Annotated in this window: 111 protein-coding genes and 3 tRNA genes (2 of these 114 running past the window's edge); 46 read left to right on the top strand and 68 right to left on the bottom strand. The window is 62.6% G+C overall.

Annotation, left to right across the window (positions count from 1 at the left end):
• On the bottom strand, positions 1-883 hold the 5' portion of the coding sequence (locus tag LVY65_RS12195) for a methyl-accepting chemotaxis protein (RefSeq protein WP_235068525.1). 464 nt of this gene lie to the left of the window's left edge; only the first 883 of its 1,347 coding nucleotides appear in the window; its start codon is at positions 881-883; its stop codon lies off the left edge, out of view.
• Between the two features lie 148 nt (positions 884-1,031).
• On the opposite strand from LVY65_RS12195, the gene sdhC reads away from it, so the two are divergent.
• The 3 genes from sdhC to sdhA are packed head-to-tail and all read left to right on the top strand — an operon-like array spanning position 1,032 to position 3,619.
• Positions 1,032-1,427, top strand: coding sequence for a succinate dehydrogenase, cytochrome b556 subunit (gene sdhC, locus LVY65_RS12190; protein ID WP_235068524.1), 396 nt, complete (start codon positions 1,032-1,034; stop codon positions 1,425-1,427).
• Positions 1,424-1,816, top strand: coding sequence for a succinate dehydrogenase, hydrophobic membrane anchor protein (gene sdhD, locus LVY65_RS12185; RefSeq protein WP_235068523.1), 393 nt, complete (start codon positions 1,424-1,426; stop codon positions 1,814-1,816). Before sdhC ends, sdhD begins: the two co-directional genes overlap by 4 nt.
• Before the next feature lie 3 nt (positions 1,817-1,819).
• A complete protein-coding gene (gene sdhA, locus LVY65_RS12180) occupies positions 1,820-3,619 on the top strand; it encodes a succinate dehydrogenase flavoprotein subunit (RefSeq protein ID WP_235068522.1) in 1,800 nt (599 codons plus the stop codon).
• On the opposite strand, the gene LVY65_RS12175 is transcribed toward sdhA, so the two are convergent.
• Positions 3,613-4,062: an RrF2 family transcriptional regulator gene (locus LVY65_RS12175; protein ID WP_235068521.1), complete on the bottom strand. Its 450-nt coding sequence runs from the start codon at positions 4,060-4,062 to the stop codon at positions 3,613-3,615. The two genes, sdhA and LVY65_RS12175, sit on opposite strands and share 7 nt — an antisense overlap.
• 82 nt (positions 4,063-4,144) lie before the next feature.
• On the opposite strand from LVY65_RS12175, the gene LVY65_RS12170 reads away from it, so the two are divergent.
• From LVY65_RS12170 to LVY65_RS12150, 5 genes are all read left to right on the top strand, one after another.
• Positions 4,145-4,624, top strand: a complete 480-nt coding sequence (locus tag LVY65_RS12170; protein ID WP_235068520.1) for a group III truncated hemoglobin — start codon at positions 4,145-4,147, stop codon at positions 4,622-4,624.
• Positions 4,617-5,057 (top strand): hypothetical protein, encoded by a 441-nt coding sequence (locus LVY65_RS12165; protein ID WP_235068519.1) that lies wholly within the window; start codon positions 4,617-4,619, stop codon positions 5,055-5,057. Before LVY65_RS12170 ends, LVY65_RS12165 begins: the two co-directional genes overlap by 8 nt.
• A complete protein-coding gene (locus LVY65_RS12160) occupies positions 5,054-5,374 on the top strand; it encodes a DUF1971 domain-containing protein (protein ID WP_235068518.1) in 321 nt (106 codons plus the stop codon). The genes LVY65_RS12165 and LVY65_RS12160 overlap by 4 nt, the downstream gene beginning before the upstream one ends.
• A gap of 85 nt (positions 5,375-5,459) precedes the next feature.
• Positions 5,460-6,422 (top strand): MBL fold metallo-hydrolase, encoded by a 963-nt coding sequence (locus tag LVY65_RS12155; protein ID WP_235068517.1) that lies wholly within the window; start codon positions 5,460-5,462, stop codon positions 6,420-6,422.
• 42 nt (positions 6,423-6,464) lie between these two features.
• Positions 6,465-7,325, top strand: a complete 861-nt coding sequence (locus LVY65_RS12150) for an LOG family protein (RefSeq protein WP_235068516.1) — start codon at positions 6,465-6,467, stop codon at positions 7,323-7,325.
• 20 nt (positions 7,326-7,345) lie between these two features.
• On the opposite strand, the gene LVY65_RS12145 is transcribed toward LVY65_RS12150, so the two are convergent.
• From LVY65_RS12145 to LVY65_RS12135, 3 genes are all read right to left on the bottom strand, one after another.
• Positions 7,346-8,029 carry a c-type cytochrome gene (locus LVY65_RS12145; protein ID WP_235068515.1) on the bottom strand — a complete coding sequence of 228 codons (684 nt, stop codon included), beginning with the start codon at positions 8,027-8,029 and terminating at the stop codon, positions 7,346-7,348.
• Positions 8,030-8,094: 65 nt separating this feature from the next.
• A complete protein-coding gene (nudC, locus tag LVY65_RS12140) occupies positions 8,095-8,955 on the bottom strand; it encodes an NAD(+) diphosphatase (protein ID WP_235068514.1) in 861 nt (286 codons plus the stop codon).
• Entirely contained in the window at positions 8,945-9,949 is a 1,005-nt protein-coding gene (locus LVY65_RS12135; protein WP_235068513.1) for an A/G-specific adenine glycosylase, read from the bottom strand. The genes nudC and LVY65_RS12135 overlap by 11 nt, the downstream gene beginning before the upstream one ends.
• A 27-nt stretch (positions 9,950-9,976) precedes the next feature.
• Between LVY65_RS12135 and LVY65_RS12130 the strand changes: the two genes are divergently transcribed.
• The 5 genes from LVY65_RS12130 (at position 9,977) to LVY65_RS12110 (ending at position 18,317) form a co-directional block, all read left to right on the top strand.
• Positions 9,977-10,531, top strand: coding sequence for a DUF721 domain-containing protein (locus tag LVY65_RS12130; protein WP_235068512.1), 555 nt, complete (start codon positions 9,977-9,979; stop codon positions 10,529-10,531).
• Entirely contained in the window at positions 10,528-11,280 is a 753-nt protein-coding gene (locus LVY65_RS12125) for a thioredoxin domain-containing protein (protein WP_235068511.1), read from the top strand. The genes LVY65_RS12130 and LVY65_RS12125 overlap by 4 nt, the downstream gene beginning before the upstream one ends.
• Positions 11,281-11,310: 30 nt before the next feature.
• Entirely contained in the window at positions 11,311-14,727 is a 3,417-nt protein-coding gene (smc, locus tag LVY65_RS12120; protein ID WP_235068510.1) for a chromosome segregation protein SMC, read from the top strand.
• Positions 14,724-16,073 (top strand): cytochrome P450, encoded by a 1,350-nt coding sequence (locus LVY65_RS12115; protein WP_235068509.1) that lies wholly within the window; start codon positions 14,724-14,726, stop codon positions 16,071-16,073. The genes smc and LVY65_RS12115 overlap by 4 nt, the downstream gene beginning before the upstream one ends.
• Before the next feature lie 87 nt (positions 16,074-16,160).
• Positions 16,161-18,317, top strand: coding sequence for a TonB-dependent receptor (locus tag LVY65_RS12110; RefSeq protein ID WP_235068508.1), 2,157 nt, complete (start codon positions 16,161-16,163; stop codon positions 18,315-18,317).
• Positions 18,318-18,356: 39 nt separating this feature from the next.
• Here the strand turns inward: LVY65_RS12110 and msrA are convergent, their stop codons facing one another.
• Positions 18,357-19,031 (bottom strand): peptide-methionine (S)-S-oxide reductase MsrA, encoded by a 675-nt coding sequence (gene msrA / locus LVY65_RS12105; RefSeq protein WP_235068507.1) that lies wholly within the window; start codon positions 19,029-19,031, stop codon positions 18,357-18,359.
• Between the two features lie 132 nt (positions 19,032-19,163).
• Between msrA and LVY65_RS12100 the strand changes: the two genes are divergently transcribed.
• On the top strand, positions 19,164-20,921 hold the full coding sequence (locus LVY65_RS12100; RefSeq protein ID WP_235068506.1) for a DUF885 domain-containing protein: 1,758 nt from the start codon (positions 19,164-19,166) through the stop codon (positions 20,919-20,921).
• Between the two features lie 2 nt (positions 20,922-20,923).
• Here the strand turns inward: LVY65_RS12100 and LVY65_RS12095 are convergent, their stop codons facing one another.
• The 9 genes from LVY65_RS12095 to LVY65_RS12055 form a co-directional block, all read right to left on the bottom strand.
• Entirely contained in the window at positions 20,924-21,334 is a 411-nt protein-coding gene (locus LVY65_RS12095) for a hypothetical protein (protein ID WP_235068505.1), read from the bottom strand.
• A 55-nt stretch (positions 21,335-21,389) separates the two neighbouring features.
• Positions 21,390-21,926, bottom strand: coding sequence for a demethoxyubiquinone hydroxylase family protein (locus tag LVY65_RS12090; RefSeq protein WP_235068504.1), 537 nt, complete (start codon positions 21,924-21,926; stop codon positions 21,390-21,392).
• A complete protein-coding gene (locus LVY65_RS12085; RefSeq protein ID WP_235068503.1) occupies positions 21,926-22,414 on the bottom strand; it encodes a disulfide bond formation protein B in 489 nt (162 codons plus the stop codon). The genes LVY65_RS12090 and LVY65_RS12085 overlap by 1 nt, the downstream gene beginning before the upstream one ends.
• The gene (locus LVY65_RS12080; RefSeq protein WP_235068502.1) at positions 22,414-23,748 is read right to left on the bottom strand and encodes a S41 family peptidase; all 1,335 of its coding nucleotides are present in this window, start codon (positions 23,746-23,748) and stop codon (positions 22,414-22,416) included. Before LVY65_RS12080 ends, LVY65_RS12085 begins: the two co-directional genes overlap by 1 nt.
• 34 nt (positions 23,749-23,782) lie before the next feature.
• Entirely contained in the window at positions 23,783-24,970 is a 1,188-nt protein-coding gene (locus tag LVY65_RS12075) for a murein hydrolase activator EnvC family protein (protein ID WP_235068501.1), read from the bottom strand.
• Positions 24,970-25,392: a 23S rRNA (pseudouridine(1915)-N(3))-methyltransferase RlmH gene (locus LVY65_RS12070; RefSeq protein WP_235068500.1), complete on the bottom strand. Its 423-nt coding sequence runs from the start codon at positions 25,390-25,392 to the stop codon at positions 24,970-24,972. The genes LVY65_RS12075 and LVY65_RS12070 overlap by 1 nt, the downstream gene beginning before the upstream one ends.
• A gap of 6 nt (positions 25,393-25,398) precedes the next feature.
• Positions 25,399-26,250 carry a serine hydrolase gene (locus LVY65_RS12065; RefSeq protein ID WP_235068499.1) on the bottom strand — a complete coding sequence of 284 codons (852 nt, stop codon included), beginning with the start codon at positions 26,248-26,250 and terminating at the stop codon, positions 25,399-25,401.
• Entirely contained in the window at positions 26,247-26,573 is a 327-nt protein-coding gene (gene rsfS / locus LVY65_RS12060) for a ribosome silencing factor (protein ID WP_235068676.1), read from the bottom strand. The genes LVY65_RS12065 and rsfS overlap by 4 nt, the downstream gene beginning before the upstream one ends.
• A gap of 86 nt (positions 26,574-26,659) precedes the next feature.
• A complete protein-coding gene (locus LVY65_RS12055; protein WP_235068498.1) occupies positions 26,660-27,280 on the bottom strand; it encodes a nicotinate-nucleotide adenylyltransferase in 621 nt (206 codons plus the stop codon).
• Positions 27,281-27,351: 71 nt separating this feature from the next.
• On the opposite strand from LVY65_RS12055, the gene LVY65_RS12050 reads away from it, so the two are divergent.
• Positions 27,352-28,392, top strand: a complete 1,041-nt coding sequence (locus LVY65_RS12050) for a DUF3667 domain-containing protein (protein ID WP_235068497.1) — start codon at positions 27,352-27,354, stop codon at positions 28,390-28,392.
• Here LVY65_RS12050 and ftsH read toward each other — a convergent pair.
• From ftsH to ptsP, 5 genes are all read right to left on the bottom strand, one after another.
• Positions 28,389-30,344: an ATP-dependent zinc metalloprotease FtsH gene (gene ftsH, locus LVY65_RS12045; RefSeq protein ID WP_235068496.1), complete on the bottom strand. Its 1,956-nt coding sequence runs from the start codon at positions 30,342-30,344 to the stop codon at positions 28,389-28,391. The genes LVY65_RS12050 and ftsH overlap by 4 nt on opposite strands.
• Before the next feature lie 66 nt (positions 30,345-30,410).
• Positions 30,411-31,364, bottom strand: a complete 954-nt coding sequence (tilS, locus tag LVY65_RS12040) for a tRNA lysidine(34) synthetase TilS (RefSeq protein ID WP_235068495.1) — start codon at positions 31,362-31,364, stop codon at positions 30,411-30,413.
• A 4-nt stretch (positions 31,365-31,368) separates the two neighbouring features.
• The gene (locus tag LVY65_RS12035; protein WP_235068494.1) at positions 31,369-32,253 is read right to left on the bottom strand and encodes a tetratricopeptide repeat protein; all 885 of its coding nucleotides are present in this window, start codon (positions 32,251-32,253) and stop codon (positions 31,369-31,371) included.
• Positions 32,254-32,319: 66 nt separating this feature from the next.
• Complete coding sequence (locus LVY65_RS12030) at positions 32,320-33,234, bottom strand: helix-turn-helix domain-containing protein (RefSeq protein WP_235068493.1); 915 nt, start codon at positions 33,232-33,234, stop codon at positions 32,320-32,322.
• 86 nt (positions 33,235-33,320) lie between these two features.
• The gene (gene ptsP / locus LVY65_RS12025; RefSeq protein WP_235068492.1) at positions 33,321-35,588 is read right to left on the bottom strand and encodes a phosphoenolpyruvate--protein phosphotransferase; all 2,268 of its coding nucleotides are present in this window, start codon (positions 35,586-35,588) and stop codon (positions 33,321-33,323) included.
• Positions 35,589-35,696: 108 nt separating this feature from the next.
• Between ptsP and LVY65_RS12020 the strand changes: the two genes are divergently transcribed.
• Positions 35,697-36,119, top strand: coding sequence for a hemerythrin domain-containing protein (locus LVY65_RS12020; protein ID WP_235068491.1), 423 nt, complete (start codon positions 35,697-35,699; stop codon positions 36,117-36,119).
• On the opposite strand, the gene LVY65_RS12015 is transcribed toward LVY65_RS12020, so the two are convergent.
• On the bottom strand, positions 36,116-37,117 hold the full coding sequence (locus LVY65_RS12015) for an NAD(P)H-dependent flavin oxidoreductase (protein ID WP_235068675.1): 1,002 nt from the start codon (positions 37,115-37,117) through the stop codon (positions 36,116-36,118). The genes LVY65_RS12020 and LVY65_RS12015 overlap by 4 nt on opposite strands.
• A 50-nt stretch (positions 37,118-37,167) precedes the next feature.
• On the bottom strand, positions 37,168-38,406 hold the full coding sequence (locus LVY65_RS12010) for an aspartate kinase (RefSeq protein ID WP_235068490.1): 1,239 nt from the start codon (positions 38,404-38,406) through the stop codon (positions 37,168-37,170).
• Between the two features lie 58 nt (positions 38,407-38,464).
• Between LVY65_RS12010 and ubiG the strand changes: the two genes are divergently transcribed.
• From ubiG to LVY65_RS11995, 3 genes are all read left to right on the top strand, one after another.
• Positions 38,465-39,187, top strand: a complete 723-nt coding sequence (ubiG, locus tag LVY65_RS12005) for a bifunctional 2-polyprenyl-6-hydroxyphenol methylase/3-demethylubiquinol 3-O-methyltransferase UbiG (protein ID WP_235068489.1) — start codon at positions 38,465-38,467, stop codon at positions 39,185-39,187.
• Positions 39,188-39,299: 112 nt separating this feature from the next.
• Positions 39,300-40,991 (top strand): MFS transporter, encoded by a 1,692-nt coding sequence (locus LVY65_RS12000; RefSeq protein WP_235068488.1) that lies wholly within the window; start codon positions 39,300-39,302, stop codon positions 40,989-40,991.
• Entirely contained in the window at positions 40,978-42,153 is a 1,176-nt protein-coding gene (locus tag LVY65_RS11995) for an HlyD family secretion protein (RefSeq protein ID WP_235068487.1), read from the top strand. The genes LVY65_RS12000 and LVY65_RS11995 overlap by 14 nt, the downstream gene beginning before the upstream one ends.
• Before the next feature lie 41 nt (positions 42,154-42,194).
• Here LVY65_RS11995 and LVY65_RS13395 read toward each other — a convergent pair whose 3' ends face one another.
• From LVY65_RS13395 to LVY65_RS11955, 8 genes are all read right to left on the bottom strand, one after another.
• Complete coding sequence (locus LVY65_RS13395; RefSeq protein WP_235068486.1) at positions 42,195-42,869, bottom strand: GNAT family N-acetyltransferase; 675 nt, start codon at positions 42,867-42,869, stop codon at positions 42,195-42,197.
• Positions 42,866-43,351, bottom strand: coding sequence for a MarR family winged helix-turn-helix transcriptional regulator (locus LVY65_RS11985; RefSeq protein WP_235068485.1), 486 nt, complete (start codon positions 43,349-43,351; stop codon positions 42,866-42,868). Before LVY65_RS11985 ends, LVY65_RS13395 begins: the two co-directional genes overlap by 4 nt.
• Positions 43,352-43,613: 262 nt before the next feature.
• Entirely contained in the window at positions 43,614-44,285 is a 672-nt protein-coding gene (locus LVY65_RS11980) for a glutathione S-transferase family protein (RefSeq protein ID WP_235068484.1), read from the bottom strand.
• A gap of 57 nt (positions 44,286-44,342) precedes the next feature.
• Complete coding sequence (locus tag LVY65_RS11975; RefSeq protein ID WP_235068483.1) at positions 44,343-44,765, bottom strand: hypothetical protein; 423 nt, start codon at positions 44,763-44,765, stop codon at positions 44,343-44,345.
• 90 nt (positions 44,766-44,855) lie between these two features.
• Positions 44,856-45,425: a DUF2059 domain-containing protein gene (locus LVY65_RS11970; protein WP_235068482.1), complete on the bottom strand. Its 570-nt coding sequence runs from the start codon at positions 45,423-45,425 to the stop codon at positions 44,856-44,858.
• A gap of 31 nt (positions 45,426-45,456) precedes the next feature.
• Positions 45,457-46,257 (bottom strand): undecaprenyl-diphosphate phosphatase, encoded by an 801-nt coding sequence (locus tag LVY65_RS11965; protein WP_235068481.1) that lies wholly within the window; start codon positions 46,255-46,257, stop codon positions 45,457-45,459.
• 12 nt (positions 46,258-46,269) lie between these two features.
• Positions 46,270-47,211, bottom strand: a complete 942-nt coding sequence (locus LVY65_RS11960; protein ID WP_235068480.1) for a complex I NDUFA9 subunit family protein — start codon at positions 47,209-47,211, stop codon at positions 46,270-46,272.
• Positions 47,212-47,310: 99 nt separating this feature from the next.
• Complete coding sequence (locus LVY65_RS11955; protein WP_235068479.1) at positions 47,311-48,504, bottom strand: aspartyl protease family protein; 1,194 nt, start codon at positions 48,502-48,504, stop codon at positions 47,311-47,313.
• 67 nt (positions 48,505-48,571) lie between these two features.
• Here LVY65_RS11955 and LVY65_RS11950 point away from each other — a divergent pair, with 67 nt between their 5' ends.
• The 3 genes from LVY65_RS11950 (at position 48,572) to LVY65_RS11940 (ending at position 49,440) form a co-directional block, all read left to right on the top strand.
• Positions 48,572-49,069, top strand: coding sequence for a DUF2975 domain-containing protein (locus LVY65_RS11950; RefSeq protein WP_235068478.1), 498 nt, complete (start codon positions 48,572-48,574; stop codon positions 49,067-49,069).
• Positions 49,069-49,287 carry a helix-turn-helix domain-containing protein gene (locus tag LVY65_RS11945; protein WP_235068477.1) on the top strand — a complete coding sequence of 73 codons (219 nt, stop codon included), beginning with the start codon at positions 49,069-49,071 and terminating at the stop codon, positions 49,285-49,287. Before LVY65_RS11950 ends, LVY65_RS11945 begins: the two co-directional genes overlap by 1 nt.
• Before the next feature lie 66 nt (positions 49,288-49,353).
• Positions 49,354-49,440: transfer RNA gene (locus LVY65_RS11940), tRNA-Leu, on the top strand.
• Positions 49,441-49,443: 3 nt separating this feature from the next.
• Here LVY65_RS11940 and ftrA read toward each other — a convergent pair.
• A complete protein-coding gene (gene ftrA / locus LVY65_RS11935; RefSeq protein WP_235068476.1) occupies positions 49,444-50,481 on the bottom strand; it encodes a transcriptional regulator FtrA in 1,038 nt (345 codons plus the stop codon).
• 68 nt (positions 50,482-50,549) lie between these two features.
• Between ftrA and LVY65_RS11930 the strand changes: the two genes are divergently transcribed.
• The gene (locus LVY65_RS11930; RefSeq protein WP_235068475.1) at positions 50,550-50,954 is read left to right on the top strand and encodes a rhodanese-like domain-containing protein; all 405 of its coding nucleotides are present in this window, start codon (positions 50,550-50,552) and stop codon (positions 50,952-50,954) included.
• Between the two features lie 39 nt (positions 50,955-50,993).
• Here the strand turns inward: LVY65_RS11930 and LVY65_RS11925 are convergent, their stop codons facing one another.
• The 3 genes from LVY65_RS11925 to LVY65_RS13390 all read right to left on the bottom strand — a co-directional run bounded on the left by LVY65_RS11925 (position 50,994) and on the right by LVY65_RS13390 (position 53,544).
• Positions 50,994-51,902, bottom strand: a complete 909-nt coding sequence (locus LVY65_RS11925) for a cyclase family protein (protein ID WP_235068474.1) — start codon at positions 51,900-51,902, stop codon at positions 50,994-50,996.
• A 96-nt stretch (positions 51,903-51,998) separates the two neighbouring features.
• A complete protein-coding gene (locus LVY65_RS11920) occupies positions 51,999-52,967 on the bottom strand; it encodes a pyridoxal-phosphate dependent enzyme (RefSeq protein ID WP_235068473.1) in 969 nt (322 codons plus the stop codon).
• Positions 52,968-53,073: 106 nt separating this feature from the next.
• On the bottom strand, positions 53,074-53,544 hold the full coding sequence (locus LVY65_RS13390; RefSeq protein WP_235068472.1) for an Lrp/AsnC family transcriptional regulator: 471 nt from the start codon (positions 53,542-53,544) through the stop codon (positions 53,074-53,076).
• A gap of 119 nt (positions 53,545-53,663) precedes the next feature.
• Here LVY65_RS13390 and LVY65_RS11910 point away from each other — a divergent pair, with 119 nt between their 5' ends.
• The 3 genes from LVY65_RS11910 to aqpZ all read left to right on the top strand — a co-directional run bounded on the left by LVY65_RS11910 (position 53,664) and on the right by aqpZ (position 56,570).
• Entirely contained in the window at positions 53,664-55,070 is a 1,407-nt protein-coding gene (locus LVY65_RS11910) for a M20/M25/M40 family metallo-hydrolase (RefSeq protein ID WP_235068471.1), read from the top strand.
• 8 nt (positions 55,071-55,078) lie between these two features.
• Positions 55,079-55,696 (top strand): glutathione S-transferase, encoded by a 618-nt coding sequence (locus LVY65_RS11905; protein ID WP_235068470.1) that lies wholly within the window; start codon positions 55,079-55,081, stop codon positions 55,694-55,696.
• Between the two features lie 142 nt (positions 55,697-55,838).
• On the top strand, positions 55,839-56,570 hold the full coding sequence (aqpZ, locus tag LVY65_RS11900; protein WP_235068674.1) for an aquaporin Z: 732 nt from the start codon (positions 55,839-55,841) through the stop codon (positions 56,568-56,570).
• On the opposite strand, the gene LVY65_RS11895 is transcribed toward aqpZ, so the two are convergent.
• The 3 genes from LVY65_RS11895 to LVY65_RS11885 form a co-directional block, all read right to left on the bottom strand.
• Positions 56,567-58,252, bottom strand: a complete 1,686-nt coding sequence (locus LVY65_RS11895; RefSeq protein WP_235068469.1) for a SulP family inorganic anion transporter — start codon at positions 58,250-58,252, stop codon at positions 56,567-56,569. The genes aqpZ and LVY65_RS11895 overlap by 4 nt on opposite strands.
• A gap of 101 nt (positions 58,253-58,353) precedes the next feature.
• Entirely contained in the window at positions 58,354-59,820 is a 1,467-nt protein-coding gene (gene glpK / locus LVY65_RS11890; RefSeq protein WP_235068468.1) for a glycerol kinase GlpK, read from the bottom strand.
• A gap of 36 nt (positions 59,821-59,856) precedes the next feature.
• On the bottom strand, positions 59,857-60,162 hold the full coding sequence (locus tag LVY65_RS11885; RefSeq protein WP_235068467.1) for a PilZ domain-containing protein: 306 nt from the start codon (positions 60,160-60,162) through the stop codon (positions 59,857-59,859).
• Positions 60,163-60,264: 102 nt separating this feature from the next.
• Between LVY65_RS11885 and LVY65_RS11880 the strand changes: the two genes are divergently transcribed.
• Together LVY65_RS11880 and LVY65_RS11875 are read left to right on the top strand one after the other, a co-directional pair.
• Complete coding sequence (locus LVY65_RS11880; RefSeq protein ID WP_235068466.1) at positions 60,265-60,789, top strand: gamma carbonic anhydrase family protein; 525 nt, start codon at positions 60,265-60,267, stop codon at positions 60,787-60,789.
• A gap of 201 nt (positions 60,790-60,990) precedes the next feature.
• Complete coding sequence (locus LVY65_RS11875; RefSeq protein WP_235068465.1) at positions 60,991-62,277, top strand: hypothetical protein; 1,287 nt, start codon at positions 60,991-60,993, stop codon at positions 62,275-62,277.
• On the opposite strand, the gene LVY65_RS11870 is transcribed toward LVY65_RS11875, so the two are convergent.
• The 12 genes from LVY65_RS11870 to LVY65_RS11815 all read right to left on the bottom strand — a co-directional run bounded on the left by LVY65_RS11870 (position 62,274) and on the right by LVY65_RS11815 (position 72,193).
• Entirely contained in the window at positions 62,274-62,891 is a 618-nt protein-coding gene (locus LVY65_RS11870; protein WP_235068464.1) for a DNA-3-methyladenine glycosylase family protein, read from the bottom strand. The two genes, LVY65_RS11875 and LVY65_RS11870, sit on opposite strands and share 4 nt — an antisense overlap.
• Positions 62,891-63,631: a 23S rRNA (guanosine(2251)-2'-O)-methyltransferase RlmB gene (gene rlmB, locus LVY65_RS11865; protein WP_235068463.1), complete on the bottom strand. Its 741-nt coding sequence runs from the start codon at positions 63,629-63,631 to the stop codon at positions 62,891-62,893. Before rlmB ends, LVY65_RS11870 begins: the two co-directional genes overlap by 1 nt.
• 29 nt (positions 63,632-63,660) lie before the next feature.
• Positions 63,661-64,347 carry a phosphate regulon transcriptional regulator PhoB gene (gene phoB / locus LVY65_RS11860; RefSeq protein ID WP_408021997.1) on the bottom strand — a complete coding sequence of 229 codons (687 nt, stop codon included), beginning with the start codon at positions 64,345-64,347 and terminating at the stop codon, positions 63,661-63,663.
• Positions 64,348-64,354: 7 nt separating this feature from the next.
• Positions 64,355-65,056 (bottom strand): phosphate signaling complex protein PhoU, encoded by a 702-nt coding sequence (gene phoU, locus LVY65_RS11855; protein WP_235068461.1) that lies wholly within the window; start codon positions 65,054-65,056, stop codon positions 64,355-64,357.
• 13 nt (positions 65,057-65,069) lie between these two features.
• Complete coding sequence (gene pstB, locus LVY65_RS11850; RefSeq protein WP_408021992.1) at positions 65,070-65,891, bottom strand: phosphate ABC transporter ATP-binding protein PstB; 822 nt, start codon at positions 65,889-65,891, stop codon at positions 65,070-65,072.
• 5 nt (positions 65,892-65,896) lie between these two features.
• Positions 65,897-67,099, bottom strand: coding sequence for a phosphate ABC transporter permease PstA (gene pstA, locus LVY65_RS11845; protein WP_235068460.1), 1,203 nt, complete (start codon positions 67,097-67,099; stop codon positions 65,897-65,899).
• A gap of 34 nt (positions 67,100-67,133) precedes the next feature.
• Entirely contained in the window at positions 67,134-68,516 is a 1,383-nt protein-coding gene (gene pstC, locus LVY65_RS11840) for a phosphate ABC transporter permease subunit PstC (protein ID WP_235068459.1), read from the bottom strand.
• Positions 68,517-68,535: 19 nt separating this feature from the next.
• Positions 68,536-69,570, bottom strand: coding sequence for a substrate-binding domain-containing protein (locus tag LVY65_RS11835; RefSeq protein ID WP_235068458.1), 1,035 nt, complete (start codon positions 69,568-69,570; stop codon positions 68,536-68,538).
• A 113-nt stretch (positions 69,571-69,683) separates the two neighbouring features.
• Positions 69,684-70,688 (bottom strand): ATP-binding protein, encoded by a 1,005-nt coding sequence (locus LVY65_RS11830; RefSeq protein WP_235068457.1) that lies wholly within the window; start codon positions 70,686-70,688, stop codon positions 69,684-69,686.
• A gap of 34 nt (positions 70,689-70,722) precedes the next feature.
• Positions 70,723-71,145: a hypothetical protein gene (locus LVY65_RS11825; RefSeq protein WP_235068456.1), complete on the bottom strand. Its 423-nt coding sequence runs from the start codon at positions 71,143-71,145 to the stop codon at positions 70,723-70,725.
• A gap of 46 nt (positions 71,146-71,191) precedes the next feature.
• A complete protein-coding gene (locus LVY65_RS11820; RefSeq protein WP_235068455.1) occupies positions 71,192-71,536 on the bottom strand; it encodes a hypothetical protein in 345 nt (114 codons plus the stop codon).
• Positions 71,537-71,608: 72 nt separating this feature from the next.
• Positions 71,609-72,193 (bottom strand): helix-turn-helix domain-containing protein, encoded by a 585-nt coding sequence (locus LVY65_RS11815; RefSeq protein ID WP_235068454.1) that lies wholly within the window; start codon positions 72,191-72,193, stop codon positions 71,609-71,611.
• Positions 72,194-72,444: 251 nt separating this feature from the next.
• Between LVY65_RS11815 and LVY65_RS11810 the strand changes: the two genes are divergently transcribed.
• Positions 72,445-73,020 carry an OmpA family protein gene (locus tag LVY65_RS11810; RefSeq protein WP_235068453.1) on the top strand — a complete coding sequence of 192 codons (576 nt, stop codon included), beginning with the start codon at positions 72,445-72,447 and terminating at the stop codon, positions 73,018-73,020.
• A 44-nt stretch (positions 73,021-73,064) separates the two neighbouring features.
• On the opposite strand, the gene LVY65_RS11805 is transcribed toward LVY65_RS11810, so the two are convergent.
• From LVY65_RS11805 to LVY65_RS11795, 3 genes are all read right to left on the bottom strand, one after another.
• Positions 73,065-73,151: transfer RNA gene (locus tag LVY65_RS11805), tRNA-Tyr, on the bottom strand.
• A 130-nt stretch (positions 73,152-73,281) separates the two neighbouring features.
• Positions 73,282-73,355: transfer RNA gene (locus LVY65_RS11800), tRNA-Gly, on the bottom strand.
• A 52-nt stretch (positions 73,356-73,407) separates the two neighbouring features.
• Positions 73,408-73,737: a hypothetical protein gene (locus LVY65_RS11795; protein ID WP_235068452.1), complete on the bottom strand. Its 330-nt coding sequence runs from the start codon at positions 73,735-73,737 to the stop codon at positions 73,408-73,410.
• 110 nt (positions 73,738-73,847) lie between these two features.
• Between LVY65_RS11795 and ku the strand changes: the two genes are divergently transcribed.
• The 3 genes from ku to LVY65_RS11780 are packed head-to-tail and all read left to right on the top strand — an operon-like array spanning position 73,848 to position 79,391.
• Entirely contained in the window at positions 73,848-74,732 is an 885-nt protein-coding gene (gene ku / locus LVY65_RS11790; RefSeq protein ID WP_235068451.1) for a non-homologous end joining protein Ku, read from the top strand.
• Between the two features lies 1 nt (position 74,733).
• On the top strand, positions 74,734-77,214 hold the full coding sequence (gene ligD, locus LVY65_RS11785) for a DNA ligase D (protein WP_235068450.1): 2,481 nt from the start codon (positions 74,734-74,736) through the stop codon (positions 77,212-77,214).
• Positions 77,215-77,252: 38 nt separating this feature from the next.
• Complete coding sequence (locus tag LVY65_RS11780) at positions 77,253-79,391, top strand: penicillin acylase family protein (RefSeq protein WP_235068449.1); 2,139 nt, start codon at positions 77,253-77,255, stop codon at positions 79,389-79,391.
• On the opposite strand, the gene pip is transcribed toward LVY65_RS11780, so the two are convergent.
• From pip to LVY65_RS11750, 5 genes are all read right to left on the bottom strand, one after another.
• Entirely contained in the window at positions 79,392-80,342 is a 951-nt protein-coding gene (pip, locus tag LVY65_RS11775; protein WP_235068448.1) for a prolyl aminopeptidase, read from the bottom strand.
• A gap of 81 nt (positions 80,343-80,423) precedes the next feature.
• Positions 80,424-82,727, bottom strand: coding sequence for a TonB-dependent receptor (locus LVY65_RS11770; RefSeq protein ID WP_235068447.1), 2,304 nt, complete (start codon positions 82,725-82,727; stop codon positions 80,424-80,426).
• A gap of 178 nt (positions 82,728-82,905) precedes the next feature.
• Positions 82,906-84,276, bottom strand: coding sequence for a glutamate--cysteine ligase (locus tag LVY65_RS11765; protein ID WP_235068446.1), 1,371 nt, complete (start codon positions 84,274-84,276; stop codon positions 82,906-82,908).
• A 69-nt stretch (positions 84,277-84,345) separates the two neighbouring features.
• Complete coding sequence (locus tag LVY65_RS11760) at positions 84,346-85,086, bottom strand: 16S rRNA (uracil(1498)-N(3))-methyltransferase (protein WP_235068445.1); 741 nt, start codon at positions 85,084-85,086, stop codon at positions 84,346-84,348.
• Positions 85,087-85,270: 184 nt separating this feature from the next.
• A complete protein-coding gene (locus LVY65_RS11750) occupies positions 85,271-86,212 on the bottom strand; it encodes an outer membrane protein (protein ID WP_268828747.1) in 942 nt (313 codons plus the stop codon).
• A gap of 247 nt (positions 86,213-86,459) precedes the next feature.
• Here LVY65_RS11750 and LVY65_RS11745 point away from each other — a divergent pair, with 247 nt between their 5' ends.
• The 4 genes from LVY65_RS11745 to LVY65_RS11730 all read left to right on the top strand — a co-directional run bounded on the left by LVY65_RS11745 (position 86,460) and on the right by LVY65_RS11730 (position 90,705).
• Positions 86,460-87,653 carry a BaiN/RdsA family NAD(P)/FAD-dependent oxidoreductase gene (locus LVY65_RS11745; protein ID WP_235068444.1) on the top strand — a complete coding sequence of 398 codons (1,194 nt, stop codon included), beginning with the start codon at positions 86,460-86,462 and terminating at the stop codon, positions 87,651-87,653.
• Positions 87,654-87,722: 69 nt separating this feature from the next.
• Entirely contained in the window at positions 87,723-88,430 is a 708-nt protein-coding gene (locus tag LVY65_RS11740; RefSeq protein ID WP_235068443.1) for an HAD family hydrolase, read from the top strand.
• Positions 88,430-89,341 carry a 4-hydroxybenzoate octaprenyltransferase gene (gene ubiA / locus LVY65_RS11735; RefSeq protein WP_235068442.1) on the top strand — a complete coding sequence of 304 codons (912 nt, stop codon included), beginning with the start codon at positions 88,430-88,432 and terminating at the stop codon, positions 89,339-89,341. The genes LVY65_RS11740 and ubiA overlap by 1 nt, the downstream gene beginning before the upstream one ends.
• Before the next feature lie 17 nt (positions 89,342-89,358).
• Positions 89,359-90,705 carry a TldD/PmbA family protein gene (locus tag LVY65_RS11730; RefSeq protein ID WP_235068441.1) on the top strand — a complete coding sequence of 449 codons (1,347 nt, stop codon included), beginning with the start codon at positions 89,359-89,361 and terminating at the stop codon, positions 90,703-90,705.
• A 15-nt stretch (positions 90,706-90,720) separates the two neighbouring features.
• On the opposite strand, the gene LVY65_RS11725 is transcribed toward LVY65_RS11730, so the two are convergent.
• The 3 genes from LVY65_RS11725 to LVY65_RS11715 all read right to left on the bottom strand — a co-directional run bounded on the left by LVY65_RS11725 (position 90,721) and on the right by LVY65_RS11715 (position 93,109).
• On the bottom strand, positions 90,721-91,563 hold the full coding sequence (locus LVY65_RS11725) for a hypothetical protein (protein ID WP_235068440.1): 843 nt from the start codon (positions 91,561-91,563) through the stop codon (positions 90,721-90,723).
• 119 nt (positions 91,564-91,682) lie between these two features.
• Positions 91,683-92,117 carry a CoA-binding protein gene (locus LVY65_RS11720; RefSeq protein WP_235068439.1) on the bottom strand — a complete coding sequence of 145 codons (435 nt, stop codon included), beginning with the start codon at positions 92,115-92,117 and terminating at the stop codon, positions 91,683-91,685.
• A 29-nt stretch (positions 92,118-92,146) separates the two neighbouring features.
• Positions 92,147-93,109: an Mrp/NBP35 family ATP-binding protein gene (locus tag LVY65_RS11715; RefSeq protein ID WP_328282520.1), complete on the bottom strand. Its 963-nt coding sequence runs from the start codon at positions 93,107-93,109 to the stop codon at positions 92,147-92,149.
• 265 nt (positions 93,110-93,374) lie between these two features.
• Here LVY65_RS11715 and hflK point away from each other — a divergent pair, with 265 nt between their 5' ends.
• The 9 genes from hflK (at position 93,375) to LVY65_RS11670 (ending at position 102,934) form a co-directional block, all read left to right on the top strand.
• Entirely contained in the window at positions 93,375-94,274 is a 900-nt protein-coding gene (gene hflK, locus LVY65_RS11710) for an FtsH protease activity modulator HflK (protein ID WP_235068438.1), read from the top strand.
• Positions 94,271-95,128: a protease modulator HflC gene (gene hflC / locus LVY65_RS11705; protein WP_235068437.1), complete on the top strand. Its 858-nt coding sequence runs from the start codon at positions 94,271-94,273 to the stop codon at positions 95,126-95,128. Before hflK ends, hflC begins: the two co-directional genes overlap by 4 nt.
• An 80-nt stretch (positions 95,129-95,208) precedes the next feature.
• The gene (locus tag LVY65_RS11700) at positions 95,209-96,771 is read left to right on the top strand and encodes a Do family serine endopeptidase (protein WP_235068436.1); all 1,563 of its coding nucleotides are present in this window, start codon (positions 95,209-95,211) and stop codon (positions 96,769-96,771) included.
• 109 nt (positions 96,772-96,880) lie between these two features.
• Positions 96,881-98,533, top strand: coding sequence for a helicase HerA-like domain-containing protein (locus LVY65_RS11695; RefSeq protein WP_235068435.1), 1,653 nt, complete (start codon positions 96,881-96,883; stop codon positions 98,531-98,533).
• Positions 98,523-98,921 carry a nuclear transport factor 2 family protein gene (locus LVY65_RS11690; protein WP_235068434.1) on the top strand — a complete coding sequence of 133 codons (399 nt, stop codon included), beginning with the start codon at positions 98,523-98,525 and terminating at the stop codon, positions 98,919-98,921. The genes LVY65_RS11695 and LVY65_RS11690 overlap by 11 nt, the downstream gene beginning before the upstream one ends.
• Before the next feature lie 66 nt (positions 98,922-98,987).
• Positions 98,988-99,302 carry a hypothetical protein gene (locus LVY65_RS11685; protein WP_235068433.1) on the top strand — a complete coding sequence of 105 codons (315 nt, stop codon included), beginning with the start codon at positions 98,988-98,990 and terminating at the stop codon, positions 99,300-99,302.
• Positions 99,303-99,341: 39 nt separating this feature from the next.
• The gene (locus LVY65_RS11680) at positions 99,342-100,535 is read left to right on the top strand and encodes a M20 metallopeptidase family protein (protein WP_235068432.1); all 1,194 of its coding nucleotides are present in this window, start codon (positions 99,342-99,344) and stop codon (positions 100,533-100,535) included.
• Positions 100,532-100,891, top strand: a complete 360-nt coding sequence (locus LVY65_RS11675) for a hypothetical protein (protein WP_235068431.1) — start codon at positions 100,532-100,534, stop codon at positions 100,889-100,891. Before LVY65_RS11680 ends, LVY65_RS11675 begins: the two co-directional genes overlap by 4 nt.
• A 3-nt stretch (positions 100,892-100,894) precedes the next feature.
• Entirely contained in the window at positions 100,895-102,934 is a 2,040-nt protein-coding gene (locus tag LVY65_RS11670) for an OPT family oligopeptide transporter (RefSeq protein WP_235068430.1), read from the top strand.
• On the opposite strand, the gene LVY65_RS11665 is transcribed toward LVY65_RS11670, so the two are convergent.
• Genes LVY65_RS11665 through ung form a run of 3 tightly spaced genes read right to left on the bottom strand, consistent with a single transcriptional unit; the run spans position 102,931 to position 105,101 of the window.
• On the bottom strand, positions 102,931-104,022 hold the full coding sequence (locus LVY65_RS11665; protein ID WP_268828745.1) for a 2-dehydropantoate 2-reductase: 1,092 nt from the start codon (positions 104,020-104,022) through the stop codon (positions 102,931-102,933). The two genes, LVY65_RS11670 and LVY65_RS11665, sit on opposite strands and share 4 nt — an antisense overlap.
• Positions 103,940-104,392 carry a preQ(1) synthase gene (gene queF / locus LVY65_RS11660; protein WP_235068428.1) on the bottom strand — a complete coding sequence of 151 codons (453 nt, stop codon included), beginning with the start codon at positions 104,390-104,392 and terminating at the stop codon, positions 103,940-103,942. The genes LVY65_RS11665 and queF overlap by 83 nt, the downstream gene beginning before the upstream one ends.
• Before the next feature lie 10 nt (positions 104,393-104,402).
• Positions 104,403-105,101 (bottom strand): uracil-DNA glycosylase, encoded by a 699-nt coding sequence (ung, locus tag LVY65_RS11655; protein ID WP_235068427.1) that lies wholly within the window; start codon positions 105,099-105,101, stop codon positions 104,403-104,405.
• 59 nt (positions 105,102-105,160) lie between these two features.
• Between ung and sseA the strand changes: the two genes are divergently transcribed.
• Positions 105,161-105,994 carry a 3-mercaptopyruvate sulfurtransferase gene (sseA, locus tag LVY65_RS11650; protein ID WP_235068426.1) on the top strand — a complete coding sequence of 278 codons (834 nt, stop codon included), beginning with the start codon at positions 105,161-105,163 and terminating at the stop codon, positions 105,992-105,994.
• Here the strand turns inward: sseA and LVY65_RS11645 are convergent.
• The 5 genes in view from LVY65_RS11645 to ileS are tightly spaced (at most 46 nt apart) and all read right to left on the bottom strand, a layout consistent with a single transcriptional unit that may run on beyond the window.
• Complete coding sequence (locus tag LVY65_RS11645) at positions 105,991-106,365, bottom strand: hypothetical protein (protein WP_235068425.1); 375 nt, start codon at positions 106,363-106,365, stop codon at positions 105,991-105,993. The two genes, sseA and LVY65_RS11645, sit on opposite strands and share 4 nt — an antisense overlap.
• A 46-nt stretch (positions 106,366-106,411) precedes the next feature.
• Positions 106,412-106,963 carry a winged helix-turn-helix domain-containing protein gene (locus LVY65_RS11640; RefSeq protein ID WP_235068424.1) on the bottom strand — a complete coding sequence of 184 codons (552 nt, stop codon included), beginning with the start codon at positions 106,961-106,963 and terminating at the stop codon, positions 106,412-106,414.
• 18 nt (positions 106,964-106,981) lie between these two features.
• Positions 106,982-107,392: a DUF3035 domain-containing protein gene (locus LVY65_RS11635; protein WP_235068423.1), complete on the bottom strand. Its 411-nt coding sequence runs from the start codon at positions 107,390-107,392 to the stop codon at positions 106,982-106,984.
• Complete coding sequence (lspA, locus tag LVY65_RS11630) at positions 107,385-107,897, bottom strand: signal peptidase II (RefSeq protein WP_235068422.1); 513 nt, start codon at positions 107,895-107,897, stop codon at positions 107,385-107,387. Before lspA ends, LVY65_RS11635 begins: the two co-directional genes overlap by 8 nt.
• Positions 107,890-110,333, bottom strand: partial view of an isoleucine--tRNA ligase gene (gene ileS / locus LVY65_RS11625; protein ID WP_235068421.1) — the 3' portion only. The gene runs 451 nt beyond the window's last position; the window shows 2,444 of its 2,895 coding nt (coding positions 452-2,895); its start codon lies beyond the right edge, outside the window; its stop codon occupies positions 107,890-107,892. Before ileS ends, lspA begins: the two co-directional genes overlap by 8 nt.

Here is a 110,333-nt window from a genome sequence, read left to right as displayed (position 1 = left end):
TCTGGCCGGCAATGTCGCGAATGAGTCCGAGGATTGATTCGATCGCTTCCACATGCGCCGACAGCGCCTGCGAAACCTTGACCGCCTGCTCGGCCTGGTCCCCGGCCCGGGTCGCGACCCCGGCCGCATTTTCGACCTCCGTACGGGCATCCTCGATCGCGCGGATCAGGCCGGCCGCGGTCTGGGCCGCTTCGCGCATCGCCACCGCCGACTGCTCGGCCGCCGCGGCGACTTCGCTGGTTTTGCCGAGCATGCCGCGGGCAGCGGTGCTGGTTTGGCCCGCTTGCGCGCGCAATTCCTCGCTCTCCCGAGTACAATCCTGGACCACGCCCATCACCCGGCTGTTGAATGTGCCTGCCTGGTGCGACTGGGCCCGGTCGCTTTCCTTGCGGGTGATGACGATTGCGTGGTGGATGAATGCATCGATCTCGACAGCCTGGATTTCCGACAGCGTCCGGGCGAAGCGGACGCGATCGTCAGTGTCGCTGACCTGGCTACGCAAGGCAGCATAGGCCGCTTCGGTTTCGGCGTTGATTCCGACCAGCAGGGTCGACAGCGTAAGGCCGTTGCCGAGCGCACTTTCGACGAAGCCCTGGGCCTGGTCGGTCCATTGGGGATGGTCGAGCCGCTCGAATTTCGATTTGATGAAAGGGACGATCCGATCGGCCAGCTTGTCGATCTTGGCATCGTCGAATTGGTCTTTAACCTCCGGCGATCGGGCATAACGGCGCCAGAATTCGCGTGCCATCTCCTTGGCCTCGCCGGAAATGATCGTCCACAACTGGCGGGCGCGCTCGGGAAGGTCGCCGCTTGCATCGTAAAGGCGAAGGCTGCGCGCCAGATCATATTCGCCGCTTGACGTTCCCTGCACCACATTCGCCATTGGACCTTGAACTCCACCGCAAGACGTTGCCTTCAGTTCCGCTATGCCTAGCAATGGTTAAGAGGCGGTTAGCTGTCGGCGGCGACCTTGCCAGCCGCGCCGATGCTGCCTAGGGGTGCACAGCCTTCCAACAGCGGTTTGAGGACCCATGAACAGCACTCAAGAGCGACCCTTGTCGCCGCACCTGACGATCTGGAAGTGGGGACCGGCGATGCTGGTCTCGATCCTCCACCGCGTGACCGGCGGAGCGCTTACGGTGGTTGGGCTGGCAGTCCTCGCCTGGTGGCTGGCTGCGATCGCCGGCGGGGATGAGGCCTATGCGGGTTTCACCAAGATCGCTGGACATTGGGCGGGCCTGACCGTGCTGGCTGGACTGACCTGGGCCTTCTGGCAGCATTTCTTTTCCGGGATCCGTCACCTTGTGCTCGATACAGGTGCCGGTTTTGAGCTTCGGGTCAATCGTTTCTGGGCGGTGATGACGCTGGTCGGATCGCTGTTCGCGACCGCGCTCACCTGGTACTTCCTGATCGGGGTGGGCAAATGAGCCAGGGTGAGAGCGCGACGCCGCTGGGCAAGGTCCGTGGCCTGGGTTCATCGGGCGAAGGCGGCCATCATTGGCTTGAGGAGCGGTTCACCAGCGTTGCGCTGGTGCTGCTTTCGCTGTGGCTGGTCTTCTCGATCCTGATGCTGCCGGTGCTCGATCGGGCGACACTCAAGGAATGGCTCGGCTCGGCCTGGGGCGCGATCCCGATGGCTTTGTTGATTATCGCCGCCTTCAAGCATGGGCTCGACGGGCTCAAGGTCGTGGTCGACGACTATGTTCATGACGATGGCAACCGGATCGGCCTTCATTTCGCACTCAACATGGCAGCGATCGCCGGCGCGGCGATCAGCCTGTTCGCACTAGCCAAGATCGTGTTTGGAGCCGCCTGAGAAATGACTGCCTACAAGATCATCGACCATGTCTATGACGTCGTGGTCGTCGGTGCAGGTGGCTCAGGGCTGCGTGCCACGATGGGCGCGGCCGAAAAAGGACTGAAGACCGCCTGCATCACCAAGGTTTTCCCGACCCGCAGCCATACCGTCGCTGCCCAGGGTGGAATCGCCGCCAGCCTCGGCAACATGGGTCCGGACCATTGGACCTGGCACATGTACGACACGGTCAAGGGGTCGGACTGGCTGGGTGACCAGGATGCGATCGAATATCTGGTTCGGGAGGCGCCGGCGGCGGTCTATGAACTGGAACATGCCGGCATGCCTTTCAGCCGCACCGCCGAGGGCAAGATCTACCAGCGCGCCTTTGGCGGCATGATGCAGAATATGGGCGAAGGCCCGCCGGCGCAGCGGACCTGCGCCGCCGCCGACCGCACCGGCCATGCCATGCTTCACACGCTCTACCAGCAGAGCCTGAAATATGACGCTGACTTCTTCATCGAATATTTCGCGCTTGACCTGATCATGGAGGATGGGGCGTGTCGCGGCCTGGTTGCGCTGTGCCTGGACGACGGGTCGATCCACCGTTTCCGTGCGCAGGCGGTGGTGTTGGCGACGGGCGGCTATGGCCGTGCCTATTTTTCCTGCACGGGCGCCCATACGTGCACCGGCGACGGCAATGCCATGGTGCTCCGTGCCGGCCTGCCGCTGCAGGACATGGAGTTCGTCCAGTTCCACCCGACCGGCGTCTATGGTGTCGGCGTGCTGATCACCGAGGGCGCGCGCGGCGAGGGCGGCTACCTGACCAATTCCGAAGGCGAGCGCTTCATGGAGCGCTATGCGCCGAGCGCGAAGGATCTTGCCAGCCGCGACGTCGTGTCACGCTCGATGGCGATGGAGATTCGCGAGGGGCGCGGGGTCGGTGAGCGAAAGGATCATATCTTCCTTCACCTCGACCATATCGACCCGAAGATTCTTCACGAACGGCTGCCCGGCATCACCGAAACGGGCAAGATTTTTGCGGGGGTCGACTTGACCCGCCAGCCGCTTCCGGTCGTGCCGACCGTCCATTACAATATGGGTGGAATCCCGACCAACTATCATGGCGAAGTAGTCACCCTGAAGGACGGCAATCCCGATAGCGTTGTCCCGGGTCTTTTCGCCGTTGGCGAAGCGGCGTGCGTGTCAGTCCATGGCGCCAACCGCCTTGGTTCCAACAGCTTGATCGACCTTGTCGTGTTCGGCCGCGCCGCTGGCTTGCGGTTGGCTGAGGTGATCAAGCCCGGCGCCACCCAGCCGCTCTTCAAGGATGGCGCTGCCGACTTGGCACTGGCCCGGCTCGACAAGTTCCGCCATGCCGAGGGATCGCTTCCGACGGCAGAAATCCGCGACGAAATGCAGCGGACGATGCAGGCAGATTGCGCGGTGTTCCGCACCGAGCGGACTCTCGCTGAGGGCGAGGCCAAGATTGACGCCATTTACAAGAAAATGGCCGACGTCCGCGTGTCCGACCGCAGCCTCATTTGGAACAGCGATCTCATCGAAACGCTCGAGCTCGACAATTTGATCGCCCAGGCGGTGGTCACCATGCATTGCGCGGCCAACCGCAAGGAAAGTCGCGGTGCGCACATGCATGAGGACTTCCCGAAGCGTGACGACAAGAACTGGATGAAGCACACCGCCGCCTGGTTCGACGGATGGGGCGGCCAGGGCGGCAAGGTGAAGATCGATTATCGCCCTGTGCACGCCTACACGCTGACCGACGAGGTCGAATATATCAAACCGAAGGCACGGGTTTACTGAGCCCGCGCTGAAATGCCTTCGGGCGCGAGGCGGCGAAGCATCGGCCATCGTTCACTGACGAGGTCGGCGAGGCTGTATTCGTCGAGATGGTCGAGAAAGGCCCTGAGAGCGCCAGCCAGGGCGGGCCTCAGGCCGCAGACCCCGTTGATTGCACATCCCGGGCCGCCGCCCATGCAACTGACGAAACTGTCGAGGCTTTCGAAGCGTCGCACCACATCTCCGACATTGATGTCGCTGGGCGGGCGGGCGAGGCGCATGCCGCCGCCGCGACCGCGATAGGTCTGGATCAGGCCTTCGCTCTGCAGGCCCTGCGCAACCTTGGCCAGGTGATTTCGCGAAATGCCATAGCGCCTGGCGATCCAGTCGACCGACAATTGCTCCTCGCTGGCGGCGAGCGCCATCAGGATTCGAAGGGCGTAGTCGGTGTGGAGGCTTAGCTGCATTAAAATACGCATATTATATATTGATTTTAACCGCAACCGCTTTAAAAGGTATGTCATATACCTATTTAGATGAGTCGTTGCGATGACATCCAGACCAAATCGCGTCAGATCATTCGCGCTGGATGCGCGGCAGGCGAAGCGCGCGGAGGCGATATCGATTGGGATCGACGCCAACTACATCTCTTCCTTCGTCGAGCGTTTTTACGCCCGCGTCCGCGGCGACGAATTGCTCGGCCCGATCTTCGGGGAGCGCATTGCCGACTGGCCTGCCCACCTCGAACAGATGAAGCGATTCTGGCGCTCGGTTCTGCACAACAGCGGTGAATTCAACGGCAGTCCGATGCGCAAGCATGTGGCGATCGACGGGCTAGAGGAGCGTCATTTCAGGCGCTGGCTGGCCCTGTTCCACGACACGCTCCGTGATGGCGAAGTCCATGCCGAGGCCACATCCCACGTCGGAACCAGGGCGCGCACGATCGCGGAGAGCCTGCTCACCGGCGTCAAGCTTCATCGTCACGGGCTGGCCGGCAGCAGGATAGGCAAGGAGGTATTCGATGTTTGATTTTCGCCAGGAACGGTTCGACGAAATTTACTGTGCAGAGGTTGAGTTCCACGGGCCGGACGAGCGTCAGGCAAAGCCTTCAGCAACCGTCGTCCAGCCCGGTTTCCAGCTGCCTTCTTCGATCTGGGCGCTGATGGTGGGCTGCTATGCCATTTTTTTCGGTGGCATGACCGCATTGGTTGCCGGCAGCGGCTATGCCTTGTTCATGGTGGTGATCTCGGCCCTCTATGCCGTCGTTTTTTTCGGTACCGGTACGCTTCTCGCGAACTTGTCCGGCCCGGCTGACAAATCGCCGCTCGACAAGGGGCAGGCGCTGCCCACCTGGTGCGGGCCAATGAGCCGTGGTTCGGTATATGGGCAGGTCCTAATTGTCCCGATTGGAATCGCCATGTTCGGGACGGCGGTAGCCGTGATCGGAGCGCTGACATCATGACCATGGTGCAACACGGCAGCGATGCCCTCAACCGGCCGAACGACCTGCCGGTCGATGCCGTCTGCTATTGGCAGTCAGGCGAACTAAACCAGCATAGCCTGCCTGCCGGGCTGACCCGCGAGCATTGGCTGAAGGAGGGCACCTGGGGTCTATTGACCCTGTTGTCCGGGTCGATCGGCTTCAACTGGGACGACGCGGATGGCGGAACGGTCGAGCTGTCGGCGCCGGCGAGGATGGTCATACCGCCTACCATCCGCCACCATGTCGATAAGCGAGGCTCATTTACGCTGCAGATAGAATTCTACCGCCAGGCTTAGGCCGCCGTTTCCTCCCGCCCGTTCATCGAAGCACCCTTGCCCGTGCCGCGGGCAAGTGGCTCCCTCTCCGCCGAGGGGGCATTCGATGCGCACATCAATCCTTGCAGCAGTCGCATTGTTATCGGCAGGCGCGCCGATTCATGGGGCGCGACCGAGCAGTTTCCACGTCATTTCCGGCTCGGTTCCGGCGGACAGGGGACCGGATGGCAACAGCATCTTCATCGATGCCCCAGCGGGGCTGATCCTGGTCGACACCGGTCGGCATCCGGATCATGCGGAAAAGCTGTTGGCTTATGCAAAGGACCGGGGGCGGCCGATCGCGGCGATCGTCAACACGCACTGGCACCTCGACCATACGACCGGCAATTATGACATCCGCCAGGCTTATCCTGCGGCTCCGGTTTATGCGACGACCGCGATCGAAGGCGGGCTCGTCGGCTTTCTCGGCCGCAATAGGGAGCAGGCGGACAAGATCCTCGCCGACCCTAAAACGCCGCCGGAGCGCAGGGCCGAAATCCTTCGCGGTCGCTCGGTAATCGACAATCCGGACAGGCTTCGGCCGACAATACCTATCACCGCCAGCGGGCCGATGCGGATCGCGGGTCGCAAGATCGACATCCATGTCGCGCATTTCGCGGCGACCGAGGCCGACCTGTGGCTTTATGTTCCGGAAGAAAGGCTGGCGATCGCTGGCGACCTGGTGGTCGACATCGTGCCCTTCATGGACACTGCCTGTCCCGACGGTTGGAAGAAGGCCCTCAGCCAAATCGAGGCCATGCCATTCGTCACGTTGATCCCCGGCCATGGCGCACCAATGGATAAGGCCCAGTTCCTTAGCTGGAAGCGTGCATTTGATGTGTTCGTCGATTGCGGCCGGTCGACGCGGCCGAAAGCGGAATGCATCGCCGGATGGAAGCGCGACGCCGCATCGTTCATCGACCCGGCACACTCCGAATATGTAACGGAGGCGGCCGATTATTACATCGACACGCGGCTGCGCTCTTCGCCCGAGGAGCAACAGAAATACTGCAAGCCACTTGGCGTTTGAGGCTTTGCGCAATCCGCGGCGTGCCGCTAAGCCCGCGCGCTGATGACCGATCCCAAACCTCCGAAACGCATTTTCCCTCAAGCCAGCACCGATGCGCGGGCCGCCAAGCATGTGCCGTCTTCGCCACAGACCGAAAGCGCGGCTTATCGGCTGGCTTTCCAGGATACGGAATTTCTGCTGCGCGAAGATCTTCGCCCGGTCCGTTTCCAGCTGGAGCTGCTGAAGCCCGAGTTGCTGATGAATGAGGCGAACATCGCCTCGACCTTTGTTTTCTACGGATCGGCCCGCGTTCCCGAGCCGTCGAAGGCGAAGGCGTTGCTTGATGCAGCACGCACCGACTGGGACAAGAAGGTTGCCGAGAGGCTGGTCGCCAAGGCGCATTATTATGACGAGGCGCGAAAGCTTGCGGCGCGAGTCAGCAAGCACCCGGTAGACGAGGACGGCAAGCGGCACTTCGTCGTCTGCTCGGGTGGCGGTCCGTCGTTCATGGAGGCGGCCAATCGCGGGGCCCAGGATGTTGGAGCAGAGTCGATCGGGCTCAACATCGTGCTTCCCCATGAGCAGCTGCCCAACAATTACGTCACTCCGGACCTTAGCTTCCAGTTTCACTATTTCGCGCTGCGGAAGATGCACTTCCTGCTGCGTGCGCGTGCGGTGGCGGTGTTCCCGGGCGGTTTCGGCACATTCGACGAAATGTTCGAGCTGCTGACGCTGATCCAGACCGGCAAGGTCCGCCCGTTGCCGATCCTGCTATTCGGCCGCGAATTCTGGGAGCGCGTGATCGATTTTCCGGGACTCGTCGAAGAGGGCGTGATCAGCCCGCATGACCTTGACCTGTTTACCTGGTGCGAGACGGCCGACGAGGCATGGGACGCGGTTTGCGCCCATTATGAAGTGTGCTGAGCTAGCGCGTTTGCGCCGCCTTATTGGCTGACCTTGGCGGCCTCGCCCCCCATGCTCTTCTGACCGCCCTTGGCTGCCGTTGCTTCGTTGAGCACCGGCTCGTTTTCGGCCTTCTCGGCGCCGGCTCCAGCAGCTTCGGCCGCGGCCTTGTCGTCCGCAGCGGCGGTCGTCTCCTCCGGTGCTGCAGGCAGCGGCTTTGGCGCGTCGCTATGAGCGTTGAGGAAGGCGATGACGTTGGCTCGATCCTCGGGATTGCCGAGGCCTGCAAAGGTCATCTTGGTCCCAGGCGCGAACTTCTTCGGGTTGGAGAGCCATTCCGAAAGGCTGTTCCAATCCCAGTTTCCGCCCTTGCCCGCCAGCGCCTCCGTAAAGGCGAAGCCATTTGCGCCCTTGCCGATCGGCTCGCCGAGGACGCCCCACAAGTTCGGGCCGAGCGCGTTGGCGCCGCCCTTGTCGGCGTTGTGGCAGGCAGTGCACTTCTTGAACACTTGCTCGCCCTTGGCCGGATCGGCCGAAGCCAGGTAGAATTCGATCGGCTTGGCTGCTTCGCCGCCTTCGCCTTCAACTGCTACGCCTTCGATCGGATAGCCCATCGTTTCGGGCCGATGGGAATTGAATACCTCGCTCGAAACGATCGACGCGCCAAGTGCAACGATTCCCGCGAACAGGACCCAGCCAGCAATAGTGTTGTTGCGATCGTTCATGAAACCCCGTGCGGCCGAGCCGAATTTGGTTGGATTTGGTGCAGCCCTTTAAGGCCCACTCCCCCTTACTTCAAGCCGTCGACCCAACGTTCCAGCAGGGTCCGCGCAATTGCCGAGTGCGGCGGTGCTTGAAAGGACGCGGCGGGACCGCCGTCGAGTGCCGCAACCACTTCTTCGCGGCTGAACCAGCGGGCGTCGTCCAGCTCGTTCGTGTCGATGGTCAGCGAATCGTCCAGCGCCTCGGCATGGGCGCCGACCATCAGCGATGAGGGGAACGGCCAGGGCTGGCTGCAAAGATAGGTGACATTGACGACCGCGATGCCGGCTTCTTCCTTTATCTCGCGGGCGACCGCGTCCTCGATCGATTCTCCAGGCTCGACGAACCCGGCGAGCGCCGAATAGCGGCCCGGCGGATAATGAGGCTGGCGGCCGAGCAGCAAGCGCCCGTCATGCTCGGCCAGCATGATCACCACCGGGTCGACGCGCGGGTAATGCTCCGCGCCGCAGTTGCCGCACTTGCGCGACCAGCCGCCGCGATTGGGATCGGTGACGGTGCCACAGACCGAGCAATAGCCGTGACGGCGATGCCAGTTGGCGAGGCTGAGCGCCGCAGCGAAAGTCGGCGCCTCCGCGGCGTCGAGCTGCGACAGAAGCTGGAAATGAGCTCGGGCGTCGATCGGGGCATTGCCATCAGGCAGCGAAGAGAAGCGAGGGGAGGGACCATCGAAGCCGAGGAACAATGGAGGATCGCCCACGATCGGCCCCCAGCGCAGCTTGCCCTGCTCGTCGATTGCAGGGGCGCCGTTGTCCCATACGAGCTCCCTTGCCTCGCCGTCGCAGAGCAAGGCCAAAATAGCCACGGGGTCGGCGCGGAGATGGTCGGCGCGATCGAGCCCTGGGCCTGCGAAGAATGGGTCAGGCGGCAAGAACTTCCTTTCGTTCGAGCATGGTTCCAGCCGCCTTGGCATAAAGCGTCGGCAGTCCCGCTTCCGCCAGGTGATCGATGGGCTGCCACCAACCCTCTCCAACAGGCTCGGCCCGCCTGGCAATATGCAGTTCAAGTGTGAAGTGGGTAAAGCCATGCGAGATGCTTGCCTGGCGTTGGACCGTCGGGACATCATCGCCCCATTCCGGTCCGGGCAGTGCGGCCATTCCGCCCAGCATGCCCCTGGCGGGGCGACGAACCAGCCAGATTGCGCCGTCGCGCTCGATCCACCAGGCGAGGCCGTGACGATGCGGACGCTCCCGTTTCAGCTTGGTCGCGGGAAACTCCTCCGGCGCGCCACTGGCGAGGGCCAGGCAATCTGCCGACAGCGGACAAATCGAGCAGGCAGGCCGCCTTGGTCGACAGATTGTTGCGCCCAAATCCATCATCGCCTGGGCAAAATCGCCCGGCCGGTCGGTCGGGGTCATCGCGTCGGCGTGTTTCCGGATGTCGTCGCGCGACTCCTGCAATGTCTGCTTGATGCCACGGTAGCGGGCGATCACCCGCGCAACGTTGGTGTCGATCACCACAGCGCGCGCTCCGAAGGCAATCGCTGCAACCGCGGCGGCGGTATAAGCACCGAGGCCGGGAAGCTTGCGCAGTTCGGATTCCGATGGCGGGAAGCCGCCTCGCGCCGCGACTTCCCGGGCGCAGGCAATGAGGTTGCGCGCCCTGGCGTAGTAGCCAAGCCCGGCCCATTCCATCAGCACCTCTTCGTCGGGGGCTGCCGCCAGTGCATCGATCGTCGGCCAGCGTTCGATTAAGCGGCGAAAACGCGGCGTGACCGTCGCAACCGTCGTCTGCTGCAGCATGACCTCGCTCAACCAGACGAAATAGGGGTCGGGAGGCGGACTTCCCGGAGGGCTTCGCCAGGGCAAGGCCCGTGCGTGGCGATCATAATGGTCAAGTAGCTGCTTTGCAGCACTGGCGGGCATGAAGACGCTATGGCATGGTCGGCGGCGATGGCGAAGTCCCCGCGTTCTGAATCTGCCAACGAAGCTCCGCGCCGCGGCCATGCCCGTTCGGCCGGCGACCTGGTGGGTGACGTTGCAGGCTTGACCTTCAAGCGCTTCGGCTTCGTCCAGGGCGCAGTGGTTAGCCGCTGGGGCGAAATCGTCGGCGAACGCTACGCCAAGGTGTCGACCCCCGAATCGATCCGCTTTCCCGCCGGCAAGAGATCCGCCGGCACGCTGACCCTCAACGTCGAAGGCGCGCATGCTCCGCTAATCCAGCATCTGGCGCCGCTGATCATCGAACGGGTCAATCGCTTCTTCGGTTATGAAGCTATCGACAAGGTTGCTTTCCGCCAGGGCCGCGCCGTGAAACCGGAGCCAAGACCGGTCCGGCCCGCCGCCGCACCCGTGCCCAAGGAATTGGGCGAAGGCCTGCGCCAGATCGCCGATCCCGAACTTCGCGCCTGCCTCGAATCACTGGCCTCCAAGCTGGCCGGTTCACGTGGCGTTCCGGCAGTCGACAATATTCCCAATCCCACCATTCCCGTGATCCGGAGCAAATGAACGTTATGAAGATTTCCTACCTGGCCCTCGCTTCCGCCGCCCTGCTCGCCACCGCCTGCAATGCCGAAAAGGGCGCCGCCAACAGCAGCACTACCGAGGTTACCGCTGCCGCCGTTCCCGCGCCCAACAATGGAGACTGGTCGACCGTCGTCAGGAAAACGCCAGAAGGCGGCTTCGTAATGGGCAATCCGAACGCCAAGGTGAAGTTGGTGGAATTTGGCTCTCTGACCTGCCCGCACTGCGCCGAGTTCGAGCATCTGGGCGGCAAGGCGCTGGTCGACAATTATGTGAAGAAGGGCCTGGTCAGCTGGGAATTCCGCAATTTCGTCCGCGATCCGTTCGACATGACCGCGACCTTGCTCGCCCGCTGCGGCGGCGAAGCGAGCTTCTTCGGCCTGACGCGTAACCTCTTCACCGATCAGAAGGATTGGGTCGGCAAGATCCAGGCCGCCGATCCGGCCAAGGTGCAGGCGCTCCAGGCAATGCCTCCCGCGCAGCAATTCGCGGCAATCGCCGATCTGGGCGGGCTCAAGCAATATGCATCCATGCGCGGAGTGCCGCGGGCCAAGGCCGATCAGTGCCTGGCAAATGAGGCAGAGGTGAACCAGCTGGTCCAGATGAATTCCGACGCTGCGACCACCTACAGCATTCCCGGCACTCCCTCCTTCCTGCTCAACGGATCGCTGCTCGATCAGACCGCCACATGGGAGGCGCTCGAGCCCAAGCTGAAGGAAGCGCTCGCAAGCTAAAATGGATCAAGGGGAAGGGGGTTCGACAGGTTGCGCTTTCGCCGGCTGAAACTCAGCGGCTTCAAGAGCTTCGTCGAGCCTGCCGAGCTGAGGATCGAGCCGGGGCTGACGGGGGTCGTCGGCCCCAACGGCTGCGGCAAGTCGAACCTGCTCGAAGCGATCCGCTGGGTGATGGGCGAAGGTTCGCCCAAGTCGCTCCGTGGCGGCGGGATGGAGGACATCATCTTCGCCGGCACGGCGACTCGCCCGGCACGAGACTTCGCCGAGGTTTCGTTGCTGATCGAACGCACCGCTGACGACGAAGAGGCCGAAGGCGAAAGCGAGGTCACTCGGCGGATTGAGCGTGGCGCGGGGTCCGCCTACCGGATCGACGGCCGCGACGTTCGGCAGAAGGACGTATCGCTGTTGTTTGCGGACGCGGCGACTGGCGCGCATTCCCCGGCATTGGTCAGCCAGGGTCGGATCGGCGCGGTGATCGCCGCCAAGCCGGTCGAGCGCCGGATGATGCTCGAGGAAGCGGCGGGCATCTCCGGCCTTCACGCACGACGCAAGGATGCGGAGCAGAAGCTTCGCGCGACCGAGGCGAATCTTCAGCGCCTCGACGAACTGCTCACCGAGCAAGAAGTCCGTGCTTCTGCCCTCCGGCGCCAGGCACGGGCGGCCGAACGCTATCGAGCGCTGACCGACCGCATCCGGTTGGCGGAAGGCAAGCTGGTCTACGCCCGCTGGGCGGAGGCTGACCGTGCCGCCGCCGAGGCGGCTGAGGAAGCCAGGGCCGCAGAAGTGGAGGTCGCAAGGCTCCAGCAGTCGGTACAGGTCGCGCAGGCGATGCAGGAACAAGTTGCCGCTGTACTTGCCGAACGGCGTGATGCCGCCGTCGCTGCTCGCGACGCAGGCCGGACCCTGGCGCATGAGCTTGCGACGGCGCGCGCCAAGCGCGACACGGTGGTCCGGCGGCTGGCGGAGCTTGAGCGGCAGTCCAAGGCGCTATCGGCCGAAACGGCCCGCGAAGTTGCGCTTAAGGCCGACGCGGCCCGGGCTGTAGAAACGCTCGACCAGGAACGTCGCGCGATCGAGGAGCGGCTTGCAGACGGCGAAGCCATCGCCGCCCGAATCGCCGCGGAGCTGACGCAGGCGGAGGCCGTCTCGCGAGAGGCCGAGGCGGCGCTTGCTGGGGTGCTTGCCCGCGAGGCCGCGATGCGCGCCGAACGGCGGGTCGCTGAGGCGGCACTTGAAGTTGCCCATGCGCAGGCGGGCCGGGTTGCAGTGGAAAGCGAGAGGTTGGCGCAACAGCTTGCGGCGATCGGCGACGGCGCCTCGGAACGACAGACCATCGAAGAGGCCAGCAAGGCGGCCGAGGAAGCTGCCGCCCAATTGGCAGGTGCCGAGGCGGCGCTGGCCCTGGCGGAACAGCAACGGGCCGAAGCCGCCACCAGCCGGGACGTCGCCGAAAGCAAGCTGGCCGCTGCCCGCGCTGCCCTGAGCGCGGCAAAGGCGGAGCGTGATGCTTTGGCTCGGGCGCTCGACCATGGCGGCGGTGCAGCATTGGCCGAGCTCAAGGCCTCACCCGGCTATGAGCGCGCGCTGGCGGCTGCGCTGGGCGAGGATATCGATGCGACCCTTGGGACCGATGGGCCCCGGCGCTGGCAGGGGAGCAAGGCGGAAGCGGGCGATCCACCCCTAGCTCCCGAGCTCGATCGGTTGCTCGATCATGTCGAGGCACCGTCAGCGCTGCATCGGAGGCTCGCTCAGGTCGGCGTTGCCGATGAAGACGGCGGCCAGCAGCTTGCAGTTGGACAGCGGCTGGTGACCCGTGACGGCATTTTGCGACGATGGGACGGGTTCGTAAGCGTCGGCAGCGGCGCCGCGGCCGCAGAGCGATTGCTCCGCGCAAACCGGCTGGCCGAAATCGACCGGCAGCTGCCTGGACTGGAACAGGCTGTCGCCGACGCTGAGGCGGTTCGAGATAGCGCTTCGGCTGCCGTTGAAGCGCACAGGCGTGAAGGCGAGGTTGCGCGAGCGGCGGCCGCCAACGCCGAGCGGGCCAGTCGCGACGCAATCCGCTCTGGAGATTCGGCTGCAGCGGCGCTGGAGCGACTGGATGCGCAGCGCGGTGGGCTGGAGGAGCGTCGATCCGACGTCGCTCCGCTGGCCGAAGCTGCGCAGGAATCGGTCGAAGTAGCGCGACGGGGCCTTGCCGCGCTGCCGGATCCGGATGCGCTCCAGGCCGAGGTTGAGCAAGCGCGGGCCGCGGCATCCGCTGCGGGCGAGGCGGTAGCTGATTGCCGGGCCCGGTCGGCTACCCGGGCGCGCGAATCCGCCGCTGACCGCGAGCGTCATGCTGCGGCAGGGCGCGAGTCAGGAGAATGGCGCACCCGGGGATTGCAGGCCGACCAGCGGCTTGCCGAGACGGCCGCTCGAGCAATGGCGATGGAGGAAGAGCAGGAGGAGTTGGCTGACGAGCCCGAACGCCATGCTGCCGACATCGAACGGCTTGAAAGAGCAGCTGGCGAGAGCGAAGCGGAAATTTCGAAGACGGCCGCGGCCGAACGCGACGCGCAGGAAGCGGTCGCTATCGCCGGGCAGGCACTGGCCGAAGCAGGTGAGGCTTTTGCAGCGGCGCGCGAGGCTCGTGCAGGAGCGGCGGCTCGCGCCGAAGCCCAGATCGGGCGCCGAATGGAATATGCGCGGGTTTGCGGAGAGCGGTTCGAGTGCCCGCCGCCGTTGCTACCCGAACGGCTGGGCTTCGACGCGGACAATCTCGGCGATCCGGAGGTCGAGAAGGAAGTGCTCGACCGGCTGACCGCCGAACGCGAGCGGATCGGGCCCGTCAATCTGGTTGCCGAGCAGGAGTTGTCCGAGCTCGATAGCAGCCGCGAGTCCAATGTTGCCGAGAAGGAGGAGTTGGCCCAGGCGATCCTCCGCCTGCGCGGCTCAATCGGCAGCCTCAACCGTGAGGGGCGGGTTCGGCTGCTCGATGCGTTCCAAAAGGTCGACGGCCATTTTCGCAGCCTGTTCACCACCTTGTTCGATGGCGGCCAGGCGCATCTGGAACTGGTCGAGAGCGATGACCCTCTCGAGGCCGGACTCGAAATCATGGCCCAACCGCCGGGCAAGCGGCTTTCTGCGCTGACCTTGCTTTCGGGCGGCGAACAGGCACTGACCGCGGTTGCTCTCATCTTTGCGCTGTTCCTGACCAATCCTGCGCCGATTTGCGTGCTGGATGAGGTAGACGCACCGCTGGATGACGCCAATGTCGACCGTTTCTGTGATCTCCTGGATCGCATGAGCGGGGAGACCGATACCCGCTACCTGATCGTCACTCACAATGCGGTGACCATGGCCCGGATGCATCGCCTTTACGGCGTGACGATGATCGAGCGCGGCGTCAGTCGCCTGGTTTCGGTCGACCTCGGTGGGGCAGAGGAGCTATTAGCGGCGGAGTGACCCGCCCGTTCATCCCGCCTTATCCTCCGCGCCAGCCACGTCCGGTTGCGACCTGGCGCGGTTTCTTCGGCGAGAGGGCACGCACCTCGGTTTATGGTTGGTCGCAATTCGCCTTCGAAACCAACTATCTGAAGCGCAACATCCTCGGCTTTACCGTTCACATCCTGCTTGATCCGGACATGGTTCAGCACGTGCTGCTGGATAATCCTGCCGCCTATGTGAAGCCCGACATCGTCAAAGACCTGCTCAATCCGATCATTGGCCGCGGCCTGCTGACGTCGGACGGCGACCTGTGGCGCGACCAGCGGCGGATTGTCGCGGCAAGCTTCTCGCCGGCGGCGGTCGATGCACAGCGCGGCAAATTCGTCGAGGCGGCACGGTCGGCAATGAGCGGTTGGAAACACGGCGAGCGGCGAGACATGGCCGCCGAATCGACCCGGACCACGATGACGATCATCGCCCTGGCGCTGTTCGGAGGAGATCCGCGGCTGATATCGGAAGAATCGATGCGGCATATCGCGGCGGCAATCGAGGGTTTCTCCGAGGCGCGGATGCTGGCACTGCTCCGCCTGCCGCAATTCCCGATTACCCCGAAGGGGCGCGCCGGCAAGCGCGGGCAGGTCTTTCTCAGGCGAACGCTCGCCGAAGTGGTCGACGATCGCTGGCACGGGCGCGTGGCGGGCGATTTCCTTACCGGCATGATCGATGCGCTTCGCCAGCGCTTTCCTGACGATGAGGCGCGGGCGCTGGCGGTCGACAACGCGGCGACCTTCTATCTCGCCGGTCACGAGACGACGGCCAACGCGCTCAGCTGGACTCTATACCTTCTCTCCGCACAACCGGAGCTGCAGGAGGAGCTTGCCGCCGAAGCAAAGGCGGCGACGGAGGCCGGCGAGGAAGCCGAGCGGCTAACCGATCGCTTGCCGAGGCTTCGGCTGTTCCTGATGGAATCGCTTCGCCTCTATCCGCCGGTACCGCGCTTCGATCGGCAGGCGCTGGCCGTCGACCGGATCGGTGACGCAGAAGTGGCTCCCGGGGACATTGTGTCGATCTGGCCCTGGTTGCTGCACCGTCATTCGAAATATTGGGACGATCCCGACCGCTTTGAAATCGACCGCTTCGCTGACAAAGGTGGTCGCCATCGATTCCAATATCTGCCCTTTGGCGGGGGCGGCCGGATATGCGTCGGCGCGCAGTTCGCAACCATCGAAGCGCTGACCATTCTCGCGCATTGGCTGAGCGAGTGGCGCTTCATCGATTCGGGTCATCCGGCGAGGGCAGCAGGGATGGTGACCCTGCGTCCTGCTGGCGGCCTGCCGTTGAACCTGGAACGTCGCAAGGATTAAATCATTTCGGGAAAGATTCGCTATTGCGAATGACTATCAGTAACGCTAGTCGCCCCTCAGACCATCCGGTTCTAGGGGAATCCATCGATGTTTCGCGTCTGCGTAGCCGCTTTGCTTGCCACTACTGCACTTGCCGCGCCGGCACTGGCCGCGGATGTGGTAAGCGATGCGGTCGAGTTTGCGGAGCTCGGCGACCCGATCGTCGTGATTGGCGATCGCGGCGGTTATGATGCCAAGGATACAAGCACCGCGACCAAGACCGACACGCCGCTCCAGGACATTCCGCAGGCGATCAGCGTCATCACTTCCCAGCAGATCGCGGATCAGGGGATGGTCTCGATTGCGGACGTACTACGCACTGTTCCTGGCGCGACCGCAGCATCGGGCGAAGGGCATCGCGACCAGGTCCTGCTGCGCGGCCAGAACACCACCGCCGACTTCTTCGTCGACGGCATCCGCGACGACGTTCAATATTATCGCGGGCTCTACAATCTCGACCGGGTCGAGGTGCTAAAAGGTCCTAATGCCATGATCTTCGGCCGCGGCGGTGGCGGCGGGATCATCAATCGGGTAACCAAGAAGGCGCTCAATTCCACCTTCGCGGCCGGTTCGCTTGCGGTCGATAGCCATGGCGCCTGGGGTATCGAGGCAGACCTCAACATGCCCATCGGCCACGGCCTGTCGGGCCGATTCAACGGCGCCTATGAGAATTTCAATAGCTTCCGCGATCATGTCGACGGGCATCGGATCGGTCTCAATCCAACCCTTGGCTGGGAAAATGACATCACGCGGGTCGACCTATCCTATGAATATTCGCATGACCGCCGGGTCGTCGACCGCGGCATTCCATCGGACATTCGCGGCCGTGGCCCGGCGACCGTCGACGATCCCGCCCATCCGCTGAGGGGCGCGCAGGACCAATTTTTCGGCGATCCCGACGTCAACCGCCTGAAGTTCGATGCCCATGTGTTCGACCTGGCCATTAAGCATCGCTTCTCCGACCGGCTTCAATGGACCGGTAAGGCGCGCGTCGGCGACTATGACAAATTCTACCGCAACGCGATGGCCGCAACTCCAGTTGTCAACGGCGACCTGTTCCGCATGGAAGCCTATCAGTCGAAGACCAATCGCAATGCCGTGCTGATCCAGAATGACCTGGTGGCCGAAGCCTCGACTGGCCCTGTCGATCATACGCTTCTCGCCGGTGTCGATTTTGCCAGCCAGGATACTTTCGCCGACCGCCAGCAGGGCTTTTTCGATGACAGCCCGTTGGCCCAGACCGAGAATAGCCGCCGGCGGCTGATCGTATCGCTGGCCAACAGCGATAGCCTGCCGCCAATCACCTTCCGCGACGATCCGTCGCAGCCGGCGACCGCCGCCGATACCGACGCCCGTTCGTGGGGCGTCTATATCCAGGACCAGGCCAAGCTGGGCGACCATGTCGAACTGATCGCCGGCCTTCGCCGCGACTGGTTCAAGCTCGATTTTCACAACCGGATCAATGACGATCGGCTCAGCCGCAAGGATTCCAAATGGTCGCCACGTCTTGGCGTGGTGCTGAAGCCAGTCGAGACGCTGTCGATCTACGGCAGCTGGTCGAAGAGCTTCCTGCCGCAATCGGGCGATCAATTTTCCAGCCTGACCGCAACGACCGCAGCGCTGGCGCCCGAAAAGTTCGTAAATCGGGAGGTCGGACTGAAGTGGGCGGCGCTGCCCGGTCTCGACGTTACGCTCACGGCCTATATCCTGGACCGCACCAACACTCGTGCGACCGATCCGGTCACCCAGCAGACAGTGCTGACAGGCGAGGAGCGATCGAAGGGGATCGAGGCGAGTGCGGTCGGCAAGCTCACCGACAGGCTGTCGATCGCCGCCGCTGCAGCGCTACAGAAGGCCGAGATCACGAAGACCACTGCCGCAGCCGCCGAAGGCCGCGATGTCGCCAGCGTGCCGCATTTCACTGCCTCGCTCTGGGGCCGCTATGAGGTCAATGACCGGCTTGGCCTGGGCCTCGGCATCTATCACCAGTCGAAGATGTTCGCTTCGATCAGCAATGCCGTGGTGGTGCCAGGCTTCACCAGGCTCGACGCCGCAGGCTACATCGGGATCACCGATCAGGTTGCGCTGCAACTCAATGTCGAGAATCTTCTCGACAAACATTATATCGGCCTCGTCCACACCGATAATAATTTGAACCCCGGCGCCCCACGCACCGCGCGCGCGACGCTGCGCTTCAAAATCTAGTCGTAAGGCCGGGCGGCAAATCTCGCCGGCCTTCATTCGTCAACTTTTCCACTGGGCTGGAAACTGGCGCTTCAGGGCAGCCAGCTTGGGCCGGTCGTTGATTACGATGTAAGGGTAGGCCGGGTTACGCCGCATGAAATCCTGATGATAGGGTTCGGCCTCGGCGAAGGCTCCTGTCTCAATCTTGGTGGCGATCGGCCGCTTGAACACGCCGGCTTTGCCCAGCTGGGCGATATAGGCCCGCGCAACGCGCGCCTGTGCGGGCGTCTGGGGGAAGATTGCCGAGCGGTACTGGGTTCCGACGTCGGGACCCTGGCGGTTTACCTCGGTCGGGTCGTGGGCGACGGAGAAGTAGATCCGGAGCAGCTCGGCATAACCCACTTGCTGTGGATCGAAGACGATCCGTACCGCTTCGGCCTTTCCGGTCGTGCCGGAAGATACCGCGTCATAGCTGGCCGTTCGAGCCGAGCCGCCCGCGTAGCCGGTGCGTACGTCTATCACGCCTTTCACATGCTCGTACACGCCCTCGATGCCCCAGAAGCAGCCGCCGGCCAAGACCGCCACTTCGCGCGTCCCCGCCGGGCGCTCGACTACCGCTGCAGGTGGCAATTTGGCACCGCTGTCTGCCGCATTGCGCGTGGACACCGCCGCCGGAAGCGCGACCGCCGCAACGGCCGCCGCAGCAGCGAGGCTGATCTTGATCGTTCGACTCATGTCAATTCTCCTGGTGGAGTATACGCTTGGTACGCCGTGGCGGTTACAGGAAGCTTCCGAACTTTGTCGAAAGCCAGGTTGCGGCCTCGCCATCGCTCCCTAAACTGTTTCCCAAAAGGGGAGGGATTTTCCATGCGCATCCGCACCACGCTGCTCGCCGCCACCATGCTCGCCTTCGCTGCTCCGGCGCTGGCCGGGCCGGTCGAGGATTTCCAGAAGCTGCAGGACGATTATTGGGCGGCGACACTGCGCGATTCACCACTGTTCGCCACCCAGGTGGGCGTGAAGGATTACGACCGGCAAATCGGCCCGCTGAGCCTGGTTGAAATGGATCGCCAGGCCGCGCAGGCGGCCGCCTTCCTCAAGCAGCTCGACGCCATTTCAGCTGCCTCGCTACCCCCTGCCGACCAGGCCAACCGGGCCGTACTCAAGCGCCAGCTGGAAGATGCAATCGAAGCCAATCGCTATGGCGAGCGGCAGCTGCTCTATTCGACGCTCGGCAGCTATCACGATTACCTCGCGGGAATGGCTGATGGCATCCCGTTCCGATCCGCTGGCGATTATGACAATTACCTCGCCCGGCTCGAACTGGTGCCCGACCGGATGCGCTCCTATGGCGAGATCAGCGTCAAGGCGGCGCGCGAAGGCTATGTGCAACCGTGCGTTACCATGACCAATTTCGCGGGAACGATCACCGGGAATATCTCCGCCGACCCCACCCAATCGCGTTTCTACACGCCGTTTGCCGTCCAGAAGCCGGAGAATGTCCCCGCGACCGAGTGGGCCGCGTTTCAGGCCCGGGCAAAAGCCCTGATCACCGCGAAGATCAACCCCGCCTATCAGGCCTTTGCCGATCTTTACGACCGTGACCTCAAGGCCAAATGCCGGCAGAGCGTCGGCGTTTCGGCGATGCCCCAGGGACGCGAATATTATGCCTTCCAGGTTCGCCAGCAGACCACCACCAACCTGACCCCGGATGAAATCCATCAGCTTGGCTTGAGAGAGGTCGCGCGGATACGCGCCGAGATGGTCGAGGTTGCCAAAAAGGCCGGCTTCGCCAGCCGCGAGGCGATGATCGCGGACATGCGAACCAACCCCAAATGGTTCGCCAAGTCTCCTGACGAACTGCTCCAGGTCACCGCGCTGATGGCCAAGACCATCGACGGGAAGATGCCCAGCCTGTTCGGCCGCCTGCCTCGATTGCCCTATGGCATTCGGCCGATGGCACTGGCGACCGCGCCGGGCGATACCACCGCACGATACCAGCCGGGCAGTCCGGACGCGGGCATTGCCGGCTTCTACCTGGTCAACACGACCAAGCTCGACCAGCGGCCGTTCTGGGAAATCCCGGCACTGACGGTCCACGAGGCCGTGCCCGGTCACCACATGCAGATCGCGCTCCAGCAGGAGCTTGATATGCCCGACTGGCGCCGGAACACTGCCTTCTTCACCGCTTTCGTCGAGGGATGGGGTCTCTATTCGGAGCGGCTCGGGATTGAGATGGGGATTTACGACACGCCGCAACGGGACATGGGCCGCCTCGGTTATGAGATGTGGCGCGCCTCTCGCCTGGTGGTCGATACGGGCATCCACTCCAAGGGTTGGACCAAGGAGCAGGCTGTGGCGTTCATGAAGGACAATACGACCCTAACCGACGCCAATATCGATGCGGAGGTGAACCGCTATATTTCCAATCCAGGGCAGGCGCTGGCCTATAAGCTGGGCGAGCTCAAGATCCGCGAGCTCAGGGCAAAAGCCGAAAGGGAGCTTGGGCCCAAGTTCGATCTCCGGCGCTTTCATGATGCGGTACTAGGGCAGGGCGCGGTGCCCCTCGACGCGCTGGAGGCGCAAATCAATGCCTGGATCGCTGCGGAAGAAACTCGAGCCTAGGCTTATTCTTCCGGGGGAGCCGCGCCCGCGGCTTGTTCCTTGCGCTCCTTGACCGCCTGGTTGATCAGCTGCTGCGTGCAACCGGTGAAGCCGCCCGGACCGACCGGTGAACAGCTATTGATGCCGGTACGGCCATAGGTTTCGAAGGCGATCGCGCGGTTCGCCCAGGACTCGCGCGACTGGCGGGAGCCGGTCTGGCGATAGCGTTCGGGAATGCGATAACGCTCGGCTTCCGGCTTGCGGGCGCAGACGACGACCTCGTCGTCGGTCGAACGCGGGCAGGGGTCGGTACCGTAAACGATAATCTCGCTTATCTTGCCGTTCTGGGCGAATGCGGGCGCGGGCGCCACCAAGGCGGGCAGCATTGCGGCCAGAGTCACGGCAGAAAGGGTCAGATACGGCAATTTCGACATGATCACATGTGTCCTTCGTAAGGGCAAAGCGGTCGACTCGCCGTCCCGGTTCCAGTCATATGCGTTTCGACAATTCGATTGCTACCCTGCAACCCGCGCGAATTGCGGCGGTCAGCAGTGGATAGGCGATGGCTTCCTGGGCGCCATGGGCCCGCGCGGTTTCGCGATGTTCGATTTCTTCGGCCTGGAATTCCGCGATGTCGGCTGCGAGTTCATGATCGTCGTCGCCCAATTCGACGAGCTGCTCCGAATAGTGGCGGTCGATTTCGGTTTCGACCGCGTCGGTGCAAGCCATCGCCGCTTTTTCGCTGATCAGCGCCGTGGCCGCGCCGAGTGCAAAGCCTGCCACTTTCCACAACGGCTGCAAGGCCGTCGGTCGGACTCGCCGCTCGGCCATCAACTGGTCGAACCGGTCAAGGTGACGCTGTTCCTGGGCGGCCATCCTGGCGATCTGATGAGCGGCGGGAGAGCTCCGGCCTAATACCGCCAGCTGGCCGGCATAAATTCGCGTCGCACCATATTCGCCGGCCTGGTTGACCCGAAGCATCGACTCCCGGTCGGGTCGCCTGTCGCCGGGGCGCCAGCCACTCATCATTTCCTGCGCCCCGCGAGAATTGCGATGAGCGCCGCGCCGCCGAGCGAAAAGATCGCGTTCCAGCCGGCCATCGAAACGCCAAACAACGACCATTGCACCTGGTCGCAGCGAACTAGCGGAACCTTCAATATGTCTTCCAGGCTGGTCGCTCCGGTCGCGGTGCAACGGGTGATGCCTTCCCAATAACCAAGCTCGACCCCGGCGTGAAAGACGCCAATCGCGCCTGAAATCGCAATCGCCAGAGCGGCCAGCAGCACGAGCGGGCGCGTGCGGGGGGCATTAACCGGTGAGAGGATCGCCGCCAGGGCGAGGAGGATTGCGGCACCGTGCGGCCAGCGTTGCCAATAGCACATCTCGCACGGGTAGAGCCCGCCGATATATTGCGAGCCCAAGGCTCCGCCCAGCAGCGCGGCCGGAACGAGCAGCGCCAACAGGCGCGCCCGTTTGAGGCGCGCCGCGCCCGTCGGCTCCGGCGGAGCAAGCATTAGCGCGAGGCCGTCTTGGCCAGCTGCACTGGCGGCGGTCCCAGCCGCTTGAGCGTCTTCAGCGCATAGTCGAGCTGATAGTCCTTAACGCCCTTCTTCTCGAGCTCCGCGGCGGTGGCGGTGAAACGCGGATCCGGGGTGCTGTCGTCTTCCAGCACCTCGTCCTTGATCTTCGCCTGGCTGACCAGGTGGCGGCGAAGGTCCGCTTCACGCAGTTTGGGCCGCGACTTGTAATCCTCGTCGCTGAGTTGCGGCACCGCAAGATCCGGATCGATCCCGCCAGCCTGCACCGACCTGCCCGACGGCGTATAATAGCGGGCGGTGGTGAGCCGCAGCGCCGACTGCGGCCCGGTCTGGATCACGCTTTGAACCGAACCCTTGCCGAAACTGCGCTCGCCCATGACGATTGCGCGACGATGATCCTGCAGTGCGCCGGCGACAATCTCGGCCGCGGAAGCCGATCCAGCGTCGACCAGCACGATCACCGGTTTGCCTTTCGCAAGGTCACCGGGCTTGGCATAGAAACGCTCGATATCGCTGGCCTCGCGGCCGCGTTCGGATACGATTTCGCCCTGCTCCAGGAAGGCGTCGCTGACTTCGATCGCCTGGTCGAGCAGGCCGCCGGGGTTTGAGCGAAGGTCGACGATGTAACCAAGCGCCCTGCCGCCGGTCGCCTTGTCGATCCCGACCAGCGCCTCGCGAGTCAGTGCCCCAGTCTGCGCCGAGAAGCCGTTGATGTTGATGACACCGACATTGTCCTTCACTTCCCATTTGACCGGCTTGAGCTCGATCCGCTCGCGGGTGATCGAAACGTCGAAGGGCTTGTCGCGGCCCGGGCGGACGATGGTCAGCTTGATCGTCGTGCCGGGCTTGCCGCGCATCTTTTCGACCGCTTCGTCCAGGGTGAAGCCGTAGAGGAATTCGCCATCGATGTGGGTGATGTAGTCGCCAGCCTTGATCCCGGCGCGATCGGCCGGCGTGTCCTCGGTCGGGGCAATGACCTTTACCGCGCCATCCTCGGTCGAAACGGTCAGGCCGAGACCGCCGTAATTTCCATCGGTGGTGGTCTTGAGCTGGGTAAAGTCGGCCGCCTCGGCATAGCTTGAATGCGGATCGAGCGCGGCGAGCATGCCGTCGATGGCACCTTTGATCAGCGTATGGTCGTCGACCTTGTCGACATAATTGGCGCGAACCCGTTCAAATACGCTGAAAAAAGTCTCCAGCTCCTTCTGCGTGTCGGTTTCGGCGGCAGCCATCGCCGTGGTCGCCACTGGAATCATTGCCAGTGCGCCGACGAGGGCGAGTGGAGGGAGAAGCTTTGCTAGGCGTTGCATCAGATAAATTCCTGTCGGTCCGTTGCGTCGCAATTTAGCGGCTGTTGCCGCCATTTGACAGTGGAACAGATGAAGCTGCGATGAAGGCGGGCGAAATTGGCACTCCGTCCCGTCGCAATTCAACTCCGATCGGGCCCAGTGCGCGGCCAAGAATCTCTCCGCGCCGGACCCGGGTCCCTCGCGGCCGGTCGCTTGCCACACCCAACAGCAGGCTGGTCCATCCCCTGCCATGGTCGATGATCACGATGCCGTCCTGGCCGCGGAAAGGCGCTGCGAACACGACCTTTCCATCTGCAGGGACGGTGATTTCGGCGCCCCGGCCGGTATCGAGGCGCAGGCCGCGGGAGACGATCCCGGCCCGATCGACCGATCCCAGGCCATCGATCACGGCACCGGAAGCGGGCAAGCTGTACGCAAAATCGCTTGGTGGAAGTGCCGAGTCGCCACGCATCGGCCGGGCTGGCGCGAAGTCCAGCATCGCGACTGCGGCTGCGGTGGAACGAGCCGCTTGCCGTGCCGCTGCCTCGCTTCCAGCCGCTTCCAGGGCTTCGCCGCTGGCCAGCACCCGGTCGCCGACTCCGAATGCTTCGCCGGCCAGACTCGCGGCGCGCTTCGCAGTCTTGCCCTCCAGCTCGGCAAATTGTTGCTTCCGAAGCATTAGCAAGTCCCGGCTCCGGGCGAGTTCGGCCCGTGCTGCATCGGCATCGGACGCCAGTCGTCGCCGCTCGGCCAACTCGGTCTTGAGCGCTGCGCTCCGCCTCTCGATCACGGGCATGGTCGTGTCGAGCAATGCCTTGACCCGCACCATCTCGTCGACCGAGCCATGGTCGGCAAGTACGAGCAGCGGCGGCTGACGCCCCATTGTCGCGAGCCCGGCGAGCAGTGCGGCCAGCGGAGCGCGTCGGCTGGCCAATCGACGTTCCGCCAATGCTACCTGTGATTGGGCGAGGCGCAGGCTGGCGTCGGATTCACTGATCTTGGCCTCGGCCTCGTCGATGGCAGCGGCCGCTGCGGCCTGCTCCGCACCGAGCCTGGCGGCTTCATCGCCTGCCTTGGCCGCCGCGGCTTCGAGGGACTTCAGCTTGTTTGCGGCCGCTGCCGCCTCGCTGCGGGCATTGGCAAGGGCCGCGTCCGCTGACGCTCCTGCGGGCGGAACCGGTGCACTGGCGGCGGCAAGCAGGATTGGCGCGGCGAGCAAGGCCAGGGTGGCGAATGGGCGCATCATCCCTCCCGATGGTAGGGATGATTGGCAAGGATGCTAGTCGCGCGAAACAATTGTTCAGCCAGCATCGCCCGGGCGAGCATATGCGGCCAGGTCGCGGGGCCGAACGAGAGGAGAAGGTCCGCTTCGCGCTTCGATGCTTCATCGTGCCCGTCGGCGGCGCCGATCAGGAAACGCACTTCGCGCCGTCCGGTATCGCGCCATCCTGCCAGCTTCTTAGCGAACTCCATTGAAGACAGCGCCTTGCCGCGTTCGTCGAGCACCACGGTAATGGCATTGGCTGCTGATTCCGGAAGCTGTCCGCCCCGGTCGGGAAGCTCGGTGACTTTCGTGGGCCAGGAAATGCGCTTCAGGTAGCGGCTGGTCAGTTCACCTTCGGGAGATCGGCCGATTTTTCCTCGCGCGATGATATGCAGCAGCATCCAGCGCTATTGGGCGCGAAGCACGCCGCTAAACGGCGCCCGCAACTCCGCGACGAACCCATCATAAATCGCCCGCGCCGCCTGGGCGATGGTGTTCGGCCGGTCGGATCCGCCACGCGCGAACAGCGCCACGGCAATCCGTCGACCGTCGGGTAGGGTAATGAAGCCCACGTCGCTGGTGAGGCCTGACAAAGTTCCGGTCTTGTGCTCGACCCGCGTTCCGGCGGGCAACAAACCGCGCATCCGGTTCTTGCCGGTCACGCAGCGGCTCATGGTGCTTAGCAAATAAGCCTTTGAGCCGGGCTTCAGTACGTTGCCGCTGTCGATCCGGCGCAATAGCTCGACCATTGCCATCGGCGTGGCCGAATCCCTTGAATCCCACAGGTCGCGCGGCGATTGCAGTAGCTGGGCGATCGTGCGGTCCACACGCATGTTGCTGAATCCATGCCAGCTTACCCATCCCTGGATCGCCTGGGGGCCGCCCAGGTTTCGAATCAAAATGTCTGTCGCCGCATTGTCGCTGTGGATCAGCATCCGCTCGATCAGTTGTTGGGCGGGCTGGCCGGCGATCAGGGTGTCGAGCGAGCGCCGCCCGTAATCGACCTGCTGCAGATAGGCGGCGGCAACCGCGACCTTCATGGTGCTGGCCATCGGAAAAGCCCGATCGCCATTGATGCTGATGGTCTCTCCGCTGCTGAGGTCGAGCGCTGCGATTCCGACGTCGGCAGTCTTTCCGGCGACAAGCGACGACAGCTGCTGCTCAAGGCTCCAGAGGTTCGGCGACGCAGCCGCCGCCGCCGGTTGAGCGGCAAAGGCCAGAAGCCACAGGAAAAATGCCGTAAGTCGCATAAGGCTCATCCGCTTGAGGCAGCACTTACACCGGCGTCATCGCCGAAAGCCCACATTCGCTCCAAATTGTAAAAACTTCGTACCTCCGGGCGGAAAAGATGCACGATAACGTCATCGGCGTCGATCAGCACCCAGTCGGCCACCGGCAAACCCTCGATTCGAACGATTCGGCCGAATTCCTTCTTGATCTTGTCGGCCAGCTTGTTTGCCATCGATGCCACCTGCCGCGACGAGCGGCCGGAAGCGATCACCATATGGTCGGCGATCGACGATTTGCCGGCGAGCGGAATGGTCACGACTTCGACCGCCTGGTCGTCGTCCAGTGATTGCATGACAAGGCTGTGCAGCGCCTCGACGTCGACCGGTTTGATCGAAGCGGCGGTGGGCGCATGTGCAGGATCGGCCAAAGTGACTCCTCTTAGGGGCGAGTGGCCCGCCTCGGCTTCATCGTGAAGCGGCGGTGCCAGTCTGGGTTGGATGCGCGCAAACCTGTGGCGGAAGTACGGTCGGGTGGCAGGCGAAGGAAAATAATCGCCGGTGCACTCCATTCCGTCCAATTTATTGCCTGGTCTGCGGGGCGGACGAAACGCCGCAGCCAGCCCATCGCGCGCGCCGCGCGGGCATCGTCATCATAGCCGGGACGCGACAGAACGGCAATCGGGACCATCCGAGCCAGGCCCCGCCAATCTTTCCACTGGTGGAATTGGGGCACAGTATCCTCGCCCATCAACCAGATGAAGCGAGCCCGCGGCCAGCGCGCCGTAAGGGCAGCGAGCGTGTCGACTGTATAGCGCGTTCCGGCCTTCAACTCGAAATCGCTGACCTTGATCCGGCTCCGCCGAGCCTGGAGGCGCGCCGAGGCCAGGCGCGCCGCGTAGGGGGCCATGTCCCGGGCTTTATCCTTCAGCGGATTTCCTGGCGATACCAGCCACCACACTTCGTCCAGCCCTAGCGCATCCATGGCCGCCAGGCTCATCCGGCGGTGGGCGCGGTGCGCCGGGTTGAAGCTGCCGCCGAGAAGACCGATGCGTCGCGCCATTGCCAATTGGCTAGCATCCCCCCTCGACCCGCGCCACCGCCGCGGCTTATTATGGCTCAAGGGGGAAGCAGATGGGCGAATTCGAAGCGATCGGCGATGTCGTTACGGGGGCAATGGCAGGACGCGCCTTCGAGCCAAAGGCGGGCGAAGTTGGCGCAGACGGACACACGCATGAGCGCAACTGCCTCAATTGCGGCGCCCCGCTGGCGGGCGAATTCTGCCATGCCTGTGGTCAGCATTCGCACATCCACCGTACGCTAACGGCCTTCTTCCATGACCTGCTTCACGGAGTCCTGCATTTCGAAGGCAAGACGTGGCGGACCCTGCCGCTTCTGGCGTGGCGGCCAGGCGAACTGACCCGCCGATATATAGAGGGGGAGCGGGCAAGGTTCGTTTCCCCCATCGCGCTGTTCCTGTTCAGCATTTTCTTGATGTATGCGGCGGCCAGCCTGCTGGGAAGGCTGGGTGAATTTCCACAGCAAGCAAAGGCGGGCCTGCAACAGGGGTTGCGGGAAAGTCAGGCCAAGCTGACCAAGCTTGAGGCCGAGCGGGATGCAGCGGCCAAGGCCGGACGGCCCGTTAGCAAGCTCAACGAGCAAATCGGCGACCTCAAAGACGAGATTAATGCCATCGAAGGCGTCAGGACTGGAAACATCGAAAATGCGGGCGTCCGGCTTGAGGGACTGCCAGGCTGGATTGGTGAGGGTGCCGGCCAATTTGCCAAGAATCCGGAGCTGGTGGCCTACAAGCTCAAGACCAACGCCTATAAATTCAGCTGGCTCATCATTCCCTTGTCGGTGCCATTCGTATGGCTGCTGTTCCCGTTCAGCCGCCGCTTCCGCCTGTACGACCACACCGTCTTCGTGACCTACTCACTATGCTTCATGAGCCTGCTGGTGGTCGCAGGGCTCCTGTTCGGCGTCGCGGGAATGTCGACGATGTCCAGCCTTCTTTGGCTGATCCCGCCATTTCACATGTATCGGCAGCTGAAGGGGGCCTATGCCTTGGGCAGGTGGGGCGCATTGTGGCGCACGAGCATGCTGACCATCTTCGCGATCATCGTCGTCAGCCTCTTTTCAGCTGTGCTGGTCGGGGTCGGTACCTACGACTAGACCCCGGCAGGGGCCGCGCCGCCGATGCCAGGCTTTGGCCGCTTTGCCTTCGGGATCGACGATCCGGCCGCCGGCAGCGACGGCTTCGAAGCCGAGCCACGATCGATCTTGCCGCCAGCAAGCAGCGTCTTGATCTCGTCGCCGCTCAGCGTTTCATATTCGAGCAGCGCCTGGGCCAGCGTCTCAAGCTCGTCGCGATGCTCTTCGAGCAGATGCTTGGCTCTGTCGTAGCCCGCCTCGACGATGCGGCGGATTTCCTTGTCGATCGCCTGGGCGGTCTCGTTCGACATATTCTTCTGGCGATTGACCGAGTAGCCAAGGAACACTTCCTCGTCGGCTTCCGCATATTGGAGCGGGCCAAGCGCGTCGGACATGCCCCATCGGGTGACCATGTCGCGGGCGAGGTTGGTCGCATAGCTGATGTCCGACGAGGCGCCTGAACTGACCTTGTCGTAGCCGAAGATCACTTCTTCGGCGACGCGGCCGCCCATCGAAACAGCCAGGTTCGCGTACATCTTGTCGCGGTGATAGCTGTAATTGTCGCGTTCCGGCAGGCGCATGACCATGCCCAGCGCGCGGCCGCGCGGGATGATGGTCGCCTTGTGGATCGGGTCGGAAGCCGCCTCGTGAAGGGCAACGATCGCATGTCCGGCCTCATGATAGGCGGTCATTTTCTTCTCATCCTCGGTCATGACCATCGAGCGGCGCTCGGTACCCATCATGACCTTGTCCTTGGCTTCCTCGAACTCGCCCATCGCGACCAGCCGCTTACCCTTGCGGGCGGCCAGCAGGGCGGCCTCGTTGACGAGGTTGGCAAGGTCGGCGCCGGAGAAGCCGGGGGTGCCCCGTGCGATGACTCGGGCATCGACGTCGGGCGCTAGCGGGACCTTCTTCATGTGGACGGCCAAAATCTGCTCGCGGCCGTCGATGTCGGGGCGCGGCACGATCACTTGCCGGTCGAAGCGGCCCGGGCGCAGCAGCGCCGGATCGAGTACGTCGGGCCGGTTGGTCGCGGCGATGATGATGATGCCCTCATTGGCCTCGAAGCCGTCCATCTCGACCAGCAGCTGGTTCAGCGTCTGCTCGCGCTCGTCATTGCCGTTGCCGAGGCCGGCGCCGCGATGGCGCCCGACCGCGTCGATTTCATCGATGAACAGGATGCAGGGGGCCGACTTCTTTGCCTGTTCGAACATGTCGCGCACGCGGCTCGCGCCGACACCGACGAACATCTCGACGAAGTCCGAACCCGAAATGGTGAAGAATGGGACGCCCGCCTCACCGGCGATGGCCCGCGCGAGCAACGTCTTACCCGTGCCCGGAGAGCCGACCAGCAGTGCGCCCTTGGGGATCTTGCCGCCAAGCCGCGCGAACTTGCCAGGGTCCTTGAGATATTCGACGATCTCCTCAAGCTCCTCGCGCGCCTCGTCGATGCCGGCGACATCGGCAAATGTTACGCGGCCCTGCTTTTCCGTCAGCATTCGGGCGCGGCTCTTGCCAAAGCCCATTGCGCCGCCACCGGCATTCTTCTGCATCTGGCGCATTACAAAGAAGCTGATGCCGAGGATCAGCAGGAACGGTAGCGACTGATAAAGCAGGATCAGCCACACGCTGGACTGCTCTTCGGCCTTGACCGCGACCCCGACGCCCTTGCCGACCAGGCGGTCGGCGACATTGGTGTTCGGCGGTGCGATGGTCCGGAACGGCTTGCCGTCCTCCATCTTGCCGCTGATCGTGACGTTTCCGATCGACGAAGTGGCAATGATCACCGACTGGACATTGCCTTCGTCGACCTGCTGGATGAATTGCGAATAAGCCAGCGGCTCACCTTGGGCGGCGCTGCCGCTGTCGAAGGCGCGGACAAACAAAACCAGTCCGAACAATACCGCGACCCAGATGAGAAGCGACTTGGTCCAGGGGTTGCCGGGCTTCTTCTCGTTCCGCTTCTCGTCCACTTAATTCCGTCCTTCAATGGGGCCGCTAAGATAGGCCCTTTCACCTTAATAACAATGGAATGGCGCCTAAGCGCGGCGCGGAGGCGCCAGGGTGAGGCGCCAATGCGTCCCGCCTTCGAGTTTGAGCCCTGAAAGCGTGACCGCCGCACCCTCCTCGATCGCATCCAGCGCCCTGATCAAGTCGGGCCCGCGAGGGACAGGTGCCCCAAGCTCGGCAAAGGCTGCAAGCAGCAGTCGCCGCTTCAGTTCACGCGGTAAGTCGAAAGGCTCGATCACCAGTGCATCGGAATTCCGGCGAATGCGGGAGGAAAGCAACGGCGCGAGCGCCCAATCGATCGCTTCATCGGCATCTCGGAGCGCCGATGCGCTTGCCGCAATCCGTTCGGGATCGGCCCAGTCGGACGATGCAAGCCATTTGCGGATCCGCGACCGGTCATGCTTGGGATCGCGATTCGTCGGATCGTCGACCGCCACGATCCCAGCGTTCTCGACCAACGCGACAAGCGCCGACTTACGCCAGCCGAGCAGGGGCCGCATGAGCATGACTTGTTCCGAAAGCGCCCGTCGGACCTTGGTGCCGCCGAGACCGCCGACCCCGGCGCCGCGAGCGAGGCGCATCAGCAGCGTTTCGGCTTGGTCATCGGCATGATGCGCGGTCGCGACGGCCGCCAAGTCTCGCTCGATCGCCCATTCGTTGAGCAGGCGATAGCGCAGGGCTCGCCCCTCGGCCTGGACATTGGATGTGGGCGGTTTGCTCCAGTCGGCGACGATCGTGCGGTGCGGGACCCCAAGCTTTTCGCACAATTCGGCAACCATCGCCGCCTCGGCGGCGCTTTCGGGGCGAAGGCCGTGATCGACTGTTGCCGCCTCGACTTCTCCCGGCCGCGCCTCGGCAGTCAGTAGTAGCAGCGCCAGGCTGTCCGGCCCGCCGGAAACGGCGACCCCAATAGCGGTCCCCGCTGGCACGAGCACATCTAGGTCGGCAGCGAAGCGCTCGACGGCCTCGGCTGCCAGGTTCATCGCGTTAGCTGCACTTCGCCTCGGCCTTGGCACCCGGCAAGGCAGCCTTGAGCGGCGCCCGCAACTGACCGGCGTAGACGTCCTCAAGTTCCGCATAGGCCTTGCAGGCCTGTCCCGGCTGGCCGAGCTTTACCAAGGCCTGACCCAGATAGAACAGGCTGTCTTGCGCCCGTTCGCCCTTGGGATTGCTGCGATAATTGGCGAGCAGCGCCTCGGCGGCCGCACGTGGCTGGCCCTTGTCGAGCAATGCCCTCCCGGCAAGGTTGTTGGCCCAGCTTACCCGGCGGCTATCCGGATATTTCTTTGCCATCGTCCGAAGCGAGGTAATTGCCGCGTCATATTTGCCCGCCGTCCATAGCTGATATCCCTGGTCGTAGGCCGCTTCGGCATCGGCGTCCGCGTCTCCGGTCGAAGCTGCAACAGGCTTGGATTCGGACTTGCCCTCGATCTTCGGCCGTGGCGCTGGCGGCGGTGCCTCGGCTTGCTCATCCGGTGCCCCGGCATCGGCCTCTTGAGCGGCCGGAGAGTTTTCAAGAGCGCGCAGCCGGCGGTCCTGGTCGGCGCGAAGCCTGGCCAGTTCGGTTTCCAGCACCCCTACGCGATTGCCGTTTTCTTCCGCCTGGCGAACGATGTCGGCAAGCTGCCGCTCGACCGCGTCGAGCCGGCTGTTGAGGCTGTTGACCGAATCCTGGGTCGCTGCCGGATCGTCGCTAAACCCCGCCGTGTCAGCGGGCTGCCCCTTCGGGAATACCTGCTTTTGGACCTGGCGAACTTGTTTCTCGAGGCGGTCGATCCGTTGCTCAGGGGTCGGCTGGCGCTTCTGTGCGGAAGCTGGCGAAAGGGTCAATGCGGTAAGGGCGAAGAAGGGAAGAGCGGCACGGAAACGCATATTAATCCTCGAATTACAGAGCGGTGCTGGTTGAGAATGATCGCGCATGGCTGTCGCACGGCTTAATCACTGACCGGCTGCCACGTCGCTGGTGTTGGTTTCGGCGGACTGAGCCGCGGCGTCGGTAACGGCTGGCGGCGCCGGCGGGATGGATTGGCGGGCGGCGGGGCGATTCGACGGCCGGCTCTCGACTGCCGGCGGCGCCGCCGCCGTGGGAGGCGCAGAGCCAGTCGCCGGTGCCCGCATCAAGTCCGCAGCTTTCAGGCTGATATTGGATACGCGCTTGCCGGCTGGGCCGATCGACGGCGCTTGCACGGTACCGACCGAAATTCGGATCGCCTCGGGCTTTCCGGTCGTGATCACCGGGGCGGAAGCGGTGGCCGGTATCTCGAAGCTTTCGCCGGCAGCCATCTCGCCCTGCTTCAGGCTGGTGCCGCCGTCCTTGATCGCAACCCACACGGGCTCGACCGCTGTGATAACGACCGCGCCCGCCGGAACGGCGGACGTGCTAGCGGCTGGAGCTGCGACGCTAGCCGGAGGGGGAGCGGTTTCGACTGGTTGCGCAACCGGCTCGTCAGCCTTCATCGAACGATTGCTAAGCCAGCTAAGCGCAAGAACCACTACCACCAGCAGCGCGAGCGCGCCGATCACAAGTCCCTTGGGCATTGTGCGCGCGGGGTCCACCGTCTCATAGACTTCAGGAAAGGCAGTCGGGAGCCTGGTGCCGCCCATTTCCGCGCGAAGCTGATCCCCGATTTCGGTGCGATCCAGGCCGATGGCGGCGGCATAGTTTTTGGCGAAACCGATTGAATAAGTCGCAGCGGGCAACTTGTCCCAATCCGACTCCTCAAGGCTGGTCAGGTGCCGGGTCGGAATCCGGGTCTGGGCGGCAATATCCTCGACCGAAAGCCCCTTGGCCTCGCGAGCTTCCCTGAGGCGCTGTCCGACCGTTACAACGTCCTCGGGTTCAGTCTCGTCCATAAGTTGCCCTCGCATCCCATCCGCTTGATATTTCATCCGTTGTCGAGAGCCGGTGGGCTGCTGTCAACCGCCGCTTGAAGGTCCGGTCAGCCAATCGCCACGCCATGGCGCCTGGCCCAGTCGCCGAGCGCCTTGCGCATGTTTGCCGGAGGCTTGGCGAGCAGGGCTTCGACCCTTGATCTTACCGCAGCGGCGTCGATCGAGCGCACCATTGCCTTGACCGGGCCAACGGCCGCCGGAGTGATCGAAAAGCTGTCGATGCCGATGCCGATTAGCGCCATCGCCTCAAGCGGCCGGCCGGCCATTTCGCCGCAGACTCGAACGGGAACACCCGCCGCCCTCGCCTCGTTCGCCACCCGGCGCAGGAATCTCAGGATTGCCGGGCTCAGCCAGTCATAGCGATCGGCCAGGCGCGGATCGGCACGATCGGCCGCGAACAGGAATTGGGTCAGGTCGTTGGTTCCAATCGACAGGAAATCGACCCGCGGCAGCAGGATATCGAGCATTTCCGCAAGGCTCGGCACCTCAAGCATGGCTCCAAATTCGACGCGCTTGGGGACGGCCCGCTTCGCGCTTTTGGTCCATGCGATCTGTTCTTCGAACAGCGCCCGGGCCTCTTCATATTCCCACGGTTCGCTGACCATCGGGAACATGACCCGCAACGTCTTGCCAGCCGATGCCTCGATGAGGGCCCGTGCCTGCGCCTTCATCAGCGCCTTTCGCTGCAGGCTGAGACGTAAAGCGCGCCAGCCCATGGCCGGATTTTCGCTCTCGTCCTTTTGCTCTTCGGAAAGGTAGGGCAGGGCCTTGTCGCCGCCGATATCGACCGTTCGAAATACGACCGGCTTGTCTCCGGCCGCGTCCAGCACATTCCTGTACAGCCTTAGCTGGCTTTCGCGACCGGGCAGGGTGGCGGCGATAAGGAACTGGAACTCCGTGCGGAACAGGCCAATACCGTCGGCCCCGGCCATCTCCAGCATCGCCGCGTCTTCGGCCAGGCCGGCATTGACCATCAACGTAACCCGTTCGCCGTCCTTGGTTTCGGCTGGAAGCCCGCGGATCGTCGCATATTCGGCCCGCCGCTTCTGGCTCATCGCCATTCTGGAATCAAAGGCGCTGGTAAGCGGCCGGTTGGGGCGGACCACGACCGTTCCGGTGTCGCCGTCCAGAAGGATGGTATCGCCTTCGTTCGCGACATGGCGAATGTCGGCGGTGCGGCCGACCACGGGCACGCCCATGGCCCGGGCTACGATGGTTACGTGGGCGGTGAGCGAGCCTTCCTCGAGGACCACGCCCTTCAACCGCCGGCGATCATATTCAAGCAATTCCGCCGGCCCGAGGTTCTTGGCGATCAGGATGGCGTCCTTGGTCAGGCCGGTCTGGGCCGCCGTTCCCATGCGTCCGGAGACGATACGCATAAGCCGGTTGGACAGGTCCTCCAGGTCGTGCATCCGCTCCTTGAGGATGGGGTCGTCGATCTCCCGCATCCGCGCACGGGTGCGCTGCTGGACCCGCTCGATGGCGGCTTCCGCGGTCAGGCCGCTGTCGATGGCTTCGTTGATCCGCCGCGACCAGCCTTCGTCATAGGCGAACATCTTGTAGGTCTCGAGGATCTCATTGTGCTCGCCGGCAGTGCCGAACTCGGCCTCCCGGGTCATATTGTCGATCTGCTCGCGCATGCGCCGGAAGGCGGCGTAGACCCGGGTCCGCTCGGCCTCGATGTCCTCGGCGACCGTATGTTCGACCACCACCCGCGGCTGGTGAAAGACGGCGACTCCCTTGGCCATTCCGGCAACGAGCTTCAGGCCGAGCATGCGCTGCATGCCGGCATCGCGGCGCGCCCCGCGCACGCCATCAACCAGCCGGGCGCTTGCGATCATCTCCGACAGCACCATGGCCACGGTCTGAAGTGCCTCAATCTCAACGTCGTCGTAGCGGCGCGGTTCGGCGTGCTGCACCGCCAGCACCCCGATCACTTGCTCCCGGCGGATGATCGGCACGCCCGCGAAGCTGTGGAAACTCTCTTCGCCGGTTTCCGGCCGATAGGCGAAAGCGGGATGATTGGCCGCTTCGTCGAGGTTGAGGATGCGCCCTTCCTCGGCAATCGTGCCGACCAGGCCCTCGCCCAGCGCCAGCCGCGTCACATGCACCGCTTCCTTGCGCAGGCCATGCGTAGCCGAAAGCTCGAGCGCGTTGTCGCGAAGCAGGTAGATTGAGCAGACCTCGCTCTTCATCGCCTCGGCGATGAGATCGACTACTCGATCGAGCTTTGCCTGGGCCGAACCACGCTTCGCCATGACATCGTGCAGGCCGGTAAGAATCTCACGTGCTGAGGCGACTGCGGTCAATGGCATGGACAAGCGCTAGCAGGGAAAGCGGCGGCAATCCAAGCACTGTCGAATGTATCCGTTTCGGATCGACCGACAAGGATGTGGCAGGAGGTTTGGTGCCAGCTTTGCGGGATGTTCAAATTAACCGACCTCAGAAACCAGCATGACGACGCGATGGCAATGGCCGATCGGCTCATCGACCTGATCGACGATTATCGCGGCGAAGAAGACGCGCTGCCGATCGCCATCCAGTTTTCCAAGCTCGCCGGCCTGTTCCGCGTTCACTTCGCCCAGGAAGACGTACAACTTTACCCGGAATTGGTGGCGACGGGCGATCGCGAAGTGGCTCGGCTGGCCCTAACTTACGCCGCCGAGATGGGTGGGCTTGCAAACGAGCTTGAAGCATTCCTCAGGCGGTGGCCGTCGTCTGCCGTCATTGCCGGGAGCTTCGTCGAATTCGCCGCCGCGGCTCGTCAGCTAGTGCTGGCGCTGGCGGTCCGGATCGAGCGCGAGAACCGCTTTCTCTACCCGCTGATCGAGGCCGCCGCACCCTAGCGTGAACCCAGGGCGGCCGCCGCCTCCTCCACCAGTTCCACAATAATTTCGGCGACGGGCTCCTCGCGCTTGACCATTCCGACCGACTGGCCGGCCATGACCGAGCCGCTCTCAACGTCGCCGTCGATTACCGCCCGGCGCAGCGCGCCCGCCCAATAATGCTCGATCTGGAGCTGGGCCTCGGCCATTTCGATCGCGCCTTCGTCGAGCTTCTGGGCAACTTCGCGCTGCTTGGCCGCGAAATTCTCCATCTCGCGGTTCTTGAGCGCGCGAACCGGAATGACCGGCAGGCGCGGGTCGATCTGGACGGAAGGAATGGCGTCCCTGGCCGAGGCGCGGAGGAATGCCTTTTTGAAATTTGGATGGGCGATGCATTCGTGCGCGCAGACGAAACGGGTACCGAGTTGGACGCCGACCGCGCCCATTTCCAGGTAGGCGGCGATCGCCTCCCCCCGGCCGATCCCGCCGGCGACGAATACCGGGATTTCGTCGGCGACGTGCGGCAATATCTCCTGAGCCAGCACGCTGGTCGACACCGGCCCGATATGGCCGCCGGCCTCCATCCCCTCGATCACCAGAGCGTCGGCGCCCGACCGCATCAGCTTCTTGGCCAGCGCCAGCGCTGGGGTGAAGACGATCAGTTTTGCTCCATGGCTCTTGATCCGCTCGATCGCCCCGCCGGGCGGCAGGCCGCCGGCGAGGACGACATGAGTCACTTCATGCTTGGAGCAAACGTCGATCAGCTCGTTGAGCTGGGGGTGCATGGTGATGAGGTTCACCCCGAACGGCTTGTCGGTGAGTGTCTTGGTCGCCTCGATTTCCTTGTCGAGCAACTCGGGTGGCATGGCGCCGCAGGCGATCACTCCGAATCCGCCGGCGTTGGAGATGGCGGAAACGAGGTGACGCTCGCTGATCCAGCTCATTGCCCCGCCCAGGATCGCCCACTCGGTGCCGAGGAAGTCGGTCCCGCGCGCCATCAGCTCCTTCAAGCGAACCATTCCGGCATCGCCGTGGACCGCGCGCGGTTCCGCGATCATTCCCTCGCCGCTCATGCCGCTTCTCCCTGTGGCGCGTCCAGGCCGAAGGCGGTGTGAAGCACGCGCACGGCAAGCTCCATCTCATCCTCGGCGACCAGCACGCTGACCTTGATCTCGCTCGCGCTGACCGCGAGCAGGTTGATGCCGCGCTCGGCTAGCGTGGCGAACATCTTGGCGGCCAGCTCAGGATTGGAGCGGATGCCGACCCCGACGATCGAGACTTTGGCGACGGCATCGTCCGTATGAAGCTCGCCGCCGCCGATCGTGGCGCGGCTCTTCTCGAGCGCGCTAACTGCCTGCGACAGGCTGGCGCGCGGCACGGTGAATGTCAGGTCGCTCGACCCCTCGCCGGCGGTCGCGGCATGGACGATCATGTCGACCTGGATTCCCGCCTCGGCCAGCGGGCCCATTACTGCAGCGACCGTTCCCGGCTGGTCGGGAATCCGGGTCAATGTGATGCGCGCCTCGTTGCGGTCGGCGGCGATGCCGGCGATGGCGTTACGCTCCATGTCGTCTTCCCCAAGTTCGGGGACGATCTCGGTCCCCGGCAAATCGTCGAACGCGGTCAACACCCGCAGCGGCAAATTCTCGCGCATGGCAAGCCCGACCGAGCGGACCTGGAGCACCTTGGCCCCCACGCCTGCCAATTCGAGCATCTCCTCGAAAGTGATTTTGGTCAGCTTGCGCGCCCTCGGTACGATGCGCGGGTCGGTAGTATAGACCCCGTCGACGTCGGTGTAGATGTCGCAGCGGTCGGCCTTGATCCCCGCCGCGATCGCCACGGCCGACGTGTCCGATCCGCCGCGGCCAAGGGTCGCCACCCGGCCATCGTCGCTGACGCCCTGGAAACCCGGGATGACTGCGACCATGCCCTCTTTCAGCGCCTCGTCGAGCAGCGCGCCTTCGATCTTTTCGACCCGGGCGTTGCCGTGAACGCCGGATGCGCGGACCAGCTGCCAGCCCATGAAGCTGCGCGCCTTCACCCCCATGTTCTGCAGGGTCATGGCGAGCAGGCCGGAAGTCACCTGCTCGCCGCTGGCGACGACCACGTCATATTCCTTGGGATCGGCCAGCGCTGAGGCTTCCTTGCACAGCTGGACCAGCCGGTCGGTCTCGCCGGCCATGGCGGAGACGACCACCAACACCTCATTGCCCGCTTCCGCCTCGCGCTTGACTCGCGCCGCGACCGAGCGAATGCGCTCGATCCCGGCCATAGAGGTTCCGCCGAATTTCATGACGATGCGCGGCATTTTCCGGCGGATTTCTTTCCTCGTGGCCCCAGCGGCGGCGTCCTGTTAGGGTCGCCGCATGAGCAAGACAAGCATCGTGGATCGCGAGGCCGAGCATTTTGGCGGGATGGCGGCCGACTGGTGGGACCCAAACGGCGCCTCGGCGATGTTGCACAAGCTGAACCCGGTGCGGCTCTGCTACATCCGCGACATGCTGGACCAGCATTTCGGGCTCGACGAGCAGGGACTTCGGCCGCTGGAGGCTAAGAGCGCGCTCGACGTCGGCTGCGGGGCAGGGTTGCTGGCGGAACCGCTGGCAAGGCTCGGCGCAACGGTTACGGCCGTCGATGCCGCGCCGGAACTGATCGAGGTCGCCAAGGCTCATGCCGCGGGGCAGGGGCTGGCCATCGATTATCGCGCGGTCGGCGTCGAAGCGCTCGACGGCCAGTTCGACCTGGTCACGTCAATGGAAGTGATCGAACATGTCGCCGATCCGCAGGTATTCGTGAAGGACCTCGCCGCTCGCCTGGCGCCGGGCGGGCTCATGATCCTGTCGACCCCCAACAAGACGGCCTGGTCGAAGCTGCTGACGATCACATTGGCGGAAGGCTTCGGCCAGATCCCCAAGGGAACCCACGATTTCGACAAGTTCATTGACCCCGACACGATGCGCGGCCTGCTCGCTCATGCGGGGCTGGAGTGCATCGACTTCGAAGGCATCGCCATCTCGCCCACGCGCGGACTGCATTTGAGCGAGGATATGAGCTTGAACTACCTCGTGGCTGCTAAGCGGTCTGTCTAGGCTTTGCGCCCGCTTATGGGCCGGAGCGGATTGCTGAGGACTGGCGAAGGTGCGAAAATGTATCGGGCCAGTTTTCTTGTGATGAATTTGCCTTCGGAGCACGGGCTGCATCATGGCCGAGTCCTATCAGTTCAAGCCCCACGAGCGTCCGATCATCCCGGGCTCTCCGTTCAATCCCGATCACCCGAACTACCGGATGTGGGCCTATGGCGCGATCGGCGTTCTCGCCGCGCTCACTGGAGGGCTCGGCAATTCGCTGGTTACCGCCAACCTGGCCTTCTTTCAGGGGACGCTCGGCCTCACTTCAGTTGAAGCGGCCTGGATTCCCGCCGCCTATGTGACCACCAACGTCTGCTCGAACCTGCTGCTGGTGAAATTCCGACAGCAATTCGGGCTGGGCTTGTTCATCAAATTGATGCTGACCTTCTACATCTTGACCGTCGTCACGCACTTATTCGTGCACGACTTTTGGTCTGCGATCCTCATCCGGGCGGCAAGTGGAATTGCGGCCGCGGGCCTCATCACTCTCGGCATCTTGGCGATGTTCCAGGCAATGCCCGCGCCTAAGCGCATCTATGCGATCCTGATCGGCATCAGCGTACCGCAACTGGCAACACCGATCGCACGCATGATTGCCCCTGAACTGCTGGAATGGGGCGATTGGCGGATGGCCTATTTCTTTGAACTGGGACTCGCGCTGTTGACGTTGGCTGCGGTGCTGGCGCTCCCGCTTCCACCCAGCCAGCGAGAGAAAGTGTTCGAGCGGGCCGATTTTATCACCATTGGCCTGATGTTCCCGGGCATCGGCCTATTGTGCGCGGCGCTTTCCCTGGGGCGCACCTTATGGTGGACCTCACAGCCATGGATTGGATGGGCGCTGATCGGCGCGATACTGTTGATCTGCGCGGGGATCGCGGTCGAGCATCGGCGTGAACGCCCCTTGCTGACGACGCGGTGGCTCAGCCAGTGGATCATAATCCGCATCGCCCTCATTGCGATTTTCATGCGTATCCTGCTTTCCGAGCAGACCTTCGGATCGATCGGCCTGCTTTCGGTACTGGGAATGGGGGTCGACCAGTTCCGGACGCTCTATGTCATCGTCACGCTTGCTTCGATCGCCGGCCTCCTTACCGCGATCGTAACATTCCAGCCCCAGTCGCCGGCCCGCGGGATCCAGGTGGCGTGCCTGCTGATTGCGGTCGGCGCCTTCATGGATGCGGGGGCAACCAACCTGACCAGGCCCGCCAACCTTTACCTGAGCCAGGCCCTGATCGGTTTCGGCGCCCTACTATTCATCGGCCCCGCAATGGTGATTGGCGTTTCCCGAACGCTCCTGGCCGGGCCGCAAAACTTCATCAGCTGGATCGTATTGTTTAGCGCTACACAGAATCTGGGCGGTCTGGCCGGTTCGGCCATTTTCGGGACGCTTCAAACGGTACGCGAGAAAATCCATTCCCATAACCTCGTCGAACAGGTTTTGCTGACCAATCCGACGGTTGCGGGTCGCTTGTCCGGAAGCGCGCGCCAGGTCGGCGGTGTGGTTGCCGACCCGGTATTGCGGTCGTCGGAAGGGGCGGCGCTTCTCGGCCGCGACGTCGCGCGGGAGGCAAACATCCTGGCCTTCAACGACATATTCTTTGTCATTGGTATCCTCGCCTGCCTGCTGTTCCTGTGGGGAGTGTCGATCGAGCTTCGCATGCGTCAGCGGGGCGAGATTTCGCCGATCATACTGCTTGCGCAAAGGGTGGCGGCCATGGCAGCGGGGGCGCCGAGGAAGGACAGCCAGCACCATGACATCGGCTGACAATCCAAATGCTTCAACGTTGAGCAGCGAGGCGGCTCAAGCCGAACGGAAAGCTACTTCGCCGACCACTATCCCATCAGAGCCGGTATCGCAGTCGGATGCGGTCGCCGAGCCGGCACGCTGGAACCCGCCTGCGCGATCATTTCCCACCAGCGCGGCGATCGTACTGCTCATCGCAGCCGCAATCGTCACTATTCTCTACGCATGGCAATTGCCGCCGTTTGGCGGGCGCTACGAGCAGACCGACAACGCCTATGTACGCGGTCAGACCACCGTGATTAGCCCCCAAGTGCCAGGATATGTTGCGCAGGTCCTGGTCAAGGACTTCGAAAACGTGAAAGCGGGACAGGTCCTCGTTCGCATCGAGGACAGCATCTACAATGCAAAGGTGGCCCAGGCGCGGGCCAACGTCCTTACTCAGGTTGCAAGTCTCGATAATTCGGCACAGGCGCAGAGGTCGAAGCAAGCCAGTGAGCTTTCCCAGGAAGCCGGGATCGCCAATGCCCAAGCGCAACTTCTCAAGGTCCAGGCGGATACGCGCCGGATCAATTCGCTCATTGCCCACGGCTGGGTCTCGCAGGCCGATCTCGATCGGCAGGTCGCTGCCCTGCGGGCTGCCGAGGCTCAGCTAAGGGAGGCGCGCGCAGCCCGGGAAATCGGCAGGCAGGATGTGCGGACCGTCATCGTCGGCCGGACCGGCCTTAGCGCCAATGTCGAGGCTGCAAAGGCTCAGGTCCGCCTTGCCGAAGTCGATCTCGATCACACCGTAATCCGGGCGCCAAAGGCCGGGCAGCTGAGCGAGGTCGGAGTCCGTCAGGGCCAATATGTCACGGCCGGCACCCAGCTGATGTATTTGGTGCCGAAGAATTATTGGGTGACGGCAAATTTCAAGGAAGCCCAGACGAGGAAGATGCGGGTCGGCCAGGCGGCATATTTTACGGTTGATGCGCTAGGCGGCGCACGGCTGAACGGCCATCTCGAAAGCCTGGCTCCCGCAGCCGGCTCCGAATTTGCAGTCCTGCGCCCAGATAATGCGACGGGTAATTTCGTTAAGGTTGCGCAGCGCATTGCGGCGCGCATTCAGATCGATCCCGGCCAACCCCTCGCCGGCAAGCTTAGGCCCGGCATGTCGGTCGTCGCACGCGTCGAAACGGATCGGTAAGCGATCACTCCTACGCAGTCGCTCAAGCTGGCCATTTGGGCCTACAGGCGTCCGAAGGACTGGACGGCGACCTCGCACCGCATCGTATAGCCCAGCCGCTCATAGAGCCTGATGGCGGCGTCATTGTCGGCATAGGCATGCAGAAATGGCGTTTCGCCTCGGGACTGGATCTGGGACGTCACAAATGCCGAAAGTAGTCGGGCGTAGCCATGGCCGCGCCAGTGGGGGTGGGTGCAGACCCCGCTGACTTCGCTCATGCCCGGAATTTTAAGCCGCTCTCCGGCCATCGCAACCAGGCGCCCTTCATGCCTTATCCCCCAAAACTGGCCCAATTTGTGTGTGGATGGCCGAAAAGGTCCTGGCTTGGTCAGCTCGGCAAGGGCACGCATTTCGACCGCGTCCCCATCATCTAGGGGAATCACGTCGGGTGGTCGGCGCTGCTCCACCGCCTGTTCCGATACCATTTGTACCCCGATTGCCTCGGAAACGAGATTGAGTCCGGGAAGGGGCGGTGAGGGATCGCGCTGGATTAGCAGCAGCTTGTCTTCGGGCACGAATAATTCGCTGAGCGCCTCCAGGCTCTCAGGGTCGTCCGATGCTGCCGCGGCAAATGGCTCGACGTCCGTGCGAAACGCCAGCGCCGGCAGGGCGCCCCGCGCAAATTGGGCTTGCCGTGTCGCAAGCGCCGACCAGATCGGGCGGTCAAGAGGGTTCACGATCGTGCCTTTCGAATGCGTTGGATGAAAGGTTGCTCGCGATTTCGCCTTTCCATGACGGCGAGAGCATCGAGAATATCCAGGCCATCGCAAAGCTCGGCGGCGGCGGCGGCGACCTTTCCGAAGACCTCGTTACGCAGCCTGTCCATCAATGCGGTGGATTTTGCCGTGAGGTAAGCGCGCCGCGTCCGCGCATCTTTTTTGTCCGGCCGGATGCTGACGAGCCCTGCTTGCTTCAGCGTCGCCAGTGTCCGCGATATCCCCGGTTGGGTAAGGCCCACCGCATTGACCAAGTCGGCCACGGTGGGTCCGTCGGTTTCGGAAATGGCTATCAGGACAGGCAATTGTCCCGGCTGAACCTCGTGGCCGCAGTCCGACAGCGTCTCGGCGACCCCTGCCTGCAATTGCTCGGCAAGCCGCTTCAGGCGCGTTCCGAGAGTCAGATAGCCGAGCTGGGCAACGATATCCGTAGGGTGTTGCATAACATGTTATATAAAATGCACTGCGCGCTCTGTCAACACCGTGCGTCGGCCCTGTGAGCGCCAAGACTTCGCCAACAGGGATCGGCCTGCGCAAAGCGAGGCCGGCGCAAGATCGATTTTCCTGTCCTACAAATGTTTTCGTGTGGGATGGCTGGCGCGGCTGTTTCGCATCGTTGGGATGAACTGGGTTTTGAGGGACGGGAAACCGGCAAAATGGCGCCTCATCCCGTGACTTTTGTGACTTTAGTGAACTTAAGGAGTGTCAGAAGTCGACTTTATCGTAGTGCGCGGGGGGCACGATCACTTCCATCCGTTCGCCCAGCAGCGGGCGGAACGCAGGCCGCGACTTCATGACGGCATACCAATCCTTGGTCTGCTTGTGCCCGCGCCAATCGAGCGCGCCGAGATAGTCGATCACGCTCAGATGCGCTGCTGCGGTGAAGTCGGCCAGGCTCAGGCCCGCGCCAGCGATCCAGCGGCGGTGGTCGAGGAGATAGTCGAGATAGTCGAGGTGGCCGTTGGCGATCCGCATCGCCTCACGCAGCACGCGGGTGTCTGGGCTCTCGCGGCTGACCAACCGCTTCCTCATCCGCTCGTGCATCAAGGGCTCGACCACTTCGCGGAACAATTTCTCATCGAACCATGCGGTGAGGCGGCGGATTTCGGCCCGGGCGACCGCATTGCCGTGGATCATCGGCATTTTGTCGACTGTCTCTTCGAAATATTCGACGATCGGCTGGCTGCCGATCAGCGTGATGCCGGCAGTCGAATCGACGAGCACCGGGGTTTCGCCGGCGGGATTGAGGTCAATGAACTCGTCGCGCCGCTCCCAAGGATTTTCGCGCACCAGCTCATGCGCAATCCCTTTCTCGCCCAGGACGAGCCGGACCTTGCGGGAAAAAGGACATAGGGGGAATTGAAACAACTGCCACATGGATGGGTCAGCTTTAGCGAGGGCGGCGATTCAGTCCACCGCGCATCCCACAAAAATTTATCGTTTGGGGTAAGTCGGGTCGGGAAGGTTGGCCGTCGCCCTTTCGAGCTGCTTCTCTGCCTGGTCGAGCGCGGCCATGATTGCCGGTAGCGACGCAACCAGTGCCTTGCTCATCGCCTGCATTTGCCGGCCCGATTGCGCGACTTCGGCCTGGACGCGTTGCTCGGCCTCGGGGCCGCCGATGCTATCGCGAACCCGCTTGGCCTTGTCCGCCGCTGTCGCCGGCCGGCCCTGCACCGCTGCCTCCAGCTCGCCGACAGGCAGGTCCATCAGGGATTTGGTCAACACGCCCGCCATTCGGCCGAGCTTGTCAGCCATCGCCGGATCGCTGAGCTCGGGCGGAAGCTGCGGCACCGCGGGAGCGGCCACCGCCGGCGTTGCGGCAATAATCAGGGGCAGGGCGATCCAATAGGCACGCATGATCAATCTCCTGCGAGTCGGTGCTAGGATGGCCAATTTTGCTTTGGGGTCAATATCTTGGATTGTACGCGCCCGGCCAATGGCGGCGCGTCAGCTATTGTCGTCGATAGTGAGTCCGGCCTTCTTGGCATAGTCCCGCACCATCTGTTCGAGCTTCTGTTTCAGCTCCTCCTGGGATTCGCGCATCGCATTCATCCCCACCAGCATCAGCTGCGAGGATAACGCCTGCCCTTTAGCGCGGGACTTCACCATGACGGGATCGCCCGCAATTTCAGCCATCCTTTGCAATTCGGCTACGGTAAATTCCCGTGCATAGATTTCGGCCGCCTGCCGTTTGATGGACGGCATCTTCGCCTTCATCGTTCCGGTCGCATGTTCGCGCATTGTCTGGCGGAAAGAGGTCAGGAAGTCGTCCGGGATGGGCTCGTCGGAACTCTTCTGGAGCTGCTCGATTTGCACCGCGACCATGCCTTCGATCATCACGTCGGTGGTGCTCAATATCTGGGCCTCGAAATCCTGTGCCTCAAGCATCAGCACTGCTGCGTCGACGGCGGCAGGATCGGGAGCCCGAAGCGAGGTAGTTGGAGCCTCGGGCTCCGCAGATTTTGCCTGCCCGGCTAGCAGCGCCGCCAGCGATACAGCGATAATTGCAGCTCTCATCAAATCCCCCCGCTTGGCAACTAGCCCGACCTTAGCACATCGCAAGCCAGATCAGCGCCACCGCGCCGGCGATGATACGGTACCAGGCGAAGGGGGCGAAGCCGTAGCGCTGGATGATTGAAACGAAGGCCTTCACCACCACGACCGCGACCACGAACGAGACCAGGCTGCCGATCAGGATCCAGCCGCCCATGCCCGACTCCATCGTGCCCCCGTGCTTGTAAAGCTGCAGCGCGGTCGCGCCGGTCAGGGTGGGAACTGCCAGGAAGAAGCTGAACTCGGCCGCAGTCTTGCGGTCGACCCCCATCGCCATTGCGCCAAGGATGGTCGCGCCCGAACGGCTGACCCCCGGGATCATCGCGAGGCACTGGACCAGGCCGATACCGATCGAGTGGCGGAGGGTTACGTTGGCGACGCCGCCGCTGTCGGTCGGCTTGGCCCACCATTCGATGAACAGGATCGCCACGCCGCCGAGGATCAGCGAAACCGCAACGACCACCGCATTACCGAGCAGAAGCTCGATATAGTCGCCGATCGCGAGGCCGATCACCACCGCCGGAATGAAGGCGACCAGCAAGTTGCGGACGAAGGCAAAGGCGGACGGTTCGCGATGCCACAGACCGATTAGGACATCGCGGAAGGTCCGCCAATAGAGAACGAGAATGGCAAGGATCGCACCCGGCTGGATGGCGATATTGAACAGCGCCCATTTGTCGGCGTCGAAGCCAAGCAACTCGGTTGCGAGAATTAGGTGGCCGGTCGAGGAAACCGGCAGATATTCGGTGATGCCCTCGACAATGCCGAGGATGATGACCAGCAGGAGAATGGGCACTACCGGTGCTCGTTATGCGGCTCGGGCGGCGAAACGGCCGCCCTTGTGATAACGACCGAGCCATTCCGGGGCGACCGCGTCGAGCGGGGTTGGGGATATCCCGAATGCCTTGAACCCCGGCAGCTCACCGCCGGCGACATTGTCCCGCTGCAGCATCAGCCACTGGTCGCGGGTCAGTGGCGCGCCGGGCAGGAAGCCAAGCGTCGCCATGCCCGCGGCAATGAAGTCGGGCACGTCGACTAAGTCGGGATGATGGCCGGCCAACTCAGCGATGTTGGCGATTAGCTCGCGCATCGAGATGACTTCGGGTCCAGCCAGCTCATAGGTCTTTCCACCATGGGTTTTGGGATCGAGCGCAGCCGCCGCAATCGCACCGGCCAGGTCGCGGACATAGAGCGGCTGGAAGCGGGTCGTGGGCGCAATCACCGGCACAAGCGGCAAGCCTGCCATCGCGGCGAAACGATTGGTGAAATTGTCCTCGGGCCCGAAAACCACGCTCGGGCGGATGATTGTCGCCTTCGGAAAAGCGGCACGGACCGATTGTTCGCCTTTGCCCTTGGTACGGCCATAGTCGGACGGCGAATTCACGTCCGCGCCAATGGCACTGACCTGGACGAAAGCCTTGGCGCCCGCTGCTTTCGCTGCAGCCGCAAGCTCAGCTGCACCACGGTCATGGATCCGATCAAGGTTGCCCTTGAAGATGCCGACGAGGTTGATGACCGCATCGGCGCCCGCGACGGCCCTGGAGATTGTTTCCGGCCGGCCAAGATCGGCGGCGATGGCCGACACTTGCCCGACCTGGCCGAGCGGCTGGAGATACCAGGCGCGGCGCGGGTTGCGTTCAGCAACGCGGAGGCGCGCGCCGCTCTTCATCAACGCTTCGCAAACATAGCGGCCAATGAAGCCGCCGCCGCCGAAAATGGTGACTAGGGGCGGGGTGCCGGGGTTCCTCATGGAATCAGTCCTTGGCCACATGCGCTGTGGAATCGGCGCAGCACTTGGGCCAAGCGGCCCCCGCTGGCAAGAGGGGCGCGGGCCGTTCGCGATGACCGATTAGAAATAGTCGGCGAGGGTTAGGGTGACGGTCACTCCATCGGACTTGGTCAGCTGGACATTGGTGCCCGGCGCGGACCTCGACCAATTGCCCTGCGGCCCGTCGAAGAAGCCCGGACCGACACGCACTCCGCCGACCCCCACCAGCCGGTCGCCCTTCTTCAGGTTGGCACGGTCAGCCGGGCTTCCAGGCGACACGTGCATCACGTTGAAATGGTCGTCTTCCAGCAGGGTGAACAAGCCGCTGCGGTCGCGCGAGAAATCCGCGGGCTTTGCATTGCGCTGAAGCCACAGCCGGTCGTGACCAAGGTCGAGCGTGACCTTGAACTGCCGGAACATCTGGATCCCGACATTGGCCCGGTCCTCATACGGGCCGTCAGGAAGCGCGCCGAGGTCGGCCGGAACGCTGGCGAAAGAGAATCCGGCCATGTCGACCTTGGGCAAGGTGATCCGCTTCATCTCGTGCACGCCGCCAACGCCGCCGCTCATGCTGATGGCGAAGGGAAGCGAAGCGAACAGGGGGTGCGCTTCATGATATTCCTTGGAGACGCTGATCGCACCGCCGTTGCCAAGATCGAACGCAGCATCGACAGGAGGCAGGCCGGCAATTGATATCGGGATGAAGTGAAGCGTGCCTTCCCGCTTCAGCTTGACCTCGGTCGCGCCGGCCGGGGCCAGGAATCCGTTTGCAGGAGATAGCGTCATCTCGTTCCGATCATAGTCAATTCCGATGACGCTGTTCATGAATAGCTCGCGGCCGAGGATAACCGGCATCGGACGGCCGATCCCTTTTGCGACCTGGCTTAGATCGATTGCGACGACGGTTGCCTCGGACAGCTTGAGGTTGCCCGCTTCGATGGTGACATTCTGGAATAGCTCGGCTTCCTGCGTCCCGCCGGTCCCCTGGGCTTCGATCTTCTGACCGCCCTTCAATCCGATCTTGCGGGCAAAGTCGCGGTCAAGCGTGGTCACGCCTGCGCCGCTGTCGAGGACCATCGCGGTCTCGACGCCATTGATGCGCCCCTTCAGGAACATCCGGTTGCCGCGATAAAGCTCGAACGAGATCACCGCGGAACGGTCGGCCACCGCCGTAACCGTGGGGGTCGCAATTTGAGGGAAGGCGGCCTGTGCCGTCAGCCCCATCGCTGCTGCCAACAACAATATGCCGAAACCGATTCGCTTATGGATTTTCATCTTGTTTGCCTTTAAGTGAATGCTGTATATGTGAAATAAATTATCGCAAAACGATAATGAGGTCAATATGAACAATTTCGCCATCGCCCGCTCGGCGCGTCGCTTACGTCTCGCGGTCACGATCGCGATCGGGTTGATCGTGGCCATCTATCTGTTGGGGCGGTTCGGGCCCGAGCTAGGACCGCTGCGCGTCGAAGCGCATTCGGCGGGCCCGGGCTGGCTGGGTCGCGCGATAGTCGATGTTACGCTGGCACTGTTCATCATCGCTCTGTGGCGGCTCACTCAGATGCTGAGCGCCGTGGCCGACGGCCCACTATTTGGGCCGCGCGTGACTCAAGCGTTCAGGGGATTCGCCTTCTGGTTATTCTTGGCAACCTTCATCGACGTGATTGCTCCGCCGGTGATTGCCGTTACCGAGACGATCTCATCGGGTGGAGGAAGCACTGCGCTGGTATTCGAGCTACGCGACCTGTTGATGTTGGCGGGGGCACTTTTCCTGTTTCTCCTGGCCCGCATGCTGGAACAGGCCCGTGCCATTGAGGTCGAGCTGGAGGAGATCGTCTGATGGCGATCGTCGTACGGCTCGACGTCATGCTGGCCTTGCGCAAGGCGCGATCAAAGGATCTGGCCGAAGCCATCGGAATAACGGAGGCGAACCTGTCCCTGTTGAAGTCTGGCAAGGTGAAGGGCGTGCGTTTCACCACGTTGGAAGCCATTTGCCAGCAGCTCGACTGCCAGCCCGGCGACCTGCTGGAATATGTCCCCGATGATAACCCGGCATGACGCTGTTGACAGAATCAGCCGCTGCCCTCTAAGCGCCGCCGCCTACCTGAAATGTGATGCTCCTGTGCCCAGGTGGCGGAATTGGTAGACGCACCAGCTTCAGGTGCTGGCGCTCGCAAGGGCGTGGAGGTTCGAGTCCTCTCCTGGGCACCATAGCTAGCCACGTCTCGTCATCGCTGTACCGCTTGGTTCGGATCGGGAGAATTGCGACCGATAATCGATCGGCCTTGTTGAAAGACAGCGGCGGAAGTGATGGCGCATCGTCGCAGTCGTGCCAAATCCACAATCCACCGCAATGGTTTCCACTGGCAGTCGCGTAACCTCGAGCAATTCCCGTGCCCGCCGAACGCGCTCCTGGATGAGCCAGCGTGAAGGCGTCATGCCCGTTGCGGCTTCAAATCGCCGGAGGAACGTGCGGTTGCTCATGCCCGCCAATTTCGACAGCCTGGCTACCGAATGGCTCTCGGACAGGGCGCTTCGCATTTGATCCAGCACCAAGCCGATCCGGCCCGCTTCGTGCTCGGGAGGGACGGGCATTTCGATATATTGGGCTTGTCCACCGGAGCGATGGGCGGGGACGATCAGGCGCCTGGCGATCAGGTTCGCCACTTCAGGGCCATGGTCGTTACGTACAATGTGCAGGCAAAGATCGATCCCTGCCGCGCTTCCCGCGGAGGTCAGCACGTCCCCTTCGTCAACATAGAGTACATCCGGCTCAATATTGATTTCGGGGTATTGGCGAGCCAAGGCGTCCGTGTACCGCCAGTGGGTCGTTGCCCTTCGGCCATCAAGCAGGCCCGTCGCGGCCAGGACGAAAACGCCGGAGCAGATCGAAACTAGCCGGGCTCCAGCGGCATGGGCTGCACATAAGGCCGTCACCAGGGATTTTGGTACAACAGCTTCGGCGCCACGCCAGCCAGGGACGATGATGGTTCCCACATCGGACAGGAGTTCCAATCCACCGTCGACAGCCAATTTCACGCCGCCCGTTGCTGTGAGGAGCCCAGGTTCGGCGGCCACGACGCAATATCGGTACCAGTCCTCAACCTCGGGGCGATTCAGGCCGAATACCTCGGTTGCTATCCCGAATTCAAACAGCGTCAGGCCATCATAAGCAATGACGACCACCTTGCGGTTTGCATGATCCGATCTTTGATTCCCGGATTTTGGCATGATTTCTCGCTTGTTGGTCATTTACGCCACTTGTGCCGCGAACGTCCAGTTGAAAGAATCCATGCACATATCAAGAAATGGAGACCGACATGGCGACCGCCGTAACTCAATCACCCGCAGCGCCCGCCGCAGATGCCGTCGCGCATTTTGCCGCAGAGTTCGCATTTGAGACCGACTGCTGGGACGTACATTCAAGTCTCGGGAGCAATGCCGATTTCGTATTACTCGACGTGCGATCGCCGGCGCTGTTCGCGAAAGGTCACGTGCCAGGGGCGATCAATCTTCCGCATGGCAAAATCATTGGCAGCAAGATTGCGGCGTGGCCGGAGAACACCCTGTTCGTTACCTATTGCGCTGGTCCCCATTGCAATGGTGCGGCGCGCGGCGCGTTGAGATTGGCGCAACTCGGCAGGCCGGTGAAGATTATGGCCGGGGGCATCACCGGTTGGGTGGACGAAGGCTTCGAGCTCGTATCGGAGGAGCAATATGCCTGACCGGGGTTTGCCGCCCGCTGCCGGCGGCGACCCCGTGGGTCATCCTGGCAGCAGTGCGTGAGCCCGTACGGGGAACGTTCCCATTTTCCGTACCTTCGGCGGGACCGCAAAGAAGCGAAATCCATCCGCGGGGAGAGCACCCAGGTTGGTCATATGCTCGACAATCGGAATCCCCGCTCCCAGCAATATTGAGTGAACTGGGCGAGTATTGCCCGACGTGTCGTCAATGTTGAACGAGTCGATCCCGACCAAGATTGCCCCCCGATCCCGAAGATGGACTGCGGCGGCCTCGGTAAGGTGCGGATGGCCCTCGAAATATTGATCGGTTCGCCAGTGGCGATCCCAACCCGTGTGGACCAATACCGCCTTCCCCGAGACGTCGACGGCCGCGAATGCCATTTGGTCGACCTCTCGTTGACGCGACCCTTCCACTCGAACGACCGCGCCCGGGCAATCCGCCATGCGATCGAGTGCCATTTCCGAAAGATCCTGGCCGTCGGCATAGCGATGGAACGGCGTGTCCAGATAGGTGCCGGTGTTGCCGACCATTTCGATCCTGTCGATCTGGAACTCGGTTCCTTCCGCATAAATTTCGCGAGACCTGGCGCGGGAAAGATGATCGCAGATGATTGGTGCGGGTAGCCCCTTGTAGGTGATCATGCCGTCTTCGATCACGTGGCTAAGGTCGATGAGCCGGCGCGGGTCATCACCAGCCAAGTGGGCACCGGGCGTTGATGTTCGCTTATGGCGTTCCGTGATGAACTTCTTGTTGAGGATGCGGACCTCGCCCACCATCAACAAGCGCAAGTCGGCAACAATATAGGCAGCCAACGTATCATCGGCGATGGTTTCGCCCTCGATATCCAGCCTGAACCCCTGTCCCTGGATTCCGCCACCATTCAGGAATTCGATCTCGAAATCGAAACAGACCCTTTTGTCGTTCACCATTTGGCACTCCTTGGCAGCGAACCCGAAGTCAAACGGGCCCGGTGATCGTTGCCGATACATTGTCCCAAAATTGGCCCGCCGCTCAATCTTGCGAAATTATGGACTCGAGAGATTTCTTTCCGTGGCGATGAGCAAGACCTTGCTATTGCTTCCAAGGTCCAATCGGTTGCGAAGGTCTTTATTGCCCGCTGCATGAAGGAGTCCTGCCAGTCCGGCGGCGCCAGAGGGCGTGGTCAAGGGGCCTTCGCACTCTTTCAGTGTTCGTACCGATCGTTCAAGTGCCAATTCATTCACAAGGAGCGATCGACTTTCGCATTTGATCAAGATCTCTAGTGCTGGTGCCGATGCGAGCCCACAGGATAACATTTCCGCACATGTCTCAAGATCACCTTCAATTTGCACTGGCCGCCCGGCAGTGAGACCCTCGCTGACGCACGCGGCAGCTTCCGGCTCGACGACGATAATGTGGGCGGGTTCTGCCATGTAGTCGCGCAGGCCTATGGCCAGGGCGGCGGCCAACCCACCCACCCCGGCCTGCACGAAAACATGTGTGGGGGCCTCTGGCAGTTGGCTCAGTAGCTCATGACAAATCCGCCCGTAACCCAACATAACGTCGTCGACGATTGGATCTGACGCCTTGCTGGTGGTGTCGGGAACGAGAATTCCCTCGCCTTGTTCAGCGGCAGCAGCGGCAGCGTTCACCGCATCGTCGTACGTTCCCGTGATCCATGCGATCTCGCCGCCTTCTGACCTAATTCGAGCCGCACGCTCGATCGAGGCGCCTGTTGGAAGGTAGATGCGCGAGATGGCGCCACAATGTTTGGCTGCCGCTGCGACCGCAAGCCCATGATTGCCGTCACTCGCACAAATCAGCCGTGGGTTGTGGACATTTGCGCGATCTAGGGCGCGGATTCCCGCAAGCATTCCACCGAGAACCTTGAAATTTCCCAAAGGACGCTGGCCTTCGTCTTTTACAAAGACCCTCGCGACCTTAGCGATCCGGGCGACCTCGGGTAGGTCGAGGAGTGGGGTTGGCGGAAACTGTGGCTCGGGTGATTTGTTCATTGCGCTATCGTGGAGCAGATTGGCACTCTCGTGCTGCGAAATCCGGATCGGATGCGCGGGGATTCACTGAAATAGCCGAAATTAAGCGGAATTTCCGCGCGGCACATCAATCCTCCAAGGGCACTGGAATTGTCAGCCCGCGCTTCACTACGCCCAGGGCCACACTGGTGGTGAATCGCTTCAGGTTGGAATTCTCGCGAACCAATCGTGACATCAACTCGTCGTAGGCATCTGTGTCGGGCACGGTCACTACCAAAACAAAGTCTGCTTCACCCGTCACATAAAATGCCTGTTGTATGTGCGGCTCCCGCGACAACCATCGACGGAGTTCCGCCAGAAGTTCTGGCCTTTCGCGCTCGACCTGGAGCGAGACAATGAAGAAGGTCGGTCGACCGATCTTCTTTGGCTCCAGAACCGCGCACTCGCGCGCGATGACGCCTTCTTTGCGCAGCCTTTTTAGCCGCCGCTGAATAGCGGATGGAGATAGGTGTATCTGCTCTGCCAATCGTTCCGAGGTTTGGTCGGCATCCTCTTGAACAAGATTGAGCAGCTGCCGGTCGAAATTATCGAGTTCCACGGAAATCTCTCATTTTTATCAATATTATCGCGGAAATTCCGCGCGATGGCGATCTATCTCGCGGCCTAACCGCCCACTTGCGCCGTTACAACGCGCCATATTGGCACAGGAAACGTTGTATGGATTTTGACCGGCTGCAAGCCTTTATCGAACAGATCTGGGTAACGGAGGTAATGCCCTCCTTGCTAAGCTACATAGAGATTCCCTGCGAATCTCCGGCATTCGACTGCGACTGGGAGGGGACAGGTCACATCGATCGGGCGGTCGAACTAATGGCTGGCTGGGCACGCCGCAGCCTTTGCGGAACGCCTGGCGCGGTCGTCGACGTTCTTCGGATTCCGAGGCGAACGCCGGTAATTTTCATTGATGTTCCAGGCGACGGGCGTTCGCCAGTTTTGATTTATGGCCACCTGGACAAACAGCCCCCGATGGATGGCTGGGTGAACGGGCGAGGTGCCTGGACCCCGGTCATCGAGGGCGATCGCCTTTATGGGCGCGGTGGTGCTGACGACGGTTATTCATTGTTTGGTGCAATCGCCGGGCTGCTCGCCTTGCGGGAACAGGGACTGGCACATCCGCCTTGCCGCATTCTGATCGAAGCTTGCGAGGAATCCGGAAGCTTCGATCTCCCATTCTATTTCGAAGCGCTCGCGGAACGCATCGGCGAACCCGGACTCATCATCGCTCTCGATGCGAGCTGCGGCAACTACGACCAGCTTTGGGTAACGACCTCGTTGCGCGGCCAAGTCGCTGGGACGCTGACAATAAGAGTATTATCCGAAGGCATGCATTCGGGGGAGGCATCGGGTCTGGTGCCGTCCCCATTTCGCATTGCTCGTGGCTTACTCTCACGCGTTGAAGATCCAGACAGCGGCGAAGTGGTTGTGCCGGATTTCCAAGTCCAAATTCCGGCCGACCGGCGAACCCAGGCAAAACAGTCTGGAGACATTCTGGGAACCGCAATTTTCAGTCAGTTGCCGCTTCATGACGGACTTCAACCGGTGAATAGCGATCCGGTTGAGCTTTCGCTAAACCGTTCCTGGCGACCGCAGCTGGCAATCACCGGGATGGACGGCCTGCCGGAGGTCTCCCAGGCCGCGGCAGTCATGCATCCCGATATCTCTTTGAAGCTCAGCCTCAGGCTTCCGCCGACCCTGGATCCTCGGAGTGCGGCCGCGACGTTGAAGGCGTTGCTGGAAGAAAATCCTCCGTACAATGCCAAAGTCCAATTCCGCGTCGATTTCGTATCACCGGGTTGGCATGCGCCGGCGCTTGCCGATTGGCTCCAGACCGCCTTGGACGAGGCCTCCGAACGAGCCTTCGGAAGGCCTTCTGCATTAATGGGCGGCGGGGGCGGAATACCGTTTCTTTCCATGCTAGGTGAGCGCTTCCCCGCAGCGCAGTTCGTGGCGACCGGTGTCCTTGGCCCGCAATCCAATGCGCATGGGCCCAACGAATTTCTCCACCTGCCAACCGCGGAGAGGATCGTCGCCGCAGTGGCTTGCCTCCTCCACAACAGGGAGTGAACTTCGAAATGAAACTACTCTATCAAACGCATTCCCCTTATGCGCGTAAAGCACTGGTATTCGCACATGAAGCCGGGTTGGTGGATCAAATTGAGGTGGTGCATCAGGAGACCAGTCCGACGCATCGTAACGACCTCGTGTTCGCCGAGAATCCGTTAGGAAAAGTTCCAGTGCTCGTTCGGCCAGATAACGCCGCAATTTTCGATTCAGACGTGATTTGCGCCTACCTCGACACATTGCACGATGGCGAAAGGCTCATTCCCGCGGCCGGAGAAGCGCGCTGGCAGGCGTTGAAGCTACCGGCAGTGTCACAAGGACTGTGCGAAGCAGGTATGGCAGTGCGTTGGGAAACCGTCCGCCGACCAGAGGCCCTTCGATATATGCCGCTCCGCGACGGATACGTCGAAAAGCTTGTCGCAGGGTATGACTGGCTGGAGCGCGAACTTGATATGCATGGCCCCATCCATGTTGGTCACATCGCAGTTGCAACTGCGCTGAGCTGGCTGGAGTTTCGGGAGCTGCCGGACTTTCGCACGACGCGCCCCCAACTCAGTAATTGGCTGGATGAGTTTGGGTCCCGTTCTTCAATGTTGGCCACGCCATTGTCCGGAGAGACCGTGGATTAGGCGGAAGTCTGTCATGCCAAGCCGCAAAAATTTGCTCGCCATTGGATACGTGCGGGTTTGTCCTGATAGTCGGACGTAAAGCTGCTGGCATAGACCGTTCCTTCCACAGGATTGCTTGAAAGACAGGGAGGCGTCGATGGGCATGGGCAAGCGGATGGCGGCTGAGGGGCTTGGGACGTTCTGGCTGGTGTTTGGCGGTTGCGGCAGCGCGGTTCTGGCCGCGGCCTTTCCGGACGTCGGGATCGGCCTGGTCGGAGTCGCCCTTGCGTTCGGGTTAACCGTGCTAACGATGGCCTATTCGATCGGACATATTTCCGGCTGTCACCTCAATCCGGCGGTCACGATCGGTCTCTGGTCAGGCGGCCGCTTCCCGGTCGGCGACATCGTTCCCTACATCATCGCACAGGTCATCGGAGCGGTCGTCGCGGCCTATTTCCTGCTGTTCATTGCCAGCGGAAGTCCGACCTTCGACCTGGCGGTCTCGGGACTTGCAGCGAATGGTTTTGGCGAGGGATCGCCGGGCGGCTATTCGATGGGCGCGGGGCTGGCCATCGAACTGGTACTGACGGCCGGCTTCCTGATGGTCATTCTGGGATCCACTGACGATCGGGCGCCCAAGGGATTTGCGCCGATCGCAATCGGTCTGGCGCTGACGCTTATCCACCTGATCAGCATCCCGGTGACCAATACTTCGGTGAACCCCGCGCGAAGCACAGGTCCGGCGTTGGTGGTCGGCGGGCTAGCGCTCCAGCAGCTGTGGCTGTTCTGGCTGGCGCCTGCCCTGGGCGGCCTGGTGGGTGGAGCCGGTTATCGGCTGCTGTTTGCCGAAACCTCGTCGCGGCCAGACGTTATTGGAGACGGGAAAGCAGGCTAGTTCGATCGCAGCTGATCGCGCATTGCCTCGGCGGCCGCCAAGGCTTGGGCGGGAGTATCGAAAATGCGGTCACGGCCGATCAATTCGGCTAGGCCCGAGCGTTCGAGTATCTCGCGAAAATGGCCATGCCCGCCGCCGAGCAGGAGGCCGACGCCCTCGGCATCCAGCCGATGCTTCAGGTCCTCCATCGCGTCGACTGCGCCAGTATCTGCATTCATCATCGCCGATGTGTCGAGCACCAGCCACTTCGCGTCAGGGCGCGACCTCAGCACTTGGATGGCGCGTTCAAGGAAATAGTGCGCGTTCAGGAATATGAGCGAGGCTTCGAACAGATAGACGACAATGCGATCGGGCACCTCTGCCGAGGGATTACGACTTAAGGTGACCAGGTCACCGCGCTCCGGATCAAGGCCCATGACGGAGTCGAGCGGGCGGGTGGCCAGGCGGAGCAGGTGAACCAGCGTCATCGCGACCGCGATGAAGACACCCTGGAGGACGCCAATCCAGATCACGCCTACTGTCGCGACAAGTGCAAAAGCGAGCTCATGCCGATCGATCTTGGCAAGCCGGCGAAATGCCTTGCCGTCGAACAGGTCGACCGCTGCCGAAACAAGGATTGCGCCGAGCGCTGCCTCGGGCAAAGCGGCAAGCGGGCCCGTCAGCAGCGTCACTACCAGCGCAACCGTCGCGGCTGCGACAAGGCCGACCAGCGCCGAACGGCCACCCGAAGCCATGGCTACCGCGGTCCGCGAATCCGCGCCGGTTACCGCAAATCCCTGGAACAGCCCGGCGGCGACATCTGCGGCCCCGAAGCCCGCCAATTCGCGGTTGGGGTTGCTGTCGGCGTCGATCTTCTGCCCGAACGCCCGGGCGGTCAGGATGCCGCTGGAAAAACTGACCACCAACAGCCCGGCTACCGAAAGCGCCAATTGTGCGGGGTCGCCTGCAAAGCTGGGAAGGCGTGGGGAAGGCAGGCCCGACGGTATCGCGCCGATCGTTGCAAAACCGGCGGAAGGTAGATCGAGGACCTCTGACAGCAGGATCGCAAGCACGATCGCCACGGCTGGACCGGGAATTCGGGGAACGTATCGCTTGAGCAGTCGAAGCAATATGAGGAGCGCAGCCGCTAGGCTTAACGTTGGCCAGTGAATTTCGGCGGCGCGCCAGCCCAGCTCAATGAAGGGCCGAAAGAGTCCCGGTGAATGAATATCGACGCGCGAAACGCTGGGAAGCTGAGTCACCAGCAAGGTCAGCGAGACGCCCGCAAGATAGCCGACAAGTACAGGTCGTGAGATCAGGTTGGCGATAAAGCCAAGCCGAAGCATGGCCGCGGCCAGGCATGCAATTCCAACCAGCAAGCTAAGCCCCGCGACGACGGGAGCGCGCGCATCGAGGGCGATTACGCCAAGCTGGGTGACGGCCGTTCCCAGCAGAAGGCAGGTCGCCGTATCCGGCCCGACAATCAGGTAGCGCGATGAAGGACCGAACAGCGCATAGGCCGCGGTAGGGACGATGCTGGCGTAAAGGCCGATTTCGGTCGGCACGCCGGTTAGCTTGGCATATGCCAGCCCGATCGGGATGGCGACAGCTGCCACGCTAATGCCCGCGCCGATTTCACGCGGGATCGCGGATCGGGGCAGTTCCGCGATGCTAGCAAATCCGGCCATCCACCGCGCAGCCATTGCCCGTACCTCTGTTCACCCCGTTATCGGGGACATCCTTCGGCCGCGCTAAAGTTGGTATCGGTGAAAACCCGCCCCGTCGACTTTTCCAGGCTGCGCTGTCAGACCAGACTAAGCGCATGCCGCCAGCCGGCGAGCCGCCGGCTTCGCTCTTTGCTCTCCAACTTTGCGGAAAAGAGAGTGACGCTGCTGTCCATCGCAGCCGCTGCGGTTTCCAGGTCGGGGTGAATGCCCGCCCCGACCGAAGCAAGCATGGCGGCGCCCAGCGCTGTCGTTTCGATCGATGCCGGCCGTTCGACGGGGATGTCGAGCATATCGGCAAGGTCCTGGGCGAGCCAATCGTTGGCGACCATTCCACCATCGATCCGAAGGCGCTCCCAGCGCACCCCGTCGGCCTCGAAGGCCGTCATCAGATCGTGGATCTGGTGAGCCTGCGCTTCCAACGCAGCGCGGACGATGTGAGCCCGGGTTGTGGCAAAGCTGATGCCTCGGATCAGTCCGCGCGCCTCAGCCTGCCAATGGGGAGCGCCGAGGCCTGAAAGGGCAGGAACCATGTAAACCCCGCCGTTGTCGGCGACCGACCGGGCGAGATCTTCGCTCTCTGCCGCGCTGACCAGCAATCCAACCGAATCGCGGAGCCACTGCATCAGGCTTCCGGCAACGAAAATGCTTCCCTCCAGCGCATAGCTCCGCCGACCGCCGATCTGGCACAGCACCGTTGCCAGCATTCGATTCGACGAACGCATTGGGCGCTCACCGCTATTGGTGAGGACGAACGCGCCGGTGCCAAAGGTGGCCTTGGTGTGGCCCGGTTTCAGGCAACCCTGGCCGATGGTGGCGGCCTGCTGGTCGCCGGCGGCGCCGCAAATCGGAATGGCCCGGCCGAACAGCGCGGCATCGGTCTGGCCGATCGCTCCGGCGCAATCCACGATCCTTGGGAGCGAAGCCGGGTCGATACCAAACAGATCGCATAGCTCCTCATCCCAATCGCCGCCTTCGAGGGTCATCAGCATTGTCCGGCTGGCGTTGCTGGCATCGGTCGCGTGGACCGCCCCTCCAGTGAGCTTCCAGATGAGCCAGCTTTCGACCGTCCCGAAGGCCAGCCGGTCGCCGGCCGCGCGCACCGCAGGGCGGTTGGCCAGCATCCATTCCATTTTTGTCGCACTGAAATATGGGTCGAGAAGCAGGCCGGTTTTCGACTGGATTGCCTCCTCATGACCGGCCGCGCGTAAATCCGCGCAGCGATCGGCGGTGCGCCGATCCTGCCAGACAAGCGCATTTCCGATCGGTTCGCCGGTCATCCGATCCCAGGCGACAACGGTTTCCCGCTGATTGGTGATGCCGATAGCAGCGATGTTACCGGCCCCGCCGGCGGCATCGACCATTTCCTGAGCGCACGCCAGCGTACCTGCCCAAATCTCGTCGGCATCGTGCTCAACCTCGCCGGGAGCTGGATAATGCTGCGTCACCGGTCGCGCGGCCAATCCCGCCGGGCGACCGTCGTGCGTGAACAGCATTGCCCGGGTCGAGGTCGTGCCCTCGTCGAGTACAAGAATAAACTGGGTCACGCGCCAGACTGAGCCGAGCCGGTCGAAATTTTCAACCTATTCGGCGGTCCGCATGCGTTCACGAACCATCTCGAACACCGATGGGTACAGCGGGTTGGCGAACTCGATTCCCGCCTCCCACTCCTTGACCCAGCAGACCGTGCCTTGAATCGATTCAATGCCTGGCAGCGAAATCCAGATCGTGTCGCCTGGTACGACACGCACGGGCACTTCGACCCGGCAGCCCTGGGGCGAGAAGTCGAGAATATTGACCCGCCAGCGATGCTCGCCCTGCCGGCGAAAATCGATATCGGCCCGAAGCGGCACACGGTCCGCACGGCGCGAGTCACTGTTGTCGACCATGGGCCGCCCCTGTTTGTCCGAACGCTTCCAACCTAACTGTGATCGGCGGAAATGCGAAGAGGCTCATCGACGATTGCACCATATCGGACTAGCCTGACTAGCATGCCACTCTACGCAATTGATGAATCTTCGCCTTCAATTGACCCGAGCGCATGGGTCGCACCGTCTGCTGATTTGATCGGCGATGTTCGACTTGGCCCACGCGCAAGCGTGTGGTTCGGCGCCGTCATCCGGGCCGACAACACGCCCATCCTGCTTGGGACGGAAACCAATTTCCAGGACGGGGCAGTAGGGCATTCGGATCCCGGCGCGCCGCTCACCCTTGGTGACAGGGTCACCGTTGGGCATCAGGCGACCCTCCATGGCTGCACGATTCACGATGAAGCGCTGATCGGAATGGGCGCGCGGATTCTCAATGGGGCGGTAATCGGCGCGCAATGCATTGTCGGAGCTGGCGCACTGGTAACCGAGGGCAAGGTGTTCGAGCCGAGGAGCCTGATCGTCGGATCTCCGGCAAGGGCGGTACGAAGCCTGACCGACGCCCAGGTAGCCATGCTGAGCCTTTCGGCAGCGCACTACGCCGAAAAGGCCGAACGCTATGGCCGCGATCTGCGAATGACTGGCTGACGCACATCCCGTGATTTGACTGTCACGACCAAAGCGGAAGCCAGCGCGAAATCGGTACCGGCCAACGCAATCCGGGCGGGTAAAGCCTTGTGCTGCCGCGATTTGCGCGCCAATAGCAGCCTTGCGTGCGCGCCAGAGGGCAGGTGAGCACGGGCAATTCCAGCAACCAATGCGTGGGGGAGAATGACGGCTTTGCGCCGCATGAAGATGAAGGCTCTGGGCGGAACTTCCGCCGCGCTTCTGCTTGCCATGGGCGCCCCCGCCGTTGCCCAGAACAGCGACGCTCCAGTCGACGTCACCGCGGCGCCGCCGGCGTCGACCGACGTCGTCGGCCCGTCGCAACTGCAGAATTTCAACCTGCAAGGCACAGTCACCCACCCGGCCGAGCACCCAGCCGCAACGCAGTCCGAACCTGCCGCAACCGCGCCGACGGAGTCGCGCGTATCCTCCGCATCTGACGTTGCCGGATCGGCTGCGCCAAGCGCCGACTCTATCGCTCGCCGCCCGACTGCCAGTTCATCGCTCGCTGCCACGGCGTCCAGGGATGCGCCGGCGTCCGCGGATCATATTACCAGTACCGAAACCGTCACTCGGTCGCTTCCACTGGATGTGACTACCAATCCGGCGCCGCAGCCTAGCTACGATGGAAGCACCTTACCCGCAGCCGCCTCAATCGCTGCCGATAACGGGCTGCTATCCTGGCCATGGATTGCGGCGCTGATCGCGCTGATTGGCGGCGGCGCATTCATCACCTGGAGCCGCCGCCGCTACCAGCAGCGCCTCCGCGATCCCGCCCGAATGGCATTTGCCGGGCCGGTCCCTGATACAGAGGTCGATCCGGCGCCATTGCCGAGAACCCTTCCGCGGCCTGATCCGGTCCCGCCTCGCGGGCAGCCTGCGCCGCGCCCGGACTCGGTTCCACCCGTGTCGGCGCGCCGGCCGAGTTCAGCGCCGGCAAGCGAAGGGCTCATCGTTTCGACCCGCCTCAAGCCGGAGCTCAACGTCCAGTTCCAGCCCGACCGGGCAGTGATCACTGAGCAGGAAGTGCTGCTGCAGTTCGATGTCATCCTTACCAACAGCGGCTCGGCCCCAGCGAGGGACGTCCTGGTGGAGGCAAAGCTGGTACCGGCGCACGAAGGGCAAGATCGAGAGATTGCTGCTTTCTTCGAGCAGCCACAGGCCACCGGCGACCGCATGGCCGCGATTGCCCCGCTTTCAAAGGTCGCGCTGAAAAGCGCGGTTCGCCTGCCGATCGATCAGCTGCACAGCTTCGAGATCGAGGGCCGAAAGCTGTTCGTACCCTTGGTCGCGTTCAACATCTTATTCCGATCAGGCGTCGGCGAAGGGCAGGCCTCGGCCAGTTTCCTGGTCGGCCGTGGCGGCGACGGCGATGAGAAGCTTGCGCCATTCCGGCTCGATCTTGGCCCACGAATCTTCCGCGGCCTCAGCGCCCGGCCGCATAGCAGCGGGCTGACGAGCGCTAGCTAAAGCGGCGGGGCGTTATAGCTGTGCCAGGCGAGCACGGCTGCTGCGCCGCGATGTGGACGCCAGGCTTCCGCAAGCTCGCGTAGCTTCTTCTCGGTCGGCTTTCCGTCGAGCCCAAGTAGCTTGCCGATCTCGATCTGCACGGCGAGATCGCCAGCCGGCCAGACGTCGCCGCGGCCCTCCGCAAATAGCAGATAGATTTCAGCCGACCAGCGGCCGATGCCCTTGATCTTGGTAAGAAGCGCGATTGCTTCCTCATCGTCTTCCGGCAGGTGGACGAGGTCGAGCTCGCCCGACAACACGAGGCTCGCCAGGCTGCGCGCATAGCCCGCCTTTTGCCGCGATAAGCCGGCCTCGCGCAGTTCTTCGTCACTCGCGGCCAATACCGCCTCAAGATCGACCGGCTGGCCATATTTGGCGGTCAGCTTGTTCCACATCGACCGCGCGGCCTGCACGCTGACCTGCTGGCCGACGATAGTCCTAAGGAGCGTTTCAACGCCCGGCTCGCTTTGTCGCGGCTCTGGCCGTCCATGGGCATCGAGCACTGCGGCGAAGGCTTTCTCCCGCTCGGCGAGCGCGTCGAGGCTGGCGTGGAGGGATTCGGTAGTTCGGACCATCAGGCGACACTCGCAGCATAAAGGGCGACCGCGGCCGCATTGGAAACGTTGAGGCTCTCGACCTCGTCGGTAATCGGCAACCGGGCCAGCGCGTCGCAATGCTCCCGCGTATTCTGGCGCATGCCCGGCCCTTCGGCACCTAGCACCAGGGCAACCCGTTGCGGGCCGAGGGCATCCTTCAAATCCGACTTGGCTTCACCAGCAAGCCCGATGCGCCAAAAGCCGGCTTCGGCGATATCCTCAAGCGCCCGGGCGAGGTTGACCACACGGACCCATGGCACCCGTTCGAGTGCCCCGGAGGCTGCCTTGGCCAGCGCGCCACTTTCGGGCGGAGCATGACGGTCCTGGGTCACTATGCCGATCGCGCCGAACGCCGCGGCCGAGCGGAGGATTGCGCCGACATTATGCGGGTCGGTGACCTGATCGAGCACCAGCAGCACCGCGCGCTCGGGCGCCTCAGCAAGCAGGTCGGCAAGCCAGATATCCTCCAGCGGCTCGACCTCGATCACTACCCCCTGGTGCGGCGCGTCATGGGGCACCATCCGGCCGAGATCGGGGGCTTCGGCCCTGACCACAACCAAATCCTTGGGGAAATTCATGAATGCCGCGGCTTCAGCCGTAGACCAGGCCTTCAGCACCTTGCGGTCGGGATTATCGAGCGCGGCCGCCACCGCATGCTTGCCCCAGAAGCGGGGACGATTGGGATTGCCGCCGCCCTTGCCCTTGTTCTTGCGTGCCATGCGGCTAGCCCATGCGTCGGCAAGATGGTTCAGGCAAGCCCTTCGGCATCGAGCGCGTAGCCGGCGCTCCGCACCGTGCGGACCAAGTCCGGCTCTCCCAATGCAAGGCGCAGGCGGCGAATGTGGACGTCGACGGTCCTCAGCTCGATTTCCTCGCTGTGCGGCCACACCGTTTCAAGCAGTTGCTGGCGCGAAAAGACGCGGCCGGGATTTTCGAGGAAGTGACGGAGCAAGCGATACTCAGTCGGCCCGAGTTGGATCGCGTGACCGTCGCGGCGGACGCGGTGAGAGACCAGGTCCATTTCCAGTCCCGCATAAGAAAGCGCCTCGGCTGCCAGTGCCGGCCGGACCCGGCGAAGCACTGCTCCGGCGCGTGCGACCAGCTCCTTTGGGCTGAACGGTTTCGTCATATAGTCATCGGCGCCGGTCTCAAGCCCGCGGATCTTGTCGTCTTCCTCGCCGCGAGCGGTCAGGATGATGATCGGCACATTGGCGGTCGCGTGGCGGCGGCGCAGGCGACGGCAAACCTCGATTCCGCTGATACCTTCGATCATCCAGTCGAGCAGGACCAGGTCTGGCTTCACCTCATCGGCGAGGATCAGCGCCTCCTCGCCATCGCCCGTGCGCGTCACCGCATATCCGGCCCGGTCGAAATGGAAGCTGACCAGCTCGGCGAGTGCCCGGTCATCCTCGACCAGCAGCAGGCGTTTGGGGATCACCGCCTCAAGCCTTCAGCGGGTCCGCGCCGCGCGGGCGGTCGACATAATAGTCTCCTGTCGCGGCATAATAGACCATCTCTGCGATATTGGTTGCATGGTCGCCGACACGTTCGACGTTCTTGGCGATGAACAGCAGGTGGGTCGACTGCCCGATGTTATTCGGATTTTCCATCATATAGGTGAGGAGCGTCCGGAAGATCGAATTATAGAAATCGTCGACCGCCTTGTCGCGCTCGATCACCCGAACCGCCGCCTCGGCATCCCGCTCGACGAAGGCGTTGAGCACGTCGTGGACCATCTGGGTGGCGATCTTGGCCATTTCCGGCATCAGCGAAAGCGGCTCGATATTGCTCACTTCTTCCAGCAGCGGGACGCGCTTGGCGATATTCTTGGCATAGTCGCCGATCCGTTCGACCACGCTTGAAATCTTCATCGATGCGACGACGTCGCGCAGGTCGGCGGCCATCGGGGCGCGCAGCGCAATCAGCTGAACTGCGCGCTTTTCAGTTTCAATCTCCAGGGCGTCGAGCTTCTTGTCGTCCTCGACGATCTTCGCCGCTCCGTCCAGGTCGCGCTGGACGAGGCAGCGCATGGATTCGCGAATGGCGTGCTCGGCCAGTCCGCCCATCTCGCTGATGAGTGCGCGCAACCGGTCGAGGTCCTGGTCGAATGCCTTGATCGTATGTCCGCTGCTGGTGGTCGCCATGATTGCTCTCCGATCAGCCGTAGCGGCCGGTAATATAGTCCTGGGTGCGCTGTTCGCGCGGGTTCGTGAAGATGTCCTTGGTGCGGCCATATTCGATCAGCTCGCCAAGGTGGAAAAAGGCGGTTCGCTGCGAAACACGCGCAGCCTGCTGCATATTGTGCGTGACGATGGCGATTGCGTAGCGGCCGCGAAGCTCGTGGATCAGCTCCTCGATCTTGGCGGTGGCGATCGGATCCAGTGCCGAGCAGGGCTCGTCCATAAGGATCACCTCAGGATCGACCGCGATCGCACGGGCGATGCAGAGCCGTTGCTGCTGCCCGCCCGACAAGGCGGTTCCGCTTTCCTGAAGCCGATCCTTGGCCTCATCCCAAAGGCCAGCGCGCTTCAGCGATTTTTCGACGATATTGTCGAGCTCGGCCTTGCCGGACGCGAGCCCGTGGATGCGGGGACCATAGGCCACGTTTTCGTAGATGGACTTGGGGAAGGGGTTTGGCTTCTGGAACACCATGCCAACCCGGGCGCGCAGTTGAACCACATCCATCTTGGAGGCGTAAATATCTTCCCCGTCGAGCTCGATTTCTCCCGTCACCCTGGCGCCGGGGATCGTGTCATTCATTCGGTTGAGGCAACGCAGGAAGGTGGATTTGCCGCAGCCCGACGGTCCGATGAAGGCCGTGACGCGGTCGTCATGGATATCGATCCCGACGCCCTTCAGCGCTTCCTTGTTGCCGTAATAGACGTGGACATTGCGGGCGCTCATCTTGGCGGCGCGTTCGTCGGCTACCGGTTCGGCAGTGTCGGTGGGTATGGGTACGATGGTGTCGATCATATTCATCCTGCCTACCAACGGCGTTCGAATTTGTTGCGGAGATAGATGGCCAGCCCGTTCATCAGCAGCATGAAGATGAGCAGCACGATGATCGCCGCGCTGGTCTTTTCGACGAAGCCGCGGTCGACTTCGTCCGACCAGAGGAAGATTTGCACCGGAAGGACGCTCGCCGGTTCGCTGATCCCCTGCGGCGGCGTCGCGATGAAGGCGCGCATGCCGATCATCAATAGCGGCGCCGTTTCGCCCAGCGCGCGGGCCATGCCGATGATCGTGCCGGTGAGGATGCCCGGTAGCGCCAGCGGCAGGACGTGGTGGAAAACCACCTGCATCTTCGACGCGCCGACGCCGAGCGCCGCGTCGCGAATTGACGGCGGCACTGACTTAATCGCGTTGCGACCGGCGATAACGATTACCGGCATGGTCATTAGTGCCAGTGTCAGGCCACCGACCAAGGGCGCGGATCGGGGCAGGTGCATGAAGTTGAGGAAGACGGCCAGGCCCAAGAGACCGAAAATGATCGAGGGAACGGCGGCGAGATTATTGATCGAAACTTCGATCAAATCGGTCCAGCGGTTCCGGGGGGCGAATTCCTCAAGGTAAAGCGCCGAGAAAACGCCGATCGGGAAGGCAAGCGCCATTGTCACCAGGATGGTGAGGAAGCTTCCCTTAAGCGCTCCCCAGATACCAACTTCGGAAGCATCGGTTGCGTCCGACGCGGTCAGGAAATTGCCGTTGAATGCCTTGCGCGTATCGGCCTTGGCAATCAGCGCCTCCATTGCGGGATCGCCGTCGCCCTTGGCTGCGACATCGGCCTTGGATGAGACCGGTAGCCACAGCTCCGCCTTGCGGCTGAGAAGACTAGGATCTTCCATCAGTTGGTCTCCGAGCGCCCGGGCGCTCGCGCCGCCGAACAGGTTGCCTGCGCCTTTGCCATACTGCTGGACCGCTGCCCGCTCGAGAATGCCGTCCAGCCCTGCCGAAGCCACCGTTTCCGCGGCCTGTGGGCCGCGTAGCGTCGCTTCATCGAGCATCAGGTCGGAACGCGGGAAATCAATCGCTAGCTTGGCTTCCGTGCGGACAAAGCCCCCCGCGCCACGCCATGCCATGGTCGCTAGCAGGAAAGCCAAGAACGCCACCGACAAACCGACGGCAACAAGGCCAAGGAATCGGAAGCGCCGCTCTGCGGCGTAACGGCGGGCCACGCGCTTCCGCATGGCAGTGTCGGTCCAGCGGGAAGTGGCGGCCGAGCTATTCATAAGCTTCCCGATATTTGCGGACCACGCTGAGCGCGATGAGGTTGAGCACCAGCGTGATGAGAAACAGCAACAAGCCAAGCGCGAAGGCGGCCAGCGTCTTGGCGCTGTCGAATTCCTGGTCGCCAGTGAGGAGCTGGACGATCTGGGTGGTGACGGTCGTCACGCTTTCGAACGGATTGATCGTCATGTTTGCAGCGAGGCCGGCGGCCATCACCACGATCATCGTTTCGCCAATTGCCCGGCTGACGGCCAGCAACACGCCGCCTACCACGCCGGGCAGGGCCGCCGGCAGCAGGACCTTCTTGATCGTTTCCGACTTGGTCGCACCTAGCGCCAGGCTGCCATCGCGCATGGCCTGGGGCACCGCGGCGATGCTGTCGTCGGCCATCGAGCTGACAAAGGGAATGATCATGATGCCCATGACGAGGCCCGCCGCGAGCGCGCTTTCGCTCGAGGCCGAGCTGATCCCGATCGCGATGCCGAAATCGCGAACCAGCGGGGCGACCGTCAGTGCAGCGAAATAGCCGTAAACCACGGTCGGCACGCCGGCGAGAATTTCGAGAATCGGCTTCAGCCAGGCGCGCAGTCCATGAGGCGCATATTGGGTCAGGAATATTGCGCACATCAGGCCAAGCGGGATGGCGACGATCATCGCGATGATGGCTCCGATGAACGCAGTCCCCCAGAATAATGGGATCGAACCGAAGGCTCCCGAGGAGCCGGCCTGGTCGGCGCGGATTGCCGTTTGCGGGCTCCAGGTCGTTCCGAACAGGAATTCGGTCGGACTGACCAGGTTGAAGAATCGAAGGCTTTCGAACAGCAGCGACAGGACGATTCCAAGGGTTGTCAGTATAGCAATTAGGGAGGCCCCGAGAAGCAACCCAAGCATCCAGCGCTCGACACCGCTTCGAGCACGAAATTCGACGCCGAGGCGGCGGAGCGCAAGGAATCCGCCTGCCAGAGCGATCAGGATCGCAATTCCGCCCCCGATGGCCGCAAATTTCGCGCTCGCCTCCGAATAGATCGGCGCAAGAGCGGTCGATTCCGGGTTGAACCCTGCCTCTATAGCGCCCGTGGCAATGTCCCGAGCTTCCGAAAGGATCGTTTCGCGTGCCATTTCGAAGTCGGGCAATTGCTGCCCGGCGGGCGAGGCAAGCACCGCCTGCTCGACCAGACCTGACTGGACCGGAGCCCAGGCGGCAAGGAACAGAAGCGCGGGCAGGGCCGCCCACAGCCCCACGTACAGCGCATGATAGTTGGGCAGGCTATTGAGCCGCGCGCCGCCGCCGCGCAGCCTCTTCGCCCGATTGCGAGCGCATAGGCCGGCAGCAACGGCGATCACGAGGACCGCGACGAGCGCAACGCCGAGTGTCATGACGCCCGTCGCCCCTTGATTATTTCAGGCTCGATGGGTCGAGGGGCTTCAGCGCCGTCGCTTGTTCCGTCGCGGAGGCGGCATCGGCGGGGCTCAGCGGCACCAGGCCGCGCTTCTCCAGCATCCCGCCCTTGCTCCAGGCCTTGGAGTAGGCCTCGATAAATCCCTTGATCGCGGGCCGGGCAGCAATGTGCTCGCCCTTCACGTAAATGTAGAGCTTGCGGCTGCCCGGATAGCTCAGGTCGCTGATGGTTGCCTCGGTCGGGGCAACGCCACCTATCGACACCGGTGAGACACGGTCTGCGTTTTCTTCGAGGAAGCTATAGCCGAGCACGCCGAGCGTACCTGGGTCCGCCGCCACCTTCTGGACAAGCAGATTGTCGTTTTCGCCTGCTTCGACATAGGCGCCATCCTCACGGATTTTCGTGCAGGTTTCCTTGTGCTTTTTGTCGTCGGCCTTCTTCAGATCCTTCATTGCCGGATCGGTGTCGCAGCCCTTTTCAAGGATCAGTTCGGCAAGGCTGTCACGGGTCCCTGAGGTAGGCGGCGGGCCAAGAACACGGATTTTGATCGCCGGCAGCGAAGGATCGACGTCCTTCCAGGTCGTCGCGGTCTGCGGCTTGCCGAACGGATTGGCCGCAAGCGCCTTGTAAATTTGGGCGGTGGTCAGGTTGAGCGGCGCCTGATCCTTCCCCTGGATCAGGGTCAGCCCGTCGATGCCGATGGGAACTTCGATGACCTGCTTGGCCCCGGCCGTGGCGCAATCGGCATATTCGCTGGCCTTCATCGGACGCGACGCATCCACCATGTCAGGAGTCTGCCCGCCGACGCCGGCGCAGAACAGTTTGATGCCGGCACCGGTCCCGGTCGACTCGACAATCACGCTGATACCCGGATGGCTGCGCTGAAATTCTTCGGCCACAGCGGTCGTGAACGGGTAGACGGTCGACGAACCGACGACCTTGAGCTGGGCGCTCCCTCCACCAGCGGACTCTTTGCCGCCGCAAGCACCGATCAGCGCGACCAGCGGCAGCGCAATGAGTATCTTCTTCATCGTCAAACTCCCCATGGGGCCGGCCAGGCCGACGCTTAGGGCGCCTTAGCGCCCGGGTCGTCGCGTCCCTGTGACACCGGCATTACAGTTTGATGACAATGGATCGGAATAAGTCAGGCAATTGGCAGGGAGACGCTTACCTTCGTGCCGCGGCCCGGGGCGGAATCTATGTCGAGCGTCCCTCGATGCCGTTCGACAATATGCTTCACGATGGCAAGGCCAAGTCCCGTTCCGCCCGATTCACGACTGCGCGCCGGATCGATTCGATAGAAGCGCTCGGTCAGGCGCGGCAAATGGTCGGGGGCAATGCCGTCGCCCTGATCGCCAACGGCAAGCTGCACCCGCGACCCATCGGCCCGCACCGTTACCTCGACCGACCGCGAAATGTCGTTGCAGCCGTAACGGATCGCATTGCCGATGAGATTGTCGGCAAGCTGCAGCAGTTGTCCAAAGTCGCCGGAAATTTGTGGGATGCCAGGCTGAATTTGCGCTTCGATCTTGCAGTCGCGACGTTCCAACAGAGGTGCGGCATTTTCGATCGCAATGCGCGCGACTTCGCCCATGTCCACATTATCGTCCGGGGCGCGGAACCGGTCCGCCTCGATGCGTGAGAGGCTCATCAGATCCTCGACGATGCGGAGCATGCGCCGCGCTTCCGCTTCGATCGTCGAGCCGAACCGGGTCCGCATGGTCTCGTCGATCGGTCCTTCTTCGGCGAGCGTTTCTGCATAGCCGATAATCGTCGCTAGCGGAGTGCGCAGTTCATGACTGGCGTTGGCGACGAAATCGGTGCGCATCCGTTCGGCGCCGCGCAAGGCAGACCTGTCGGCTAGGCGAGCCAGTACAAGGTCAGGTGCAAGTCGCCGAACGATGAGGCTCCATGGCCGATCCGCGGCCCCACCTATTCCAATCAGATCGACTTCAGCGTCGCGGGCGGCAAGGATCGTATCGAGCGCCAGCGGATGGCGTATTGCAAAGCGCAGGTCGCGGCCGATCATTTGGCCACCAAGCAGTTGCCTGGCAGCCTGGTTCGCGGCGGTTACCGCGCCCCGTTCGACGATCAGGGCTGGATCCTCGATCGCATCGAGGACGGCGAGGGCGAGAGCGTCCGGATACACGGCGCCGATCCTTAGTCGGCCGCCGCCGCACGCGCTAGGCCAACGAGCGCTGTAGCCGCCGGTGGCTGCGGTAAGTGCCGACAGCAACGATGATGAGGATGGGGTAGCTCCAGAATTGGAGCGCCGCTCCATAGGCTCGTGGCATCAGACCATGATCGATGCCTTTCAAGATATGGCCTAGCGAGGTCGTCAGCTGCAGGCCTGCTACCCACAGCGGCCAAAATCGGCTGGAGCGCAGCGCGACGGTGATGAATCCGGCCAGCACGGCAAGGTCGACCAGCAACAATCCTTCCTCAACCCCGGCATAACGCTGGCGCAGCGGAGAGATCACGAGGATGGTTGCGAGGGTTCCAACCAGGCAGGTGGTCGCGACGGCGCGTTCGTCCGTCCCGCCTCGCAGCCAGGCATAAATGCATACCGCCAGCAGCAGTGGCCCAAAGATATATGGTCCGAACATAGTGGACTCCGGACCACGCATTGCGCGGTCCGGTCAATCCCTTGCGCTATGCAACGACGCGCAGATTGGCGTGCCCATGCTGTGGCGGGCATTCCTGCATGTCGCCAAAGCCGACCGTGCGAAGGCCCGGAACATGCTGCGTCGTTTCCTTCAGCGTCAGGTGGCAGTGAGCCATCCCGCCGCGGGCCTTCACCAGGCTTTGCGTGGTCTCGGCAAGCTGCTCGAACGCTTCATGCCCGGTTGCGGTGGCAATGCCGAAAGTGGCGCGCGCCCTGATCATCCGGCCCTGAAGTTCCGCGATCTCGGCAAGCGCGCCTTCAATCGCATCCTCGACCGTGCGGACCTGATGGGCGACGTCGAGAGCGGCGGATTCGATCAACTGTTTGCGCATGACTTTTCTCCCCTTGCCGCGGGTTGCCCCGCGCAGGGCCATAGTGAGCAATGAAATAAAGAATCGAGCGACCTAGCCGCTGATCATCCTGGAGAGGCTTTCCAATCCGGCCAGGTACATGCCAGCCGAAAATGTTGCGCCCATTGCAATCAGGACAATCCAGAGCAGCCGGAGACCGACGCTCATCTCATTGCTGGGATGGCTCCTCGTTGCGAACGGCAGTTGCAGGGAAGAACCAAATCCAACCGAACTTTGCTCGGTTAAGTTATCGGGAGAACTGGCCTCCCCTGCACGGTCAGCGTGCCGAATCTGATTGCCAACCGCCCCACCTAAGTGTCGGGCAAGCACGGCGGCGTCGATGTGCGGCGATTGATGTATCAATCGCTGATATGTCGGGTCGTCCGGCGACACTGTAGCGGCGACCATGCGCGCAGCCTCGCCGCGGCGCTCAACTCCGAGCTTGTCGAGAGCACCGCGGATTCGTTGGTCCACCGTGTGCGGGCTTATTCCGAGCCTTGCGGCAATTTCCTTGCTGCTATGGTGAAGGTCGACCAGTAACAAAACTTCGATCTGGCCCGGGCTGAGGCGGGCAACCGGCGAAATGGGGTCGATGCCCGTCGCTGCCTTATCAGGCGAGTCAGTTACCATGATTTGCATAATTCCTTCCGAGCATGGAATGATGCGTAAACGCGTTTAGCTGCGCTTCCCTACTTGAAAGCGCAGAAATCCTCAAATCTAGATGACTGAATTTTCGTCAAGGTTATCTGTTTGGACTGCTATGGCCGGGGCGCAAGTAGGCCGCGTGAGAGATGCTGTCTCTAGAATGGATCGGCGTCCCGCGGGAATGCTTTGCGAAACCAGCGACGCAGAGTATTCCGCATTCAAGATTTGCAAGGGCATCACTGACCATGACCAGTCAACGGCGGCCGGCATTACTGATCGTGATATTCGTGCTTGTCGCTGGTGCCATGTTTCTCGGCCTTCGCAGTTGCTACACGGCGGCGAAAGGCGACAAGGAAACCGTTTCGGCAACGTCCGCCGGCGACAGTATCATTGCCTTCAAGGACGGCACGACGATGATCGCCGAGCGAGGAACGCTCGGCCGCGCAATGGTCGATTGGCTTGAGCTCAACAAGAAGGGACAGGCCACTTTCCTGCTCGCTGGCGAACCGTTTGCCCAGGGCTCTGCCGAACTGGCGCCTGATACTGCAACCAGGATCTCGCGCCTGGCGGCCCTTCTAAAGGCCAACGGCGACGTGACGGCTCAAATCTTCGTATTCGCGGTCGATTCAGGTAACCAGCACGCGGATATCAATCTTGCCGGCATTCGCGCGCGGCGCGTTCAGACCGAGCTGGTTGCGAACAAGGTCGCCCCCTCACGCTTTACCGTGGCGGGACGCCCTGCCCCCGAAACCGTTAAATCCGGATCGGCGATTCAAAGTGGTCGGATCGCCGTCACGCTTTCAAGAAGCCCTGAAACCTAGGAACCGCTACGAAGGCGGGATCTCGGCCTGGTAATGGCTGAAAGTGGTGGAGAGGGCTGGATTCGAACCAGCGTAGGGCGAAGCCCGGCAGATTTACAGTCTGCTGCCTTTAACCACTCGGCCACCTCTCCAGGTGTTCGGCAGGCGCGCCAATGGCCGCCTATGTTCCCGCTGTCAACGGGAGGGGGCAAAGGGATTGTAGCCCCTTTGCTGTCACTCGTGGCGCTACACTTCTCTTCAGTTCCCCGGACTGGTGAGAGGTGGAGCGGGTAACGGGAATCGAACCCGTGTATTCAGCTTGGAAGGCTGCTGCACTACCATTGTGCTATACCCGCCCGAAGGCACGACGGAGCGCCTTTGCCATCGGCTGTGGCGCGGCGTCAATGGTTAGAGAATGCCGGCCATGGCAAGCGCCACGCCCGACGCGACCAGTGACAGGAATATGAGCCCGATGAGGAGCGCCATGAAGCCCTGGCCTTCCTTCCGTTCGGCGGCCGCACGCTCGTTCAGATAGAATTGGCCGTTGGCAGTCCGAACGACGTTGCCCGTGGCCAAAGCCGCTTCAAGCAGTTTTTGATCCGATTCATCCACGGGCGTGAATGCGATCGCCGTTGCGGGCCCCAGCGCATTGGCGGCCTTCAGTCGATTTTCAATTTTTTCCTCGATGGCTTCATGCTGCGACGCAGCGATAATTGCAGCCTGGATCGCGGGGTTCATCCTGATCAACTCCTCCCAAGCCGCATCTTAGTCAGGCGCACTTCCGACGCCAACGGAACGACTCTTCTATCTGTCGATTGAAACGGGCGAACAAGCTTTGGAGAATCCAAATGGCGGCGCGTCCAACTTGGCGCGGGGTGATCAAGCTGGCGCTGGTATCAATCCCGGTAGAAATCTTCCCAGCGACAAAAGCCGGCAAATCGATCGCCTTCCACCAGGTACATGAGCCCTCGGGCCAGCGCGTCCGCTACGAAAAGGTCGTTCCGGGTATCGGCCCCGTCGATCGCGATGAAATCCTCAAAGGTTTTGAGGTTTCGAAGGGCGAGTATGTGCTGCTCGACCCAGAGGAGATTGAACGGGTCAAACTGGAGAGCCGCAAGACGCTGGAGCTGACCCAGTTCGTAGATATCGGCGACATCGACCCGATCTATTACGACAAGCCCTACTATGTCGTCCCGGCCGACGATCTGGCCGAGGAGGCATTCGTCGTCCTTCGCGAGGCACTGAAGAAAACCAAGAGAGTCGGAGTCGGGCAGCTGGCGATGCGCGGGCAGGAATATGTGGTGAGCCTGAAACCCTGCGGCCGCGGAATGGTGCTGGAGACCTTACGTTACGCCGATGAAGTCCATCGCGCGTCGAGCTATTTCCGCGACATCGGTGACGCAAAGCCAGATGCAGACCTGCTCGAACTGGCCGAATCGCTTATCGAGAAAAAAGCCAGCGACTTCGACGCCAAAGAATTTGAGAATCGATACATCGACGCGCTCAAGAAGCTCATCGCCGAAAAACAGAGGAAGAAAGGCAAGCGGATCATCCAGGATGACGAGCCAGACCGCATGCCAAAGGGCTCCAACGTCATCGACCTGATGGCCGCGCTAAAGAAGAGCCTCGGCGACAATAAGAAACCGGCAGGGTCGAACAAGGCAGCACCGCGCAAGCCGCCAGCAAGAAGGGCACCGGCGAAAAAGGCTACCCCGGCGCGCAAGCGAGCCTGAGATGGCGCGCGGCAGCCTCGCCATTGAAACTTACAACCGCAAGCGTGACTTCACCAAGACGAAGGAGCCCAAGGGGCGCCGGCTTAAGGGCAGGGGCGACAGTTTCGTCGTGCAGAAGCATGAAGCGTCGCGGTTGCACTGGGATTTCCGGCTTGAGCTCGATGGGGTGCTGAAAAGCTGGGCCGTGCCCAAGGGCCCCTCGCTCGATCCCGATGACAAGCGGCTTGCCGTTCGGACTGAGGACCATCCCCTCGACTATGGCGACTTTGAAGGAGTGATCCCCAAGGACGAATATGGCGGCGGCACCGTGATGTTGTGGGACAGCGGACGCTGGATTCCGGAGCCCGGCAAGGACCCAAGCAAAACGATCGAGGAGGGCCATCTTCACTTCACGCTCGAAGGCGAGCGAATGAAGGGCGAATGGGTCATGTTTCGCCTCAAGGGCCGGGCGGGCGACCGCCAGGATCCCTGGATGCTGAAGAAGGTCGACGACCAATATGCCAGGCCGGGCGAGGGCGAGGCGTTGGTTGAGAATTGCCTCACCAGCGTGGCCACCAAACGATCCATGGCCGAGATTGCAGCCGGGACTGACGTCTGGAAATCGAAGCGCGCTGGCCAGAAAGGTGGACGAACCAAGCGCAAGGCCGGCCTTGGCCCGCCCCCGTTCCAGCCGCCGCAGCTGGCTACGCTGGTCGATGCAGTTCCGACCGGCAACGAATGGCTGCACGAATATAAATATGACGGTTACCGGCTACTGGTCGCTACGGCTGGCAGCGCCGCCACCGCCTGGACCCGAAATGGCAAGGATTGGAGCGACAAGTTTCGAGCGATAGTCCGCGCGGCCTCCAACCTTCCCGGTGGCTGCCTGCTCGACGGCGAAGCGGTCGCACTGGACAAGAATGGCAAGCCCAGCTTCCAGCTGCTCCAGGCGAGCTTGAAGAATGGCGATGCCGATCTTGCTTATTATGCCTTCGATCTGCTGTTCGATCAGGGAGAGGACATTCGCAAACTGCCCAATATCGAGCGAAAGGAGCGGCTAGCTGTACTGCTCAAAAATGCCGGCCCGCCGATCCTTTATGGCGATCATGTAGTCGGAAAAGGCGAGGCCTTGTTCGAAGCGATCTGCAAGGAAGGCGGCGAGGGCATTATCTCGAAGAAGGCCAAGGCGCCTTATCGCGGCCAGCGCGGCAGGAACTGGCTCAAGGTCAAATGCACGCAGCGCCAGGAATTCGTGATCGTCGGATGGCAGGAGAGCGAGAAGCGCCACGGCTTTCGCTCTCTGCACCTGGCGGTAAGGGACGGGCGCACGCTTAAATATGCGGGCAAGGTCGGGACCGGTTTCAACACGAAGATGATCCACGACCTGGCAGGGCGAATGAAGCCGCTTGAGGTGGAAGAGCCACCGGTCGTTGTCCCACGCGCCGCGCTTCGCGGCTCACACTGGATCAAGCCGGAGCTGGTCGGCGAAGTCGCCTTCACGGAATCCACGCGTGAAGCTACTCTGCGGCATCCCAGCTTCATCGCCTTGCGCGAGGATAAGCCGGCAAAGGATGTCGTGATCGAGAAGCCGCAGAAATTCGCCAAGGCCGCGAAGAAGGGCGAAAAGCCCAGCGCGGAGGGCTTCGGCATCAAGATCAGCAATCCCGACCGCATTATTTTTCCGGGGGATGATCTGACCAAGGGCCAGCTCGCCGATTATTATGCCAGGATCGCAGCGCTGATGCTGGTCGACACGGCCGACCGCCCAATCAGCCTGGTCCGCTGCCCGCAGGGGCGGGCCAAGCAATGCTTTTTCCAGAAGCATGACAGCGGCACGATGGGCGAACACGTCAAGCATGTGCCGATCAAGGAGAGCGACGGAGAGGTTCAGGATTATCTCTTTGTCGAGGACGCTCGTGGGATCCTCTCCTGCGTGCAGATGGGCACGATTGAATTCCATGGCTGGGGCAGCCGGGTGGTCAAGCTCGAATTTCCCGACCGGCTGGTGTTCGATCTCGACCCCGACGTTGGTCTCGACTTTGACCAGGTGAAGTCGGCGGCGGAGCGGCTCCGCTTACTGCTTGCCGATCTCGGGCTTGTGACATTCCCGCTTCTGACCGGGGGTAAGGGCATCCATGTCATCGCCCCGATCGACCGCTCGGCCGGCTGGCCCAAGGTCAAAAGCTTCGCCGAACGGTTCAGCCGCGCGATTGCCGAGGCCGAGCCCGAAACGTTCACCGCCAATATCCGCAAGAATCAGCGCAAGGGCCGGATCTTCCTCGACTGGCTGCGAAACCAGCGCGGCGCGACCGCGATCATGCCCTATTCCGTTCGCGCCCGCGAAGGCGCGCCAGTTGCCGCGCCGATCGCCTGGGAAGAACTCGACAATATCGAGGGGGGCAATGTCTTTTCGATCCGCGACTCTGACGAACTGATACGGAGGGCGGAGTCGAAGCTGCTCTACGGCTGGGGCAAGGCTAACCAGAAATTGCCCAAGGCCTGACTTGGCTTGCGGGCCAATGGCGCATAGCAATTGCGCCCATGCGTCCTTTCGTCCTTCCGCTCGCCCTTCTCCTCACTGCCGCAGCACCCCCGGAAATTGCGCAATGGCGCGGCCAGGCGGAACGCGTCACGATCGCCCGCGACGATCTCGGCATCGCCCATGTCCAGGGCGCGACGGACGCCGATGCGGTGTTCGGAATGATCTATGCCCAGGCCGAAGATGATTTTCCGCGCATCGAAGCCAATTATTTGACTGCGCTCGGCAGAACCGCCGAGGCAGAGGGTGAGAAGGCGATCTGGCAGGATCTGCGCGCACGGCTTTACGTGAGCGAGCCTGAGTTGAAGGCCGATTATGCGGCGAGCCCCGAATGGCTGAAGAAGTTGATGAACGCCTGGGCGGCGGGCCTGAACTACTATCTCGCGAAGCATCCCGCGGTAAAACCGCGCGTACTGACAAGGTTCGAGCCATGGATGGCGCTATCCTTCACGGAAGGAAGTATTGGGGGCGACATCGAGCGCATTGATCCGGCCGAACTGGAACGATTCTACGCCGGTACTTCGAAAACGGCAGCCGCGGACCATGATCCGGAGCCGCGCGGCTCGAACGGTATTGCCATCGCGCCTGCGCTGACCAGGGACGGCAAGGCGCTGCTCCTGATCAACCCCCACACCAGTTTCTTCTTCCGATCCGAACAGCAGGTGACCAGCGGTGAGGGGCTCAACGCTTATGGGGCCGCGACCTGGGGGCAGTTCTTCATCTACCAGGGCTTCAACGCCAAGGCTGGATGGATGCACACTTCGAGCGGGGTCGACAGCGTCGACGAGTTCGCGGTCGAAGTGAAAGCCGGCAAGCAGCCAACCTATCGCTTTGGAAACGTATGGCGGCCGATGACCGCCAGGCCGGTGACGATCCGTTACCGCACGGCGGATGGCAAGCTTGCCAGCCGATCCTTCGCCACCTGGCGCACGCATCGCGGGCCAATCGTTGGATCGGAAAATGGCAGATGGATTGCCTTCGCGATGATGGATCGGCCGGTCCAGGCGCTCCAGCAGAGTTTCCTTCGGACCAAGGCGCCTGACCTTGCCGCCTTTCTCAACATCGCGCGGCTGCAGGCCAATAGCTCCAACAACACCATCTTTGCCGACTCCGGCGGGCGGATCGCATATCTACACCCCCAGTTCGTGCCGCGGCGCAACGACCGGTTCGACTATACCAAGCCAGTCGACGGCAGCGACCCGGCGACCGATTGGGGCAGCCTTCATTCGCAGGCCGAATTGCCCAATGTCGTTAGCCCGCCCAACGGCTGGGTCCAGAATACCAATACGTGGCCGTATCGCGCGGCCGGCGCATTCAGCGCCAAGCCCGAATATTTCCCCAAATATATGGACATGTTCGGCGAAAATTATCGCGGCATTCATGCGCTCAAGCTACTCGAGCATAGTCGCGGGTGGACGCTCGAGGGGCTGCGGGCGGCGGCTTACGACAGCTATCAGCCAGGGTTCGAGGAGCTTATCCCCGGCCTGATAACAGCCTGGGACAAAGCGCCGGACAGCGAGCAGAAGCGGGCGCTGGCCGAACCCATCGCGGCGCTGCGTGGCTGGAATTATCGATGGAGCGCGGACTCGATGCCGATGACCCTCGCAGCATTTTGGGCGCAGCCGCTTTGGGACCAGGCACGCGGCGAAGGCAGATTGTCGCATCTGGAAACAGTTGCCGAGATAAATCAATTGTCGCCCGAGAATAAACTCGCCGCGCTTGCTTCGGCGGTCGATCGCCTCAACCGCGAGTTCGGCACGTGGCGCACCCGGTGGGGAGAGATCAACCGCTTCCAACGCATTTCGCCGGCGATCGATCACCCGTTCAGGGATGATGCGCCGAGCATCGCCGTGCCGTTCGCCTCTGGCAATTTCGGCTCGCTCGCCTCGTTCGGCGCGGCACCCCGGGGCGGTTCCAAGCGCTGGTATGGAACGAGCGGCAACAGCTTCGTCGCCGTGGTCGAGTTCGGGCCACGGGTGCGGGCGGTGGCGGTCACAGCCGGCGGCGAAAGCGGCGATCCCTCGTCGCCACATTTCAACGACCAGGCGGGGCGCTACGCCGCCGGTGCCTTACGGCCCGTCTATTTCTATCCTGATGACCTAGCCGGCCACACCCAGCGTCAGTACCGGCCGGGCGAATAGCTAGCCCGCGAAGCGGTCGGTTGCCCGGATCAAGCCGTCAAGGACGCCCGGCTCGTTGTAGAGGTGGCCGCCGTCGAGGACGATATTGAGCTCGACCTCGGGCCAAACCCGCTTCAGCTCCCACGCCGCGCGGGGCGGGGTGCAGCAATCGTGGCGGCCCTGGACGATTACGCCGGGAATATTGCGCAACTTTTCGGCGCCCCGAAGCAGCTGACCTTCCTCGAGCCAACCCTTGTGCAGCATGTAATGATTCTCGATCCGAGCGATCGCGATCGCATGCTGGTCCTCGGTAAATTCGGCCAGCATCGCGGGATCCGGGAGTAGAGTGACGGTGAGGCCTTCCCACTTGCTCCAGGCTTTGGCGGCGGTCAGTTGCGCCTGCTGGTCGTCGCCGATCAGCAATTCGCGATATGCCCCAACCAGGTCGCCGCGCTCGTCTTGGCGGACCGGAGCGAGAAACTCGTCCCATCCGTCAGGGTAAAGCTCCGACGCGCCATATTTATAGAGCCAATCAAGTTCGGACTGACCGAACATGAAGATGCCGCGCAGCACCAGCTCCGTGACTCGTTCGGGATGCGTTTCGGCATAGGCCAGGCTGAGGGTTGATCCCCAGCTTCCGCCGAACACCATCCACTTTTCCACGCCGCACATTTCGCGCAGCCGCTCAATGTCGTCGACCAGGTGCCAGGTGGTGTTGGCTTCAAGGTTGGCATGGGGTGTCGACTTGCCGGCGCCGCGCTGGTCGAACAGCATGATATCGTATTTCGCCGGGTTGAACTGGCGCCGATGGTTGGGGCTGATCCCGGCGCCTGGTCCGCCATGGAGGAACACGACCGGCTTGGCCCCTGGAGTTCCGCATCGTTCCCAATAGAGCGAGTGACCGTCGCCAACATCGAGCATCCCCGTCGAATAGGGCTCAATCTCCGGATAGAGGGTGCGGCGTTCGGTCATTGGTTCGGCTCCGACACAATAAGGGCGGCGGCTGCCGTAACGCAGCCGCCGCCCCCTTGCGACTCAGAAATTGACGCTGATTTAGAACTTCACGCCGACTTCGACGCCCCAGATGCGCGGTTCATTGACCATCGCAGTCAGGTTGTTGAAGTCGATGGCGCTGACGGCGCTTTCGTCATTGTTGAGGTTCCGGACGAAGCCAGCGATGTCATAGCGATCGGTTTTGTAGCCGATGCGCAGACCGCCCTCGAGCAGCTTGTCGTCCGTGAACTCAACCGATTCATAGAGGAAGAAGTTGATTTTCGAACGATAGTACCAGTCGGTGAAAACATAGACCGAGCCCGGGCCGACCGGATGCTCATAACCGGCAGTCCAGTTGATGGTCCACTTCGGCGCCTGTGGCAGCGAATTGCCGTCGATGTAGACGATTGCCGGAGACGACCCCGGAACCGCGATCGGATCGAGCACGGTGCAAGGCGCGCCGCAGGTTTCGACCGTCAGGTTATTGTCGTGGATCTGGGTATGGTTGTAGCTCAGCCCCGCGGTCAGGGTCAGGCCGGTGACCGGGCGGGCCTCCAGCTCGGTCTCGAAACCATAGCCCTTCACCGCATCTGCGTTGAGCAGCAGGTTAGCGTTTGCAGCGCCGCCGACTGCCGAGAGCTGCAGGTCCTTGGTCTTGAAGTAATAGCCGGTGAGGTTGAAGCGCAGCTTGCGGTCGAGCAGCGTGGTCTTGATGCCCGCTTCATAGGACATGGTGTGTTCGCTGTCGGCCGTGGTTACGTCGCGGTCGAACAGGATTCGTCCCTGGATCGCCGGGGCACGATAGCCCTTGGCGATACGGGCATAGACGTTGACGTCGGCGTTGATCTCCTGGATCGCGCTCAAGTCCCAGGTCAGCACGCTGTCATTGACCTTCGTCGTCGTCTCCGGAACCGGGCCGCCGCCAATGAAGAGTGGGCGGAGGTCGAACAGGCGCTCGGCGTCCAGCTTCTTCTTGTCATGGTTCCAGCGGGCGCCGGCCTGAAGCGTCAGGCCGTTGTCGAACGCATAGTTGACCGACCCGAAGATGCCGAGCGCTTCGCTGTCCTGGCGCTGATTGACGATCGCCGAAGGGCTGGTCGCGGCAGGCGCCGGGTAGTCGAAGCTGCGGATGTTTAGGTTTTCATTGAAATAGAAAATTCCGGCCTGATAGCCGAGACCGCCGTTGTTGTTCGAAGCGATGCGGACTTCCTGCGTGAACTGGTCAAGGCTCGGAATATCGTCGCGGCTCTGGGCCGCGAACGGAATGAATCCGGGATAGCTGTTGTCGGTAAAGCCCGGGCCGCAGAAGGAGCAGCCGAAGCCGCCGTCAATGTCGCCACGGCTCTTGAGATTGCCGTTCCAGTAGCTGGTTACCGAATAGAGCGTTACCGGACCGAAATCATATTCGATCGTGCCGGCCATGTTCCAGGTCTTCAGCTTCTGGAAATTGGAGCCATCCGTCGCGACTTTGTCGCGCTTGAAGTCACCGCCGTCGAGACCGATCAGATTGTTGGTGCCCTGCTCGATCGCGTTGGCGCGGAAGATGCGGGCATCGCCGTGCAAGTTCCGATACTGGCCGGTCAGGCGCAGCGTCAGCGCGTCGGTCGGCTTCCACATGATCTGGCCGCGCAGGGCGTAATCGGTATAGCCTTCAAGGTCGTTATTGCCCGGCTCCGTGACATTATCGATCCAGTCGTTGCGGTGCTGGACCAGCCCCGAAACGCGAACCGCGAACTGATCGCTGGACTGATAACCGGCCGCGCCCTCGGCGTTGATCGTGCCATAGCTGCCGTAGCTGAGCCGCGCATAATTGTGGCCCTTGCCCGGCTTCACCGTGTCAAACTTGACGATGCCGGCCGGCGTGTTGCGGCCGAACAGAGTGCCCTGCGGTCCGCGCAGCACTTCGATCCGGTCGACGTCGAACGCCGGGAAGCCCTTCAGGATCGGGTTTTCCAGGACGACGTCGTCATAGACCAGGCTGACCGGCTGCGACGCGTTAAGGTCGAAATCGGTGTTGCCGAGCCCGCGGATATAGAAGCGCGGGAAGGTGCGCCCGAACGAGCTTTCGATGTTGAGGCTGGGCACACGGCCCGACAGGCCGCGAATGTCGGTGCCCCCGGACATGACCGCTTCGAGCGTGTCTTCGCTGACGGTGGCGACCGAAAGCGGAATGTCCTGCAGGTTTTCGCTACGACGGGTGGCGGTGACGACGATGTCGGCAAGCCCTTCATCGCCGGCGGCGGATGCAGCCGCCGATGCCTGGTCGGTAGCGGGGGTCTCCTGGGCGGCGGCCGGAGTGGCGGCGATGGTGAACGTGCAGGCAGTTGCCAGCGCGATCAGCGAAGTCTGAGAGGTGCGGCGCATCGAATGAACTTTCTGAAAAAGGCCAGCGGACGTGGCCTTCTCCATAGCCCCGCCCCGATGCTTTACGGGCCTCTACCGGTGGGCGGTCCGGAGTCAACGCGCGCGGTTCGCATCCGTGAAGATTTCACTCTCATTGTTGCATCGGAACGACTCTTTTGTGGCCGTTCAGAAGCTCAGATCAGAAACTAAACTCTTCATACACATGGGAGACGTCACCGTTCCAATCGCCATGGTAACGGTCAAGCAGGCGGTCGGCGAAGGTTTTGCCGCTGGCGACCACGTCGCGCAAAGGGTCGAGGAAGCCGCCCTCATTGTCGCCGGCCGCATTGAGCTCGGCGCGCTCGGTGAGGCCGATCGATGCGATGTCGAGCACTTCCCGGGCGAGATCGTGGACTGTCCCCCCGCCGGGGACTGGTGCGTCGAGCGCCTGCCCAGGAACCGCGTGGCGAAGCGCCTCCCGCTCGTCGATGGTCCAATGCTTGACCCGATCCCAGGCGGCGTCGAGCGCGGTGTCGGAATAGAGCAGGCCCACCCATAAAGCGGGAAGAGCGCAGATACGGCCCCAGCGTCCGCCATCGGCGCCGCGCATTTCGAGGAAGCTCTTCAACCTCACCTCCGGAAAGGCGGTGGACAGATGGTCGGTCCAGTCGGCGACGGTCGGTTTCTCGCCGGGCAGGGCGGGCAACTTGCCGTCCAGGAAGTCGCGGAAACTTTCGCCGGCCACGTCGACGTAGCGCCCGTCGCGGAACACGAAATACATCGGAACGTCGAGCGCATAGTCGCAGTAGCGCTCATACCCGAAGCCGTCATCGAACACGAAGGGCAGCATTCCCGTCCGCGCCGGGTCGGTATCCTCCCAGATATGGCTGCGGAAGCTCTTGTAGCCGTTTGGCTTGCCTTCGGTGAATGGGGAATTGGCGAACAGCGCAGTCGCGACCGGTTGGAGTGCCAGGCCGACACGGAATTTCTTTACCATGTCGGCTTCGGATGAATAATCAAGATTAACCTGTATGGTACAGGTTCGAAGCATCATGTCCAGTCCGAGCGTGCCGACGCGGGGCATGTGCCGGAGCATGATCTCGTACCGGCCCTTGGGCATGATCGGTAGGTCCGAGCGCTTCTTGTCCGGCCACATTCCGAGGCCGAGGAAGCCGAGCCCGAGCCGGTCGCCAATGGCCTTCACCTGCTGAAGGTGCCGGCCGCTTTCTGCGCAGCTCTGGTGAAGATCCTGGAGCGGCGCGCCTGATAGTTCGAGCTGCCCTGCGGGTTCGAGGCTGATGGTGCCGTCGGCGCCGGTCAGCGCAATGATCTTCCCATTTTCCTCGACCGGCATCCAGCCGAACTCGGTCAGGCCGAGCAAGAGGTCGCGGATTCCGCCCGGCTCTTCCCACGACGGCGCGCGATGATCGCTGGTCCGGTAAACGAATTTCTCATGCTCGGTGCCGATGCGCCAATCCGCGCGCGGTTTCTCCCCGCCGGCGAACACGGAGAGGAGGTCATCGCGGCTCTCGATCGGCGGGCTCGCGGAAAGGTCGGTTCGCGTGGTCATTACGGCGGCGATTAGCGGCGCGCCCGGGCCTGCGCCAGCACTTCCTGCTTATGGTTTATATAGCGGTGCTTATCGCCAGTCGCCCGCGACCGACATCCAGGACGCTATCGCAGCCAGTGCGGCGGTTTCCGCGCGGAGGATGCGGGGGCCGAGGCTGATCGGCTTGGCGTTGGCGCTGGCGCGGATCGCCGCCGCTTCGTCGGGGGTGAAGCCGCCTTCGGGCCCGGTCAGGATTAGCGAGGATCCAGGTGCGAACGCTGCTGCGGCCGGCTCGCCGCCAGTCTCGTCGGCGAAATACAATGTCCGCGCCGTGTCGCGGCCTTTCAGAAAAGAATCGAGCTTCGTCGGCTCGTCGATTTCGGCCAGCGCGGTACGCCCGCATTGCTCGGCCGCCTCGACAATATGCGCCCGCATCCGGTCGAGGTTGAGCTTGTCGACGATGGTTCGCTGCGTCACCACCGGCTGAAGCCGCGCGACGCCCAGCTCGACCGCTTTTTCGACCAGCCAGTCGACCCGCCCTTTCTTCACCGGCGCGAAGGCCAGCCATAGGTCGGGTCCATTTTCCTGCGGCCGGGTCTGTTCGACCACGGATAGCGTCATATGCTTCTTGCCGGCCTCCGCCACTTCGCCGAGCCATTCGCCCGACGCGCCGTCGAACAGCAATAGCCGGTCGCCCGGTTTCAGCCGCATGACATTGCCGAGATAATGGGCGGGCGCGCCATCGAGCTCGATTGGTGTCGACTGTGCGAGCGGCCCGCGCACGAACAGGCGGGGCAGGCTTCTGGGCGGCCAGGCAGGAGTGGCGGGCATGAGACTGGCTTAGCCGTTCCTCTCAATGACCGGAATGGGTGGAAAGCAGACATTAGGGATCGTCAGCGACAGTGACCCGTTCGAGCTGACGACGAGTCAATTGGCGATCTGATTTTGGAGCAATAAGCAGAACGGCCGGCTACCTGATGTAACCGGCCGAACCTTGTGCGCAATTACTATGGTCTTAGCCGCGTTCTGGCTCCGGAGGTGGAGGTGGAGGCGGAGGTGGCGGCGGCGGTGGCGGACAAGCATCCGTCGCCAGGATCACCGAGCCGTCCGGGCAAGTCTGCGTCGCCGGAGGTGGCGGCGGAGGTGGCGGTGGCGGCGGAGGCGGTGGCGGAGGCGGCGCCCCGAAGTTGTAGGTCAGCGTCGCCAGCAGGCTTTGCGCCTTGAACTTCGTTGAGATGTCCGAGGAGACATCGACCCCGATATTCTGACTGACGGGTGGCAGTGTAGGTAAGATCCTCGTGATCACAAACGAGTTGTCGCGTTCGTGAAACTTCAGGCTGCCGGTTGAGAAATATTTATACCTCAGGCCGAGGTCGATGTTCGGACTTACGGCATAGGTAACGCCGGCGATCACCTGCCATGCGAAGGCGCCGTCCTTGTCGTTGATCAACTTGGACTTCGCCCAGCCCCCGCCAAGGCCGGCCTGGAACGAGAAACCGTCTTCGTCACCGACGTCGATCAGCCCATTGAGCATAAACGCGAGCGCCGAGGTCGCTTGGTCCAGGTTGAACTCTGCGTTGCCGATGTCAGGTCCACCGTTAATCGCATTAATCGCATCGATCAGGTCGGAATCGACCTTTAGGTGGTCCAGGTTGGCGTGCATCCAGTCGACCTCGCCCTCGAGGCGGAACATGCCGAAGTCATAGCCCCCGAACATGCCGATATTGTATCCCATGTGGGAATCGAGATCGAAGGCGTTGCCGAAGTGTTGGTCGGCAGGCTCCGGAAATAATGGGTCAATATTGTTAAGTACCGTATAGTCGACGTGGACGTCCGGGCTCTGGCTCTTCACCCAGGTCGCACCACCTTCGATCCCAACGTAGCCTTGGTTGTCTCGGGCCTGGGCTGGAGCCGCAATTGCGGCAACAGCTACCGCGGCAAGAAGGTATTTTTTCATGGAACTACCCCTTTAAGATAGGCGCGAGGCTCAATTTCGACCCGCCTGCCACTTGGGACGTTCCATGAAAGTCGGCGTCTTGAAATAGGGATATTCCCTGACGCCGGAGCACAATATTGCCGCATTATTCAGTGGTTTCCGATGTCCGCCTGGGTGGAAAGGTGCCGCTACCGATTATGACCGGAATGGGTCGAAAGCGGCCATTCCTCCATTCGCTTTCGCCAGCTTGACTCGTTAGGTGCCATCCATGGCCGCCACCCGTTCGTTCGACGCAATCATCATTGGGGCGGGGGCGGCGGGAATGTATTGCGCGGCGCTTGCCGGGCAGCAGGGGAGCCGGATCCTGCTTGTCGATCACGCATCCGAGCCAGGTCGCAAGATACTGATATCGGGCGGAGGGAGGTGCAACTTCACTAATATCGGCGCCACCGCCGACAATTTCCTGTCGGCAAACCCGCATTTCGCCAAGTCCGCGCTCGGCCGCTACACGCCGGCCGACTTCCTCGCCCTGGTCGATCGTCACCGAATTGCCTGGCACGAGAAAACCCTCGGTCAGCTCTTCTGCGACGGGTCGGCGCGGCAGATTGTCGCCATGTTGCTCGACGAATGCGCCGCGGGCGGGGTCGAAAACGCGTTCGGCCAGGCCGCGACCGTCGAGCATCGCGACGGTAGCTTCGACGTCACGATCGGCACCGCCACCGCCCGTGCTCCAGCGCTGGTACTGGCCAGCGGCGGCCTGTCCATCCCCAAGCTCGGTGCGACCGGCTTCGCCTATGATGTCGCGCGCCGCTTCGGCCTGAAGATCGTCGAACCGCGCCCCGCCCTGGTTCCGCTGACCCTTTCGGGAGGGCAGGCCTTATTCAGCACGCTTTCGGGTGTCTCCGCCGAAGTCGTCGCCAGCGCGGGAAAAGGCAGGTTTCGGGAAGCGGCTCTTTTCACCCATCGAGGACTGTCAGGCCCCGCAATCCTGCAGGTGTCCTCCTATTGGCTTCCCGGCCAACCCGTCACGGTCGATTTTCTGCCCGATCTTCCCCGCGGATGGCTTCGGCAGGCAAAGCGGGTTGAGCCTCGTTCCACCGTCCGCCGTATGCTCGGGCGCCACTTGCCCGACCGGCTCGCCGGAACGCTTGCCGAGCAGCTTGCACTTGCCGGAGAGCTTGCCAACATCCCCGACCGCCGCCTCGACGATGCCGAGCGCCGGATCGCTGAATGGACGTTCACGCCCAACGGCAGCGAGGGGTTTGCCAAGGCAGAGGTCACAATCGGCGGAATCAGCACGGCCGAATTGTCGTCGCAGACGATGCAATCGAACCGGGTCCCCGGGCTTTTTGCGATCGGCGAGGCGGTCGATGTCACCGGCTGGCTTGGCGGGTATAATTTCCAATGGGCCTGGGCCAGCGCCAATGCCGCCGCGCAAGCGCTAGCCCGCACCTCCGCATAGGCCAGCGAGGCAAATCTTATGTCAGCAGTGGGTCGAATTCGGCCATCGAGGCATGCTAGTCGTAAGCCCATGCCGATCGACCTCATCTGCCTCGATGCCGACGACACGCTGTGGCACAATATGCGCCACTTCCATGCGACCCAGGATGCGCTGGTGGCGATGCTGGAGCCGTTTGCCGATGCCGGCATTGCCAGCACGGCATTGGAAGCGTGCGAGGTGCGCAACCTGAAGCTCTATGGCTATGGCGCCAAGGCTTTCACATTGTCGATGATCGAGACCGCGCTGGAACTTGGCGGCGATGACGTTCCGGCTTCGGTCATTCGCCAGATTCTCGACGCGGGCCGGGCACTTCACGCCCATCCGGTCGAACTGCTCGAAGGGATTGAGGATACGCTTGAGGCGCTAGCCGATCGCGCCCGGCTGGTGCTGGTGACCAAAGGCGACCTGTTCCACCAGGAGGCCAAGCTCGCCGCTTCGGGGCTTGGCGACCGCTTTTCCGGGATCGAGATCGTCAGCGACAAGGGCCCGGCGACGTTCAGGCGCATATTCGATCGTTTCGGAGTGCCCGCGGGCAGTGCGGTCATGGCCGGCGATTCGATGCGCTCCGACGTTTACCCCGCGCTCGAAGCGGGCGCCTGGGCAGCCTACATCCCCCAGCCGCTGGCCTGGAGCCACGAGCAGCGCCCACCACCGACCGAGCATCCGCGCTTCCGGGAGCTGCCGTCGCTGGCCGCGCTGGTGCACTGGGTGGACGAGATCGAACGGATCGCGGCCTGATGGCGACGGACCTCGTTCCCGACAGTGAGCGGACCGGGCTGATCGGCGCGTTGCCGCAAATGCTCCGTCCCTATGCGTCCCTGATGCGGCTCGACCGGCCGATCGGGACATGGCTGCTCTACTGGCCTTGCGCGTGGAGCGTGGCCCTGGCGGGGGTGGGGGGCGACTGGTTGCTGTTCGCCTGGCTCTTGTTGGGCGCCTTCGCGATGCGATCGGCAGGGTGCGCCTATAACGACATTGTCGACCGCGAACTCGACAAGAGGGTGGAACGGACCCGGCTCCGGCCACTGGCGAGCGGCCGCGTGTCCCTCAAAGCCGCCTGGGTCCTGACTATCTGCCTATGCCTGGTTGGGCTGATCGTGCTCCTGCAGATTAAACCGGCGGCGCAGGTCGCGGCCTTGCTCAGCCTCGGTCCCGTTGCCGCCTATCCCTTCATGAAGCGTATCACCTGGTGGCCGCAGGCGTGGCTCGGGCTGGTGTTCAGCTGGGGCGCGCTGGTCGGATGGCCGGCGGTGACCGGCGCCTTCGAGCCCCCCGCGCTGCTGCTGTGGCTGGGCAGCATCTTCTGGGTGATCGGCTACGACACCCTCTACGCCATCCAGGATATTGAGGACGACGCGCTGGTCGGGGTAAAGTCGAGCGCGCGGGCGCTCGGCGATCGCGCCCAGGTTGGAGTCGGCATTTGCTACCTCCTGGCGCTTATCGGCTGGGCCGCGGCGATTTGGACCGTCCGGTCCGACTGGGTCGCGCTGCTGGCGCTGTTTCCCGCCGCATTCCACCTCGGCTGGCAAGTGGCGAAGGTCGATACCAAAGACGGGCCGGCGGCGCTGGCGCTTTTCCGGTCGAACCGTTTCACCGGACTATTGCTGTTCCTCGGCTTCCTCGTGGTCGGCTTGTCGTCGGTCGAATGAACGCTTAGGCGGGCGCCATGCTCGAACCTGCCGCCGCCCGCGACAAGGCAATTTCGCTTGTCGAACTCGCCCAAAAGAAAGGCGCCGATGCCGCCGACGCCGCTTATGTTGGCGAGCGTTCGCAGGGGGTCAGCGTCCGGCTTGGGGCACTTGAGGACGTGCATCGCAGCGAGGGCGAGGAAATCGGCCTTCGCGTGTTTATCGGCCAGCGCAATGCGACGATCGCTTCGTCGGACCTTTCCAACGATGCGATGGCGACAATTGTCGATCGCGCGCTGGCAATGGCTCGCGAAGCGCCCGAGGATCGGTTCGCCGGACTTGCGCCGGAGGAACAATTGTTTCGGGGCGAGCCCGCCAATCTCGATCTTAATGACGGAGGCGACCCGGATCCGGGCGAGCTGAAGCAGCGGGCGCAGCGCGCCGAGGATGCCGCCCGCGGGGTGCAAGGCGTCACCAATAGCAATGGCTCCAGCGCTTCGGCTTCGGCGTCGATCTTTGCGATCGCCACCAGCCACGGCTTTTCCGGCTCAACCCGAGCGACTGGCTATAGCAATTCGGCCAGCGTTGTCGCAGGCGAGGGAAGCAGCATGCAGCGCGACTATGCGTGGCATTCGGCGCGGCATCTTAAAGACCTGGAATCACCGGACGAACTGGGTGCCAGGGCCGCTACCCGCGCAGTCGCGCGCCTCAACCCCGTCAGCATCAAGCCGGGCAAGCTGCCGGTGCTGTTCGATCCGCGGGTGGCGACGACATTATTGGGTCACTTCATCGCAGCGATCAGCGGGTCGGCGATCGCACGACAAGCGAGTTTCCTGGTCGATGCTCTGGAAACGCAGCTGTTCGCGCCCGGCGTGACGGTGCGCGACGACCCCTTCCGCGAGCGCGGCCTCAGGAGCCGGGCGTTCGATGGGGAAGGGTTGCCGGTCAAGCCGATGGACCTGGTCAAGGATGGCGTGCTGACGACATGGCTCGCCGAAAGCGCCTCGGCCCGGCAACTCGGTATCCAGCCCACCGGCCATGCGGTGCGCGGCGTATCCGGCGCGCCCATGGCGGGGCCGTCTAACCTGCATATGGCCGCGGGCCCGCGTAGCCGCGAGGAAATGATCGCCGGCATCGGTGAGGGCATTCTGGTTACTGAACTGATCGGCCAGGGCGTCAACGGCGTCACCGGCGATTATTCGCGGGGCGCTGCGGGCTTCTTGATCAGCAATGGCGAGATCGGCCCCGCGGTTGCGGAGATCACCATCGCATCCAACCTCAAGCAGATGTTCGCCACGCTGGAGCCGGCAAGCGACCTGCGTTTCCGCCGGGGCGTCGATGCCCCGACGTTGCTGATCCCTGAAATGACGGTGGCGAGCGCTTAGGCCGACGCCATACCATCAACCGTTGTTCGGTCCCTTGCCTATCGCCCAGAAGACGTGGGTAATCACCTTCTTGCCCGCGCCCAGGTCCTTGAGGAACACGTCGGGCCGTCCCTGGCTATCATTGTGAATCGCACGACCCCATTCGGCCGGGCTGTCGCCTGATCCCGCCGCCGATTGCGGAGGTGCCTGACCGACCTGACGAATACCGAAATTGGTCGCAGACTTCGCCGTCGTGAAACCATCGTCGTGATTATAGATTGCTTTCAGCTCATCATAGTCATGGGTGTTGGGATGGCGGTTAGACGGGCCATAGTTAAACCCACCGACTAGGCCGCCGTCCGGCGCATTTGTATAGTCCATGCACGTGCCGAGATTGACGTTGTCGAACGTTTCATCCTGATGGTCGAGGCCGAAATCGTGGCCGATCTCCTGGCAAGCGACCAGCGCCCGCCACGCCGGCGAGTTGTACGGCGCATAATTATGATAGCTGTCGTTGAGCTTGGTGGTCGCCTGGCTGATGTGACCATTTGTCAGCCAGATCGAGGCGATCCCGAGCCAGCCCCGCTGGCCATAGCTGGCATTGCAGACCAGAATCTGGCCGGAGATTGGACTGCACCTCTTTGCACTGGCCGAGGACGACGCCGAATTTAGGACAAGCTCGGTCGATTGATTCCAGTCCGAAATTGAGTCGCTAACCGAGGTGTTCCATTGCGAGGTAATCGCGGTATTCACCTTAAGTGTGAGGTTCGAGCCGTCGCCCGCCCAATGATAGCCGCCCCAACTATGGTTGGCGATTGCCGGACCCGTTACCAAAGCCGCGCAGGAAAGCAGCGCGGCGCGCACGAACATTTTCCTCATGGTCTGCCCCTCGGCCGGAGACCGTCCCGTGCGCAACCAACCCCCGGCCTCACCGCGGCTGCGCAAGCAGGGAAGTTCTGCCTCATTGGTCATTGAGTCAAGTTGTTGAGAGAGCTCGGCTATTCGGCGGCGACAGGGGCCAGTCCCATGCGAGTGATCTCAATCTTGGGACAATGGTCCATCACCACGATCAGGCCCGCCGCTTCGGCCCGGGCTGCGGCGTCTGGATCGATGACGCCCAACTGCATCCAAACGGCCTTGGCGCCGATGGCAATGGCCTGGTCGACGATCGGACCGACCTCCGCGCTGCGCCGAAAAATGTCGACGATATCGATTGGCTCTCCGATCTGGGCCAGCTCGCGCCAGACATATTCGCCGTGGACATGCTCGCCGGTAATGGTCGGATTGACCGGGATCACGCGATAGCCCTGATCCTGCAGGAATTTCATCACCTGGTGCGACGGGCGATCGGGCCGGTCTGAAGCGCCGACCATCGCAATGGTGCGTGAGCCGGCGAGCAGTTCGGAAATATCCTCATCGCGGGTCAGGGGCATTGGCGAAGTCCTCCTGCGTTCAAAATGCTTCAACCGCTGACTTTTTCCAGTTCCGCCAGAATCCGACCTGCGATTGCGGCGAAAGCGTCGGCCGCCGGTCCATCCTGCGCGGCCGGTGGCGCGCCGGCGTCCGAAGCCTCTCGCAGGCTGGCGGAAAGCGGCAGGCGGCCGAGGAAAGGAACCCCGAGCTGCCTGGCCGACGCCTCTGCTCCGCCTTGGCCAAACGGGTCGCTCGTCTCGCCGCAATGGGGGCATTGGTAGCCGGCCATATTCTCGATCACGCCAAGTACCGGCACGCTGGTCTTGCCGAACAGGTCGACGGCCCGGGTCGCATCGATCAGCGAAAGATCCTGCGGTGTCGAGACGATAACTGCCCCCGCCGGCCGGGATTTCTGCACCAGCGACAGCTGCACGTCACCGGTACCGGGCGGCAGGTCGACCAGGATGATCTCGGTATCGCCCCAATCGCCTTCGATCAGCTGTGCAAGCGCGCCCGACGCCATCGGTCCCCGCCAGGCCAAAGCCTGGCCGGGGGCTACAAGCTGTCCCACCGACAGCAGCTTGACGCCCTGCACCTCCACAGGAACCAGCTTGTCATTTTTGGCATGGGGTTTTTCGGCGGTACCCAGCAAGGTCGGCTGGGAGGGGCCGTAAATGTCTGCGTCGACGATCCCGACCCTCTTTCCCATTCGCGCTAGTGCGATGGCGAGATTGGTAGTCAGCGTCGACTTCCCGACGCCCCCTTTCCCGGACCCAATGGCGATGAATGTGCGCCCTGGCCTGGAAGCGGTCAGCGCGACCCGGGCCTCCCTGACGCCCGGGAGGGCAGTTGCCGCCTGCTTGAGCTTCTGCTCCAAATCTCCTCGCTCGCCATCGGACAGGCCGGACGCGTCGGCAACGATCGTCGCGATATCGCCGACCAGCCTGCGTGACCGGATTCGTGCGGCGTCGGGCAGGTTGTCTAGGGCGACGAGCGGTTCATCAGTAGTCATTGCCGCGCACTTAATCGCCTTTTCGACAGGCGGCACTGTTTTTCGGCGAAACCCTACTTATTATGGGGCTATGGCAATTTTTCCCGGGTGGGGAGCGCGTGGTCGCGCTCTTTTTAGTGATAACAAGGGCCCTTGGGGGTCTCCTCCCGGTGCGGGCGGCGGGCAGGAACCGCCTCCGGGCGAAGAACCGACGGGGCCCTGGGGCGAAACTCCGAAGCGGCGCGGTGGCGGCAATCGGGCCTCCGTCACGTCGCTCGACGACTTTTTGAAAAGGAGCCGCGGACGATTTGGCGGCGGCGGGCCGGGCGGCGGTATCGGCTTTGGCGGGAAGCCTAACGGTTCCGTGCTGTTTTGGGCGGGAGTCGCCATCGTTCTGGTTTGGCTGCTGTTCACGACGATGCACCGCATCGCCCCTGGAGAGCGCGGCGTGGTTACGCGCTTTGGCCGCTACAGCCACACGCTGTCGTCCGGCATCGGCTTGACCCTGCCGGCGCCGATCGACCGGGTACAAAAAGTGAATGTGGGTGAAACCCGCAGGATCGACCTCGGCTCTGCGTCCGAAGAAACGCTGATGCTGACCGGCGACCAGAACATTATCGACATCGCCTACCAGGTTCGCTGGCTCATTCGCGATCCCGAGCAGTTCCTTTATGAGCTGGCCGAACCCGAGGACACGATCAAACAGGTCGCCGAAAGCTCGATGCGACAGGTCATCGCACAGGTGACGTTGCAAGAAGCCATGGGCGTGAAACGCGGCTTCATCGAAGCCCGCGTCCAGGAAGAAATGCAGCAGGCCCTCGATGCCTACCAGTCGGGCGTGGTCGTCCAGGGTGTGGCGATTCGGCAAGCCGATCCGCCCGCCGCGGTCAACGATGCCTTCAAGGAGGTCAACGCCGCGCAGCAGAAGGCGCAAAGTTATATCAACCAGGCCAACGCCTATGCCCTTCAGCTGCGCCAGAAGGCGCAAGGCGATGCCACCTCATTCGACAAGGTTTACGCGCAATACAAATTGGCTCCGGGCGTGACCAAGCGACGAATGTATTATGAAACGATGGAGCGCGTCTTGCAGAACGTCGACAAGACGATCGTGGAAACGCCGGGGGTGACCCCGTACCTTCCCCTTGGCGAAGTCAAGCGAACCACTCCACGGGGAGGCGGCCAATGACCGACGCGATTCGCCGCCATCCGTTCGCAGCAGCGCTAATTGCGTTCCTGGTGCTGGTCATTCTGTCCAGCAGCATCTCGATCGTCCCCGAAACCAGGCAGGGAATCATCACTCGATTCGGCAAGCCGGTTCGGATCATCAACCGTTACAAGGATGGGGATAATATTGGCGGCCCGGGCGCGGGACTTGCCTTCCGCATCCCCTTTGTCGAGCGCATCGACTGGATCGACAAGCGCGTGCGCAATATCGACATGGACAAGCAGCAGGTGCTGTCGACCGACCAGCTTCGGCTGGAGGTCGATGCCTTTGCCCGCTACCGTGTGGTCGATCCGCTGCGGATGTATATCCGCGCCCGTTCGACCGACCAGTTCGAGCAATCCCTGGCGCCGATTCTCGGCTCTCAGCTGAGGAACGAGCTCGGCAAGCGGCCGTTTGCTTCGCTATTGTCGCCCGAACGAGAAGGAGTGATGGGCAATATCAGGACCGGGCTCGACCGCGTCGCACGCCAATATGGGGCCGAAATTATCGACGTCCGCATCAAAAAGGCCGACCTGCCGGACGGGACACCGCTGCAGTCGGCTTTCGATCGAATGCGTACCGCCCGGCAGCAGGAAGCTAGGTCGATCGAGGCCGAGGGATTGAAGCGCGCCCAGATTATCCGCGCCGAAGCCGATGCCGAAGCGGCACAGACCTATGCCGCCGCATTCGGAAAAGACCCGGAATTCTACAACTTCTACCGCGCCATGCAGAGCTATGAGACGACGTTCCTTGGCGCCAACGGCGGCAAGCCCGCGCAAACCAATATGATACTGTCGCCTAATAACGAGTATCTGAAGGAATTTACTGGACGATAGGAGCCAGCCCTGTTCAATTCGCGTTCAGGCGTTTGGCCTAGCGTTGCATGCGAACCGCGAAAGCCAAGCGAGGAAATGGAATGAGTTCGACGAAGGAGTTTCGACCCGTGCGCTACGCCTATGGGGTCGCGATGGCCCTGCTTCTGGGAGGTACCGCTTTTTCGGTCGCAACCGGCCAGGCCGGTGCGCAAGTGGCGCAGAACGCGCCGGCGGCGATCGTGCCGAAGGCAGGCGCGCCGGCATCATTCGCTGACCTGGCGGCGCGACTGGCGCCGGCTGTGGTCAACATCTCGACCAAGCAGCGCGTGCCGGTGAAACGGCAGGTCGACCCATTCGAGGAATTCTTCCGCCGTTTCGGTGGTCAGGTTCCGCAGGGCCAGGGCCAGGAGGGCGGCCAGGAATCGCCGCCAACGCGTGAAGCCGGTTCGCTCGGGTCCGGTTTCATCATTTCGCCCGACGGCTACATCGTCACCAACAATCACCTTATCCAGGGCGTCAACGGGACTGGCACGGTCGACAGCATCACCATCACGCTGGCCGACCGCCGCGAATTCCCTGCGAGAATCATCGGACGTGATACCACGTCGGATCTGGCGTTGCTGAAAATCGAGGGTTCCAACCTGCCCTTCGTCAACTTCGGGGATTCGACCCGGGCGCGCGTGGGCGACTGGGTGGTGGCAATCGGCAATCCATATGGATTGGGCGGGACGGTCACCGCCGGAATCATCTCGGCGCTGCACCGTGGAATCACGGGCGGCGGCGCATATGACCGCTACATCCAGACCGACGCCAGCATCAACATGGGCAATTCGGGCGGCCCGATGTTCGACATGGCCGGTAACGTCATCGGCATCAATTCGGCGCTGATCTCCCCCACCGGCGCCAGCGTCGGTATCGGCCTTGCCATTCCGGCCGAGGCCGCCAAGCCGGTTATCGATTCCCTTCGCCGCGGCCAACGGCCTTCGCGCGGCTACCTTGGCGTCTCGCTGCAACCGCTTGACGAGAATATTGCTGACAGTCTCGGCCTGCCGAAGGACCGTGGGGAACTGGTCCGCTCGGTCGTTCCCGGAGAAGCCGCCGCCAAGGCTGGAATCCAGCAAGGCGACGTGATTGTTAAGGTCGCCGGCCGCGACGTCACCCCGGAAGAAACGCTCAGCTACATCATCGCCAATACATCGGTCGGCACCCGAGTGCCCGTCGAGTTTATTCGTGATGGTCGACGCCAGACTGTCCAGGTGCAGGTAGGCCAACGTCCAACGGATGAGGAGCTGGCCCGCCAAGGCGGCGGTGTTGGAGACGATGAAGGCCAGGCCATGGCCGAGGAGGCGCCGGTAGCGCCCGGGACTGCGCTGGGCCTGTCATTGCAACCGCTCAATCCGCAGATCATCCGCGCGCTCAACTTGCCCGCCGACGTGCACGGTGTGGTCGTTACATCAATCGACCCCAGCAGCGACGCCTCGGAAAAAGGGCTGCGCCGGGGCGACGTGATCGTTTCGGTCAACCGCCAGGCGGTGACGACACCGGCCCAAGTGCTGGCAGCGGTCGAAGCTGCGCGGCGCGCGGGGCGGACAAGCGTGCTCCTGCTGGTCAAGCGCGGCCAGACGCCCGAAGCGTTCGTTGGCGTCGATATTGCGAGCCGTTAATCGCTGTCTTGTTGCCGACACTCCTTCGGCCTAGGCTTCGGCGCCGAACGCCGGAGGCGCATTGCTGTTAAGGCAATGCGCATCGAAGCCGAAGGAGCGACGCGAACAGATGGCCAGTAATCCTGTGACCAGCATCTTCATCGGTGCAGGCCCTGGCGGCGCCAAGCCTCAACAGCTTGAGTTGAAGCGCGCCAATCGACACGGATTGATCGCCGGAGCGACCGGAACCGGCAAGACCGTGACGCTCCAGGGGATTGTCGAAGGGCTTTCGGCCGCGGGGGTCCCGACCTTCGTTGCCGATGTGAAGGGCGACATCGCGGGCCTTGCGATGCCCGGCGCCGCGACCGCCAAGCCGCATGAGGCGTTCGCAGCGCGCGCTGCCGAGATCGGCTACACCGATTGGTCCTACCAGGCCTATCCGGTCCAATTCTGGGACCTGTTCGGCGAACAAGGACATCCGGTCCGCACCACGGTCAGCGAAATGGGGCCATTGCTCCTGTCGCGGCTGATGAACCTGAATGACGTTCAGGAGGGCGTTCTGACGATTGCCTTCGCCGTTGCCGACAAGGAGGGGTTGATGCTCCTCGACCTCGACGATTTGCAGGCAATGCTCGTGCATTGCGGCGAGCAGGCCGACGAGCTGACTCTTGAATATGGCAATGTGTCGAAGATGAGCGTCGGCGCCATCCAGCGTTCGCTGCTTCAGTTACGAGCGCAGGGCGGCGATAATTTCTTTGGCGAACCGGCCCTGGACCTTGAGGATTTCCTGAAGCTGGATGATGCGGGCAAGGGCATCGTCAACATCCTCGCCGCGGATAAGCTGATGGCGAGTCCGCGCCTATATTCGACCTTCCTGCTGTGGCTGCTGAGCGAGCTGTTCGAGCTGCTTCCCGAGATTGGTGATCCGGACAAGCCGAAGCTCGCCTTCTTTTTCGACGAAGCGCATCTGCTGTTCGAGGATGCCCCCCCGGCATTGCTAGAGAAAGTCGAACAGGTCGTACGGCTGATCCGCTCCAAGGGGGTCGGGGTCTATTTCATCACCCAGAACCCGATCGACATTCCCGACAAGGTAGCGGGCCAGCTCGGCAATCGGGTGCAACATGCGCTTCGCGCTTTCACTCCGCGTGACCAGGCGGCGGTCAAGTCGGCCGCGGAGACTTTCCGCCAAAATCCCGACGTCGACGTCGCCACCGCAATCACCGAGCTCAAGGTTGGCGAGGCATTGGTTTCGCTATTGCTGCCGGATGGCGCGCCGTCTCCGGTCGAACGCACCCTGATCAAGCCGCCATGCTCGAGAGTTGGGCCGCTGACTGCGCAGGAACGGGCGATCATGGTCCAGACAGACGTTATTGGCGCAAAATATGACACGCTGCTCGATCGTGACAGCGCAGAGGAAATTCTGAAGGCCAAGGGCGATGAGGCTGCCGCGGCGGCGGCAGCGGCAAAGGCCGAGACGGAAGCCCAGAAGGCAGCCGCCGAAGCTGCGCGCCAGCAGGCAATTGCCGACAAGGAAGCTGCGCGCCAGCGCACGGCCGCCGAAAAGGAGGCTATTCGCCAGCAACGTGAAGCCGAGCGACTGGAGGCGCAGCGCCAGCGCGAGCTGGAGCGCGAGGAGGCGCGGCGTGCGCGCGAAGCGGCGAAGCCGACCATGGCCGACAAGATGATGCAATCGGCGGGGCGCTCGATTGCCTCGTCAGTCGGGCGACAGCTCGGCAATTCGTTGTTGCGAGGAATTTTCGGAGGGTTGCTCCGTGGCCGCTGATTTACCCTGCCTCGATGTTCGCGATCTTGAGCGCGAATGGCGTGACGCCCTTATTGCCAAGGACGAGGCCGCGCTCCGCCGGTTGATCCACCCGCAATTCAAGCTGGTCGGCATCCGCTCGACCGGATCGGTGGCGGTCAACCTTGCGCAGTGGATCGAAGCGCTGAAGCGTATGGATATCGCCAGCCTTGAAGTGCGCGTCACCGAATGCGTCGCGCTGGAGAATGTGATTGTCGCAACGGTCGATGCTCAGTGGAAGGTGCGCTATCTGGGTCAATTGATCGACGAGCGCGTGCTGCTGACCGACGTCTGGGTGCGCGAAGGCGATAGCTGGCAGGTGGTCAGGCGCCACAGTTCGCCAGTTCCGCCAGGGGTCCAAATCGCCTGAGCCATTGATTTTCGCCACGTTTGAGTCATGCTCCCTCTCGCTGATATGTCCGTAGAGGGGACGGGTATGATCACGTTAGTAATGGCGCTCGCGTTTGCGACGCCCAATCCGGCGGTTATCGATGCTCCGCGTCATGCGTTTGCCGCTTGCCTGAAATCCTTCGAAACCAACCAGTTGAGGGCCAAAGTCGCCGCCGATGCATATTCGGCCGCGGTGAAGGCCGCCTGTCCGGGCGAGGCCCAGGCGCTTACCGACGCACTGGTCAAATATGACGTGGCCATGGGAACCAAGCGCGCATCCGCGCTGGCCAACGCCCAACGCGATATCGACGATTATCGCCTGACCAGCGAAGAGCGTTATCGCGACCTGATGTCGCAATAGCGCGTTGAGACACTGCGATTGGGCGGCTAGGCTGCCGCGATGAGCGTAGCCGAGCAGTTCGATTGGGTCGCAGCCGCCGAAGCGGGACGTGACGAATTAATTGCGCTTCGCCGAGCGATCCATGCGGAGCCCGAGCTTGGGCTCGATACCCCTCTCACCCGCGACAAGCTGGAATCGGCTTTGGCTGGACTTCCTCTGGCGATTTGCCGCAGCGAAAGATGCAGCGGTCTGATCGCTGTCCTAGACGGGACTTCGCCGGGCCGGACGGTGTTGCTCCGCGGCGATATGGATGCGCTCCCAATCCAGGAAGCGACAGGTCTGGATTTTGCCAGCCGCCACCCGGGGCACATGCATGCCTGCGGCCATGACAGCCATTCCGCAATGCTGGCCAGCGCCGCCCGAATCCTATCCAGCCATCGCGACGACTTCGCAGGGCGGATCCAGTTCATGTTCCAGCCCGGCGAGGAAGGCCATCACGGCGCGCGGCTGATGATCGATGAAGGGTTGCTCGGCGATCCGCTGCCTGACGCCGCCTTCGCCCTGCACATTTGGCCGACGCTGCCTCATGGCGCAGTGGGCTGCCGCGCCGGAACGATGCTTGCGTCGACGGATACGCTCCGTGCGCGGATCGTCGGTAGGGGCGGCCATGCGGCCATGCCGCACGACGCACTCGACCCCGTTCCGGTCGCGGCGGAGATTGTGCTCGCGCTGCAATCAGAGGTTGCACGTCGAACTCCGGTTACCGATCCAATCGTCCTTTCGATCACCAAGATCAGCGCCGGAACGACACACAATGTTTTGCCCGACGCGGTCGAACTGCTCGGCACCCTGCGCACCCTGTCGCCCGAAGCCCGGAGTCGCGGACGCGATGCGTTTGAGCGAATTTGCACCCATGTCGCCGCTGCGCATGGCTGTACGGCCGAGGTGGTTATAGAGCAGGGCTATCCGCCGACGATCAACGATGCCCGCGCAGTTGCGCTAGTGCGCGACGTGGCCGGGGATTCTTTCGTCGAACTGTCCGTCTCCAACATGGGAGGCGAGGACTTCTCCTACGTCCTGGAACGAGTCCCGGGCGCGATGGCCTTTCTTGGTGTTGCACCAATGGGGGAGGAAGCAGCGAGCCGCGCACCCCTTCATAATCCGTCGATGATGATAGATGAGGACGTGCTGCCGAAAGGCGTGGCACTTCACTGCAACTTTGCTACGCGGTTCCTTCAAAGGGGTTGGAAATGATCATTGCTGCACTGTTGTTGGCCGCCGCGGGCACGCCATCGGTCACCGGTTTTTACCGTTCGAACCAGATGGAGATTGGCGCCGCACTCCAACTCGATGACGACGGTCGCTTTCAGTACCAGCTCGATTATGGCGCGGTGTCGGAAGCTGCCGAAGGCAATTGGTCGTCCGATGGTTCGACCGTATTTCTGACGGCAACGCGGATGCAGGGCGCCTACAAGACGCCCAACTTCAATCGCGAGCCGCTGAAAATCGAGGGTGACCGGCTACTGCTCAATCGTTACGACACCGTCATTCGTTTTGAGCGCGAGGAACTGCCCGCGCCTGCCGATAAAAATAAGCATCTGGAGGAATAGGGGATGGCAACCGTGGTAGCACCGTCGGGCAGCATCAAGGAACTTACGCTTCGCGGTATTATCCTCGGTGCGTTGATTACCGTCGTTTTCACCGCGGCCAACGTCTATCTGGGTCTCAAGATCGGAATCACCTTCGCGACTTCGATCCCTGCCGCGGTAATCTCGATGGCGATACTCAAGGCGTTTCACGACACCACGATCCAGGAAAACAATATCGTCCAGACCATCGCTTCGGCGGCAGGGACGCTGTCGGCGATCATCTTCGTCCTTCCGGGTCTGATCATGGTTGGGTGGTGGACCGGCTTTCCTTATTGGCTATCGGTGGCCGTAATCGGCATCGGCGGCATCTTGGGCGTCATGTATTCCGTGCCCCTGCGTCGGGCACTGGTTACCGGCACTGACCTACCCTATCCGGAAGGCGTTGCTGCGGCCGAGGTTCTGAAGGTCGGAAGCGGCGTTGGCGGGGCCGAGGAGAACAGGCGCGGTCTCGTGCTGATCGGCGGGGCTACGCTGGTTTCTGCATTCTACTTCATCGTTGCAAAGACGAGGCTGCTGACCGACACGGCCGGCCGCGTCTTCAAGGTCGGCACCGGCGGCTCGGCCATTTCTGCCAGCCTGTCGATGGCACTGATCGGGGTCGGCCATCTGGTCGGCGTCGCGGTTGGCTTGGCCATGGTCGTCGGCATGCTGATCACCTGGGCGTTCATCGTTCCCCATTGGACCCAGGACGCGGGGTTTGTTGCCCAGATCGGCGGCGACCTTGAGGCATTGGTCAGCGCCGCTTTCAGGCAGAAGGCGCGGATGGTTGGTGCCGGCACTATCGGTGTCGCGGCGATCTGGACCCTGTTGAAAATCATCGGCCCGATCGTCGCGGGAATTCGCTCCGCGCTGATCGCCAACCGGGAGCGCAAGGCCGGTCGCGGGGCCGACCTACCGCTAACCGAGCGCGACATCCCGATCGGCATCGTCACCGGTATCATTCTGCTATCGATGATCCCAATTGGCTTGCTGCTTTACGCATTCGGCAATACCGCGCCGATTTCCTCCGAACCGGGCACAACAATCATCGTCAGCGTGTTCTACGTTCTAATCGCCGGTGTAGTGATTGCCGCCGTGTGCGGCTACATGGCCGGCCTGATCGGAGCCTCCAACAGCCCGATATCCGGCGTCGGCATTCTATCGGTACTGGGTATCTCGCTGATCCTTGTGGCCCTGTTTCCGGGCGTGAGCGGCGACGAGACAAAGGCGCTCGTTGCCTTTTCCCTGTTCGTGACGGCGATCATCTTCGGGGTCGCCACCATTTCCAATAACAACCTCCAGGATTTGAAGACCGGCCAGCTCGTCGACGCGACGCCATGGCGGCAGCAGGTTGCACTGATCCTCGGCGTTGTATTCGGTGCTTTGGTCATTCCGCCGATCCTCGACCTGCTCAACACCGCCTTCACCTTCGAAGGCGCCCCAGGCGCCAAGGCAACCGCACTGGCGGCGCCACAGGCGGCAATCATTTCCACGATTGCGCAGGGCGTCCTCGGCGGCAGTCTCGACTGGAGCCTGATCCGTCAGGGCGCAATGATTGGCGTAGTCGCGGTCATCGTTGACGAGGTGCTGAAGCGGACGTCCGGCAAACGACTGCACTTTCCACCTCTGGCGATCGGGATGGGCATCTATCTGCCACTCGAAGCCGACTTATTGATCCCGTTCGGCGCCGTGCTCGGCTGGTTCTACAATCGATGGGCGATGCAGTCGAAGAGTCCCGCCTTCGCCGAAAGGATGGGCGTGCTGATGGCGACCGGCTTGATTGTCGGCGAGAGCCTGATGGGCGTCGTTTACGCTGCAGCGGTGGCCGGGGCCGAGAAGGCCGGTTCGGCTGACAGCGCCAACGTCCTGGCCCTTGTTGAACCCTATCCGGCGGTAATGCTCGTCAGCCTGGTTGTGTTCTCGCTGGCCATCGCAGCTCTATATTTTTGGACCAAGAGTCGCGCCTCGGATGCGCCGGCTCCGGGCGACACTGCCTTCCCGCCGACCGAAGCTGCCCCGCGCTAGCGGCCGAGTATTTCGCGACGAAGCTGGGCGGGCGGAAGCGGTGGTGCCCCCGACTCGGCCTTGCGGATCAGCTGGACAATCTTGCGGTTGACCGGCGCGCTGGCTCCCAGTCGATCGGCGAGGCGCACCAATTCGCCGTTGATGTAGTCAATTTCGGTTCTTCGACCCGAAGCTAGGTCGTCGCTCATCGATGAGCGCGCCTTTGCGTCAATCTTCCATTTCTTGAGGAAGACGTTGTTGAACAACCAATCCGGGGCGCCGATTACCCAGGGAAGCAGTCGCGGGCCGACGGCTCCGACCTTGGCCGGTTTTATCCTGGCCTTTTCGAGCAGCCGTAGCCCTTCGCTCATCGAGGCGGCGAAGACGCGGCGATAGTCGCGTTCGCGCAATTCCTCGAGAAGTGTTCTGCCGGACAATGCGCTGACCGCATTATTGAGGTTGATCAGCAGCTTGCCCCAGGCAAGGCTAAGCATGTCGGAAGATAGCTTCAGCGCCCCGGGCGACGGTCCAATCCCTTTGGCCAGTTCACGCATTTCGGCGGCGTCTTCCGAATAAATTTCCCCGGCGACGCCCTTATGGAATCGGCCTTCGCCGAGATATGCGACATTGTAGGGCACCATCCCGCGTACCACTCGAAAGCGGGACCCGAGCTCATGCTCCAACACGTCCACATTGCTGATGCCGTTTTGCAGGCTGAGCACTATTGACCCTTCGCGGCCATGTTGGGCGATCTGCTTCGCCGCATCTGCGGTCGCGCCGCTCTTGACGCAGAGCGCAATGATGTCAGCGCCGGCTAGGCCTTCGGGGCCGCACCGATAGTCGACGTTGACCGGCGATATGCTCGCTTCCCAGCCGCTATAGTCGCTGAGTGTCAGTCCGTACCCGCCGATGTCGCTCGCAAAACTTGGCCGGCCGATAAATGTGACCGGCAAACCCGCCGCCTGCCAGCAGCCGCCCACGAAGCAGCCTATCGAACCGGCACCGAGAACGGCGACGCGCAGCGGCCTAGCCTCGCCCGCGATATGGAGCGACGCCCTGGTCGGGAAGCCAAAGCTCCCTGGGTGGCTCGCCCGATTGCCAGAAGACATCGATCGGGATGCCGCCGCGCGGATACCAATAGCCGCCGATCCTCAGCCACTTTGGCTTCATCTCCTCGAAAAGCCGTTGGCCGATGCCGACCGTCACATCCTCATGAAAGCCGCAGTGATTGCGGAACGAGCCCAGGAACAGCTTGAGGCTTTTGGATTCGACGATCGTTGCACCGGGAGCATAGTCGATGACCAAGTGCGCGAAGTCGGGCTGGCCGGTGACCGGACACAGGGAAGTGAATTCCGGAGCGGCAAAGCGGACGAGATAGAGTGCTCCGGAACGGGGATTGGGCACATAATCGAGTTCAGCCTCGTCCGGAGAAGCGGGAAGGGCGCTTGCCTTGCCGAGATGCTTGGGTGTCGTGGACATGGCGCGCCTCTTACGCTTGCCCGGCGCATTCGGGCAACGCCCAGTCGATCGGCGCCAACCCCCGGCTTTCAAGGAAGGCATTGGCCTTTGAGAAATGCCTGCAACCAAGGAAGCCGTTGTGCGCCGAAAGCGGAGAGGGGTGCGCCGCCTTGAGAACCAGGTGGCGCGACGTGTCGACGAAGCTTGCTTTCTTTTGGGCATAGCTGCCCCACAGCATGAACACGACCGGATCCCGCTTGGCGTTGACCGCCCGGATCACGGCGTCGGTGAACCGTTCCCAGCCGCGGTCGCGGTGGGAGGCGGCGATGCCCATCTCGACCGTCAGAACGCTATTCAAAAGCAACACGCCCTGCCGTGCCCAATGTTCTAGGAAGCCGTGTGCCGGCCGGCGAATTCCTAGATCGCTCTCCAACTCCTTGTATATGTTGACGAGGCTGGGCGGCGGGCGAACGCCGTTCGGCACCGAAAAGCAAAGCCCATGTGCCTGGCCGGGGCCGTGATAGGGGTCCTGGCCGAGGATCACGACCTTGACCTGATCCAGCGGGGTCAGGTCGAGGGCCCGAAACCAGTTCGAACCCGCCGGAAAAATGCGCTTACCGGCCTCCCGCTCGGCAAGCAGGAATCGCTTCAGCTCCGCCATGTAAGGCAGGTCGAATTCGTCGCGTAGCGAGTTCAGCCAACTCGGGTGCAGCTTGACGGTTTCGTTCATGGGCTTGTCATTGCGGGCGGCGAGCGCGAGTGGCAATCCGGTAGTTCGGAGTAGCTTGAATGGACACACTTGTTTCTACTGAGTGGCTGGCACGCAATTTGAGCGAGCCCGACGTCGCCATTGTCGATGCCAGCGCATTCCTGCCGACGGACGGCCGCGATCCGAGTGCGGAATTCCTGGCAGCGCATATTCCCGGCGCCCGGTTCCTGGACATCAATAAGGTTGCCGACCGTTCCAACCCTGCGCCGCATATGCTTCCCACAGCCGCGGATTTCGGAAAAGCGATGACCGAGCTTGGCGTCGGTCGCGACGACCGGATCATCGTTTATGACAACAGCCCCCTTCGGACGGCCGCGCGCGGCTGGTTCATGTTCCGCCACTACGGAGCGGAGCGGGTCGCAATCCTCGACGGCGGCTTCCAGAAATGGCGCGCGGAAGGAAGACCGATGGAGAGCGGCGAGCCTAAGCTTCGTAAGGCCCGGTTCGATGCACAGGATCGGGGCGAGGAAGTGGTGACGAAGCAGGCCATATTGGGTGGCGTCGGCCTGCCGCTCCTCGATGCGCGGGGAAAGGCGCGGTTCGAGGGGACCGAGCCCGATCCGCGCCCCGGAGTCGCCGTTGGCCATATCCCCGGAGCGAAAAACCTGCCTTTCGCTGCGTTTTACCGCGATGACGGGACCTTCAAGTCGGAAGATGAATTGCGCCGGGCCTTTGCCGAACGCCAAATCGATCCAGAGGGGCCGTTTATCGCGAGCTGCGGTTCGGGAGTGACTGCCAATTCGATCATTTTCGCCGCGCATCGGCTCGGCGGGCGGCACGGCAAGCTATACGACGGGAGCTGGAGCGAATGGGGTGCCGACCCGGCAACACCCAAGGAGAAGGGCCCCGCTTAGAGCGAGAACAGCTGGTCGATCGAACCGACGCCTTCGCCAAGCTCGCGCTTGAGCCGGGCGATCGCGGCCGGATGTGGCTCCTTGCCGGCCTCCTGATGTGCAGCCACCATTTCAAGTCCCGCGGCGGCGGCGGCGGCGGTCCGCGCCGATCGCGCATCGAAGCAGCGCTGGCGAGCCGGCGAGGCGCTGGGCCAGGCGGCGGCCAGCTTGGCTTCGGCCATGCTATCGGACGGATGCTCGCCCGAAAACTGCTCGACGCAGGCAAGTGCCTGGCGGATCGACGCCAGCCGGGCAATCGCCTCGGCATAGGGGCCGGGGACTTCGGTGGCATCTGCAGCCGATTCGGGAATGAAATGAATCATCCCACCCATTTGCCATGGGCCGGTAAATCTTTAGTGAATCAGCGGTTTTGAGGGCCTAGGCGGCCGACGCTGTCTCGATATCGCGCAGGATCCAGCCGCGCTGCGGGATCGTCTCGATGAATTCCGCGCCGCCCGACGCTGATCGCAGCTTCTTGCGCAGCTTGGAAATGAACACGTCGATGATCTTGGGCTGCGGCTGGTCGTCGGCGCGGCGGTAAAGATGCTTCAGCAGCATTTGCCGAGTGACGACATTGTTGCGGGCAAAGGCCAGCAGCTCAAGTACGCGATATTCCATCTCGGTAATGCCGATCGGATGCGTGTCGATGCGGATCAGCCGCTGGACCGGGTCGACTGCCAGGCGCCCCCCGCACAGCGTCTCCGGAAGTTCGCCGCCATTGGCTTTGAGGCTGGCGAGCAGGCGCGAGGCCGCTTCTTCATTGTCCTCAGGCGAAAGCGTGACCGGCGATCCGATCAGCATCTGCTGGATTTCGGCCAGCGACTTATGCGCTTCCTCGACCAGGCGGCTGCCTTCTTCGAATCGACGCCGCGAACGGTCGAGCATCGCTTCGATCTCGACCAACCGGGCAGACAGGGTCTCTGAGCTCATATCCTCCCCTATCGCCGCTTATTGTTGCGGCGTCTGTGCGGACGCATCCTGGCTGTCAGCCGGCGGTGCAGCCAGAATCGTCTGCGTCGACTGGCCCTTGTCGACTACCCGGGTATCGGGATCGCCCGCGGTCGAACGGATTCCGAGCGAGGCGCGGTCGCGGCCTGCGCGGTCAAGCACCGACATTTCCGTCGAGCTGCGCGGAGCTGGGCCACCAAACAAGGCTTCAATCGCCTGCGTCTGTGCATCCTGTGCCGTCATGCTGACCGTGCCGGCAACCGGCGGAGTCAAGGAATAGTCGGGCGGAATCACCAGCGGCGCATTGCGGGCCACGGCAAACTCATCGAGCGACTTCGGCTTGTTGGTGCTGAATGCGCCGCAGCCGGCAAGCAGGATCGCCGGGGCGATGAGGAGGAAAGCCTTACGCATGTTCATTCGTTCCTTCAGGCGCCTTGCTCCCCTGGTCACGGAGGAGGAAGGCGCGGAGCAGCAAGATGACGACGCCAATGCTAATCGCCGCGTCGCCGACATTAAAGACATAAAAGGGCCTGAACGTGCCAAAATGCAGGTCGAGGAAGTCGACGACATAGCCCAACTGCACCCGATCGACGATATTTCCAAGCGCCCCGCCCAATATCATCGCCAGCGCAAGCTGGTCGCCGCGCTGCTGTTCCTTGCGAATCCACCAGGCGACACCGACCGCGATGGCGGCGGTCATGGCGACCAATAGCCAACGATGGGTATCGTTCTGCGCCTGGGCGAGGCCGAGGCTGATGCCGTAATTATGCACCCGAGTCAGGTCGAAAATCGGCAACAGCTTCAGCTGTTGCCCTTCCAGCACCAGCCCCAGAGGGCCCGTGACGAACCATTTGCTGAGCTGGTCGGAGGCGAAGATCAGTAGAGCCAGGCCATAGGCCAGCGAACGGTTAGCCATTCACCACTTCCTCGCAACGCGCACAAAGGTCGCCGTCTTCCCGGACTTCGGGCAGGAGCCGCCAGCAGCGGCCGCATTTGTGCTTGCCGGTCTTGGTCACCGTAATGGCGTCGCCGCGGCTGACCGACGAAACAATGAACAACTCGGCAAGCAGTGCCGGGTCGGCATCGCTCGGGACGGTGACTTCGGCTTCGAGGCTGGAGCCGATGATCTTCTCGCGGCGGAGCGGCTCGATCGCCTCGGTCACCTCGACCCTCAGTTTCCGCAATGCAGCCCACTTCTCCTCAAGCGCGTCATCGCGCCAGATGGTGTCGATCTCGGGCCAGTCGAGCAGATGGACGCTCGCCGCGTCGGGATAGCGCGTGCCCCATACCTCTTCGCTGGTGAACACCAGCACCGGCGCCGCCCAGCGGACCAGCGCATGGAACAAGGTGTCGAGCACGGTTCGATAGGCGCGTCGCTTCGGGTCCGCGGGAGCGTCGCAATAGAGGCTGTCCTTGCGGATATCGAAGAAGAAGGCCGACAAATCGTCGTTGCAGAAGTCGGTCAGCGTCCGAACATATGTGTTAAAGTCGAAATCGACGACCGCCTGCTCAAGCCGCGCATTGAGATGGGCGGTGAGTGCGAGCATGTAGCGCTCAAGCTCCGGCATCTCCTCGAAGCCGATCCGCTCTTCCTCACTGAACCCGTCGAGCGCACCGAGCAAATAGCGGAAGCTGTTGCGGAGCTTGCGGTACTGGTCGCCGACACCGGCCAGGATCTCCTTGCCGATGCGATGGTCTTCGGTGAAATCGACCGACAGCGCCCATAGCCGCAAAATGTCCGCGCCATAGTCGCGCATCAGGTCCAATGGGCTGATCGTGTTGCCCAGGCTCTTGGACATTTTCATGCCCTTGGAATCCATCGTGAAGCCGTGGGTCAGCACCGCATCATAAGGGGCGCGGCCGCGGGTACCGCAGCTTTCGAGCAGCGACGACTGGAACCAGCCGCGATGCTGGTCGGAGCCTTCGAGATAGAGATCGGCAGGCCAGCGCTGCTCGGGCCAGTGGCCGCTTTCCAAGGTGAAGACGTGAGTACAGCCGCTGTCGAACCAGACGTCGAGAATGTCGGTGACGCGCTCATAGTCTTCCGCATTGTAGGCGTTGCCGAGATATTCCTGGGCGCGCTCGTCGTCCCACGCGTCGACCCCCTCGGCCTTGATGGCGGCGACGATCCGCTCGTTGACCTCATGGTCGACCAGAAGTTTGCCGGTCTTCCTTTCGACGAACACTGCGATCGGCACGCCCCAGGCGCGCTGGCGGCTGAGCACCCAGTCCGGGCGGCCTTCGACCATCGATCCGATGCGGTTGCGGCCCTTTTCGGGGACGAAGCGCGTCTCGGCGATGGCAGTCATCGCCAGCTGGCGAAGCGTCGCGCTCTCGTCGTCGGAGACATGGGCGCCGTCGATCAGCGCACCGCCTTCATTCTCCCACCGCTTTTCCGCTCGCGTCTTGAAGTGATGGTGGCCGAGCGGCTTGTCCATCGCGACGAACCATTGCGGGGTACAGCGGTAGATGACCTTGGCTTTCGACCGCCAGCTGTGCGGATAGCTGTGCTGATAGTCGAACGAGGCGGCGAGCAGCGCGCCGGCCTCGCGAAGGTCGTTATTGATCGGCCCGTCGGGCGCATTGAACTTGGGGTTGATGACCGATCCCTGGCCGCCGAGCCACAGCCAATCCTCGCGATATTTCCCGTCGCCCTCGACCGCGAACACCGGGTCGATGCCGTGGGCCTTGCACAGCTCGAAATCATCCTCGCCATGGTCGGGCGCCATATGGACCAGGCCGGTGCCGCTGTCGGTGGTGACGAACTCGCCGGGCAGGAAGGGGCGGGGCTTGGCGAAGAAGCCACCGAGATGGTGCATCGGATGGCGGGCGATGGTGCCGGCGAGTGCAGGACCGAAATAGAACTCTTCGATACCGCCAATGAGAGTACCAAATTCGTCGAGTGATTGGCGCAGGAGCGGTTCTATGCGTTGCTGGAATGCTTCCTTAAGTTCGGTCGCCACAAGAAAGCGGCCCAGCACTTTTTCATTTTCATCCTCGTATTTTAAAAGGGCGTAGTCGATCTCCGGCCCATAGGCGATCGCCTGGTTGACTGGGATCGTCCAGGGCGTGGTGGTCCACACAACGGCGTAGGCACCGACAAGCTCCGGGATCGGGCTTTCGACGATCTCGAACGCCACGTCGATCTGGGTCGACGTGATGTCCTCATATTCTATCTCGGCCTCGGCAAGCGCGGTCTTTTCCACCGGGCTCCACATCACCGGCTTGGCGCCGCGGTAGAGCTGGCCGCTCTCCGCAAACTTGTAGAGCTCGGAGACGATCGTCCCCTCCGCTTTGAAGTCCATGGTGAGGTAAGGCTTGTCCCAATTGCCGCCGATTCCGAGCCGCTTCA

Origin of the sequence: Sphingomonas cremea (genome assembly GCF_021502585.1) — a bacterium.
GTDB lineage: Bacteria > Pseudomonadota > Alphaproteobacteria > Sphingomonadales > Sphingomonadaceae > Sphingomicrobium > Sphingomicrobium cremea.
The sequence above is the reverse complement of the archived record's forward strand: the minus strand, read 5'-3'. Positions and strand labels throughout refer to the sequence as shown.

Excerpts from the sequence above, each read along its gene's own strand:
- LVY65_RS12175 (WP_235068521.1), bottom strand. The coding sequence starts at position 4,062 with ATGCAGCTAAGCCTCCACACCGACTACGCCCTTCGAATCCTGATGGCG.
- LVY65_RS11875 (WP_235068465.1), top strand. The coding sequence starts at position 60,991 with ATGAAGATGAAGGCTCTGGGCGGAACTTCCGCCGCGCTTCTGCTTGCC.
- LVY65_RS11920 (WP_235068473.1), bottom strand. The coding sequence starts at position 52,967 with ATGAACAAATCACCCGAGCCACAGTTTCCGCCAACCCCACTCCTCGAC.
- LVY65_RS11815 (WP_235068454.1), bottom strand. The coding sequence starts at position 72,193 with ATGCAAATCATGGTAACTGACTCGCCTGATAAGGCAGCGACGGGCATC.
- LVY65_RS11825 (WP_235068456.1), bottom strand. The coding sequence starts at position 71,145 with ATGTTCGGACCATATATCTTTGGGCCACTGCTGCTGGCGGTATGCATT.
- sdhA (WP_235068522.1), top strand. The coding sequence starts at position 1,820 with ATGACTGCCTACAAGATCATCGACCATGTCTATGACGTCGTGGTCGTC.
- LVY65_RS11870 (WP_235068464.1), bottom strand. The coding sequence starts at position 62,891 with ATGGTCCGAACTACCGAATCCCTCCACGCCAGCCTCGACGCGCTCGCC.
- ubiA (WP_235068442.1), top strand. The coding sequence starts at position 88,430 with ATGGCGACGGACCTCGTTCCCGACAGTGAGCGGACCGGGCTGATCGGC.
- LVY65_RS12015 (WP_235068675.1), bottom strand. The coding sequence starts at position 37,117 with ATGGTTCGCTTGAAGGAGCTGATGGCGCGCGGGACCGACTTCCTCGGC.
- sdhC (WP_235068524.1), top strand. The coding sequence starts at position 1,032 with ATGAACAGCACTCAAGAGCGACCCTTGTCGCCGCACCTGACGATCTGG.
- LVY65_RS11880 (WP_235068466.1), top strand. The coding sequence starts at position 60,265 with ATGCCACTCTACGCAATTGATGAATCTTCGCCTTCAATTGACCCGAGC.
- ung (WP_235068427.1), bottom strand. The coding sequence starts at position 105,101 with ATGAACGAAACCGTCAAGCTGCACCCGAGTTGGCTGAACTCGCTACGC.
- sdhD (WP_235068523.1), top strand. The coding sequence starts at position 1,424 with ATGAGCCAGGGTGAGAGCGCGACGCCGCTGGGCAAGGTCCGTGGCCTG.
- LVY65_RS12130 (WP_235068512.1), top strand. The coding sequence starts at position 9,977 with ATGGCGAAGTCCCCGCGTTCTGAATCTGCCAACGAAGCTCCGCGCCGC.
- ku (WP_235068451.1), top strand. The coding sequence starts at position 73,848 with ATGGCGGCGCGTCCAACTTGGCGCGGGGTGATCAAGCTGGCGCTGGTA.
- LVY65_RS12080 (WP_235068502.1), bottom strand. The coding sequence starts at position 23,748 with ATGCAACGCCTAGCAAAGCTTCTCCCTCCACTCGCCCTCGTCGGCGCA.
- LVY65_RS11950 (WP_235068478.1), top strand. The coding sequence starts at position 48,572 with ATGAACAATTTCGCCATCGCCCGCTCGGCGCGTCGCTTACGTCTCGCG.
- LVY65_RS11810 (WP_235068453.1), top strand. The coding sequence starts at position 72,445 with ATGACCAGTCAACGGCGGCCGGCATTACTGATCGTGATATTCGTGCTT.
- LVY65_RS11885 (WP_235068467.1), bottom strand. The coding sequence starts at position 60,162 with ATGGTCGACAACAGTGACTCGCGCCGTGCGGACCGTGTGCCGCTTCGG.
- pstC (WP_235068459.1), bottom strand. The coding sequence starts at position 68,516 with ATGACACTCGGCGTTGCGCTCGTCGCGGTCCTCGTGATCGCCGTTGCT.
- LVY65_RS11670 (WP_235068430.1), top strand. The coding sequence starts at position 100,895 with ATGGCAACCGTGGTAGCACCGTCGGGCAGCATCAAGGAACTTACGCTT.
- LVY65_RS12125 (WP_235068511.1), top strand. The coding sequence starts at position 10,528 with ATGAACGTTATGAAGATTTCCTACCTGGCCCTCGCTTCCGCCGCCCTG.
- LVY65_RS12110 (WP_235068508.1), top strand. The coding sequence starts at position 16,161 with ATGTTTCGCGTCTGCGTAGCCGCTTTGCTTGCCACTACTGCACTTGCC.
- LVY65_RS11820 (WP_235068455.1), bottom strand. The coding sequence starts at position 71,536 with ATGCGCAAACAGTTGATCGAATCCGCCGCTCTCGACGTCGCCCATCAG.
- LVY65_RS11985 (WP_235068485.1), bottom strand. The coding sequence starts at position 43,351 with ATGCAACACCCTACGGATATCGTTGCCCAGCTCGGCTATCTGACTCTC.
- phoU (WP_235068461.1), bottom strand. The coding sequence starts at position 65,056 with ATGGCGACCACCAGCAGCGGACATACGATCAAGGCATTCGACCAGGAC.
- pip (WP_235068448.1), bottom strand. The coding sequence starts at position 80,342 with ATGACCGAACGCCGCACCCTCTATCCGGAGATTGAGCCCTATTCGACG.
- LVY65_RS12065 (WP_235068499.1), bottom strand. The coding sequence starts at position 26,250 with ATGAGCCTTATGCGACTTACGGCATTTTTCCTGTGGCTTCTGGCCTTT.
- LVY65_RS11635 (WP_235068423.1), bottom strand. The coding sequence starts at position 107,392 with ATGCGTAAGGCTTTCCTCCTCATCGCCCCGGCGATCCTGCTTGCCGGC.
- LVY65_RS12165 (WP_235068519.1), top strand. The coding sequence starts at position 4,617 with ATGTTTGATTTTCGCCAGGAACGGTTCGACGAAATTTACTGTGCAGAG.
- ftrA (WP_235068476.1), bottom strand. The coding sequence starts at position 50,481 with ATGACCAACAAGCGAGAAATCATGCCAAAATCCGGGAATCAAAGATCG.
- hflC (WP_235068437.1), top strand. The coding sequence starts at position 94,271 with ATGACCGACGCGATTCGCCGCCATCCGTTCGCAGCAGCGCTAATTGCG.
- ubiG (WP_235068489.1), top strand. The coding sequence starts at position 38,465 with ATGAGCAAGACAAGCATCGTGGATCGCGAGGCCGAGCATTTTGGCGGG.
- LVY65_RS11765 (WP_235068446.1), bottom strand. The coding sequence starts at position 84,276 with ATGACCACGCGAACCGACCTTTCCGCGAGCCCGCCGATCGAGAGCCGC.
- rsfS (WP_235068676.1), bottom strand. The coding sequence starts at position 26,573 with ATGCAATCACTGGACGACGACCAGGCGGTCGAAGTCGTGACCATTCCG.
- LVY65_RS12050 (WP_235068497.1), top strand. The coding sequence starts at position 27,352 with ATGGGCGAATTCGAAGCGATCGGCGATGTCGTTACGGGGGCAATGGCA.
- msrA (WP_235068507.1), bottom strand. The coding sequence starts at position 19,031 with ATGAGTCGAACGATCAAGATCAGCCTCGCTGCTGCGGCGGCCGTTGCG.
- LVY65_RS11955 (WP_235068479.1), bottom strand. The coding sequence starts at position 48,504 with ATGAAAATCCATAAGCGAATCGGTTTCGGCATATTGTTGTTGGCAGCA.
- LVY65_RS12155 (WP_235068517.1), top strand. The coding sequence starts at position 5,460 with ATGCGCACATCAATCCTTGCAGCAGTCGCATTGTTATCGGCAGGCGCG.
- LVY65_RS11905 (WP_235068470.1), top strand. The coding sequence starts at position 55,079 with ATGAAACTACTCTATCAAACGCATTCCCCTTATGCGCGTAAAGCACTG.
- LVY65_RS12000 (WP_235068488.1), top strand. The coding sequence starts at position 39,300 with ATGGCCGAGTCCTATCAGTTCAAGCCCCACGAGCGTCCGATCATCCCG.
- LVY65_RS12170 (WP_235068520.1), top strand. The coding sequence starts at position 4,145 with ATGACATCCAGACCAAATCGCGTCAGATCATTCGCGCTGGATGCGCGG.
- pstB (WP_408021992.1), bottom strand. The coding sequence starts at position 65,891 with ATGAATATGATCGACACCATCGTACCCATACCCACCGACACTGCCGAA.
- LVY65_RS11695 (WP_235068435.1), top strand. The coding sequence starts at position 96,881 with ATGGCCAGTAATCCTGTGACCAGCATCTTCATCGGTGCAGGCCCTGGC.
- LVY65_RS11740 (WP_235068443.1), top strand. The coding sequence starts at position 87,723 with ATGCCGATCGACCTCATCTGCCTCGATGCCGACGACACGCTGTGGCAC.
- LVY65_RS12135 (WP_235068513.1), bottom strand. The coding sequence starts at position 9,949 with ATGCCCGCCAGTGCTGCAAAGCAGCTACTTGACCATTATGATCGCCAC.
- rlmB (WP_235068463.1), bottom strand. The coding sequence starts at position 63,631 with ATGGCACGCAAGAACAAGGGCAAGGGCGGCGGCAATCCCAATCGTCCC.
- LVY65_RS11770 (WP_235068447.1), bottom strand. The coding sequence starts at position 82,727 with ATGCGCCGCACCTCTCAGACTTCGCTGATCGCGCTGGCAACTGCCTGC.
- LVY65_RS11995 (WP_235068487.1), top strand. The coding sequence starts at position 40,978 with ATGACATCGGCTGACAATCCAAATGCTTCAACGTTGAGCAGCGAGGCG.
- LVY65_RS11725 (WP_235068440.1), bottom strand. The coding sequence starts at position 91,563 with ATGAGGAAAATGTTCGTGCGCGCCGCGCTGCTTTCCTGCGCGGCTTTG.
- LVY65_RS11700 (WP_235068436.1), top strand. The coding sequence starts at position 95,209 with ATGAGTTCGACGAAGGAGTTTCGACCCGTGCGCTACGCCTATGGGGTC.
- LVY65_RS11720 (WP_235068439.1), bottom strand. The coding sequence starts at position 92,117 with ATGCCCCTGACCCGCGATGAGGATATTTCCGAACTGCTCGCCGGCTCA.
- LVY65_RS11895 (WP_235068469.1), bottom strand. The coding sequence starts at position 58,252 with ATGGCTGCGCGGTGGATGGCCGGATTTGCTAGCATCGCGGAACTGCCC.
- ptsP (WP_235068492.1), bottom strand. The coding sequence starts at position 35,588 with ATGCCATTGACCGCAGTCGCCTCAGCACGTGAGATTCTTACCGGCCTG.
- LVY65_RS12085 (WP_235068503.1), bottom strand. The coding sequence starts at position 22,414 with ATGCTTGCTCCGCCGGAGCCGACGGGCGCGGCGCGCCTCAAACGGGCG.
- ligD (WP_235068450.1), top strand. The coding sequence starts at position 74,734 with ATGGCGCGCGGCAGCCTCGCCATTGAAACTTACAACCGCAAGCGTGAC.
- LVY65_RS11975 (WP_235068483.1), bottom strand. The coding sequence starts at position 44,765 with ATGCGTGCCTATTGGATCGCCCTGCCCCTGATTATTGCCGCAACGCCG.
- LVY65_RS11745 (WP_235068444.1), top strand. The coding sequence starts at position 86,460 with ATGGCCGCCACCCGTTCGTTCGACGCAATCATCATTGGGGCGGGGGCG.
- LVY65_RS11760 (WP_235068445.1), bottom strand. The coding sequence starts at position 85,086 with ATGCCCGCCACTCCTGCCTGGCCGCCCAGAAGCCTGCCCCGCCTGTTC.
- aqpZ (WP_235068674.1), top strand. The coding sequence starts at position 55,839 with ATGGGCAAGCGGATGGCGGCTGAGGGGCTTGGGACGTTCTGGCTGGTG.
- LVY65_RS11750 (WP_268828747.1), bottom strand. The coding sequence starts at position 86,212 with ATGAAAAAATACCTTCTTGCCGCGGTAGCTGTTGCCGCAATTGCGGCT.
- LVY65_RS11640 (WP_235068424.1), bottom strand. The coding sequence starts at position 106,963 with ATGAGCTCAGAGACCCTGTCTGCCCGGTTGGTCGAGATCGAAGCGATG.
- tilS (WP_235068495.1), bottom strand. The coding sequence starts at position 31,364 with ATGAACCTGGCAGCCGAGGCCGTCGAGCGCTTCGCTGCCGACCTAGAT.
- LVY65_RS11730 (WP_235068441.1), top strand. The coding sequence starts at position 89,359 with ATGCTCGAACCTGCCGCCGCCCGCGACAAGGCAATTTCGCTTGTCGAA.
- LVY65_RS11930 (WP_235068475.1), top strand. The coding sequence starts at position 50,550 with ATGGCGACCGCCGTAACTCAATCACCCGCAGCGCCCGCCGCAGATGCC.
- LVY65_RS11910 (WP_235068471.1), top strand. The coding sequence starts at position 53,664 with ATGGATTTTGACCGGCTGCAAGCCTTTATCGAACAGATCTGGGTAACG.
- LVY65_RS11645 (WP_235068425.1), bottom strand. The coding sequence starts at position 106,365 with ATGGGTGGGATGATTCATTTCATTCCCGAATCGGCTGCAGATGCCACC.
- LVY65_RS12055 (WP_235068498.1), bottom strand. The coding sequence starts at position 27,280 with ATGGCGCGACGCATCGGTCTTCTCGGCGGCAGCTTCAACCCGGCGCAC.
- LVY65_RS11715 (WP_328282520.1), bottom strand. The coding sequence starts at position 93,109 with ATGACTACTGATGAACCGCTCGTCGCCCTAGACAACCTGCCCGACGCC.
- LVY65_RS12145 (WP_235068515.1), bottom strand. The coding sequence starts at position 8,029 with ATGAACGATCGCAACAACACTATTGCTGGCTGGGTCCTGTTCGCGGGA.
- LVY65_RS12030 (WP_235068493.1), bottom strand. The coding sequence starts at position 33,234 with ATGGACGAGACTGAACCCGAGGACGTTGTAACGGTCGGACAGCGCCTC.
- LVY65_RS12150 (WP_235068516.1), top strand. The coding sequence starts at position 6,465 with ATGACCGATCCCAAACCTCCGAAACGCATTTTCCCTCAAGCCAGCACC.
- LVY65_RS11795 (WP_235068452.1), bottom strand. The coding sequence starts at position 73,737 with ATGAACCCCGCGATCCAGGCTGCAATTATCGCTGCGTCGCAGCATGAA.
- LVY65_RS11780 (WP_235068449.1), top strand. The coding sequence starts at position 77,253 with ATGCGTCCTTTCGTCCTTCCGCTCGCCCTTCTCCTCACTGCCGCAGCA.
- LVY65_RS12100 (WP_235068506.1), top strand. The coding sequence starts at position 19,164 with ATGCGCATCCGCACCACGCTGCTCGCCGCCACCATGCTCGCCTTCGCT.
- LVY65_RS11945 (WP_235068477.1), top strand. The coding sequence starts at position 49,069 with ATGGCGATCGTCGTACGGCTCGACGTCATGCTGGCCTTGCGCAAGGCG.
- LVY65_RS12075 (WP_235068501.1), bottom strand. The coding sequence starts at position 24,970 with ATGCGCCCATTCGCCACCCTGGCCTTGCTCGCCGCGCCAATCCTGCTT.
- LVY65_RS11980 (WP_235068484.1), bottom strand. The coding sequence starts at position 44,285 with ATGTGGCAGTTGTTTCAATTCCCCCTATGTCCTTTTTCCCGCAAGGTC.
- LVY65_RS11835 (WP_235068458.1), bottom strand. The coding sequence starts at position 69,570 with ATGAAGAAGATACTCATTGCGCTGCCGCTGGTCGCGCTGATCGGTGCT.
- pstA (WP_235068460.1), bottom strand. The coding sequence starts at position 67,099 with ATGCGGAAGCGCGTGGCCCGCCGTTACGCCGCAGAGCGGCGCTTCCGA.
- LVY65_RS11685 (WP_235068433.1), top strand. The coding sequence starts at position 98,988 with ATGATCACGTTAGTAATGGCGCTCGCGTTTGCGACGCCCAATCCGGCG.
- LVY65_RS12035 (WP_235068494.1), bottom strand. The coding sequence starts at position 32,253 with ATGCGTTTCCGTGCCGCTCTTCCCTTCTTCGCCCTTACCGCATTGACC.
- LVY65_RS11925 (WP_235068474.1), bottom strand. The coding sequence starts at position 51,902 with ATGGTGAACGACAAAAGGGTCTGTTTCGATTTCGAGATCGAATTCCTG.
- queF (WP_235068428.1), bottom strand. The coding sequence starts at position 104,392 with ATGTCCACGACACCCAAGCATCTCGGCAAGGCAAGCGCCCTTCCCGCT.
- LVY65_RS12070 (WP_235068500.1), bottom strand. The coding sequence starts at position 25,392 with ATGCTGCTGCATATCATCGCGCGAGGAAAAATCGGCCGATCTCCCGAA.
- LVY65_RS11970 (WP_235068482.1), bottom strand. The coding sequence starts at position 45,425 with ATGAGAGCTGCAATTATCGCTGTATCGCTGGCGGCGCTGCTAGCCGGG.
- LVY65_RS12095 (WP_235068505.1), bottom strand. The coding sequence starts at position 21,334 with ATGTCGAAATTGCCGTATCTGACCCTTTCTGCCGTGACTCTGGCCGCA.
- sseA (WP_235068426.1), top strand. The coding sequence starts at position 105,161 with ATGGACACACTTGTTTCTACTGAGTGGCTGGCACGCAATTTGAGCGAG.
- LVY65_RS12020 (WP_235068491.1), top strand. The coding sequence starts at position 35,697 with ATGTTCAAATTAACCGACCTCAGAAACCAGCATGACGACGCGATGGCA.
- LVY65_RS11680 (WP_235068432.1), top strand. The coding sequence starts at position 99,342 with ATGAGCGTAGCCGAGCAGTTCGATTGGGTCGCAGCCGCCGAAGCGGGA.
- LVY65_RS12090 (WP_235068504.1), bottom strand. The coding sequence starts at position 21,926 with ATGAGTGGCTGGCGCCCCGGCGACAGGCGACCCGACCGGGAGTCGATG.
- LVY65_RS12010 (WP_235068490.1), bottom strand. The coding sequence starts at position 38,406 with ATGCCGCGCATCGTCATGAAATTCGGCGGAACCTCTATGGCCGGGATC.
- lspA (WP_235068422.1), bottom strand. The coding sequence starts at position 107,897 with ATGGCTAACCGTTCGCTGGCCTATGGCCTGGCTCTACTGATCTTCGCC.
- LVY65_RS11675 (WP_235068431.1), top strand. The coding sequence starts at position 100,532 with ATGATCATTGCTGCACTGTTGTTGGCCGCCGCGGGCACGCCATCGGTC.
- LVY65_RS12160 (WP_235068518.1), top strand. The coding sequence starts at position 5,054 with ATGACCATGGTGCAACACGGCAGCGATGCCCTCAACCGGCCGAACGAC.
- LVY65_RS11665 (WP_268828745.1), bottom strand. The coding sequence starts at position 104,022 with ATGTCTTCTGGCAATCGGGCGAGCCACCCAGGGAGCTTTGGCTTCCCG.
- LVY65_RS11960 (WP_235068480.1), bottom strand. The coding sequence starts at position 47,211 with ATGAGGAACCCCGGCACCCCGCCCCTAGTCACCATTTTCGGCGGCGGC.